The sequence below is a fragment of the Microbulbifer sp. ARAS458-1 genome (assembly GCF_045348205.1).
Classification (GTDB): Bacteria; Pseudomonadota; Gammaproteobacteria; order Pseudomonadales; family Cellvibrionaceae; genus Microbulbifer.
This window is the reverse complement of the sequence record NZ_CP155838.1, coordinates 2,304,471-2,419,813: the sequence shown is the minus strand read 5'-3', so window position 1 is coordinate 2,419,813 and position 115,343 is coordinate 2,304,471. Positions and strand designations below refer to the sequence as shown.

Sequence of the window (115,343 nt, the reverse complement as noted above, 5' to 3'; positions counted from 1 at the left end):
TCGTCCATGTCCGGGGCAATCTTTACAGCCAGAGGCACATACCGATCGTGCTCAGCGGCAAGCTGCGTCTGCTTCTCCTTTAGCGCATTCAGCAGCTGGCTCAGGCTATCGCCAAATTGCAGGTCTCGTAGCCCCTGAGTATTCGGGGAAGACACGTTGGCAGTAATGTAATCCGCATGGGCATACACCTTTTCCATGCAAATACAGTAATCATCCGCCGCATCCTCTACCGGGGTATCAAAATTTTTGCCGACATTGATTCCGAGCACCCCCGAATAACGGCGGCGCTTTACCCGTTCCAGCAGGTAGTCCACGCCCTCGTTGTTGAAGCCCATACGATTGATAATGGCCTCTGCCTCGGGCAGGCGGAACAGGCGCGGATGCGGATTACCCGGTTGCGGGCGCGGGGTCACAGTGCCTACCTCTACAAACCCAAACCCGAGGGCGCCGAGCCCGTTGAAGGCCTGGGCGTTCTTGTCCAGCCCCGCGGCCAGCCCCACGGGGTTGGGAAGCGTCAGTCCCATCAATTCCACCGGGTCATCCGGTACCGGCTTGCTAAACAGCGACATCAGCCCCAGACGCTCCGCCGCACCAATGGCATCCATCGACAAATGATGGGAACGCTCGGGATCAAGGGCAAACAGGGCTTTGCGTAAATGCTGGTACATGGGCTTCCTGGCGATTGAATTCGTTTTAGATCACTGCATACGAGAAAGCCCCACCGGAACCGGGTCCGGATGGGGCTTGGCTATTGTACGGAATTAAGGCCGGACGAAAAACCGGCCCTCACTCAGTCGGTCAACAGGGATTCCTGATCCGCGGTGGCGTTTGCCAGGTACATCAACTCACGCAGGGCCACCGTGAACATGGCGAAATCCCCCTGGGTAGAAGATTTCAGCTCTTTCATCAGGCTTTCCCAACGCTGAATGGACTGCGCCATCAGGGTCACCCAGTGCTCTACCGCACTGTCGACATCCAGACCATCATCCCCGGCCAACCGCAGGATATGAGTGGCCAGGCGGGCCAACTGGCTATCCAGGTCATCCATACTGGTTTCCCGAGCCTGTGACTGCCAGAAGGTTTCCGACGGCAGGTCGATAATCTGATTACCAAACCAGTAGAGCCCCAGGCGGTCCGCCAGTGCGAAGTAGGTTTTGGCCACCTCTTCCACCGGGCGATCACTGTGTGCCGCGGTGTGCGAAATACCCAATGCCGAGAACAGATAGGTCGGCGATGCGGCCAGCAATGCCAGATCCTCCGGCACCTTCGCCGCCATCAGCTGCTCGTGACGAGACTGCCATTCGCGCAGAGGCTCACCGCTCAGCACTTCCGGAAGAGCGCGAATCACACGCTGAACCGGCTCCTGATAGAGTGCACTTTCCTTTGCCGGATCCAGCTCGCCGCGACGATTGCGCACAAACCATCGGGTGGCTCGGCGCACGCGGCCTATCATGGAACTCATCAACTGCAGCTGCATCTCGGCCGGCACCTGATAATCCAGCAGAGCCACGCCGTCCTGGAATTGCGGCATCAGATAAACATCCCGGGCGCTGATGTAGGCCGCGGCTATGGTGTCAATATCTGCACCGGTGGCGCCACTGATCCGGTGGTAGAACGTAATCCCCATGCTGTTGACCATTTCATTGGCCACCTGGGTGGAAACGATCTCTCGACGCAGCTGATGATCGTAAACAAGGGCCTTGTAGCGCGCCACCAGCGCCGGTGGAAAGGCCGACTCCACCGCTGCCTGGACATAATCGTTGTCGATGATGTCCGCACCCAGCAGCTCTTCTTTCAATTTCACTTTTACATATGAAATCAGAACGGAAAGCTCCGGGCGGGTAAGATACTGTCCCTTGCTCTGGCGCTCGTTGAGCACGTCATTGTCCGGAATAAATTCCAGCTGACGACGCAGGCGCCCTTCACTCTCCAGGGCATTGATTACTCGACGGAACTCATCGAAACGGTCGCCCACCTGATAGGCAGCCACACTCAATGCGCTGGTCTGATCATAATTGTTGGTAAGAACCAGCTCGGCCACGGATTCGGTCATTTCCTCCAGCAGCTGATTGCGCTGCTTCTCGGTCAGATCTCCGTTGGCAACCACCTTGTCCAGCAGGATCTTGATGTTCACCTCGTGGTCCGAGCAGTCCACGCCGCCGGCGTTGTCGATAAAGTCGGTGTTGCAGCGGCCGCCTTTCAACGAAAATTCGATACGGCCACGCTGGGTCATACCCAGGTTGCCGCCCTCACCAAATACCTTGCAGCGCAATTCATTGCCATTGACCCGCAGGTTGTCGTTCGACTTGTCCCCGACCTGGGCATGACTTTCCGCAGTACCCTTTACGTAGGTGCCGATACCGCCATTCCAGATCAAGTCTACCGGCGCTTTCAGCATCGCACTGATCAGCTCGTTCGGCGTCAGCTGATCCGCTTCAATACCAAATGCCTGCTTCATTTCCGGACTGATTTTCACCGACTTGGCACGGCGCTCGAATATTCCACCGCCTTTTGAAATCAGGCTCAGGTTGTAGTCTGCCCAGCTGGAACGGGGCAGCTCGAACAACCGCTTGCGCTCGTGGTAACTACTGGAGGCATCCGGATTCGGGTCGACAAAGATGTGCAGATGGTTGAAGGCGCCCTTCAGGCAGATATGTTCCGACAACAACATACCGTTGCCGAACACATCCCCACCCATATCACCAATGCCGATAACCGAGAAATTCTCGGTCTGCACATTGATGCCCATCTCACGGAAATGGCGCTGCACGGATACCCAGGCGCCGCGCGCGGTAATACCCATCTTCTTGTGGTCATAGCCATTACTGCCACCGGAGGCAAAGGCATCACCCAGCCAGAAGTCATACTCGGCGGCGATGCCATTGGCGATATCTGAGAAAGTCGCCGTACCCTTATCGGCAGCCACAACCAGATAGGGGTCGTCTTCATCGCGACGGATTACCCGCTCGGGCGGAATTACCTCGCCATCCTTTAGATTGTCGGTGACATCAAGCAAGGCACGGATAAAGGTCTTGTAGCACTGGATACCCGACTCGATAAACGCTTCGCGACTGTTGTCGGCCGGCGGCTTGCGCACCACAAAACCACCTTTGGCGCCACTGGGGACAATTACCGCATTTTTCACGTTCTGTGCCTTCACCAGGCCCAGCACTTCGGTGCGGAAGTCTTCCAGGCGGTCGGACCAGCGCAGGCCACCGCGCGCCACCTTGCCACCACGGAGGTGAACCCCCTCCACTTGCGGCGAATAGACGAAAATTTCGAACAGCGGGCGGGGCTCGGGGATATTCGGAATATCCCGCGGGCTGAATTTGATGGCAATGTAATCCTTGGGCTGATCGTTCTCATCCAGCTGGAAGAAGTTGGTACGCAGGGTCGCGCGAATCAGATCGAGATAGCGACGGATTACCTGGTCTTCGTTGAGGTTGTCCACCGCGTCGAGGCCGTCGTGAATTTTGTTGATCAGGCGCTCTACCCGGGCTTGATCCTGGCGGTCGGCAGAGTTGATCCGCGGATCAAACATGGCGCGGAACAAGGCCACCAGGTTGCGAGTTATCTCCACATGATTCGCCAACGTCGCCGCAATATAAGATTGGCTGGCGCTGAACTTGGTCTGCTTCAGATAGCGGGCATAGGCACGCAGCATGGTGACTTCGCGCCAGTTCAGACGTGCTGCCAGCACCAGGCGGTTGAAGGAATCGCTCTCCGCGACTCCGTCCCAGATCGCTGCGAAAGCATCCTGGAACAGGGAACGCGATGCCTGCGCGTCGATGCGAGTGGGCAGACCGAATTCCAGATGAAATTCGTGCATCCACACGTCCTGCTTATCGCGAGGGCGAATGGTGTAGGGGAACTCGCCCATTACCCTGAGCCCCAGGTGCTCCAGTACCGGGATCACGTCAGAGAGGGTCAGTCCTCCACCAACGTTGAACACTTTGAACCGCAGGCTGCCGGGTTCCGCGCCTACCGGTTGGTAAAAACTCATGGCTACCCGGTTGTTGTCACTCAGCTCCTGAATGGAGGTGACATCCTGTACCGCGATACGAGGTTCAAAGTCTTCCCGATAACCGGCAGGAAATGCCTGGCCATAGGTGCCGATCAGGCGACTGCCCTCTTCCTCCCCGTGGGTTTCAATCAGGGATCTATGGAATACGTCTTCCCAGCTGCGGGTTATATCCACGATTTGCGCCTCCAGTCGCGCTACATCAAATTCCACGGGTTCATTGGGGTCAACCCGGAACACCAGATGTACCCGGGCGAGAATCGATTCGGAAAAGTACGTGGTGAAATCGGAATCCAGAGCGTGTATTGCACGGGCAATACGGTCGCTGATCTTCTCCCGCACCTCACTATTAAACTGGTCCCGCGGCACATACACCATGGCCGACACAAACTTGCCAAACGGGTCCTTGCGCATAAACAGGCGCAGGCGTGCGCGCTCATTCATGGCCAGTACGCCATGGGTAGTGTCGAAGAGTTCACGGGTGCTGCTCTGGAAGAGCTCGTCCCGAGGGAAAGTGTCCAGAATCCGCTTCAGCGCCTTGCCATCATGGCTGGTGGGCGCAAGGCCGCTCTGCTCAATCACTGAGGCCAGTTTGCGGCGAATGATCGGGATTTTGGACGGGCTCTCTGTATAGACCGGCGAGGTGTAGAGGCCCATAAACGCGGACTCTCCGATTACCTCACCCTTGTCGTCGTAGCGTTTGATACTGACGTAATCCGAATAGGCCGCCCGGTGCACCCGGGACTTCACCGAGGATTTGGCAAAGGTGAGGAAGTTCGGGCCTTGATAGAACCGCTGCTTACCTTCGTTGAAGGCGTACTCGGGAGTGGGCTGGGCACTCTCTTCAAGCTTTTTAAAGATACCCAGCCGGCGGTTCTCCACCTCGTGCAGGACTTTTTTGTCACCCTGCTGGGAGAATTCATACTCCCGGTAACCGAGGAAAGTGAAATTACCGTCACGCATCCATTGCAGAAAGGCACTGGCTTCGTCCAGGTTGGCGTCGTTATCGGCAATACCGGCCTGCAGCTGATCTTCCATGGCCGCACAGGTATCCAGCATCGGCACGTAATCGTCGACCACCAGTTCCACATCGCCGAGCACATCTTTCAGAGCCCGCGCCATGTCCGACGCATGGGAGGCGCTAGTATCGAGGTTGATCTCGAGATAGATCAGCGCTTCGCTGGTGATGCGCGGGTCATCCTGGCGGTCTTCACTTTGGCGATGGGTGGCCGATATCAGATGCTGCAGACGCCCGCTGTCGTCCCGCTGCAGTTGCATCACAGTACTTTTGATGGAATGGATCACCGTATTGCAACGGTTGATCTCCATGCGTACCGAATCCACCAGAAACGGCATATCACGCTGCAATACGCACACCACAGTATGGGAGCACTCCCAGCCATGCTCTTCCAGGCGCGGGTTGTACACCCGCACTTTGGGTTCACTACCACCTCGCTGCTGAATAAAGTCCCAACAGGTGTATATGCACCCGTAGACATCCGCCAGCCGCCTTCCCGCCAGATCCTCCAGCGGGTACTGATTCAGAAATTGCTCGGCGAAGGCCTCCACTGGCCCCGCCTTGTCCCCCAGCTTATCGCGAATGACACTGCCGACCTGTTCCAGCAGCTCTTCCCGGCTATCGGTAATCACCGTCGCCATATTCACGTACGTCCTCCCATCCCGGTGCAATCGTCATTGCATCCGACTGATTGATCTGAGCCGGCACACCGGGTGCCAAGCTCCACCCGCCTGAATCTACCTGTCGTATTATTCACCTTTTTGCGCCGGCATTCATCGCCACACGCTTACAAGGTAGAACAAAACGACAGAATAATTGTCTACTCTTCCGCCTTTGAGTGCGGGAAGACCTTGCGGCATTTGCCTCTCAGCCAACTGCCGCTAAAATCGACCTGCCCGCAGACTTCGGACAAGTGGCTATATATAAGAGGGCACCTCAAAAAGCATAGATAGCCACCGCTCCGCGGCAGCGTATTGAAACAGGAAATCGGCAAAAGAAGTGACGATATGGACACACGCCAGCAGATAAAAATTCTGGGTGATTGGCTGGAGCAGCAGATTATTGGCCAGGAGGCTTTGGTCAATCGGATTCTCATAGGATTGCTGGCCGACGGGCACCTCCTGGTTGAAGGAGCGCCGGGTCTGGCCAAGACAAAAGCGATCAAAACCCTGGCAGATGCCATCGAGGGCGATTTCCATCGGGTGCAGTTCACCCCGGACCTTTTGCCATCTGACATTACCGGCACCGATATCTACCGACCGGAGACCGGCGAATTCCATTTCCAACCCGGCCCGGTATTCCACAACCTGATCCTCGCGGATGAAATCAACCGTGCGCCGGCCAAAGTGCAATCTGCATTGCTGGAAGCCATGGCAGAGCGGCAGATCAGTGTGGGCCGCAAAACCTACTGCCTGCCGGAACTGTTTTTGGTGATGGCCACCCAGAACCCCATCGAGCAGGAAGGCACCTACCCCCTGCCGGAAGCACAGCTCGACCGCTTTCTGATGCAGGTCAATCTCAGCTACCCAAATGCGGAAGCGGAGACCAAGATCCTCAAGCTCGCCCGTGCGGAAGCCAGCCACGGTGAAGGCCGCCCGGAAAACATCATCAGTCAGGAAACCCTCTTCGCGGCACGCAAGGAAATTCTCGACCTGACCATGGTGGAAGCGGTGGAAACCTATATCGTGCAGCTGATCATCGCCACCCGCGAACCCCAGCGCTACGACGACGAACTGGCCAGCTGGCTCGATTTCGGGGCCAGCCCCCGCGCCACCATCGCCCTGGACCGATGCGCCCGCGCCTACGCCTGGCTCGCCGGGCGCGATTACGTCACCCCGGACGATGTCATGGCAATTGCCCCGGATGTACTGCGCCACCGCCTGCTACTGAGCTTCGAAGCCGAGGCTGCCGGCGCCAACGCCGACCGTGTCATCCGCCGCCTGCTGCAACTGGTCCCGGCGATCTAGGTTATTGATGGTGGTCGAAGCACTGAACCACAACGAACTGGAACTAAAGGGCGCCTACCCCGAGGTAGCACCACTGGTGCGCCTGCGTCATATCGCCCGCCAGTTGCGCCTGTTCAAACCCAGAGTCAGCCGCAGCGACCAGGCCGGCAACCTGCTGACCCGCTACCGCGGGCGCGGTATGAATTTCGAGGAAGTGCGGTATTACCAGCCCGGTGACGATGTGCGTTCCATCGACTGGCGGGTAACTGCGCGCACCGGTAAAACCCACACCAAACTGTTTCAGGAAGAGCGCGAGCGCCCGGTGGTGATTCTGCTGGACCTGCGCTCTCCCATGTTCTTCGGCAGTCAGAAAGCATTCAAATCTGTTGCGGCCTGCAGTATCGCCGCCGCCCTCAGTTGGGCCGGCCTGCAACACGGGGATCGGATCGGCGCGCTGATATTCGACGATAACGACGTCAACACCGTGCGCCCGCGGCGCAGCCACCACGCCGTGCTCGCCGCCATTCACGGCATGGTGGAATCCGCCTCCGCCCTGGACAGCCCGATTCCCGCCAATGGTTCCCAGGCGCTGTCCACCCTGTTGGAAGAAGCCCGCCGTGTCGCCCGCCCCGGCAGTGCCGTGTTTCTGATCAGCGACTGTCATGATCTCGACCAAAGTTGCGAGCAGGCGCTTTACTCACTCACCCGACACGCGGACCTCCAGGTGCTGCGGGTAACCGATCCGCTGGAACAGCAACTGCCGGATCAGGCCGTCACCATCAGCGACGGCCAGCGGCGCACCTTTCTAGGAAAAGGGAATCAGGGGTTGCGGCAGATTTTCGCCCGTCACCAGGAAGAAATGCGGGAAAACGCCGCGCAACTGTGTCGCCGGCTGCGTCTGCCGTTACTGGACTTTGACAATACCCAGCCGGTGGTGCCGCGTTTGCTCGCCACCTATGGCGACAGGCAGCCCGCCCCGGGCCGGAGGCACCCGTGAAATCCTTCGGACCCTTTGTCAAGCAGGTCCTACCGCCCCAACAGCCAACCCAACAGCCGCCGCAAATCACACCGGAAATGCAGCAACTGCTGGAGCAACTCAAAGATATCCATGAGCCAGCCCCCATCGGCTGGTGGCCACTGGCGCCCGGCTGGTGGATTCTCGCAGGCGTGCTGATTGCGCTGGCTTTTGCCACCGTATGGCTATTTTTTTATCTGCGCCGCCAGCGTCAGAGGAAAATGTACAGAGTCGAAGGCGCCCGCTTGCTGAAACAGCTCGACCTACAGCAGCCGCGGGTGGTGGAAGCCATCAACGTCCTTCTAAAACGGGTCGCTGTGGTAACCTTCGGCCGCGCCCAGTGCGGCCCACTGACCGGCGAGCGCTGGATCGAATTTCTTCAGTCCACCGCAGACACACCCATGCCCGAGCCTGCCCGCCGCGCCATCCTGGAAAGCCTGTATAGCGCGCGGGAACCGGATGCGCAGGATCTACAGATACTGCAGCAATACGCATTGGATTGGGTGCGCAATCACCAGGTGTTGGAGAATTCTCAAACGCAGACCGAACCGCCAAGCACGCAGGAGGCCGAGCATGTTTGAGTTCGGCCTTCCCTGGGTGCTCCTGTTGTTGCCACTGCCGCTACTGGCCCGCAAGCTGCTGCCGAAAAGCGAACCTTTGAGCAGCGCCCTCAAGGTACCTTATTACCAGCAACTGCCGCGAAAAAGTGGCGGCGCCGCGGGAAACCGCTGGAATCTTTTGATGCTGTGGATGCTCTGGACGTTGCTGCTGTGCGCCGCCGCCCGCCCCCAGTGGTATGGTGAACCCATTACCCAGACCACCAGCGCCCGCGACCTGCTGATCGCCGTGGACATTTCCGGCAGTATGGAAACTCCCGACATGATCCTGAACAGTAATCCCGCCATGCGCATTACTGCGGTAAAAAACGTGGTCGGTGATTTTGTGTTGCGCCGTAAAGGCGATCGTCTTGGACTGGTGCTGTTCGGCACCCGCGCCTATTTGCAGGCACCGCTCACCTTCGACCGCCAAACCGTCGATACTCTACTCAATGAGGCCCAGATCGGTTTTGCCGGCCAGGGCACCGCGATTGGCGATGCCATTGGCCTTTCGGTAAAACGACTTACCCAACGACCGGCGGATCAGCGCGTACTCATTCTGCTCACCGACGGTGCCAACACCGCCGGCGAGGTGGCGCCACTGAAAGCGGCTGAACTGGCCAAACAAGCCGGTGTGCGCGTGTACACCATTGGCGTCGGTGCCGACGAAATGGTCCAGCCCGGCCTGCTGGGATCCCGTTTTGGCGCGCGCCGGGTCAACCCATCCCGGGATCTCGACAGCGACACCCTGCAGGCCATTGCCGACCAGACCGGCGGTAAATATTTCCGCGCGCACAATCCCCAGGAGCTGGTGCAGATATATGAGGAGCTGGATCGACTGGAGCCGGTAGAACAGGAAGCGGAAACCTACCGACCATTGAAGTCCCTGTACATCTGGCCACTGGGTCTCGCCCTGCTGTCAGCACTTTTGTGGGCCGCTCTACCGCTGATAACCTCCGGGGTTTCGGAGCTGCAACTGCGCAACAGTAGACGTGCCAGCAAGCGGAATGGAGGTCAACCCGCGTGAGCTTTTTCGCCGACCTTCACCAGTTTCATTTTCTGCGCCCGGCAACCCTGTTGTTGATCCTGCCCGCTGCACTGATTTGCTGGGCACTGGCACGCACGGTGTTTGCCAGTGGCCGACTGCAAAAGATCATCGATCCCGACCTTCTCCCACACCTGTTGCTGAAAGGCGGTGAAAAACGTCCTTGGCTATTCACACTTATCTTCACCCTACTGACCTGTGCCATTGTGGCCCTCGCCGGGCCAACCTGGCGCAAACTTCCCACCCCGGTGTACAGTAATCAGGACGCAGTAGTGATTCTGCTGGACCTGTCACCGTCCATGATGGCCACAGACCTCTCACCCAATCGGCTGACCCGCGCCCGACTGAAAATTCTCGACATCCTGAAACAGCGTAAAGACGGGCTGACCGCTCTGGTCGCCTACGCCGGCGAGGCCCATATCGTCACACCACTGACCGATGACACCGCAACCATTGCCAACCTGGTTCCGTCTCTTTCGCCACGTATCATGCCCGTACCGGGAAGTAATATCGAAATGGCAGTTCAAGAGGGCTTGCGACTCTTGGAAGACGGCGCGGGCGGTCACGGACGATTACTGGCCGTTACGGACGGTATCGACAAAGCCGCGGTAAGCACAATCAAAAGCGAAGTGAACAATAGCGATGCCACCCTTTCCATTCTCGCCGTTGGCAGTGGTGAGGGCAGTCCAATACCCAAGAACACGGGCAGTGGCTTTATTACCGATGACAGCGGCTCCATTATTATTGCCAACTTTGACCGCAGCGAACTGCAGCGACTGGCCAACAACACCGGTGGAAAGTTCGCCCAGATCACCGTGGATGACAGTGATATTGCCCGAGTTCTACCGGAAGACACCTCCCCACAACAGGCAGAGCTTACCGAGCGGGAATTCGATCAGTGGAATGAAGAAGGCCCATGGCTGGTCTTGCTGCTATTACCCTTTACCCTGCTTTTGTTCCGCAAAGGCACACTCGCCTGCATGCTGCCACTGAGCCTTCCATTGATGGCAATGCTGGCCGCACCCGAGACCAGCGCGCAGGAAGCCAACGGTCTTTGGCAGACGCCAAACCAGCAGGCAGAAAAGCTTCTTCGACAAGGTAACCCTCAAGCCGCCGCAGAGATTTTTGAAAACTCCCAATGGCGTGGCACCGCGCAATATCGCGCCGGTGAATACGATGCAGCGGCAAAAAGCTTCGCCGAAAGCACTGACCCACAGGGCCTATACAATCTCGGTAACAGCCTAACCCAACAGGGCCAGTTTGATCAGGCCATCGAAGCCTTTGACCGGGCCCTCCAGCAAAACCCGGAATTCGCCGACGCGCGCCATAACAAGCAAATTGCCGAAGAGCTGAAAAAACTGCAACAACAGCAACAAAACCAACAATCCCAACAGGGCGATCAGCAACAGAATCAGGACGACAAACAAGACCAACAGCAGGATCAACAGTCGCAGAATCAATCTCAGCAGAATCAGCAGCAAGGCGACTCCGACCAGTCCTCACAGGAACAGCAGTCCCAGAACCAGCAGCAGACGGGCGAAGAAGAGCAACAGCAAAACGCCGACCAGGGTGAGCAGGACCAATCTGAGCAAGAACAACAGCAGCAGGCCGACAGCCAGCACCAAAACCAGGACGGCGAAGCGTCCGAACAGCCGGCCAATGGGCAACCACAGGAATCGCAAACTGAACTGGACCCGGAAACCCAGCAGGCCCTGGATCAGTGGTTGCGGCAAATTCCGGACGACCCCGCCGGTCTGATGCGCGAAAAATTCAAATATGAAAGCCTGCAGCGCCGCCGTGCCTATCGCGCTGGCGAATGGCAACCCCCGGAAAACGGAGCCACCCAAAGATGGTAAGCCAAGTGGAAAACTACTCCTTTCCCCCACGTAGGAGCCTGCCTGCAGGCGAACCGCGCGCACGCGCGAAAACCACACGATCCACCCGGCTCGCCTATCTTATCCTGCTGCCACTCCTCCTGTTGGTCTCACTGTCAACCAGCGCCCAGGACCTGACCGCGTCCGTAGACCGCAACGAACTCGCTATCAACGAGACCTTTACCCTCACGTTGCGTTACAGTGGCAGCCAAAGCGGCGGCCAGCCAGACTTCAACCTGCTGGAACAGGACTTCGAAGTCCTCTCCCGCCAGCAGTCCAACCAGTATCGCGTCATCAATGGCCGTGCAGAGAGCTTCGTCGAGTGGACCCTGATCCTCGCCCCACTGAAGGAAGGCAAACTCTTCGTCCCCTCCTTACACCTGCACGGCCAGATCTCCGACGCCATCCCCATCACCGTCAACAAAGCCGGCCAGACACCCAGTGGCGACAACCGCAAAGCATTTCTGGAAGTTGAGCTGGACAAAGACAAGCTGTACGTACAGGAACAGCTCCTGGTCAAAGTCCGCCTCTACACCACCGTAGGCCTGCACGACATCGCCACCGACCCCCTGCAGATACCCGGTGCCCACGTGGAAAAGGTGGATGAACAACGCTTCGAGCGCAGAATCAAAGGCGTGGGCCATGCCGTCTACGAACTGACGTATGCTGTATTCCCCGAAAGCTCAGGCGAGCTACAAATCCCCGCGCTCAATTACGTCGCCGTCACCGGCCGAAGAGACCCCTTTTCCCTGTTTAACCGCAATGCGCAGCGCATCCGACTGCGCTCCGAAGCGAAGACCGTACAGGTAGAACCGAAGCCCGATAGCTACAGCGGGAGCCACTGGCTACCTGCGGCCAGCCTTGGGCTGGTACAGAGCTGGTCCAAAGACCCGGAAGAGTTCAAAGTGGGCGAGCCGATTACACGGATTATTACCTTGCGTGCGGAGGGGCTGAGAGCCGCCCAATTACCCCCCCTGCAAAAGCTCAATATCGAGGGCCTGAAAACCTACCCGGATCAGCCGCAACAGGAGGATCAACCGAGTGTTACGGGTATTACTGGTAGTCGCATAGAAACGACAGCCATCGTCGCAACAAAGCCGGGGATCTATCAGCTACCGGCTGTCACAATCACCTGGTGGGATACGAAAACCGGGCGTCAGCGGGCTACACAGTTGCCGGCATTTCGATTTAATGTTTCTGGGGCTCCGATAGCAAATACTACCGCGCCCGATAACCTCTCGACTCCCACTAATCAAAGCGCTAGCGTAAAAGAAGTGGAACCAGGGTTTTGGCAGAAAGTAGCTATTGCGGCAATCGCATCCCACTTGTTCTGGATCTTATACCTGTATATATCAAGACGACCACACCAAAATAAATATACTAACGAGCCAAAAGCACCTGCAATTCACTCAGGTCACGACTTATATAGCGCAGCCCAATCAGGCTCAGCAAAAGAACTGCAAGCTGCGTTGACTAGCTGGAAGAAGGAAGTAGCTACAGATAATCGGAAATACACCAACCACCCACCAAAGTACAGAGCAGAGCTGAAAAAACTAGAAAAGGAAATTAATGATGCGCTTTATCAAAACCCAGCAAAGCCCATTAATCGACAGCTAGTTCAAATACTCGTTCAGAGATTAATTGAAGAAAGCTCCGCCCAGCACCCAGAGTCCCATGATAATGTCCTGCCCAAGCTTTTTGCGGGAAACTAGGGAATATACCGATACAAAAAAATTTGATGAAAACAGACGATCATTCTAGCCTTACGACGGCAGCAACCTCGACAGGAACTGCCAGAATTTTTGTGGCTATTGTCTCTCACCGACACGCACGCAATGTTGCAGAAGACCTTCGCCCACATAGGTGGAGGAAATCTTCGGGGAAAATTTTCCCAATCATTCTTAGCAACGTCCCTGACACTGCACTGTTGAATTACTGCGACAGACATAACCTCCCGCTGATTGAAAATATTACACAGCAAGGGTTCGGAGCGAACAACAATAAAATCTATCGTCACGCGAAAGAAAATTTAGGCCTCAAGGAAGATGATTACTTTTTTTGCATTAACCCAGACATTATTACTTCGGCAGCTGACATTATCCAACTATCAGAGATTATGAAAGCAAACCAATATACTGTCGCAGCTCCCAACTTACTCAAACCTGATGGAACACCAGACGATAACATCCGCTCATTTCCCACTCTGAAAGATATTGCTTATAGATACTTTTTTAACAGCAAGAAAAGTAACGTAGAAAAGCGAATTAGACATGGAAACGAGGTAACCGACTGGGCCTCTGGTGCATACCTGTGCTTTCGGGCTAGCACATACGAGGAAATCCAAGGTTTTGATGAAAAATACTTCATGTACTATGAGGATGCCGACATCTGCCGTAGAGCAGGATTAGTAGAGCAGCCCACATATTACATACCATCTGTAAAAGCCACTCATATTGGCAACCGGAAAAGCAGAGGCTTACCAACGAAACAACTGGTATACCATGTAACCAGTGCGATTCGCTTTACACTCGCGAATTCAAAGTAACCCGACTAGATGGCAATCCGGATGAGACTGGATACAGAATACACAGAATAATGCAAAAATTGATACTCCATATTGGGCGCCACAAAACTGGTAGCAGCGCAATACAAAATTGGCTTATAGAAAATACAAACGTGCTCAAAGATTTTGGTTACTACTACCCCAAGGAAGCACGGAAAGGTCGCGGGCATCATAAAATCGCCGAGCCAAATGCAGGTCGATTTACGGGATTTATCAGCCCGCTAACAGGGGCAAGCCTCCCAGCAGCCTTGAACGAAGAACTACTTGATAACGATCAGTTCACACCTATATTGAGCTCGGAAGCATTTCAGAACTGTCACCCACAGCTCATAAAAAGGCTTTTTCGAAAGCATGATACTAAAGTCGTCGTTTACCTTCGTAATCATGTCGATTATTTAGCATCCGCATACACACAGTGGATTCACGCGAGCAATTATAAGGGCTCAATAAGACGCTACTTTCTTACCAGTTACTCGGTAAATTATCGTCGATTCCTACAGCGCTGGGAGAAACAGTTTCCAGGTAGGTTAATTGTTCGACGATTTCAGCGCGAGCTCCTTACAAACAATGATATTCGCGCCGACTTCCTAACCCATGGACTCAGCATTGATATAGAGAAAATACCAAGACTTGCAAAGTCCACCACCAACCCCTCACTCAATCAAAAAGTATTGCAGTTTAAATTGCATTTAAACAGAACAGACGAAGCCCTAAAATATTGCCAGCACCGCCTATATATGACTCTGCCGCTGTTAAACAAGGAGTTTCCTTCCGAGCGCGTGCAAACTCCGCACTTAATCTCTAAATGGTTGATAACACGAAACAGAAGACGCGATTCAGAGGTTGCACAGCGATACTTTTCTGAAAAAGAGCTTTTCCACTATGAAGCCGAAACGCCAGCGCGCAGCTACAAATTAAGCAAATCCGAGCTGCGCCAAATGAAGGTTGTACTTTCCGAGCTAATAGATAACAAGTGACTTAAAACGAAAAATACAGACAGACACATCAAATTCTTGTTTCGCGTTACACATTAAGCATTCGCACTAAAATGGATTCGGGCATTAAATCCCATAGGTCGGTGCACAACAAAAGGAATTGAAGAAACATACGAATTTAGGCGCAGATCACTAGACGAGATCTGACGAGTGCTTCTAATTATCTTGCTAACATGACGATCATCATCAGGCGAGATACTACCAATTCCGTATGAGTATATCTGCCAATCGTAGTGCTTTGCCGCGCCGTTCCGAGCCAAATCTTCCAAAATTTTCTCTGCACCAACACGTGACACCAGATACCCATCAGCACCGATAGCTCTCACACTTTCGGCCACGTCGCTGTACACTTCATTAACGTTGAGTAGATCTAGCTTTCGATTTGAATCTAGCCACCAGCCAGGAATGGACCGATCATTCAGAAAGCAAATGTCAAAATCTTTTGGCGCAACCTCCAGTAACCTCGAAAAGCTGAATTGAAACGCTGGTAATCCGTCATCCTCGATAATAAGGCCGTAGTCTTCGCCGGACTCCACTACACGCTCTAGTGCGCGAATTTGGGATGTCCAGCAGCCGATGGAGTTTGGCGGAAGCTGTGTTCGGAATACGGATTTTCGCATCAACATTGGGACTGAACTTCCGAGTACTCCCGGGAGTCTCTGTGTTTTACATAGGGTTTTCCCGTATAGCTTCTCCAGTCCAATAAAGCGATGCTCATCGCGATCAAGGTTGATACAGAAAATAGGGACAGATGCGTTAAACCCATCAACGACATTGTGCCGTGTGAAAATTTGAAACTTGTTCAAAATTTCACGAAAAACGTCCGGACGAGCATGCTTTTCTATTTTTCCAAGGGTTTCCCCTAAATAGGCCCAGTCGTGATACGTCAGCAACAAATTGGCGGCTATAGATGCAGACCAATTACACTTAATTTTAATCTTTCTTGCAAAATCAATAGCGGAATCAATGTTCCCTCTGCGAAACATGATTTGTGACTGGTTAATCGGGATAACAGCTAAATTAGAGTCTTGATATCTGAAAATAATCGAATGTGCGGAATCGATATCGCCTCTGCCCACCAAGAATGTGCAAAACAAGTTGAGCAACATACCAAACTGCTGCTGTCCCTTTCGGAGCGCCATATCGCAAGCTTCGACAAAATAGCACAATCGCTCTTCACTCGATGTAAATGAGGCTCCAATTTCGTCAACGAGCTGCCGAGGCGTATCAGAGTTAACCAATTTTGCCAAAAATTCTTCAGTGGAGTAATTCATCAGGAAATGAGCCTCGGTATACTGCCTATTCAATCAATCGATTGGCGGGGAACTGAATAGCCCCCTCGCCCCGGATGCATCAAGCCGGTTGCAGCGCAGTCTCGCCAGTAACTGCATTATTCTTTTGCGCATTCGTCCAATAAGAAACACATGGAATCTTAGAACGATCACAGCGGTGCTCGTACTTCTTGGCGACATCGTTTACTTCCGCCAACAACCCCTCAGACAAAAGTATCGGCTTTAGCCCCATAGCCAGAAAGCAGTCATTCGATACGTGAAGGTCATTTTCTGGCGCTTCGTTTCTAGGGTTGCTCATATAATTGATTTCAACACCGGATAAATCAGAAACCAAATTGGCCAAGTCCCTGACTTTATGTGTTTCCGTCATTTGATTAAAGATTCGGACGCGCTCATTAGTCTCAGGCTCGTTCTCTACAGCAAGCCGAATACAGCGCACAGTATCCTGGATATGAATAAATGCCCGAGTTTGCCCACCTGTACCATGCACAGTAAGGGGGAAACCGACAGCCGCCTGTACAACGAAACGGTTCAATACCGTTCCGTAATCCCCATCATAGTCAAAGCGGTTAACAAGTCGCTCATCACGATTGGTTTCTACAGTGTTAGTTCCCCAAACAATACCCTGATGAAGATCGGTGATTCGGAGATTATCGTTTTTGTTATAGTATGCGAAAAAGAGTTGATCCTGTGTTTTGGTCATGTGATAGATACTTCCGGGGTTTACCGGATACAGGATCTCCTGCTCTATGACATCACCAGAATCTTTCGGGATTTTGACATTCAAGTAGCCCTCGGGGATTTTCATACCCGCGCTACCATATCCATAGACACCCATAGTTCCCAGATGAACAAGGTGGATATCTAAAGCACTCTCCACAATCGCTGCCAACACATTGTGGGTGGCATTTAAATTATTGCTTACGGTGTATATCTTGTGCTTAGCCGACTTCATTGAATATGGCGCAGCACGCTGCTCTGCAAAATGAATAATCGTGCTCGGCTCAAACGCCAGAATTAGATCCAGCAGTTCCCGATATTCTGTAGCGATGTCGATGTTCACAAATCGAATATTTCTCCCGCTAACCTCCTTCCAGGCAGAAAGACGCTGCTCCATAGAACAAATAGGCGTCAAAGATGTGACACCCAGCTCGTTGTCGATATTTCTGCGAGATAAATTATCAACAATAAGCACTTCATGCCCATGCTCGGACAGGTGAAGTGCAGTAGGCCAGCCACAGAATCCGTCGCCACCGAGAACCAATACCTTTTTCATACAGACCACCTAGTTAGCACCGCTAGCGCTTCGTCAAAACGTTACGGTGAAGAGTCAAACCCTTGAAATTTAGGCAATCATATTTTGATAAGGTTACGGAAATATGATTAAAAGGTTACAGGCACATGAAAGGAGAGGTAAATGAAAGGATAACTTCAAGCGCAAGAGGACTCGCACTTACATTACGAGTAAAATGATGCAGTTTATTTCCTTATATCCGCGTCACGAAAAATCGGGTTCGATTTTTGAAAAACCGACCAATGTTCGCTCGTTCCACGAGTATTCTCGACGTCTAAATGATCACCAAAATGCCTAAAAAATGCTCGCTTGGAAAACACGGACACTAAATCCACTAAGCCAGGCTTTACCGTGTACGGACCATTGACCCCCTCGGGCAAGTCACACAGTAATCGCCGCCAAACTGCCGGACCAGTAGCGCTAAATACACAATTTGATCTATTTGGAGCAGTTATATTTGAGTATATATCGGCCATCAGATCGGCGAGCAAAGCGTGTTTCTTTGGCGCATAAAAAATACCGTTCAAAATCCCACCATCATGCCACTCGCAAACGTGCAGCTTCTGTGGCTCCTCTTTTACAAATTTAGGAACGCACTTAACGGCAAACTTCGAATCGATATAAAGGCCACCCAAACTATAAGTAGCCAGAACACGGAAAATATCAGACTTCATTGCCCACGGAATACAATTTTCATAGACGTGAAGCCAAGTATTACCGTATTCTCGAACTATGAATTTTTTTGCTCTCTTCTCATCAAATGCAAGTAAATTTAACTCAATATTACCCGCATATAAATCTCTATAGTAATCGACTCGCTTCCGAAATAACCCGACTCGACGATACATGTCATGTTGAAACACTATTACGTTCATTTCGCCCTTATAACCAAATCTTGAAACTCACTTAGCTTCCTCGCACAAAAGCTAGCAAGAGGTCGAGTTACCCCTTCTTATATTCATTCGCCCGAAACAGAGGGTCAGGCGAAACCCAGCCAGTACCATATCTTGACTCGAGAAAGCCCTCAATATCTGCAGGTGCGTCCATAGAGTACTTTTCATACTGCCACTTCTGGACAGGGAGAAGTAGCTTAGCGGGAATATCAGCGTAGCGAACTTTCGCCATCGGGAGTTTAATTCGGTCCCTGGCTAAAAAGCCAAAAAATAAATCGACATTGACTGGGTGAGATTTGGAATAAATTTGAAGTAGCGGTGTCCGAGAACTATCGTTTGTACTGGTTTCTCGAACGGTCAAGCCTCGCCTGCGCAGCTCTACTTTTATTCTGTTACACAACGGCTCGATACCCCCCCAATGACAGCTATCTACAACTGCCAGCAAATCAATATCATCATCATACGCAATGAAGTCGCCATCCCGATAGAGCCCCAATAGTGTTCCGTAACAAATCATTGACGCAAAGACGTCCTCATCAAGACGGCACACATCCAGCACATCGATTACCGTTTCAAACAAGTTGTCCTTGGGGTAACTTCTTAGCGAACGACTAAAATCGTGGGCACCAATAATCAGTGGCGTGCCGTCTAACTTTTCGCCCACGCGGGCAACCATAGACTCAAGAGCACTCACCTCTTCATCACCCCAATCTCGGATCGTATGCTTGAAATAGCGAAAGGCGTGTCGCCCTTTTCCAGATAAAATAAGAGCCGAAATAAGCACCTTGCGAAGTGCGAGATTGGGAATATCAACTAATTGCATACAGATCCAGCAAAGTTTCCAGATCTCCTCCGAGCCTTGCTGATACGTTTCGAAATTACGTTCCAGGCACGCCTCTAAGACAGAAGCTACTCGTCCGATAAGCCGCGGGAGGTATCGATAAAAACACCAGAACCCAAATCGCGACCGTAGAGCGGGGTCAAGAACTCTGAAGGTAATTCCAGCATGTTCACCCAGTGATGGGATTAGTAGTTCTCTATCGAGCTGCTGGAGCTTTGAATGTAAAAAGGATAATACCGAGACAGATGACGAGCCATCAAAAATACATTGTTTGTCTGAGGCTTCAGTCTCTATGTCAATCCGTATTTTTCGCGATCTATCCCATAGGCCGTCGCGTCGATTGAGTAGTCGAATCGCTTCTATTGTGTATATCTTATCAAGAGAAAAGTTCACCCACGGTTGGCACTCTTTTTTTGTACAAAAAAATGCGGACTTTCGACTCAACCAACTTTCCAATGCAAAGCGCTGATCGTTGCGCATGATGGAGCTCTGCGAACAGTCTCCCACGATTCCATCACGTAACGAGACCCACTCCCCCTCGATTTTCAAGTCAATTTCCGACAAGTGCAGGTTGTTAACATCTTCAAGAGATACAATGAGGCGATCTAGTTGCGCATTTACCGGCAATACAAAGGCAAACAGATCAAGGCCGGGGACTTCAATTTCGAGTTTAGGAGCGACCAGGAAGGAACGGGCACCCTCCAATTTCCCCTGCTGCAATATTAACTCGCCCAAAATATAGCCCCTACCAAATCATTAATTCTAAAATACACAAGACACAAACTTTCAGTTGTGTTTCTCTACAATCGCGATGCCAGCGAAATCAAGTGATCGCAGACATTGAGTAACTCCTGCTTTTTGTCTTGTTTCACTGACGCCACAAGTTCTTTAATTTCCGTGGTGGAAATATCCTGGGTTCGAGGCAAATAAATTACATTTACGATGTCAGAAAGGTCGTCAAACTTCCCAGCCCAGTCATCCCCCATCGCAAAAATATCCGCCTTTTCTCTAATTACGTCCGTTCGCTTTTGCTCCCAATTCGATTCCGGAAACACACCATCCACATAACGACACGAATCAAGAACTTCTTTCCGCTGCTCATAGCTCATAATAGTCTGCTTACCCTTCAGTTCATTGAACTGATCCGTCGAGCATCCGACCACTAACCGGTCACCCAAATTGGCCAACCGCTTTAACAATCTCACATGTCCAACATGAAATAAATCAAATGTGCCATAGGTAATAACTGTTTTACTCATATCAACTCTCACAAAACTGGATTTAGCGCTTTCCATGCTCATTCGCGCGGAAGTGCTTATCTGGTACATTCCAGTTCACCCCATAGCGCGCAACCAAAAATCCCTCAATGTCCGCAGGTACCTGGTATTCCCGGCCAAAGAACTCTTTGGTTGTAACAGGCTGTAATATGGACGCGGGAACACTGGAATAGTTAACGTTCCGCATCGGAAGCGACAGCTCTCCGCCGGACTCGAACGCCAAGAAAATATCCAGATGCACTTTATGCAACTTGGAAAACACTTGAACAAATGGTAAGCCTTCACGGCGATTATTAAAGTTTATCTGCGCCCGAAATCCAACTTCGCTTAAAATTCCTACAATTTCTTTTGCAACTTCGTATAATCCTTCCCGCCCTACGTTCGTGATACACAGCAAGTCAATGTCATCATCGTGGGCAATAAAGTCATTATCTCGATAGAAACCCAATAACGTTCCATAACAAAGCAACAAAGCCTTATCAGAATCATGCAGACACTTCACAACTGCATCAATAGTATCAAGTAAGGTTTCGCGGGGATAACTGGACAAAGGACGGGCAAAGGTATGAGCTGCAGGAATTAAAGGGTGTTGATACTTCTTGTACCCAATAACTTCGACATCTTCCTCGATGCATTTTAATTCGGCTTCAGATAAAGAACGGGCGGCAATAGAGTAGAGTCTAAATGCATCTCTTCGATAACCATGGCATACCAGCATATTGATGGAAAAACGTGCCGCAAAAAAGCTTAGCCCCGACTCGAAGAAGCTAATTACACTGGATAGGTAGCGGGCCAAACTAGAACTAAAGAAGTCTACCGATTCGATACTACTAGATGGAAACTGATACTCTGCCCCGAACCTCTCGACTATCCCATAACAGGATTCAATGGCTAACGGACTAGTGCAGATGCAATTCTGAAGCTCAGAAAGCAAATTACAAACATCAACCGGAGGTGAATCAGAAACAGGAAGGTTTTCAACGGCTCGTTTTAACCACGTTAGGCGAGACTGGAGGTCAGAGCCATCGTAAATAGGATACCATCTCCCATCAGCGCAAACAGAAACCCGAAGGTTTCGGGCCCGGTGCCAAAGACCATCTCGTCGGTTAACAATCCTTAGCGCCTCTAACTCAATGTCATGTGGAAAACGCACAATGACATGTGGGTTTTCTTCCATTCGGGTAGAAAAAAAGGCACTCGTACCATTGGCTAACGAAGCGATATCGAAAGCTCTGTCATTTTTAACGACAGAACTTTGCTCAAAAGACAGATTGTCATAAACCTTTAATGAAACCCACGTACTATGGATATTGAAGAGAACATCTGCCAGGTGAAGATGGTTTGTATCTGCAAGATCGATTTTTACTTCTGAGATTTTTTTTCCAACATAAATCTCGAAAGGCATGGTATCTATGCCATATATAGCCGGTCCCAAATAACTTTCGCACCAGCGTGACCTTGTCGACTCTTCCTGTCGCTGACCGAATATTGAACGAACAAATCTTGCAATCATAATAAGTCTCAAGCCACCCGCTAACAGATCTCTTTGACAGAGGCCTGCCCTTCGGCAAGTAGTCCGAATAAGTTCCTAAAGAGCTCCCAGCCTACTGCGACCGGTTTACATACAAACCAGATGCGCGGTAGTCTTTTTACTCGGCCAAATTGATTAAGCGCGCCTTTTACCGAGACTCAGCTGCTCACATCTACTGCGATAATCTTCAAAGCGCACTGCAAAGTCTTCAATTTTGGCGATTCTCTGGGAAAGAGATTCTTTAGCCATACGATATAAAGCCAGGTCAAAACTATTGTTTTCAACCAACAGGTCAAAAACCTCATCCCCAATTTCCTCGGCCAGATAATTAATACTGCGTTGCTCTGCCTTCAGGGAACGCGTCGTATTCTGACGCACATAACTTAAGTCAAAACTTGGAAAATACTTGCCGAGTTCTAACTCAATCAGCGCCATAGAACGATCAAAATCCTCTACGAGACCTACAAGTGATCCGTCATTGAGCCTTTTAGCCGCAGCGGCAAGGTGCTTGATTCCGATAATTTGAGAATTCCGAATTTTGCACTCTGACGCAAGATATGCCACTTGGTAATCACGAATCGTACGGCCCACCTCCGGCTCCATACGCCATTTGATATAGTCTTTCAAATCATATTTCTTTGCTGCCTCAGCACCCGGCGTATCAGATTTCTGCTTGCGCTCGAAACTGTATACAGAAAGTACGCGTAGTAGAGGGTGTCGCAGAAAAAATACGGGCATCGATTGCATGCCCTGCAACCCTGAGGTATCACACATATGATGAGAAGAAATTGCTTTAACTTCGGGGTTATCAACCAAAAACTCCTGAAGGTATTCAACCCCACGCTGACGCATTGGGCGGTCATCGCGATGATCGCAGAATGCAGCGCCAAAGTATCGCTGCAGAGCCCAATCGAACGTTGTTCCGGCATTCTTGAAAATATGCCCATGAGTAATAACTAAACGCATAAAACCACTATCCATCAATTCTGCTTTACCCGGCTTTGTATCGGGTGTAAATAAAACGCTACAATTTGTAAACGGCGAGCCATCGGCACCATAGGAGTCGCATTGGCCGATCCGGGCTCAAGCTGAGGTAAACAATTCCTCGCTACCCACACTCTGAGTCTCCAGTAGCGCTAGGATCTGGTTCACAACCTTGATCCCTTCGCGTAAACGTCCGCCTCTACAGTGACGCTCCAAAACTGCGAGCAAACTGCAAAACTGAATATCCAGGGCAGCCTCAGCTATATCACCTTCTTCATAACCCGCGTGTGCTGAGATAACGTTTTCAGCAATTTTCTCGGGTGAGTCTGAAGGCCATAGATGGAATCCGAGCGGCTCCAATTTCCAGTCGCCCAGGCCCAACAAGCAATCGCGACCATCATCATGAAGAGTCAACTGTTTAACAACCGGATCTTGAACCACCAGGCTGAGAGGTAAAGCCTTGATCCTTTCGGATATGGCAGGAAGCTGCTTAACAAGAGAGTCAAGCCTGATTTTTTCGTCAGAATCGGCTAAAAGCGAAAGCCGAGACAGTAGAACAGGGTTAATCCGATCTGTCAGCGTAGGATGGACCGAGCAATACTCTTCAACTAACGCCGAGTCAAAAGTAAATAGTTGAAGCCTAGAATGCACACTGATGATCGTGTCCCGATCTCGAGTAAAGTTCCAACCCGCGGCCAGCTCAAATGCATGGACCTGATAGCCATCTACCTCGGTTACCCCAATGAACTTCGGGATAACCCCCAAGGTCTCGAGATCGGGGTATAGTTCCAGCTCGTTTTTTGCTGCTCTCGCCTTATTGCTTTCATAAACCTTAAGCAACAAATCTGTATCGCCAGAACGACATTGAACAAGACTCATCCAGGGAAAAGGTGACTCGACCCAATCACAGGTGGAGTCCAAGCCAACCTGTACCCCGAGCGCGCTCAAGGCTTCAGAAGTAAACTCTTCCAGTGAGCCTTGTGACATTTTGTCAATAAAGGCACCACTGCTACCCGCCCCCGGTAACTCTGTATGCCCACGATAGAACAGCTTCTGAACTGCAGCTTTCTTCTTACTAAACCAGACAAGATTACTCGCTTTCTGAGTCACTGCTCCCAACAGCCTTCTACCCAGGATTATAGATACAACCCCTTGGAGAAACTCCGGTGGCCGTTCAGAGAGAACGAAGGCATAGACCAGAAAACAGAAACAAGCGATAAAGATCAGATTTGAGGCTCTGCCCAATATTGTGGGCGGACTATCAAGAAAAGCATCACGAAATTTACTGGAGGCCGAAGCCAACATTGCAGCGGCCACCACCACAAAGCCTAGCGCAACAACCAAAAATGCCAGGAAGTCCAGATATACAAACCCGATCACCAGGCTCAATGCCAACAGCAGAAATGTACTTCCTCTTGCACTTACAATGCCGTTGTATGCCGAAATCAGAAAATCATTGCCCGTAAAACGTCCCTTTTTATGCAAAAAAGAAAATTTTCTCGCATACTTATCCGCCGATTGATTTAAATACCAGTCCTGTATCAACACTACGATATGGAGGACCACAATCAGGGCCGTGAGAATCCCAGCCCATTCGGCCCGGGAGATTCCGGGCACAAACCTGTCAAACATTACAGGCATCTGCGGCGCAGCCAAAATCAGAACGATTTTAATCGGCAAAATAAAAACAAACAGTTCAAGAAAGCTTTTTATAAAACTCACTAGAACGTCGGAGAAAAATCGAGCAGGTGCTACGACGATAAACTGCCGGCAAATCTTTCTACGGCTAGCAAAAAGTGCCGCTGTGCTGTTAATAAGACTCTTCATAGAAAATACAACTCATTCTATTAGTGCCGGACACGCTAAAAACAACGTTAAGACTCCAAACGCAACCAAATAGCTGGACTATTCCTTTGTGTGCATTCAGGGGGCACCGCTATCCCGTCATTCGTCAATACCGCACAAAATATGCCTATCAATAGCGCCTCTGACCACTTCCTTACTGAAGAATTGCTCAATAAAACCCGGACGCTCAGCCAACTGCTTCTCGCAAAGGGATTCTTTGGTATATAGCGCTATCAATTCGTGTGCGAAATCATCGGCACTCTCAGCAACGGCCATAACTGTTTCGGATGCTGGAATTCCCTCTGCACCGATTGGTGTCGTAACCAATGGCACACCGGCTTGCAATGCTTCAAGAACTTTCCCCTTCACACCGGCACCGTAACGAAGAGGAACCACACAAACGCGAACAGCACGGTAAAGCTGCTCTAACTCGGCATCACTCACAAAGCCGTGCACTATTACATTTGCTGAAGCAAGATCACTGATTTCATCAGGAACATTGGAGCCAACGACATGAAGGCGCACCTCAGGGTCAACGGCACGTACCTTCTCCATCACCTCACTTATAAACCACAGGACCGCATCAACATTCGGAGTGTGGGTAAAACCACCGACAAACAGTAAGTCTTTTCGAGCAGAAAACTCGTACGGATCGATATTTGTAGAGTCGAGCACATATAGAGGTAATTGCGCGACATCCGTAGCAGGTGCGATTTCCCGAACAGCATCCACTTCAACATCCGATGGATAGAGCACGGTATCCACTTGCTGAAAAATCCGGATTTCGCGCGCCTTCCAGCTTTCCGCAGCTTTCTTTAGTTTTTCGTCACCAGCGACCACTGCTTCACGCTCTGTACGCAGGTAATGAAGATCATGCCCAAAGTAAACCAAGCGCGGACAGTTCTTAAGCGCCTTAATTTCCGCTATAAAATCTTCGGTAATATGTGGCCGGTGCAGATAAATGACATCAAGGTATTTTGCGTTCTCCTCAAGCCAGAGTTTCCAGTTCCGAGCTATTGTTTCACCATAAAGCACTTCAACACCAAGTTGCTGAAGGGTCTCGGTATATGGCTGGTGAGGAAAGAAGTTTGCCCCTAAAAATTTAACCCGAATCCCCATTTCAACCATGGTTTTCACATAGAGGAAGGTCGATCTGGAGCCGGCATCCTTATCGTAAAAAGGTACGTAGTGGTCGATAAACAGCACTGTAGGCTGATCGCCCGCTCTTTCCCGAGCATCGAACACATCAACACCCACATCGCAGCTATTCGCTTCGAGCTCAGCCTTCCACTTCTTGCGCAATACCACTTGATTAATACGCTGCTGCTTCTTGATGCCAGAATTGATATCGCTACCGTGGCTTACACCTTCAAAATGCACCACCTTCGATGCGGGCTGGTAAACCGTACGCAAACCGCGAGCTCGGATCTCGAACGCAAGGTCCGTATCTTCATAATAAGCGGGACAAAAACGCTCATCGAAGCCCCCTAGCTCATCCCACAACCCCTTTTCAAGCAGCACACAGGCACCAGAGATATAATCTACGTCCCGAACATAATTGAACTCGGGTAAGTCCGGATTTTGGCCTCGACCATAGTTCCAGCCACTCGCATCGCGCCAGATAATGCCACCCGCTTCCTGCAATACTCCATCTTCAAATAGCAGCTTGGGACCAACTAGTCCGACGTTTTTCTGCGTTGAGACCACATCCAATAGTGATTGCAACCAACCTGGCTGCGGATTGGTGTCATTATTCAAAAGGACAAGATAACGCCCCTCAGCAAATCTCGCGGCGTTGTTGCAGTTTTTCAAAAAGCCCAGGTTAACATCGTTGCGCACAACACGAATATTTTTTATGCGATCTCCGATGGACTCCGTAATATCACTCGAGCGGTCATCGGCAATGATCACTTCATATGGAATATCACTGGTGTGTGCCAGAACAGATTGCAGACAGGACAACGTGGTGGGGTACTGGTTGTACACCGGAATAATAATGCTGACCAGTGGGTTCTCGTACGCTGGAAAGGTGAGTTCTACAGACCCAGAAGACACTTCGTCAACCGGGAAAATCACCGGTTTCTCTGCCACATTTGCATCTAGCGGGAAGCGCTGCTCAATCCAGGCGGCGCCATTCAATTTTTCTATTCCGAGGAGTACGCGCACCAAGCGTTTAAAGCGATGCCAGGTAAAAATGTGTAGGCATGCGTAAGGGTTGGCCAGCGCGTACCGTAAAACCTGAATGAGATACTTTAATCGATTAAATCCACGGCTTTCTGCTGCCGCAAGATCTTCCCCATGGTCGCACTTAAAGCTTTTATAGTCGGACCAAAGGCTCCAAAGATAACCGGCCTTCCCGCTTCGGCGCGTCAGCTTTGCAGCCGCCCAATCTGCCAACCGATTGAATGCCCCCCGCATGCCACGTAACGCGCTTCCGATAGCGGCCTGCTGATGTACCACCTTTTGATATAGCTGAGAATTTACATCTTCCAGAGCTTGAAGATCCTCTTCGTCAAGTAGCTCTGGGTCAGCCGGGATAACACTCTCAATGAATTGGGCATACGCAGACGATAGATACTCTGAGCGATGCGAACCAATCGCTGCTGGCGAAACCATGTGGGCGAAGCTGGTTCTCTCGTCTGCCGGCAAGCGTGCGATATCCAGAGCCTCGTCCAAATAACGCCGCCCCCCCACCAGCGGAATTCGGCGGCCAAAGGCCTCAAGCGCCAGTGCTACCTTACCGATTTTGCTCTGCGCAACCTGACTCATACCCGAAGAAAAGTGCTCAAGCTCTCCGGCCAGATACGCGTTTTTCTCACTTTCTGCTTCAATATCATTGCTGATTTGAGGCTCTAGTACTTCGGGTCGCTCACTAAACGTTTCATTCATTGGGCTTAAATACATCCATAATTGCCGATTCAGGCACTTTTTGCGTGTTCTTTCAATACGGTGTGAAAATCGACTCCACGCTCTTCCTGAAACTGTAATGCAGCCTCGTATAGTTGCGTCAATTCGCTTTTTGATGATGCTCGAAAGGTCGCATAGCGGACAACACGCTCAACATGGCCGATCAAGCGCCCTAAAATCGACCGCCGAAACATATAAACCTTGGCATAGGAAACGCACAAACGGTGAAACAGATATTCACCTTTCTCTTTTTCTGACTTGTATTTATCCAGCAACAGCTGCTCTACAGAATCACTCATAAAACCCCCGAATATTAAAAATCAACTTTCTCTAGGAACGACCGAATCGAAGCGGACGCACGCAAATTTATACAGCTCCAGATCGTACTTGTTTCGATCACAAAGCTCCCCGTAAAGCGCTTCACCAAGTTCCCGTCGAACAGTCATCAATTTATCTTCCAACTGCTGCGCAGCAACCTGGGTAGTATTTATCTGTCTATTTATGACTTTTAGCTCGGGGAAATGGTACTGCAGGCAAAAGTGCATACGCAGCAATGACTCGTGGAACCGCTCAACCAGACCGAAGAAAGCCAGCTCTTCAAGAAACCTTTTTGCTCGCTCCAAACGCGCTTCACCAGTGGTTGCATGCCGTGGTTTGTCACCTTCAACTGATTCGTTCGACAGTTGCAATACTTGAAAATCAGCAATAGGACCATGGTTTTGCGGGTCCAGTTTCTCCCGAACGTATTCCGCAAAAGTACCCTTCGGTTCAGCTAACCCCAATTGCTTTTTCCACTCGAAAAGGTACGCAGAGCGCGCTCTATCGAGCGGGTGGCGAAGGAACACCAACGGGAAGACTTCATACTCCCCCTGGGGCAGAGGTGGCATCGCCTGGTGGGAGGAAATCGCCCGTGCCGTCGGATGTCGATCGATAAACCCCTGCATATCCGCGGGCAGAATCTTTGCCGAGGAAGTCTCTTTATCAAACTTTAACCAGGTATCGCCAAAACTTTGACGAAGGATCTCATCAATCGATGAACCTGCATTCTTGAACAGGTGGTAATGTAAAATCAGTTTTCTCACGCGAAGCTACCAACTGCCAGTCAGTTGGACTGACCTTCTCCATCGCAAACCCGGTACCCAGTGACCGCAAGTCCAAGCTTTCGCTGATCTTCGCCATTACCTATTTCCGCGGGGCTTAATGTACGGACCAGTTTTACTTCAATCCGCGTAGCCCGAGCACCCTCACTCGCCGGTACACGACAGGTCAGGCCGCGCGTCTGACCGTCGAAATCGAGATCCACCTGTTGCGCCTGCCCATCTACGAGGATTTTGGCCTCTTTAAGCAACTCGTCATCATCCATCGCGGAGATAAACCCCAGCCGAAACACCTTGTCGACATTTCGCAGTACCGGCACGTCAAACACGATCTCCGGTGCTGGCCCGGTCCAACTATAGGCAAGGCCTTCGGGCGTATATTCAACTCCGTACATATTCTGGTTTTCACCAAATACCGCCGCGGATACCTCTACTCGCGCCTGAGGCGCGTAGTTATGTTCCGCTACCGGTTGCGCCATCGCAGGTGTCCGCGCTTCTACAACGGCCTTGCTAAGCAACACTTGCTCTAATATCTTAATTCGAGCAGACATTTGCGCCTGGTTCTCAACGAGCACGTCCGCCACAGCCTTCAAATGATCATAGGGGTTCGCACTGGCTTCTACAGCGGCCAACACTCTTGCCTGTAGCGCTTGGGCATTATCTTTCACCAGCGCCTCAAAATAGCGTAAATCGTCGGCCATCGCTTCAACTTCACCGCGCTCAATACTGCTCATTTTTTGTACTCCAACTGTATTCCCGACCGCATCACGCCAACGCGTACCCGGTCAAATGGCCTTCATTTTAAAAACGTAGAATTATACCCACGAACCCGAGGGGAATCAGCCGTGTACGGCCAAATTTGAGAGCGAATTACAGGGGAAATGAGACCGGGCGGTTACGCCCGGCAGATAGAGGTGCTATCGGCGGAAATCCGCCTGATTCTCGAGAAACCATGAATAGGCCTGTTGCAGCCCATCTCTAAGGGTGATAGAGGCCCGCCAGCCAAGCTTCGACAAGCGATCCACATCCATGAGCTTGCGCATGGTGCCATCGGGCTTACTGGTATCCCACCGTATAGATCCCGAGAACCCCGTTACTTCTGCGACCGTTTCGACCAGCTCACGGATCGTACAATCCACACCGGTGCCGACGTTGATATGACTCAGCATGGACTCGGTTTTCGCGCTGTAGCACGCCCGATCCAACTCCATAACAAACACAGAGGCCGCGGCCATATCGTCTACGTGCAGGAATTCCCGCATCGGTGTACCGCTACCCCAGGCTACGACTTCCGCATCTCCACGCTCTTTCGCCTCATGAAAGCGCCGCAGTAGCGCGGGGATTACATGGGAGTTTTCCGGGTGAAAATTGTCATTGGGCCCATACAGGTTGGTGGGCATGACCGAACGATAGTCGCGTCCGTACTGGCGATTGTAGGATTCGCAGAGTTTAATACCGGCTATCTTGGCAACCGCATAGGGCTCGTTGGTGGACTCAAGCGGCCCCGACAGAAGCGCAGACTCTGCCATCGGCTGCTCCGCTTCTTTGGGATAGATACAAGAAGAGCCCAGGAACAGCAGCTTCTCCACACCGGCAAGATGCGCGGCGTGGATGATATTGCATTCCATCATCAGGTTCTCGTAGATGAACTCTGCGGGATACGTATTGTTGGCATGGATACCACCCACCTTGGCGGCAGCCAGATACACTTCGTCGATCCGCTCGCTGGAGAAGAACGCCAATACTGCGTTTTGACTGATCAGATCCAGCTCATTACGAGAGCGCACAACCAACTCAACATCATCGCGAAGCTCAAGCTGACGAATAATCGCAGAACCGACCATCCCACGATGACCGGCGACAAAAACCCGTTTCTTGCTCATATCAACCCCGCCCTACTCTTTAGCCACGGACACATCAAAGCCGTGCTTCTTGAGCAACGCATGCTGCTTAGCCTTGGCGAGGTCGGCCTCCACCATTTCCGCACACATATCTTCAACGGTGATTTCTGGTACCCACCCCAATTTCTCCTTGGCTTTGGAAGGGTCGCCCAGGAGTGTCTCAACCTCTGCAGGGCGGAAATAGCGGGGATCTACTCGCACGATTACGTCACCAACAGAAACGCCTGGCGCATTATCTCCCGTGATCGCGCTGACCGTCGCGATCTCGTCCACACCCTTACCGGAAAACTCCAGTTCAATGCCAGCATACCGAGCAGACATACGGATAAACTCACGCACCGAAATCTGCTTGCCGGTAGCGATCACGAAGTCATCGGCCACTTCCTGCTGCAGCATCATCCACTGCATGCGCACGTAATCCTTCGCATGCCCCCAGTCACGCTGAGCATCCATATTGCCCATATACAGACAGGCCTCAAGACCTTGCGCAATATTGGAAATACCTCGGGTAATCTTGCGGGTTACAAAGGTTTCACCACGGCGAGGGGACTCATGATTGAACAAGATCCCGTTACAGGCATACATGCCGTAGGACTCACGATAATTGACCGTAATCCAATAGGCGTACATCTTAGCCACAGCATAGGGTGAGCGCGGGTGGAAAGGCGTGGTCTCCTTTTGCGGAATCTCTTGGACCAAGCCATAAAGCTCGGAAGTCGAAGCCTGATAAAAGCGGGTCTTTTTTTCCAGGCCCAGGAAACGGATCGCCTCCAGCAGCCGCAAGGTGCCCATGGCATCCACGTCCGCCGTGTACTCGGGTGCTTCAAAGGAAACCGCTACGTGGGACTGTGCACCCAAGTTGTACACTTCGTCCGGTTGCACATCCTTTAGAATGCGAGTCAGATTCGACGAGTCAGTTAAATCTCCGTAATGGAGGAAAAAACGCGGATTTTTCTCATGGGGATCTTGATAGATATGATCGACGCGTTCGGTATTAAATAAAGACGCACGGCGCTTGATGCCGTGAACCTCGTAACCTTTCTCAAGCAAGAACTCGGCCAAATATGAGCCATCCTGACCAGTCACACCTGTAATTAAAGCTTTTTTCACACATACCTCACAATTCAATTCCGCTAACTTTACTACCGAGTTTTAGCACAGGTCTAACGATCGGAAGCCTTACAATACTTCATCAACAACAGCTAATTCACATAAAACTTCTGGCAACCAAGGCAATTCCACCTCCCCGCCATAAATATCATGCCATTACCACATGTACGACTTGAATAAGCAACCCAAGTAAACACCTATTCCAAGGTCAGATAAACAGCGAATAGAACAATTGACTGCTCTAACTTTGGGGAGCGAAGCAGGGACAAGATATATATGTCAGACCCCATACCACCAAAAATCACTATTTTTGCGGCAAATCGGAATACCCTAAATAACTAAGCTCATCAATATGGCGAGAAATAAATTCACTAACCGCAGCGGGCGAAAAATAGTCAAGATAATAATAAGCCGACATCTTATTGAAAAACACATTCCTTTTACTGTCACTACCCTCATTTAACTTTAGCTGTTGTGTGCGCTTTTGAACGACATCAATAGCCGCATGGAGGTCACTTTCCTCAAACTCAAAGAGTTTAAGAACAGAGTTAAAAGAACAACTGTCTGAAACGCAATCTTCATAACGCAAATGAACAGATGGCATAACCTCACCCGCCTTCATCCAGCTTTTCCCGTGATCGAACCAAGCGCCACCTATCTTTAGTGTGGGAAGAAATCCATTACTCTCGGAAAAGTACCTCAAAGCATGATCAAGATTATCACGCGGGATATCATCCAAGGTTACACTTTTCCACTTTTCAAAGTCCACGGTATCCTTGAAACCTAGAAGCTCTATAAAGAATAATCGAGCCCACCCAGTTTTCCCGATATTTTTAGCATATTGAATCCTAGAAAAATTGATGTAAGAAAGCAGCACATCCAAAGGATTCCTGACAATATGAACAAATGCACTCGCATCTAGATCAAGTTCTTTATGCAAATTTCCGCCGTAAAATGGGGAATGTGTTTTTAGTACGGCACATGGTGATCCGATCACACTCCTTGATACAGCCGGACATTCACACGGTGATAGGTTTTTAGAAATCAAATTATACACATCAAGGTCAGAGCCCGGAAACCCGTATTTCCGGCCCGCCTCGCGGATTACAGAGTGAATCCATGTATTCCCTGATTTTGGATAAGAAGATATCCACAGCGCATTCTTAATCATTGAAGCTCGCCTTCACAATCTAAATATTCATCGAACGCAGTCATTACGTAATTTAAACTGCTTTCCCTAGCTTCTCGATTACTTATATCAAAACATCTAACCTCGCGAATCACATCTTCAAAAATCGGAACACCCTCAAAAAACTGATTCGAAACCCAAGAGTTTGACTCCTTAAATTTACTAAAAAACTCGCTCAAAGACTCAGACTCAAAGAAAGCTCCCTTCTCAAATGGATCAACTTTCTGAAGGATAGATATTATTTTGACACGAGGAATATGCCTGTACTTATCACACAGAGCGCCAATTGAAAATAAAGACTCCGGTGAAAGAGATCTGTTCTCCTGCTCAACTCCCTCTAAAAAATCGGCACTTTCAAAGTTAATAACCCGTGAAAAATCCCCCATAAGACCACTTGCAGATTTACATGCACCGTCATAAAGCCGAACATTTAGAGACGCTTCGTCAAATACAGACAGCCAATTACTCAATAGGTTTTTATAATTATAATACGCCGAACCATACCTTTCACTAGACATTACATCCCCCATCCTGGCAATTTTGGAAAATGGAACACCAGCCTTAATCGCTTCCGAGAACGATCCCAAATAAAGGTCATCCTGTCGCTTTAGGTATACGACGATTTCAAAGTCAACAGAATCAGGGAAGAGCGATTTTAAAATTTCAATATCGCGTTTACTAGACAATCTAGAGGAAAAGTGCTCAGAAGATAATAGCAATGTAGCATTCTCCGGTAACTCTTGGATAGTTTTGCAAACACACTTACGCTGTTGATCTTGGTACGCAGGATAGGTCCCGGGCCTATGGCGACCTAAATCGCTTCCAGGATCAATAGACGATGCCAAAACAAACTCGAAGTTATTGCCATCGCCCAGAATACTTGGGACAACAAACACATTCTGATCCGAAAGTGCTTCACGATTGCGCTTTATAAATTTCTGAATACTGGTCGTCCCAGTTTTCTCTGTACCAATATGAAGCACTACTTTCATTTAAAACTCCGAATTTTCAGCCTCGCCAACCCATACGAGCGGTCACTTTCTCCACTCAACAACTGTTCAAAACATTCCTTTCCAGACAAACCTAAAAAGCGATCAGTGCTCCACTGGATAGGGCCGAACGGGGACGGAACAACCTCAAATCTTAATCTATCTTCATTTGGAAAAATGACACACCGCTCTCCACTAATGTCTATAGTGAAGATATAATTAGATGAAAAGCACTTCCCTAAACCCTCCACTTCCCGGAAGTCCTGACCATCGAGAGAGTTTCCTATCACATTAAATATCTCTATATATTGCTGTGAAACCTTCACAGGAAGATGATCACCCCTAACCGACAAGACATATTCGTTCAAAGTATCCACAGTGGGCACAATCTTATCGCCAACAGCCCTTACGAGCACCGATGAAAACGCTTCGGGTGAATAGTTGCTAGCGACATAGCCGCATGAAAATTCAGCAACAAACTCTTCACATCCGTGCCATCGGCCCACAATTGGAATACAACCATAACTGCCAGCCTCAACCAGTATATTTGGCCAGTTGTCCTCATAAGAGCAACTCAAAATATACTGGCACCGCATAAAGATTCGCACCAACTTTTCATGCTCTTTAACATGGCCGTGAGTAATTACCTGTATTCCGGTTCCGTTCAGGCGCTCAAGAACCGTTTCATCAAGGCCCCCAACGAGGTGCAAAATAATACTGGGAGTTAAACCGACAAGATCCTCCGATGCGAGCTTGAGAGCATCAACAGCGAGAGCCAGGCCCTTTCTCTGCTCATCAAAAGAGTCGGCAATTAAAAGAATTGACCTTTTATCACGTTGTCCCGCGTTCTCGACATGACAAATCGGCTGGTAAGCATTCCTGAGTACATGCGCGCGTTCACGGGGAACGATGCCAGCGGCGATTGCATTATCAACGATAAATTGGCTCGGGGCTGATAAATGGACATTATTGAACTCAAAGATATTTTTCTTAAGCCTTTTGGCGCCAACTACATCCTTCTGGGCACACTTCCTCTCATCTACCTGTGGGCATCCAATACAGTCGTTTAGAAAACCGCTACAGCCCGCCGGGTAATGGCAGCCTCCAGTCAGGTAATAAAAATCATGTAACGTAAATACTATCTTCTTTCCAATACGTGCTAGCTCATAGATTTCAGCCAACGAAATCAAGTAGCTTGCCCACTGGACGTTCAGCACATCATATTCTGACAGTAGATCTATCACCCATTGTCGCACATCACTTCCATAGTCAACTGTAAAATGTGTGTTTGTGATTCTTTGATTCGTTGCACTATAGTTAGGCGATACTTCTGGATCTACCTGTCCTAAGGTACTAATATCAAAGAAATCGACATCGTGTTCGGTAAATTCCGAAAGCGCCTCATAAATCCTAAAGGCTGCGATACCGGCACCACCGGCCGATGCGCTAGAAAGTATCGCAATTTTCACGAGTGCGCCTCCAGATCCGCATGCAGACAAAGTTCGCGCTGCTTCTCTATATGTGCCTCCATCCACGACAACTTGGCTTCCAGTGCCTTTACCCTTGCCCCGCCACCATTGTTACTTTTAGACTCAGTCTCGAGATCCTTGTATAAACCGATAAGAATTCCTAGAGTGGCTTTAGCTTCCGATAAGCCGCCATGCTTCGCTTGCACAAGAGCCAAAGAAGTAATCGACTCTGCTCTGGCACCTCTCGTTTTACAGTCCTCGTGATAAACGCTATACGCGATATCTTCGTCTATATGGTGCATATCAAATGACTTTGCCATACCGATAAATAAATCGGCATCCATCGCATAGTGGTCATTTATGTCCAATGGACCTGCGGAACCCCAAGCTCGTCGAGTAAAAAATACACTAGGCTGAATCAAATGATTCCTAGCGTAATCAAGCAGGTATCGAAACTTCAACTTCTCTTCTGAAAACACAAAGTGATTGATGGGGGCGAAGTCTAGTTCGGTCATGTATGCGTTACCGACCAAAACATCACAATCAGGGTGGTCACGATAATAGCTGCGAACCTTGCTTAGAGTATTCGGCAAAATAATGTCATCACCATTTAGCCAATACAAAATTTCACCAGTAGCTATATCAAATCCTTTATTGATCGCATCTGACTGACCATCGTCTGATTTACTTTGAATATGCATAAACATATCCTTGTAATGTTCGACAATCTCCATTGTATTATCACTACTCCCTCCATCCATCAGGATAACCTCTACACCTGAAAGGTCATTACAGAGCAGACTACGTAGTGTCTTTTCTAGAAATTTAGCTGAATTGTATATAGGAATCACAATGGAAATTGATGGCAGATCAGCACCCGAAGAGTCTATATTCAAAGCGGCTTCCCACGGCAAAACAGATTGCACCTGAAGAGGTTTACGAAGTTTAGTCATTGCTTAATAACTCTTCCGAACTGTTGATAAAAGGGCTGAACAGGTGTTGAACGTACGCGCCGAGAGCGAGCTAAGCACAAAATATTTGAACAATTCTTTATTGAAAATAGAGTGTTCAATTAGTTCTGAAGCAAAAAGATCGAGCAAGTGACGTAATCTATCAGTCCCAGCCGTATTCGTCATAATCTGCTGGAGCTCCACCCCATGCAGGCTTCCATCAGGATAGCGGGTAGAAATCCTTAACCTGCCCAACTCTCTATTTATCAATACCAGCGATAGCAATAAGATAAACCCACCCTGAATTACAGGAAGGGTCCGCATCTCATTTTCTCTAAATGCCGACGCCGCCGCCCAGTTAACACCTTGCAATTGCCCACAAAGAAAGCCTCTAAAGGCATCAGTGGGAGAAAAACTTACCCCATGACTGCCTAAGATTTCGGTCAAACTATGGATAACAGAAGTTAACCGGTCATCCGCCACATTTAGATCCGTTACTAGAGAACCTTGGTAATACATGCGCTTCAGAAGCCTAGACGAAATGAAATTCCTTTCGCACTCTGTAGTGATCTTCTGCGCGAACTCTCCCGCTAAAGAGGCTACCTCTTTCTCCCGATACAACCCTGAACTCAGCATTTGTTCAGAATAATATTTGAATTCATCGATAGCGCCATAGGATGTTTGATGCGACTGGTGAAGGAATACCTCACCGTCCATAATCAAGCCTCCCCGCATCAAAATTGTATGCCCTAAAAAATAGTCCCAACCTGGAACTCCGAAGGTCATTCTTTCAGATACCGGGCTGCTAGAGAGCTTGTCAAAAGTTTCCCGCAATCCAGATTTGGTGAAGTAAAAGACATCTAGCCCGCCACGATAAGGCGATGAATCACTGTACTTGTGATACGCCAAGTTCACGCATTCATTCCGGGTTAACGCAACACTCTCACCAAACGATGACAATAGTGAACTTACTGGCTTCCTGTGCGAGGCGTATATGTCCGAATTCACCAAAAAATAGTTACTGAAATTTAAGTCGATAGCCCGGCGCAAGACCGGCATAATACGAGGAATTCGTTTATCAAATAAGGGGGAAGCCGTTTCTTCCTCATCAATAATGACGACATTCTCCTGCGCGAACCCAGAGTCGAGCAAAAGACTGGCTTCACCCTCCGAATTGAAAGTTAGTATTTCATACCCCAGCAATTTCCACCGATCAAAGCAAAGCCTTTGCCGCTCAATTTTCGCATGGGGATTTATACTGGTGACAACCAAAGAAGACATCTACTACTGTTCCTTGAAATTTTTATAGCCTAATTTATTAATCAGATTTTTAAACTATTTTGAAGATAGAATTTCTCCGGCCAACTCATCCCCTAGAGTAGCCCTAGCTCTAGGCTCAACAGCCATTCCTGACCTGTCAGAATCACCAGTAACATTGGCCAGTGAAAACACATCCGTAAATTCTTCTGTAAAATTTAAATTTAGGCCGTGACATATTTTCCAGAAACAACCAGGTTTCCCATTACAACCATCCGTTCTTCCTAGCCACAGCTGCTTCTGAGCTTAGCGGCGTGCCGTTTATTGGTTTCGAAAATCACTATGCGCGCCGGGTGGTGCTCTTTGATTTTATAAAAGTCTGGGCAGGTGCCCGCCCCAAGGTAGACCACATTTTCAACAGCCACCCCAGTCTGCTTCAGACTGCATAGCAAATCATTCAGCATTTATCACTCCAGCTAAACTCGGTATTCGAAAAAAAGCTCATGGGGTCACCTAAAGCCTGCCCCACTTGGAGCTTTTTTCGAGGGTCAGAACAAAGCCACTGGAAAAATGGGGCAAACAATCGCTCCCGGTATTCGCTTTCGACGCCACCATACGCGGAACTTGAATTCTTCGAACCTTCACTGTAAGCCAACCGGCCTTCGACAAACAAACCTTGCAATACTTCCGACAATTGATTAAATGCACACACGCATACATTCAACCGCAAGCGTGTTGCCTCCCGGGACAGCCAAGACTCCCCCAAGAAAATTAATTGGCAGCTTTTATCTGCGAGTAGCCATAAGAAACCCGAGGACTTGTTTTGATAGTGATGCACATCATATGTGAACACAAACACATCCAGAGAGAACAATATCGCTTGAATTTCTTCCGCAGGTAAATATCTTGAAATCACACTTAGCCGCGGCTCGCCTTGAGCAAACTTACGTATTTTTTCTTCTGCTGCCAGCACCCGCGGGCAATTGCCCTGGGAGGTATACTGGATCACTACCTGGTCATCGGCGCCAATAGTGGGAATCACTTGTTCGAGAAGCTCAGGCAACCGATTAAAACCCTTGTCACTTTTTGCATCGCCAAAATAGATTCCAATTTTTTTTCCGGACTTTTGCACTGCTGGTGGTGCCGCCAAGTCGCCCATTTCAGCCAGGTACTGCGGGTGGAGTGGCAATGGGGAATCCAGCTCTAGCAACCGGCCAAAATGTTCCGCCAATTCATAGTCAGATGCGTACAATTTGACGCTAGCGTATGCCGCGATGGACTTACAGGCCATCTTGTAACTTAACCATTCCGCGACATTCATCACTTCGCCAGTGTGATTCCTACCCGGGTTGTACATCAAACACACCCGATGCTCTACCTGATGACCAGATACTGCACTACCAATTAGCCGTAACGCGAATTGCACAGCCATAAGGTGCACCCACTGCATGGCGGGGTAGAAAATTATTAACTTCCCATTCCGATGTGCTCTTTGCGGAGCGGTAGGGTCGGCCTCGTCGATGAGCACGCTTTCGGTAAATACGCGCTTAAGCGCCGCAAGGTACTCCTTTCCCAGTGCTGCAATAAATCCGTTGGCTTCGGCAATATTTGGCAGGGTAGCGGAATAGCGATAAAAATTCGTATCAAAAAACGGGGTAATCCGTATCTGATCGGTCGCGAATCGCTCAAGGCTTTTCCGTATTTTTCGACTGGAATAGAACTCTACCGGACTGGAACACTCTCCAGATTCCAGCGCGCTGTGGACTCGCTCGAGAAGCGCCACATGATGCCCCCCCTCCGGGCCCAAAGCCGGATCAAGTACAATCACTCGGTTTCCCGATATGGCATTCATTGCGTGAACTAGCCCAAAGCAGGGCTATTTTGCATTTTGCGGGCGATGCGCAATACCCTCAGGCTCTCACTACCACCAGCACTGCCGTACTGATCCAGCACTACTGCGGGTTTGCTTTTGGCGCTCTCATCGAGATACTTCTGATAGTACAACTCCAGCTCTTCTTGCAACTGATGAATTTGCAACAGTGCCAATTCAAGCTCCGCTTTCAAGTCTTGTTCAGTCGCATCCTTTTGACCAGATAGCTCTCCAGCCGTCATTTCTGCTTTGCGACTTGATTCTAGATGCAATGTCTCGAGCTCTTCCTGAAGTTGGTGAATCTGAAGATGTGCTAATTCGAGATCTGATTGAAGCTCATTCGGAGCAATTGCAAACTTCCCCATTTTATTTTCGCGATTGACCGTTTTATTCAAATAAGTGGTCAATACGCTCAAGTCAGGCTTAATTTCGGCATCTAACTCGTCGTCTTGGCGAGGGAGGGAGGATGCAACCAATATTTCCTTATATAAATTTCCGCTGTGAACGTGTCGCTCACTCAAGAGATTAGCAAGTGAAACAATTATCGGGTCGGCAGCAGTCGCAGGAAATTCTGGCAACTTTTCCATATCTAACCCACAGCTATTCAATACCGCCAGGCAATCTGCAGGCCTTTTCCGCAGGTCGTCCTGAGTAAAAAGAGCAGCTGACGCAGTACGATTCCGCTGAAAAAGGTCGAGGAGTTTCTGCGACTCCCGCAGCCATTCATCTAACTCTTCGTCGATGCCTGCACTTCCCTGCTGCAGTTTTCGAATGGCATACTCGGACGGCGACTCAACCAACAGCAACACCATTGCCTCTTCAAGCAGCTTCGTATTGATAAGACTCGGATTTCGCACAAAATCTATTCGGGGTGCTACAGTTTTTCCCGGGTCAATTGGCTCCGCTTGCCCGTGAACACATCCAGTTTCTACGAACTCTCTATTGAGCGCCTCGGCAAGCAAACTACTCCATTGACATGCCATAGGCGACCCCAATGAGCAAACTATAAGATTCGCCGGCTGACGCGTTAGAGATTGGCTATTCACAGATACCCCCAAATTCTTCTCAGTTTCGCCCATATACATCATCAAAACGCACTATGTCATCTTCTCCGAGATAACTTCCGCTTTGCACCTCAATTAGCTCAATAGGCAAGATACCGGGGTTGCTTAATCGGTGCTTTGCGCCAATCGGGATATACACACTTTCATTCTCAGAAAGCATTATTTGCTCACCATCCCTTTCAACAACAGCAGTTCCGGATACCACAACCCAATGTTCCGCGCGGTGGTGGTGCATTTGCAGTGAAAGGCTGGCACCTGGATTGACGGTAATTCGCTTTACCTGGAAACGCGGGCCGCTACCGATGGAATCGTATTTGCCCCAGGGTCGCACCACTTCCCGATGGATTTCGTGTTCGTCACGGCCAGCGGTTTTGATTTTACTGACGATCGCCTTCACTTCCTGGGCGCGATCTTTCGGCGCAACCAGGGTTGCATTCTTTGTATCGACGATCACCAGGTCTTCAATGCCTACCGCGGCCACCAGGTGGTCTTCACCAAATACCAGAGAGTTTTTGCAGTCTTCGAGAATTACATCCCCAAGCGCAACATTTCCTGCCTTGTCCTTTTCCAATGCCTCCCAGAGAGACGACCAGGAGCCTACATCTGACCAGCCGCACGCCAGCGGAACAACAAAGCCACGATTTGTTTTTTCCATAACTGCGTAGTCGATACTGTCTTCAGGAATCGCATTAATGTCTTCCAGCCGCAGCTTTACGAAATCGCTCTCGACTTTCGCATTTTCTATCGCCGCCACCGAAGTCCGGTGTATCGCTGGTGCATGGCTCGCGAGCTCCGCCAGAAGGCTCTTTGCGGAAAACAAAAACATACCGGCATTCCAGTAATAATTTCCGCTCTCGATATATTGCTCTGCGGTTGCCTTATCCGGTTTCTCAACAAATTGGGCAATAGGAAGAACCTGCCCATCTTCCCCTTCTGCTTTCTGGATATAGCCGTAGCCGGTCTCCGCTGCGGTCGGTATTATTCCGAACGTCACCAGGCCACCACTTGTGGATTTCTGCAGGCCAACATCAATAGCGCGGTGGAAGCTCTCAACGTCTTCCAATAAGTGGTCTGCGGGAAGTACCAACAGGTTGGTTGACTCGTCGTGCCGTGCGGCAGAAATAGCGGCAAAGGCGATCGCAGGGGCGGTGTTACGACCAGCCGGTTCAGTGATCATGGTGAAATCTTCGAAGCCAATATCCTGGGCCTGCTGCGCCACCATAAAGCGGTGATCTTCATTGCAGACAATAATTGGCCGATTGAATCCCCGTACACGCTCGAGAGTTTGCTGCAGCATGGTTTGCTCCCCAGTGAGACTGAGAAGCTGCTTCGGTAGCATTTTGCGGGATTTTGGCCAAAGCCGTGTTCCAGAGCCACCGCATAAAATTACGGGGGTAATACTCGTCATTGGAAGTTTATACCTCAAACGTACTTTTAATTATTTTGCCAGTTCAATTTCGAACGGCACGTCTCGTAAAAATTGTGGCCAATCGGATGGATCAGTGTCAGCCGGTGCGGCTTTTTGTGAATTCTAATCACGTCGCCCGGCTCCGTGATTACCTGATCATGCCCATCGCAAGTTACATACGAGTGCGTTGTATTATGCCCGCTAACAACAAGCTTGAATTCGCTACTGCCCTCAACGACAATCGGCCTGCTGCTTAACGTATGTGGATTAAGGGGCACGACCACAATAGCATCCAGCTTTGGATGCATTATTGGGCCTCCACCCGATAGTGCATATGCGGTAGAACCTGTCGGCGTCGAGACAATCAGGCCATCGGAGCGCTGGGTATATACGAACTGACCATCGATAAACAGATCAAATTCGATCATGCGGATATATTCACCAGGGTGAATTACCACATCATTGAGTGAGGAGCCTTTACCGACGGGTTTGCCGTCGCGGGTAACGGACATATCGAGCAGAAAGCGACTCTCGGCCATATACTTGCCGGCAAGCACTTCACCTACTTTTTGCTCAATTTCATCGGGAGTGATATCGGTCAGAAAGCCCAGGCGGCCACGGTTGATACCAAGGAGTGGGACGCTAAATTTAGCCAGTGCGCGTGCCGCAGCCAGCAGACTGCCGTCACCGCCTACAACGATTACCAAATCGCAAAGCTCGCCAAGCTTGTCTTTGCTGGATACGCGAGCGTTGTGGCCTGCAACATCATTCGCCGTATTCTTTTCAAGTACGACGGAGTAGCCCTCCCGCTCGAGAAACGCCATTAGGCGTTTGAGCGAGAGAACCGCACTTTCGCTTTCCGTACGACCAATCAGGCCGATATTCTGGAATTCCGACACCGCTCCCCCAACACAATGGTGCCCGAATTTAGGGCCCGCGCAGTATTAACCTTTTATTACTAACGACTATTGACTAATAGTTATTTTAATAAGAATCCACCCAAAGCCATGACTTTGGACAGAACCATCTATTATGCCCCACTCGATATACAGAGTCGAATCACATGGAACCATCGTGCCACCTAGGGTGCATATAGACCGGGTATTCACTTATACTTATAGGAACTGCTAGTAGGGCACCCCTACCGTTAATCGCCGGGAAAATTTATTAGCCAAGTAGCTCCCTCCACCAGGACTCATTCCCTAAATACCAGTTGACTGTTTTTCGGATCCCGGTCTCAAAACTTTCTTCTGGTTTATAGCCCAACTCTTGCTGACTTTTAGCAGCGTCGATCGCGTAACGGCGGTCATGACCGGGACGATCCGTCACAAATTCAATCAGACTTGCACATTGCCCCTCCGCAGCCAATACCGCTTCCGGGTATATTTTAGCGAGTTCGTCATTCCGAGCGAAAGCCTCGTCCATCAACTTGCAAACGAGATACACAATATCAATATTCTTCCATTCATTATGGCCACCTATATTGTAGTTTTCCCCTATTTTCCCCTCGCGCAATACTAGGTCAATACCTCGGGCGTGATCCTCCACATACAGCCAGTCCCGAACCTGCTTACCATCCCCGTACACGGGTAGTGGCTTATTACGCAGGATATTGGTAATAATCAAGGGAATCAGCTTTTCCGGAAAATGATAGGGCCCATAGTTGTTGGAGCAGTTTGAGGTTGTGACCTCCAGACCGTATGTGTGGTGGTACGAACGCACCAAGTGGTCTGAGGCGGCCTTACTCGCGGAATAGGGTGAATTGGGTGCATAAGCCGTAGTTTCCGAAAACGGCGGGTCGTTCGGCTCCAGTGTTCCGTATACCTCATCCGTACTTACATGATGGAAGCGGTGCTGGATTGGACCCAGGCCATCTGCCGCCGGCATGTCTAGCCAGACTTTTTTTGCCGCTTTCAGCAAGCTATAAGTGCCGATGATATTGGTTTCGATAAACGCATCCGGCCCGGTAATGGACCTGTCTACATGGGATTCCGCTGCGAAATGCACGATGGTGTCGAGCTTGTGCTGAACCAGCAGCTGCTCCACTAAATCGGTATCGCAGATATCACCCTGTACAAAGGTGAAATCGGGGTGCCCTTCTACAAGGGAAAGACTTGCACGATTTCCCGCATAGGTGAGCGCGTCCAGCACGACGACCGTGTCTTGGGGGTAATTGGCCAGCCAATAATGTACGAAGTTGGCACCAATAAAACCTGCGCCACCGGTGACCAATAGCTTTGCTGGCGCTTTGTCTGAACTCATGAATTATTCCAAACCGCTTGTTAATTTTCTTGTTGAGCCAACTCGTGAAGCATGGACTCGAGCTGGCTGCGCCAATACTCTGGTGTCACGCCGAAGGCTCGCTCGAATGGCGCCTTATCGAGCACGCTATATGCCGGTCGAGCACCGGGAGACGGGTAGTCCGTATGGGGAATGGGTTTGATCGGAATTTTTCGCTCAAGCAGGCCTCTTGCCAGCGCCAACTCCTGGATCGCAACGGCGAAATCGTACCAGGAAGCAACACCAGCATCGGTCCAGTGAAAGACCTGCCCGGAATTGACCACTTCAGACTCCATTAACTGCTCCCCGGCCCGCCAAATGGCTTGCGCCAGCGAGTATGCCCAGGTAGGCGTACCGACCTGGTCATACACCACATTGAGCCGGTCCCGTGCAGGGTCGGCCATGAGCTGCAACATGGTTTTTACGAAGTTGTTTCCGTGGCTGGAATATACCCAGGAGGTTCGCAATACGATACTGCGTGGTAGTTGCCGTTCAATTACTTCCCGTTCGCCCGCGAGCTTGCTCTCTCCATAGGCACTAAGCGGGCTGGTTTCGTCGGAGCAGCTATAGGGTCTGGAAGATTTCCCGTCGAAGACAAAATCCGTCGAAACCTGAACCAGTGCCGTACGCTCCTGTAGAGCAACAGCATCGGCAATATTGGCAACAGCCTGCTGATTTAAGGCAAATGCAGCCTCACGGTCGGACTCCGCTTTATCGACCGCAGTGTACGCAGCAGCATTGATCACCAAATCTGGGCTGTATGCACCAATTGCATCAGCAACTTGAGCAGGATCCAGCAAGTTAATTTCGGCACGCCCCAGCCGCTCAACCTTCCAGTTTACTGGAGCTGTACGCTGAAGCTCCCAAGCCACCTGCCCGCTTTTACCAAAAACCAGTGCTCTATTGATGTTAGTGCCCATTTGAAAGCCTCGGAGCTTTCGCCAGGGAGAGCCCCTGCTCGTCTTTTGCGGACAACCTTGGCTTGGCTCCATCGATCAGGGGCCACTCAATGCCAACTTCTGAGTCGTCCCAACAAAGGCTGTATTCGCTTTGTGGATGGTAGTAATCCGTGCATTTATAAACAAATTCTGCGCAATCGGAAGTAACATAAAAACCGTGGGCAAACCCCGCAGGCACCCAAAATTGACGGTTGTTTTCTGCCGACAGAAAAGTGCCAGCCCACTGACCAAATGTCGGTGAGTCCTCACGCATATCAACTGCTACATCAAACACCTCACCCTGAACTACGCGGACCAGTTTGCCCTGCGTCTGCTGCGCTTGATAATGCAGGCCACGCAAAATTCCCTGCTCTGACCTAGAGTGATTGTCCTGCACAAAAGTGACATCGGCAACGTGTTCGCGGAACCAGGCGTCCCGGAAGGTTTCCATAAAAAAGCCGCGTTCGTCACCAAAAATTTTGGGCTGTAAGATTTTGACGCCCGGTAATTTTGTATCGATTATTTCCACGCTCAAAACACCCTGTCTTCGATCACCTGCAGCAAATATTCTCCGTAGCCACTTTTGAGTAACGGCTGGGCAAGAGCCTGCAACTGATCAACATTGATGTAACCCATTCGGAAGGCCACCTCTTCCGGACATGCGATTTTGAGCCCCTGGCGCACTTCGATAGTCTGCACGAAGTGGTTAGCGGCCAGCAGGTTATCGTGGGTACCCGTATCCAGCCAAGCGGCTCCGCGACCCATAACTTCGACATTTAAGGTGCCCGCTTCAAGATACGCGCGATTGACATCCGTTATTTCAAGCTCTCCACGTAGAGATGGGAGAATAGACTTGGCGATATCGATAACCTGGTTATCGTAAAAATACAGCCCGGTAACCGCGTATTTTGATTTTGGCTGCGCCGGTTTTTCTTCGATGGACAATGCCTTGCCATTCTCATCGAATTCGACAACACCATAGGCTCTAGGGTCGTTGACGTGGTAGCCAAATACCGTCGCGCCTTGAGTTTGTGCTGTAGCACGCTGCAAAAGGCTCATGAAATCGTGGGAGTGGAAGATATTGTCGCCCAGTACCAGTGCACAATCATCACTGCCAATAAATGACTCACCAATAATAAATGCCTGGGCAAGACCATCTGGGGACGGCTGTTCTGCGTATGACAGATTGATACCCCAGGATTCTCCTGAACCAAGGAGGCTCTGAAATGCTGGCAAGTCTTGCGGAGTTGAGATGACCAAAATGTCTTTTATACCCGCCAACATCAGAGTCGTCAGAGGGTAGTAAATCATTGGCTTGTCGTAAATTGGAATCAGCTGCTTGCTGACTGCCTTTGTCAGCGGGTAGAGCCGACTTCCGGTCCCCCCGGCTAAGATGATTCCCTTACGCACAAAACCCCCTCGTAGCGCATCATTACCATTAAATTCGCGGGTGATTATGCCGAACCTAATCGCGCACGTCGAACGCCAAATCAACCGATCAAAAAACAGACAAATCAGAGTTGGCCGCTAGCCGACACCCCTGTTTCCCTGTAACCCTCCAGTATGAAAAAGCAGAATTTTTTTCCGCCTGAAGGGCGGCAGCGAAACAAAATTGCACAGGGCGGAAAGCTTGCTCAGCCCTAACCCTGCTTTCATTGTATAAATCCAGTCCATCGGTATTTCAGTAGCCTTTGCCAGAATACTACTGTACTGGATCAACTGAAGATCAACCTTGGCATACCCCCCACAGTGCCAATCAGCCTCAATCTCAATGGCGCGAGGCCGCTCATCCGGGCTACAACCACTCCACCCCCCTGCTGCCAGCTGGATCGCTGGAGACGCTTTCAAAACAGCAACTCCTTTGACTACTACATCTTTAGGAGTCACGCGGGCCAGAGCCCCTGTCGTTAAACCAGTACCAGCCGCCACCCAATACTCCACGAAATCTACGGGGCTGGTTTCTTGGACCACCTCGCCCAACAATTGCACCCCTCGGGCCCCCTGCTCATTCGCCCCGCCCTCCGGCACGTACCAATACCGCTCGCCGGATAGCCCCAACTGCGCCCAAAACCCTTCTTCCGCTCTCTTCCTATATATAGTGCGAGACACAAATCGTAATTCCATCCCAAACCGCTCGGCGTCCTGCAACATGGCACTCAGCACAGGGGGGCGTTCGCCGCGTATGATGCCGATAGTTTTGAACCCAAACCGCTGTCCTGCAGCGGCGGTGGCGTGGATGTGGTTCGACCAGGCGCCGCCGCAGGTGACTATGGTATCTTTGCCCTGCTCCCGGGCCTCCAGCAGATTGAAAATCAGCTTGTAGGCTTTATTGCCAGAAATAATGGGGTCGATGAGGTCATCGCGGCGGATCCAGAGGTCGACACCAGGAAACAGTTCGGACTCAACCTGCTGATAGGGCACGTTTCTGGCGGCCTCGGTAAAGGCTTCCATGCTCAACTCGGTCAGGTAGCGGATCATGCGGGCTGTGGGATCTGGCCAGATGCCTCGAAAAGATCTCGAGAAAAATTGCGGGACTGAACCCCGCTGCCGGTCTTGACCAGGAAGGCGACGCCCTCGCTCGAAGACTCAGCGGTAACTTCCGCCTCCATGGTGGGTGGGCGACGCAACAGCGCCTGAGGGTCAAATAACGCTATGTTGACCCCCTCGGCGCCAGCGGTCGGCAGCTCCGCCACGCCCGCAGAAAGAGCACGGGCAGACGGCGTTTCAAAACCCTGAATCCCAACCTCTCGTGCCTGTGTTCCCAGCAGCTGGCAGAAACGGTATTCCGCAGCGTGGGTCAGCTGTGGCCAGTAGTCCTGCCATTCTGTGGATTGCAGGCGAACCCCGGGATCAGCGCAGTATTTGGCAGAAAAAACCTGGTGGAAGCTGGTTACAGGATTCGGCGGGGAGTATGCCATGTCGCTGATAAATAACAGCCGGTAATAAGCAGTCTCGGCGAGTACCGTGTCGATGGTTTTACTGCCGTAAAAGATACCGCTCTCGGCGACGCCACCAAACCTTGATCCCCAGGGAAGCGGCGGGTAGCGAAACGGCGTCGCCAGCAGATAGTGCAGATCTTCGCTCCCCGGGAGCCTGGCAGGCTTGCTCTGCTCGAGGAGGTTTTCCAGAACCTCCTGCTTTTGCAGGCTGTCGACAAGGCCGCGGGTGGCGACCTCTTCTTGGGACTCAATGATTCGATAAAGACGCCCGAACAGGCGGATAGCCGACTGGCGGATTTTCTCCCGCAGATCAATCACACCTTGCCCCGCATGGCATCGAGATAGGTAACGATACGCACGAGACCATCAATGCGCCGGGCAACCTCTTTGGGAACCCCATTCAGCGCACGATTGGCAGTGGCAAACCAGGTTTTAGCACCCTCCTCTCCACCCATAAGGACGAAGGCTGACCGGTAGGCTCGAACCAACAACAGGGCGAGCTGCCCTTCGACACTTTGTGGGGCAAGGCCACTGCGGCGACGCAGGGTGCGATCGTCCAGATGAATGATCTCGCTGAGCTCTTTCTTTTTCAGGCCCAGGTGACTGGCAGTATTGAGGGTTGCCTCCAGGAGGACCTGATCTTCGGTGGTTTGCGGGGTATGGGCTGGGTTGGCCATTTTGCCTCCGGGTTGGGATTAGAGGACATTTGACCTAAATATATTCGACAAATGGACAAATTGCAAAGACGGTGGAACCTAGGAGTACAGTAGGTACCACATCGGGACGGGACTGACTCAGGCCTATCGGCCTTCGCCCTGCGGGCACCTTCGGCGTCCTAAATCGCTTTGCGACTTGGTCGAACGGGGGCTCGAGTCCGACGGTCCGCCATATACGCAAAAGGCCCTGCTCTTTCGAACAGGGCCTTTTGCGTATATGGCGGACCGGACGGGACTCGAACCCGCGACCTCCGGCGTGACAGGCCGGCATTCTAACCAACTGAACTACCGGTCCGCAGTAGCACCTCGTTTGATGAGGTATGGTGGGTGGTACAGGGGTCGAACCTGTGACCTACGCCTTGTAAGGGCGCCGCTCTACCAACTGAGCTAACCACCCTTTCGGGTAACTGTCTTTCGAGCTAAAAGCGATCAAGTTTTCCGATTTCGCTCTGGGCTTGTCCCCCGAGAGCGAGGCGCATCTTACCGGACTGTGATTTAGTGTCAACAAAAAAGACGCCAAAAAATTAAAAAACTTTTCAGCGCCTACTTATTAACCTAAGTCATTGATTTTTAGAACTAATCTTCCAAAGGTGCGGCCTCCGCAGACACCGGGGTCGGCACGATTTCTTCCTCCACCTCAGACTCCCCTGCGATCTGCTCTGGCGCCAAGCGATAGTCCGAATTCACCGGCTGCCCGGCAATGATGACAGGTCCGCCTTGATGGAAAAGTGGCCCCTTTGGCCGGCCGACATCGGGCTCGTTGTAATTACACACACCATCCGGAAAGATCCGCCGCATATCATCAATACGGGAAACAACCTGATCCGTGGCTGCGCCATAGGTATCTTTGACGATTGCGCGCTCCAGGGGTTGCAAAGCGCACTTGAACACATCGCCGGTTATGGGTGCGCCGGCCATCTGACGGGGGGTGCTGTAAATGGGATACCGCTGCATACATGCGCCATTGGGCTTGTGATTCCATGCGCCGTCCCAGACACCTGGACCAGCAGCCAACACGTTTCCGTTTTTGTCGAAACAGCGATCGGTCGCCTCTACCGGCTTGTTACCGGCTACGCCCCGTTCGGGGTTTTCCGCGATTTTCTGAATCCAATGGTCGATGATGTCGAGGGCCTCATCGACCGGGTTGTATTTTTTATGACTCATCCAGATCAGCTGATTCTCCGCATGCCCCCGCGCCCGACGGATACGCTCGCGGCTTGAGAAGGACGCGAGGCTGTGGTGCATATCCAGTTCACCTTCCAGATAGTGCCGCAGGTCGACGATAGGTATCTCGACATCCCCCAGGAATACGTGCCCCGAGCGGTAGATACCTTCGATTGCTTCAATATCCGCCACACTTCTGGGGGCCGGGTTATCCAGCCCACCCAGATTCATATTGTGTTCACTCCACACCGATAGCTCGACAGGGAACACGTCACCATTCATAAACCAGAGCTTTTCACCACCCTGCTCCGTGGGTTCTTTCCAGCCGCCAATGGTCGCGTTGAGGCGCAGGAATTCGTCGATATCAATTTTTCCCTGCTTCAGCGCATTCAATCCGTACTGGACCCCCTGATTGTCCCAGGCGCTGTTGGCGTAACCATCCTGCCCCGCACCGTAGAAATCACGCAGGTCTTCCCAATGCGTCCAATGGGTTTTCTCTGCCACAGGATCCGCATAGCTCGCACTGAAGTGCACAAAATTAGGGTTGTTCACCAACGGCACAAGACCCCGCCAGCCCTGGACACACTCCGAGGCCCCGTTCGCCGTGCCCTTGTATCGGCTATCAAAGAGCCCCACGGCTTCTTCCAGGATTTTGAATCGATGATCAAAATCTGTTTTGGTGGCCAGACCAATAATCGCTTCACGCTCGGAGACCTCTTTCCAACGGTCATTTCCGGCGGCCACTACATCGAAATAATATTCGAGTGGCTCGCAGTCAAATACGTATATAGTCTGGCTCACCATGTCCGGGTATGAATAGAGCGGTACAGCCGCATCCAATACACCTGGAGCATTCTGTGCAATCAGGTATTGCTGGATAGCGCCGCCGGAACCGCCAATGCCAACGGTATACAGAGGCTCTTCATAAAGTGCGGCAAATTGCTTTTTCAGGCGCCGGGCAGTGTCTTCTGCCAGCCAGATATTGTAGTGATTACTGGTCTGATTCGCGGTGGAGTACACAACGGCGTAGCCGCGCGCAAGCTGATCTTCCCGGCGCTCAACGATGTGATTACGACCGATATTTCCCTGACGGCGGCCCACACCGACACCACCGCGGAACTGGTAAATAAGCCGCTTGTTCCAGTTGCTGGTATTGGGTTTTTCTGCGGTCTCGCCATCACCTTTTAACACCGCGATTGCGTAGAAAAAACGGTTGATAGTGCCGGTCTCCAGGCGCACCACAAAATCGGTGGTACGGCCGTTGACAGTAACCTGATCGATATCCCCATTCGCGTCTTCCAGCGGATGAAATTGACCATCCACCGCGCTTCGGTAGAAATAGGAAACTGACGTAGCGTGAGTGCAATCGCGACTATACCCAATCACTTCATCCGTCTGCCCCCCCTGCTCGTCGAGAGCGAACACGGGAATGCCTTCCCCGTTGTGATTATCCACCAGCGGTTGGAGATTGGTGACCTTATTCTCCCCGCACAGAAACGGGTAAGTGGAAGGCCCCGAAAACAGGGTTTCGACGGGTCCGCTTTCCCCGATGGCAATCGGGAATGGAAAATATTCGGCTGGGCGGCCACTTTTTCTTGGGTGATCCCCCAGGTAGGCAGCCTGGGGCGCATGATCCAGTGCTCCCGCAGGAACCCCAACCACCGGCGCTTTCGGCACGCCGGGTAACCGCGGCAGGTTTTCATAGACAAACCAGATGCCCAACCCCAGCAGTATAAAAAATGCGGCAACAACACTGGTTACCACTCGCCGGACTCCAAATCGCGCAGTCATATTCCTTGCGCTCCAAGCCATATGCGCCTCCGTACGCCATGTATTCCTGTGCACCGAACAGACGAAGTCTTTCGTCATCAAAAACTGCGGGCACAGCAACAGTATATGTGGCGCCGGGAAAAGCGTTGGCCGGTTGGCGGGCGAGTTTACTCGAAGAAAATTCGGCAGGGATTGCCGTTTAAAATTTAGACAGAAAGAATGGAGAAATCAAAGAACGTTGATGTCGAAAGGCCTATTTGCGGGAGCACTTTTTCCTGAAACAGAACGTGACTGGCTCGCCATGAAAATTTTTCGTGCCACTCTGCAGGAGCCTGGTAACAGACTCCTACAGCAACCCATCAGGATCAGACAATGATGCCGCGATCCTGCAGGGATTTGACCACCGCCTCAACCTCTTCTTCCAGGGTCATTTTGTCGGTGCGCAGATGCAGTTCCGGTGATTCTGGCGCTTCGTAGGGGTCGTCGATGCCGGTGAAGCCACGGATCTCGCCGGCGCGGGCTTTCTTGTACAGGCCTTTCGGGTCGCGTTCTTCAGCGGCTTCCAGGGAGCAGTCGACAAACACCTCCATAAACGGCAGGTCGCCCTCTTCGTGGACCTTGCGCACCATGGCGCGATCATCGGCGTAGGGGCTGATAAAGCTGCTCAGTACCACAACGCCAGTGTCAGCGAACAGCTTGGAGATCTCACCTACACGGCGGATGTTTTCCTGACGGTCTTCCGCAGAGAAGCCCAGGTTGGAGTTGATACCGAGGCGGATATTGTCGCCATCGAGACGGTAAGTCAGGACGCCACGGGCTGTCAGCGCTTTCTCTACTGCAACCGCAACGGTGCTTTTACCGGAGCCGGAAAGGCCGGTGAACCACATGGTCACGCCCTTATGCCCCAGCATTGCAGCACGGTCACCACGGGTAACTTCCCCATCGTGCCAATGAACATTGGTTGCCTTACGCTCGACTACTTCCGTCACGCTCTTCCCCTAAGTACTGTTGAACTTGCGAATAAATAATTGCTCCGACGCCAAGTACTCAACAGCATTTGGGACGGAAATCTAAAACTGGCGCGCATTATCCTAGATCGCCCCAGTGCAGGTAAAGGCAACCCATAGAACAATAAAGTGCTAAAACCAAAAAACCCGGCATAAAGCCGGGTTTGCGGGACCAGAAGGTCATATATGGGGTGGCCGACGGGGATCGAACCCGCGACCTCAGGAGCCACAATCCTGTGCTCTACCAACTGAGCTACGGCCACCACTGAACGCTGTTTAACGTTGTACACTGTGGCTGCACAACGGCGATGTTTCCACCGCACTCCCAGCCTGGCCCAAAGCCCGGCAGGGTAAAAATCGCTGTGTGCAAAGCACTGCTTTGCGGCGATTTTTACGCCCATCAGCTGTGCTGATGGGCCGGAATAGTCCTGCGTCTTTTAGCTCGCTGCGGACCATCACTAGTCTGCCAAGCTCGCAGCCACTATCAGAGATATGGCACGCCCGGCAGGACTCGAACCTGCGACCATCCGCTTAGAAGGCGGATGCTCTATCCAGCTGAGCTACGGGCGCAAGAAAACCCGGTAAATTGGTCGGGGCAGAGGGATTCGAACCCCCGACATCCTGCTCCCAAAGCAGGCGCGCTACCAGACTGCGCTATGCCCCGATTTCTTTCCCGAGGGTGTCCCCCCGTTCGAGAGCGCGCATATTACTTGCGGCTCCCTAGGGTGTCAACGGCGCTAAGCCATTCTTTTTTAAAGTAGTTTAGCCTTTCGCCAATGTGGCGATGTTATGAGTGACCGAATAGGGAAAATGTTCGCCGCTTGTGCGAAAATGCCGCGCCTAAATTAAGCTTTAGCAGGCTGACGGTCTTAGGCGCTCGTCGCGAGGGAAAGTCCGGTTCGAGCTATTTTGCGTGCAAACCCGAGGCGAATAGCCAGCTAATTAACGAGGGTTTGTACACAAAAGAGCCGAATCCGGCTTTACCACAGCAGAGCAGTCCTAAGTTCGACAGCCTGCTCGCTCCAACATCTAATGAGTGCCCCGCCCACATGGCGCCGGTACTCCCTGTTCAGGTTGAGAAACTCTATGTCTGCACTGGTTCTGGATGGCAAGGCCCTTGCCCAGAAAACAGAAGAAGAACTGTCTGCCCGCGTTGCCGCCATGAAAGAAAAGAGCGGCGGCCAGACGCCGATTCTGGCTACTATCCTGGTGGGCGACGACCCTGCATCCGCCACTTACGTAAAGATGAAGGGCAATGCCTGCCGCCGTATTGGCATGGACTCCCTGCAAGTGGAGCTCCCCTCCTCCACAACCACGGCACAGCTGCTGGCGAAAATTGAAGAGCTGAATGCCAACCCGAATGTACACGGCATCCTGTTACAGCACCCGGTACCTGAGCAGATTGACGAGCGCGCCTGCTTCGATGCCATTGCCCTGGACAAAGATGTCGACGGCGTAACCTGTCTGGGCTTTGGCCGCATGGCAATGGGTGAAGAAGCATACGGCTGCGCTACGCCCAAAGGCATCATGCGCTTGCTGGAAGCGTACGATATTGAAATGGAAGGTAAACACGCGGTGGTCGTGGGCCGCAGTCCGATTCTTGGCAAACCTATGGCCGCAATGCTGCTGAACGCCAATGCCACTGTGACCATCTGCCACTCGCGCACCCAGGACCTGGAGGATCACATCCGCCGCGCGGATATTGTGGTCGGTGCGGTGGGCCGCCCGGAGTTTATCAAGGCCGACTGGATCAAGGACGGCGCCGTAGTTGTGGACGCCGGGTACCACCCAGGTGGCGTGGGCGATATCGAACTGGGGCCACTGGCAGAACGCATATCAGCCTATACCCCGGTTCCCGGAGGCGTAGGCCCTATGACCATCAATACCCTGATTTACCAATCCGTCGATTCCGGTGAGAAAAAACTTGGTTAAGCCCACTTCACCACAATCGGCATCCGCCCCCATGCGCCTGGATAAAGCCGTCAGTCAGGTGACCGACCTGTCCCGAGCAGATGTGAAAAGAGCCGCGCGCCAGGAACGGATTACCGTCAATGGCGTAGCGGTAACCGACCCCTCCGCAAAAATCAGTGACACCGATGAACTTTGCCTGGACGGGGACATACTGAGCGCGGCAGGCCCGCGCTACTTTATGCTGAACAAGCCACTTGGCTACGTGTGCGCCACTAAGGACGGGGAACACCCCATCGTTTTGGACCTCTTGGACGAGCCGAATCTGCAAAAACTGCATATTGCCGGACGTTTGGATATTGATACTACCGGGTTGGTACTGATTACCGACGACGGCCAGTGGTCCCACCGCATTGCCTCACCTCGCCATCAGTGCGCCAAAACTTACTATGCGCACTTGGCGGAGCCAATTGCAGACGATGCAGTAGAGAAGTTTGAAAAAGGGGTCTGGCTCAACAATGAGAAAACCCGCACCAAACCCGCCAAGCTGGAAATCCTTTACCGCAACGAAGTGCGCATCACCATTACCGAGGGACGCTACCATCAGGTAAAACGTATGTTTGCCGCCCTTGGCAATAAAGTATTGGAGCTACACCGAGAAAGTATCGGTGAGATCCAATTGGACGAGATGCTGACGGAAGGGGAATACCGCCCACTGACGCCAGAAGAAATCGCCAGTATTGGTTGATTCACTCCGATCACTTCCGCCGGAATCCAACTATGCCTGCCCTGCTCTCCCAACTGTTACGCGAAAGTGACGCGAACACCCTTTGGATCGCAGACGAGAACGCCAAAGCCCTGCTAACCCAGGGCTTCTCCTTTTCTGGAACGCTACTCAGTAACCGCTGGGATCTGGTACAGGCAGCGCTACAGTGTGGAATCACCGCCATTTTTTCAGACTTTGAGCTGGCAAAAGCCGGCTCGGATTTCTCGCAGATTATTTACCCTGTCTCCAAGGAAAAGGCGGCGGTTCATCATGTCATCAATTCCGCACCGCTCGTGTTGCGCGAAAACGGCGAACTGATTCTGTTGGGCAGCAAGAACAGCGGTATCAAGACCTACGCGCAAAAGGCAGCTCAGTACCTGGGCACGCAGAAGAGCCTGCAAAAACACGGCACGGAATATCTGAGTCGCAACAATTTTCCTGTTGGCACGACACTCGGTGCGCCACTGGACGATAGCGAATACCCGTGGCTCCGGGCGCTGATAGAACTGGATGGCCTCTATTCCAAACCTGGCCTGTTTGGCTGGAACAAAATCGATGTGGGCAGCGCCCTGCTGGCCAATCACCTTGCCGACCATATGCGGCCCGCTCTTTTTACCGCGGTGGATCTGGGCTGCGGTTATGGCTACTTGAGTCGCGAGCTGTCAAAACTGGCCCCGCAGGCGCACATCCTGGCTACAGACAACAATGCTGCGGCACTGCTTGCCTGTGAAAAAAACTTCACTGAGAGCAAGATTCCAGGTGAAGTCATTCCCGGTGATGCCGGATCGGAAATAGCCAGCGCGTCAGCAGATATGATTTTGTGTAATCCGCCTTTTCACCAGGGGTTCCAGGTCGAAGGTGATCTGACAACACGCTTTCTCGATCAGGCAGCACGTATACTGCGCCCGAAAGGCACGGCATTATTTGTGGTAAATGAATTTATTCCGCTGGGGAAAAAAGCTGAGGAACGCTTTCAGCAAGTGGAGTTACTGGAGAAGGCCAGAGGTTTCTGTATCTATCGCCTATTGCGATAAATCACCGACACTTCCCCGGAAATTACTTAACCAAATCAGTAATCTCTGAGGTTGAACAGATTCATTGACAGCGTATGCTCCTCGAGCTGCTCCAGCTCAAGTAAACGCTCCAATGCATGCTTCGCGCTGGGTGTATCCGCCACCAGTAGCAGATCCCGATACTGGTCCGCCAGATACATTTCGATGTCCATCGCTATTTGCCCAATGGCTTCCACATCCGTGATATCCGTATTGCGCAACCGTTGCAGTAACTCAGGCTCACGCCCCTCTGGTGCAAACTGCACCCACGTATGCAACGCCCCCTCCCCCACATCTTCCCGAAAGTTCTCCAGAGTATGCGTCATGGAGACCTCCCGGCGCTTTAACTGGTCAAGCAAGAGACTGGCGCGCGCATTCACGGAAAGTAGTTCGAACTCTTCGTACTGACGGCTTAACTTAAGGTGGAACTCCCTCCCCTCCTGGATCACATCTTCCAAGGTCTTGTACCGCATCAACTGGTCCCGGGAAAATAACTGACTAAAATCAGTATAGACTCAAGGATCATTAACCCGCCAATCGAAATCCCCCGGTTCGACCTACCGAAGCGGGCGCAGACGGGCATCCAATTTTCGGCACGGATCGCGGGGATTAATTGCGGAAGGGGCCCACTGAAGAAGATCGGCACGGAGGAGAGGAGCACGACTGAAAACACCTATACAGTTTTCGTATTCGGGGTGCTCGAAGGTCCAGGCGCCCTTGCCGGGCGCAAGCTGTGAACGAACCACTGAAGTACGCCAGCCGCTATCCAGCAACTCCCGGCGACAGCCAAAGTTACCGACCACTACACCATGAGGAGCTAGGATATTCAGCAGCTGTCGGCACCAGTCCGGATCGGCGGGAAAGGCTCTCCGAGCCTCACCATCTGCATGTCCAAAAAGATCATCGACTACCAAGTCGAACTGCGCGGCCTTGGACTGCTGACACCCGGATAGATACTCGCGGGCATCCGCGCAAATCAGTTCAGCCCCTTTCACACCGAAAAAGCGCCGGGCAACATTGAGGTGTACGCGATCGATATCCACACCCACAATGGAATCCGGAGCCACAAATGACTGCAACAACCGAATCAACGCACCGCCCCCCACCCCAAGCAGCAGGACACGCTTGACCTGCTCAGGGGGCCGAAAAAAGGTCGGTAGCAACAGCAGCTCCCACAAGGAGCCCTTTAACGGGTCTCTCGGGTTCCACTGGGAATGGAATACACCATTACTGTATAACCGCACGGAGGCGCCATGGGTGCGCACCTCATAACGATCGCCGCCGCGGCACTGTCGCCAGATAATCGCCATCCCAGAGCACCTGCGCCTTAGCTACCGGGCAACTCCGAGTGCTTGAGCAGTGTTTGCGCGAACAGCTCAATACCCGCGAGATCCTGCTCGGTAAAGCGGGCTATTTGCGGGCTATCGATATCGAGAACTCCGATACAACGTTCACCGTTATACAAGGGAACGACGATTTCCGACGCAGAAACCGCATCGCAGGCGATATGTCCCGGAAAAGCGTGTACGTCTTCCACCAACTGTGACTGTCCTGTTTTCACAGCGGTACCACAAACTCCCGCGCCAACAGCGATACGAGTGCACGCAGGCTTACCCTGAAATGGGCCGAGGCGTAATTCATCGCCATGCAGAAAATAGAAACCGGCCCAATTGATGTCCGACAGCTCCAACCAGAGCAGCGCACTGGCATTGGCCGTGTTGGCCAGCCAATCCCGCTCACCGGTCAGTAGACCAGCCAGTTGACTGGTGAGAGATTCATAAAATGCAGTAACCGTCATAGCGACCTCGAGCATTAGCGTCCGGTAAATCAGTCCATACCAGAATGTCAAAAGCCCGCAACAGCGGGCTCAGAAGTAATTGTACGGGCTGGACAGAACGGAATAAAGCCCGCCCGCCGGGTCACTGAAAACGTTACTGGTAGGGATCGGTTACCGGTGCTTCCGCTTCGGATTGCCCTTCATAGGTTTCCGCATCGACCGATGGCCTCGCCCACTCGCTCTCGTCACTTTCAGATTGATTCGCGCGAATAGCCGGACCGGTAGTAGTCACGTCTCCAGCGACAAGGGCACGTTTGCGCACCCCAGGCGCATGCTGGCTGACCGGGGCACTGGGTTCCGCCGGGGCGTTCCTGAGCACACGGCTGGCAACGGTATTCAGGTTCGGGCGGCGGCGATCCGCCAGCTTCACCGCTTCCAGCTCCGCATTCAGACGATTGATTTCCGCCTGCATATCACCGAGCTTTGCCTGCAAATCGGTAATCTGGGACAGCACCCCTTTTACCTTGCGGCTCTCCTGTTCGTACAACACCGCAGCGCCTCCAAAGGCCACCACGAAGACCAACAAAATCGAAAATTGACGCATTCAAGCCTCCCCTGCTTATGCGCGATTACTGTATATAATTCGGCGAATACTACCGGAAGTGGGGATATATTCCGTGAACTGGCATGTAAAACGCAAGTTCAATCTATGACCAGCAAGGCCGCTCGCTTCCTCATCGTATCGGGCGTGATCCGGTGTCCGAGCATAACAGCGATACCGGACCTGATCCGGTATCCAGCTTGGTAGCTCCGGATCCCGGCCTTTGCTGAGATGATGAAATGCGAGGTTTATTCAGATACCTCATCAAGCAAATCCAGAAACTCCAGGCTCGCCTGTTGCCGAATGGTGTGGCGGTGGTTGGCCCAGAGTTTGGCAATTTTTTCCTGATTACAGACTTTGCGGTCAACGTACACCCGCGTGTTTAATTCTCCGATAGGTTTGGGGCTCGGGCATTTGCTAAACACAAACTGGTTCGAGATGAGATCCATGAAAGGCCCCGACTTACTGCTGGGCATAATAAACAGCAGCTGCAGGCCCAGAGTCTCGGTCAGATAGCGAATCACCTCGCGGGAGCGGGACTCGTCCATCTTGGAAAATGCCTCATCCACCAATACCATTTTCAGGTGGCTGTTACCGTCATTGAAACGGAAGGCGGATGTCACCGCGGCGGAGCGAATGATATAGGCTGGGGTCTCCAATTGGCCGCCGGAGCCAGTCCCGTACTGGCTGAGCGCGATGGGTTCCTTACCCTGAGGCTCTTTGTAGATTTCGTAGTTGCGGTAGTTACGATAGTCACTGATGCGGTCGAGTTCACGGCGCGCCACCTGCTCGTCTTCGCTGAGTAGCATACCCAGCAACCGATCGCGGACCTTCTGATGCTTCGGATCCAGATCCGCATCAAACAGACTCTGCTCTTCGCCCAGGTTGGGCAATTCAATCACTGCTTTGAAGAAGTTCCAGTATTCCTTGAACTCGGGCACCCAGCGATAATCAAAGCGGAAGCGCTCGCGATCCGCGCCGAAGCGGTGGTGTTCCAGCTCCAGATTCAAGTCGTCCAGCACGCGCTTACCATCGTTGATGGACTGATAAATCGCGTGACACAAATGGGTGACGAAGGTGGTGTTAAAGGATTTTTTCAGTCCTTGCAGCTGCTCGTGGCGGTCCACCAGCAGATTATTTTTCAGGCGATTGCGCAGTGCGGTCACCTGCTCCACCAGCTGACAAACCAGTTTAAATTGGCGTTCGCTGTGACCTGCGGCAAAATCGGGATCGAATGAGAGGGTATCGCCGGTACTGCAGCTGCTGTTGTACTCCATGACCGCCTTCAGCAACTGGTGGCTGTATTTCTGTAACAGACCGCGCCACTCGGCCACATCCTGGGAAAAATCGAAACCGTCGTCGGCTTGCGCGGCCTGGTCATCCGCTTTTTGCAGGGTCGATTCCGCATCGAAGTCCGGGGTAATCTGGGCAATACGCTGCACGGCGGCTTCGCTATCGGATAGCGCCTCGTCCAGCTGATCCAGCTGAGCGGACAGTGCCTGCAGCTGGCGTCCGATGCCATCGAGATTACTCTCCAGTTTGCCGGCAAGCTTTTGCAAACCAGCACCCTGCTGGCGTTCAGCTTCGAGTTTATCGTGCAGTTCGTTGGCCTGCTGCTCCAACTCAAGGCCATCGTTGAGATCAAGGTTGGACAGCGCCTGCTCCGCATTGCGGCCCTGACGCTGGGCATCCAGCGCGCTATCGACTGCATCCAGCAATTTCAGCGGGTTAAGGTTGCGCACAGCCTGCGCCAGTCTACGCAACTGTTGCTGCTGCTCATTTATTTGACCCGCCTCTTTCAGAAGCTGCTGTAGCGCGTGTTCCTGCGCGGCCAGTGCCCGCGCCCGCGCACCCTGCCCAAACACCAGCTCACTATCGTCAATATCGCACCGCCACATACTGTAGTTGCCGCTGGCGAGCCCTTCCGAGGTCAGGCCGCGTCGGGTGCCTTTCAGTTCTTCAGCGTCGCGCACCTGCAATACGGAACCGTAGGACGCCCGCAGATAATATTCTGCGGTCTTGTGGCTGAAGGACATCAACTCCACGATGGATTTATTCTGCGCGTCCAAACGCTCGGCATCCCGGCGGGCTTTGTCCCCCTGGATCACCCGCGCCCGGTTACTACGGCCCGGCATACTGCGTACGATACGCATCGCCTCCGCCTCGTAATCCGGGTCCACGATAATCGAGAAACGCGCCCCCCCCAGATAACCTTCCACCGCCATCTGCCAGCGCTCATCCAGCACTTCCACAAAATCACACAGCACCTGTGGCTCCGCCTGTGGACATTGCTCACGAATGGCCGCCAGTGCCTGGTCCACATACTGTGGGTAACGCACACGATTAGCGTGCAGATGCTGAATCCGGGATTCCTGCGTGTGCAACTGCTTTTGTACCTGCTGCACCTTCAGCTCGCCGCGGGACACCAGGTCGTTGACCTGATCCCGCAGGGTCACCTCGCCCGGTTCCGCTCCGGTCATCAGCTGCACGAATCGATTCTGCTGGGCCTCGAAGTTGGCCACCACTTCTCGCAGCGATTCCTGGGCGGACAGATCAACCCAGTCCTTGCCCAGCAGACCGTCCAGCTTTGGCAACGCATCACTGCGAGCGACCGCCTTGAGAGACTTGACCAGGCCACCGTCACTGAACGCCGGAATCTCAAGAGAAACGGAGGTGGTGCTCAACAGGGACAGCAGTTCGCCGGCGGCTTCCTGGTTAGCCGCAAACAATTGTTGCTGAGCCGCCAACGGCGCTGCCAGAGAAGACAGCGCGCGGTTAGCCTCGGCGATTTTCTGATCCAGCTCGTCTTTGCTGCGCAGCGCCGCCACGCCCTGACGCTGAGCCTGGATCGCCACCAGCTGTTCGCTCAGATGGCGGGTGCGACTCTCCGACTGGAGGATTTCCTGGCCGGTACGTTCGAGCTCCGCACGGGTTTCCTTCTGCCGGTTTTTCCCCTCAACGTAGGTTTTCTGCACTCGCAACTGCTGGTGTTTGGCCTGCACGTACTCCTGAACCCGCAATTGCAACCACTGTTCGCTATACAGGTCCGCAGACTCGCCAATGCGCGCAAGCGCATCCACACGGTCGACAATCTCCCGTGCCTCCTGCTCCATGCCATGAATGGTTTTCATCAGCTCGGAAACAGAGCGGATGGCTTCTCCGAGATCGCGCTTTTCCAGTACTTCCTGAGCGACAAAATCGTTGATGCTCTTTACCGGCTTGTAGGCCATAAAGTTGGCAAATGTGCGCGCGGCGTGGGTAGCCTCACGATCCGGCACTGCATCCTTTCGGCCGCGCAGTGCGCCATAAAGCCGTCTCAGGTAGGCTTTCTTTTTATCGTACTGCTCGACCTTACCGAACTGCTTGCTGACGACACTGTAAAACTTGTCCAACGGCAACAGATGCTTGCCGTCTTTGTATTCCTTGATGAAATCGCCCATGGCCAGCTGCTCACCGGGAATTACGAAAAACTTGAGATTGTCCTGTCTAGCCTGCGCCGGTTTGGAGCTGGTATCCAAGTGCGCGCGAATCGCCATAACCGCGGTAAACGGCTCGCCGTCTTCGCCGTCGGTGGGGAAGAAATTACCGGCAATGTAACAATCGGTGGGCTGCAGGCGGGCGTAGCTGCCATCATCGCAGCCGAGTACATAAGACGCGAGCGTACGTACCTGCTTGCCGCCGCGACCGCGCTGGGTGGTCTCGTCCTGCCCCGGATTGAAAGTGAACAGGGTATCGTGGGCTGCCGTCATCAGGGTCTGAATGGCGTCGGCCGCGGTGGTTTTGCCGGAGCCGTTGCCGCCAGAAAACAGGTTGATGGGGCCGAAGTCGTATTCCAGCTGGGGAATGTTGCCCCAGTTGATCAGGATGAGTTTTTTCAGAAACATACGTTTCGAGTGCTCGGTTTCATTTTTCTCGGTGGCAGATATGCCTTCGTCATGCCGGACTTGATCCGGCATCCAGTACTACGTAGCGCTGGATTCCGGCCTACGCCGGAATGACGGCACTATTGTTCAGTGGCGAAGAGACTGTGATCTTCGCTGGTCGGGGTAATCCGTTCGGCTTGTTCTACTTCGTCTTTCGGCGCATCGCTTTCCAACAGCTGCGCCAGTGCGGATTCACTGACAAACTGCGCAATGGTCGGGCGCACCCGCAGCAGGGTTTCGGCCACGGCCTCGCTGTCTTCACCGTTGAATTGAATCAGGCGCAGCTGACGGAGTTTCTTCAGTAGCTGTTTGCGCTCGGCAAGTTTGTCCGGGAGGGACATCTTCAAAAGGTTGCGCAGGCCGAGCTCCAACGCCTCGAGCGTCAAGGCCACACAACCCTGATCATCCACCTGACCTTCCCGCAGAGATTTGTCGTACTCCACCCGCAACACCAGAATCGCCGCCACTTCCTGCTGCGACAGGCGCGCGCGGAAACCACCGTGATGCGGCTCTTCCTGATCCGGCATACCGGGGACTTCCGCCCCGGGTGGATAGACGCGGATAAACTGGAAACGGTTGTCGTGCTGCAAGCGCAGGCCCAGCGGCGCGATCCACTCGCGGATCAACTGTTCGCAACGCTGAAAGCGGTCGTACAGCACTGTTTCCACATTGCTTTCATCCCGGCAGATGACCCCGTAATCCAGCAGGCGCACCAGCAGTTCGGAAAATTCGTTGCGAGTCAGCCGGCACTGGGCCAGTGCCTCGTCCAAAGCCTGTTCAATCACGGTTTCTTCGACTCGGTTTTTAGTTCAAGGGTGTATTCATCGAATTGTTCAAAGTAATCGTTACTGGCGGTCTCGCCAGTGAAGGTCACCTCTACAAAGGGGCCGCTGCCATCCTGAGAAACGGCTGCCGCCTCCAGGGCATGGCTCATGGCGAGCAGGTCGCGGGCATTGGTCAACGGCAGCTCTGTACTACTGACGACCTGGCCGCAACCCAGGGCATTACTCAGGTAGGTTCGCAGATCGCTACCGTTGAAATTGAAAGCCTGATCCAGCAATTGCTGCAGCACGATGCCACGCTGGCTATCGTCGTCGATAGGCGCATCGTCTTCCACCAGGGTATTGACCGGCTGGCGGCGGCTGCGCTGCCACAGCTGGGTGTGCCTGGGATCAAACAATCGCAACTGGAAGGCAGCCAGGTCGCTGCCCAATTTGCCGAGTAATTCATCGCGATCGCTGTTTGCACCAAGCTCCTGGCACAGATCGGTAAAGGCACCTTCGGTGGTGCTTTGCAGGTAGCTCAACTGGCGGATAATGATTTCCGCCCGCTTGGTAAAACCCTGCAGGGCCTGACGCAATGCCGGGAGCTTCACTTCACAGGCGCGGCGCATACGGTCTTCGATCGTATCCAGCATTAACCACAGCACAGACTGCCCTTCCGCGTGGAGCTCCGGCAACTGCTGACGCAGCCGTTGCTCCCACTCGGCTTTCTTACTGTTGTCTTTGCGACGGATCTGGCCGATGACTCGGCTGATACTGTCGCGATGTTTTTCCACGCTATCCGCGGATAAGCGGATTGCCAGATCCGGCTGGAAACGACTCTCCATAAAGGAAAAAAATTCGTCGGTGGCCTGCTGCACGAGAATCTGTGCTTCCACCTCGCGCACCATTTCCCGTTTGCGCTCCTCCAGCTCTGCAATCATGTCGGTGAAGTCGGCAACAATACGCTCGGAATACTCCCAGGCGTCAATCAGGTCATAGACCTCGCCGCGATTGGCGAAAGCATCCAGGGAGTTCAGCGTGTTGCGGGTATTGCGGTGGCGGGTGCGTACGCGGGTGCTATTGAGTTCCACCATTGGCTGGGTAAACAGACGACCGCGGCGGCTGAAAGGATAAGAGACGGTCAGTGTGGCGGTGTCCACCAGCTTTTCCAACCAGCCGAATTCAACCAGGCTATTGAGTACCCAGGTCGCCTGTTCACGCAAGCCGCGAAAGCGCCCTTCCGACTCAGTGCTACCGTCGCTATCCAGTTGCGGGGCTCGAGTCAGTGCTTCGGCGAAAATTTCCAGTATCTGCTCGCGAGTCAGCGATTCGCCATAGTCCGCCTTCGCGGTGTAGAGGCGTTCATACAGCAGGCGCAGGCACTCGACCACCTGCTCACGGTATTTACCAGTGAGCGGGCGGAAGAAGTGCTGATAGGAATCTGCAAAGAACAACGGGCAGGCTTCCGAGTGGACGACTTATTGGTCTTCTGGTTTCTGGTTCAGTACGCAGTATTTGGTGTAATCACCGGCGTCTTTGAAGCTCCAGTCGCCCTTCGGGGTTTCATCCATTTTCTTGCACCAGGCATCGGAACCGCGCTTGGGTTCGCAGGCAGTGAGCAGGAATGCGGCGGAGAGGATACATGCAACTGAGAAGATCTTTTTCATGGTCGTTGTCTCTAATTTTTTATCTTTTATTTCGTCATTCCGGCGCATGCCGGAATGACGATGTAAGTAGCGCTTATCCGAACATTACTCCCGACGCCACTTGGTGCCTTCGCGGCTATCTTCCAATACCACGCCTTTAGCCTTGAGTTCCTCACGGATTTCATCAGCGCGGGCAAAGTTCTTGTCTTTCTTGCTCTGCTGACGCTCGGCGATCAGGGCTTCGATTTCCTCTTCATTGATCTCGTCGTCACCGCGGGATTGTTTGAACCAGGCTTCTGCATCCTGTTGTAGAATTCCCAGCATCTCGCCTGCGGCCAGCAACTGGCCCTTGAGTGCTGACTTGTGGGCATCGGCGGCCTTGTTCAGTTCGCGCGCCAACTGATGCAGCTCACTGATCGCGATCGGCGTATTCAGGTCGTCATGGAGGGCTTCGATAAACGCGGAGCCTTCCAGATTCGCTTCAGCCGCTTCAACGGATTGCGTTTCGCGCAGTGCGCCGTAAAGGCCATCGAGAGAACGCCAGGCCTGATCCAGCAGATCCGCACTGAAATTCAGCTCCGAGCGGTAGTGCGCTGACAGCAATGCGAAGCGCAGCACCTCACCGGGGTACTGTTGCAGCAGGTCGTTGACCATGCGGAAATTGCCCAGGGACTTGGACATTTTTTCACCGTCAATATTGACGTAGCCGTTGTGCATCCAGTAACGCACGAACTCCTTGCCGTTAGCGCAGCAGCTCTGAGCAATTTCATTCTCGTGGTGCGGGAAAGTAAGGTCACGACCACCGCCGTGGATGTCGATGGTATCCCCGAGATGCTTTTTGATCATCGCCGAACACTCCAGGTGCCAGCCCGGACGACCGTAGCCCCAGGGACTGTCCCAACCCGGTTCATCTTCGGAAGACGGCTTCCACAGTACAAAGTCACCGGCGTATTTTTTATACGGTGCCACTTCCACACGGGCACCGGCGAGCATATCGTCGAGAGAACGCTTGGAGAGTTTGCCGTAGTCGTCCATAGACTGTACTGCGAAAAGCACGTGCCCTTCGGCCGCGTAGGCGTGCCCTTTTTCAACTAGCGCCTCGATCATGGCAATCATTTCTGGCAGGTGCTCGGTGGCATAGGGAGTCACATCCGGCTGCAGCGTATTGAGCGCGTGCATATCTTCGAAATAGGCCTGGGCAAACCGCGCGCTGAGGGCACCGATTTCCTCGCAGTTATCCCGCGCAGCCTTCATGATCTTGTCATCGATGTCGGTAATGTTGCGTGCGTATACCACATCGCTGTAGAGGCTTTTCAGTACGCGATAAAGGGTGTCAAACACCACCGCCGGGCGCGCGTTGCCGATGTGTACACGGTTGTACACGGTCGGACCGCACACATACATACGCACGCGGTCTTCCTGAATGGGCTTGAAGATTTCCTTTTCACCGGAGAAGGTGTTGTAAACCTTGAGAGACATCTCTTCTCGCTGTTTCTAATTTTGTGGCTTTTTGGTAACGGACGGTGGATGCGCTGCGCTTATCCACCCTTCGGCTCGGTCCCAACGCTCTGGATACCGGCTTTCGCCGGCATGACGAGTGTTTAATTCCGTCATTCCGGCGTATGCCGGAATCCAGCACCTGGGACCTATTTGTTTTGCTCTTTGGCCCAGCTATCACGCAACCCGATGGTGCGGTTGAACACCGGCTTTTCCGGCGTGCCGTATTTGCTGTCGCGGCAGAAATACCCGTTGCGCTCGAACTGATAGCCTTTTTCTGGCTGCGCTTCGGCGAGGCCGATTTCGGCTTTACAGCCGGTCAGCACTTTCAGGTTGTCCGGGTTGACGGACTCCAGGAAGTTTTTGTCACCAACATCCGGGGATTCCTCATTGAACAGGCGGTCGTATAAGCGCACTTCGCAATCGACATTGTTGTCCGCAGATACCCAGTGGATCACACCCTTCGGCTTGACCCCGTCGGCGGGATCTTTACCCAGGGTATCCAGGTCTACGGAACACAGCACTTCAACAATCTCGCCGGCATCGTTCTTGACGACTTCGTCCGCCTGGATCACGTAGGCGTTGCGCAGGCGCACTTTCTTGCCGAGTACCAGACGTTTGTACTTTTTGTTGGCTTCCTCGCGGAAGTCTTCCTGCTCGATATACAGGGTTTTGGTGAACGGCAGCTCACGCGCCGGCAGATCTTCGCGCACCGGGTGGCCCGGGGCGCTCAGTATTTCCTGCTGCCCGTCCGGGTAATTGGTGAGAGTCACCTTGAGCGGCTCCATCACACACATGGCGCGGGGGGCATTCTTATCCAGGTCGTCGCGGATCGCGTACTCCAGCATGCCCACGTCCACCGTGGAGTCGGAGCGGGTCACACCGATCATTTCGCAGAACTGGCGGATAGAGGCCGGAGTGACACCGCGGCGGCGCAGACCGGAAATGGTGGGCATACGCGGGTCGTCCCAGCCGTCCACAAAACCCTCGTCGACCAACTGCTTGAGCTTGCGCTTGGACACAACGGTGTAGTTCAGGTGCAGGCGGGCAAACTCGTACTGGCGCGGGCGCGCCGGCACCGGCAGGTTTTCGATAAACCAGTCGTACAGAGGCTTATGATCTTCGAACTCTAGGGTACAGATGGAGTGGCTGATCCCTTCAATGGCATCCGACTGGCCGTGGGCGAAGTCGTAGCTCGGATACACGCACCATTTGTCACCGGTCTGGTGATGGGCCATTTTCTTGATGCGATAGATAATTGGGTCGCGCAGGTTGATATTCGGCGCAGCCATATCGATCTTGGCGCGCAGGCTGCAGCTACCTTCGTCGAATTCGCCAGCGGTCATACGCGCAAACAGATCCAGGTTCTCTTCCACGGAACGGTCGCGGTAAGGACTGTTTTTACCGGGCTCTTTCAGGGTGCCCCGGTACTCCCGCGCCTGATCGGCAGTCAGGTCACAGACGTAGGCCTTGCCCTGCTCGATCAGGTAGATGGCCCACTGATGCAGCTGGTCGAAGTAGTCGGAGGTGTAGCGCACATCCCCTGCCCAATCGAACCCCAGCCAGGACACGTCGCGCTTGATCGCGTTTACGTATTCCTCTTCTTCTTTGGCCGGGTTGGTGTCGTCGAAACGCAGGTTACACTGGCCACCGAACTCTTTCGCCAGGCCAAAATTCAGGCAGATGGATTTGGCGTGACCGATATGCAGGTAACCGTTGGGCTCCGGCGGGAAACGGGTGGTCAATTGCTCGACGCGGCCCTCGGCCAGGTCTTCGCGAATGATGTTCTGGAGGAAGTGAGCGGGCTTGCTCTCGGATGTCATAGCTTTCTCTAAATCAACGACTCGAAGTAAGCGGCGGATTATAACGCAGATGGCTGCCGCCGCATGGGGTTTTCACTGCTTGGATGTTACCGGACTGCGCGGCTTGCGTCGGTCTGTGAACAGAGTATCATGCCGCCCCAAACCGACCCCGGACAGGACATTTTATGATCACTCTGCACACCACTTACGGCGACATCGCCATTGAACTGGATTTTGACAAGGCGCCGAAGACCGCCGCGAATTTCCTGCAGTACTGCCGCGACGACTTCTACACCGGCACCATCTTTCACCGGGTGATCAACAACTTCATGATTCAGGGCGGCGGCATGACCCCGAACATGGACCAGAAGCCGACCCGCGACGCTATTGAAAACGAAGCCGACAACGGTCTGAAAAACGACACCGGCACCCTGGCCATGGCACGTACCATGGACCCGCACTCCGCCACTGCGCAATTCTTCATCAACGTGAAGGACAACGATTTCCTGAACTTCCGTGCCAAGGACGCACAGGGCTGGGGCTATTGTGTATTCGGTAAAGTGGTTGACGGTATGGACGTGGTCAACAAGATCAAAGACGTTCCCACCGGCAGCAACGGCTTCCACCAGGACGTCCCCACCGAGACCATCGAAATTACCGGTGTGACCGTGTCCGACGCCTACGCGGACAAGTAAGCGGACCTCGCGTACCAACTTCTCACACCTAGCGACCCCGGGCGGAGCAGACCAGTGGCAACCTACCTGATTTCAGACCTGCACCTGGACGAATCCCGCCCGGACATTACCCGGGCCTTTTTCGAGTTCCTGAAAGGGCCTGCGGCTAGCGCGGACGCGCTGTATATTCTCGGCGACTTTTTCGAAGTATGGATCGGGGACGATGACGATGCCCCCCTGATCGAAGAAGTTGCGCGACAACTCTACACCTACTCCACCTCCGGCCCCGACCTTTACCTGATGCACGGCAACCGGGACTTCCTGATGGGTGAGGACTTCGCCCAGCGCTGCGGCGCTACCCTGCTTCCGGATCCGAGCCTGGTAGAACTGGCGGGTCAGCCAGTCCTGCTGATGCACGGTGACAGCCTGTGCACCCGGGACCAGGAATACATGGCGTTCCGCCGGCAGGCCCGCAACCCGCTGTGGCAACAGGGCCTGCTCGCCAAACCCCTCGATGAGCGCCGCCAGATTGCCGCGCAGATCCGCGCCACCTCAAAATCCATGAACAGCCTGAAGGCGGAAGACATCATGGACGTGACCCCGGAAGAAGTGGTTAAAGCGATGGAAACCCACGGCGCCCAGACGCTGGTCCACGGACACACACATCGCCCGGACCGCCATGCAATGACTGCAAATGGACGGCCAGCTGAACGCATAGTGCTCGGCGACTGGGGTAAGTTTGCGTGGTGTATCAGGGCAGATGAAAGCGGCCTGTCATTGCAACACTGGCCAATCGAACCCTGAACCACTCAGCGTGGTCAGGCAGGCAAAAAAACGGGGCACAAAATGTGCCCCGCTTTCGTATAACGCGATACCCACTCAATCAGGCCGCACCGCCATTGGGTAATCCGTTTAGATCACCCGCGCCAACATCAGCGGTCGATTCGATTGACGCTTCCGCCGCTTTCAACGCGTCACTCAGGGTTTCAAACGTGCCTGAGGCAGGAATCCGACCGTTCAGGCCCTTCAGTACTTTGTGCACCTCTTCATTCATCCCCGCCAGATAGAGCTGCTTACCGCTACTCTTGGCATCCGCGGCAATTGTCTCTACCGCAAGTGCCGCAGACAGGTCCAGATACGGCACCGAGGAGAAGTTCAGGATCAGCACCCGCGATTCCTTACTGCTCTGTTCGCGCACATGATGCCCCAGGTCTGCCGCCGCACCAAAACTGAGCGGGCCGCTGAACTCAAACAGGGCAATGCGATCGCGATTGCGCTGCAGAATAGCCTTGTCTTCCTCGCTATCCAGGTGCTCCGGCAGGTTGCGTAGACGCTCGATCTGCAAGCTCGCCACCTGCTTCACATACGCCAGGGCTGCCAGTACCACACCGGCCGCGACCGCAGTGATCAGATCGACAAACACCGTCATGCTGAGCACAAGCACCATCAGCAGCAGATCCCAACGGGGGCCCTGATGTGCACGCTTTAGGTATTTCCAATCAATAATATCCAGGCCAACTTTCACAAGAATACCGGCCAGTACGGCCTGAGGAATATTCTCCGCCAGCGGACCGAGCCCCAACGCCACGGCGAGCAACACCAGGGCATGAGTCATGCCCGAGATACGGGTCTGACCGCCGGAACGGATGTTCACCACAGTCCGCATGGTGGCTCCCGCGCCGGCAATACCGCCGATGAATCCAGCCGCTGTATTACCAATACCCTGACCAATCAGCTCCTTATTGCTGTGGTGCCGGGTCCGGGACATATTATCCGCCACCAGAGAAGTGAGCAGACTATCAAGAGAGCCGAGAATCGCGAGGATGATCGCAGCCTCCACCACCAGCATCATATTTTCGCCACCCAGAACCGGCATATGCAGCTCCGGCAAACCGGTGGGGATACTGCCAAGAATCGGCACATCCAAGGCGAAATAAGCGACTACGGTACCCAGAATCAAAGCAGCCAATGGGCCAGGCAGATAGCGCCCCCACTTACCCGGCCACAGATAAACCATCGCCAGCGTAGCGAGGCCAAGCACCAGGTTGGCGGGATGAATCGAGGAAATGGCTTCTGGCACATTGCCCAGCGCCCCCAGCACACCACTTGGCGACGCATGTCCCAGCAGCGGGTTCAGCTGAAGAATGATAATGATGACACCGATACCGGTCATAAAGCCGGAAATCACCGGATAAGGCACCAGGCGGATATAGTGCCCGATACCGAGAACCCCGAAGGCGATTTGCAGTACGCCAGCGAGCATCACCGCGGTAAATATGAGTGCGGCATCCCCGGAAAGGCTGGCAAACAGCCCCGCCAGAACCACCACCATTGGTCCAGTCGGACCAGAAATTTGCGGGCCGGTGCCCCCAAACAATGCGGCGAAGAAACCCACCGCAATTGCACCGTACATGCCGGCCATGGGGCCGAGCCCGGAGGCCACACCCAGGGCCAGTGCCAATGGCAAGGCAACGACACCGGCGGTAATACCCCCGGTAATGTCGCCGCGCAGATTAGACAGGTCGAACTTCATTACTACGGTACCTCTTTTACTTCAGGATCTTCCTTGCAAGGGGCAGAGCAGCCCCTTCAGTCAGTACAAAACGCAGACGACATACACTCTGGAAGCCGACAGGATCAGTTTCCGCAGGTGTCCTTGGCCACAGAGTCCGCCAGATCACCGAACATCGCGCGGTAGCGCTCATCCATCGGCTTGAACTCGCGAGTGGACTCGTCGAAGCACAGCACCTCACCACTGCCAATGTTGTAAACCCAGCCGTGCAGAGTGACCCGCCCATTGGCAAGACCGCTGGCTACCGCGGGATGGGTACGCAGGTGTTGCAATTGTTGGACCACATTCTCACAGATCACTTCGTCGAGGTGCGCCTTACTCAGCTCACCGTGGCGATCCCGCACCACATCGGTGGCGGACCGGCAGTGGCCAAGCCACTCCTTGACGTGAGGCAGCGAGTCAAGGTTTTCCGGTTCGATGGCGCCTTTCATGGCGCCGCAATCGGTATGACCACAGATCACAATGTGTGAAACACCCAGGGCGGCAACCGCAAACTCGATAGACGCGGTCATACCACCGGAATGATTGCTATGCGGTGGCACCACGTTGCCGGCGTTCCGGCAGATAAACAGCTCACCGGGCTCGGTCTGGGTAACAAGATTCGGGTCAATCCGGGAATCGGCACAGGTGATAAACAGGACTTCAGGGTTCTGGCCGTCGGCCAGCTTCGAAAAACGCGCCTTTTTGGTGGGATAAACTTCTTTCTGAAACTTGGCCACACCGGAAATTACGTGCTCCATCATTACTCCTTGCAATCATTCTGGAACGGGCATTCAACTTGGAATCCATTATTTTTTGATAGTTCAATAAGTTAAAATACCTATTGCTGATAATCATAAGTTATCAAAAACTACTGAGCTGCCATGCCAAAATCCACACAGCCCCCCAGTTTCAAACAGCTGGAATATTTTGTGACCATAGCGTCACACTCAAGTTTTCGCCGCGCCGCCGAAGAGTTGAGAGTCAGTCAGCCTGCCCTCACCTCACAGATTCAGGCGCTGGAGAACAATCTCGGTATTCCATTATTTGAGCGCAATCGCTCTGGCACCCTGCTCACCCCCGAGGGCCGCGAGCTGCTTGAACACGCAAAGCAACTTATACTCGGAGTTCGCGAATTTTCGCAGCATGCAAGCCTTATTTCAGAGGGGCATCAAAGCACTTACAAGTTGGGAGTACCTCCGACCCTGGGCCCGTATTTGCTTCCCAATGTGTTGCCGGCACTCCATCACCGGCATCACAAACTGAAACTGTACGTTCGGGAAGCTCCGCCCAATCGCCTGCTCCAGTCACTCACCGAAGGCCTTTACGACATTGCGATCGTGCCTCTACCGGTGAAGCGCGACGATATTGCCGTTGAGCCTCTATTTACCGAGCCGCTCAAATTTGTTGTACCCGCCGACCACCGGCTCGCCGGTAAAGCGCAGGTGACACCATCACAACTCAAGGGAGAAAAGGTGCTGACCCTGGAAGGACAACATCACTTCCACCATCAGGTGCAGGAAATATGCGAACGCCTGGGCGCCCAGCTACAGCGAGATTACGAGGGCACCAGCCTGGACACACTGCGCCAGATGGTCGTGATGGGGTTGGGTGTCGCATTCTTACCCGGACTGTATGTACATTCTGAAATGCACAACCCGGAGGCACTGCACGTGAGTGAGCTGCGCGCCAAACCGATCCGGCGGCAGCATGGACTGGTGTGGAGAGCCAGCGCTCCGGCGCGGCGCTTTTACCGGGAACTGGCCAGTGACTTGCGTACCATTGTGGCGGAGCGCCTGGGCGATGTGGTCGAGGTGTACAAATAGCCACGTAAACAATTACGCGAGACTGGGTACACCACTGTGAAAGCGAAATTCGTCATCGCCACCCTGTACCAGGTCGCGCTCCACCTCCAGTATTACCTGCACCCGCGGCTGTATATCTTCGCTCGTCGCCTTCTGCGCAAGCGTCAGATAATCGCGAAAGTGCCGCGCCTCAGATTTCAGTAGAGACAGATAAAACTTCTGCAGCTCATCATCCAGATGCGGGGCAATTCGCGCAAACCTTTCGCAGGAGCGCGCCTCGATGATCGCACCACAGATCAGCGTATCCACCAGCCGACCGGGCTCTTCGCGACGCACTTGGTCGCGCAAGCCCGCCGCATAGCGCGACGCGGTGACGTGCGGATAGCGGATCCCCCGCTTCTTCATGATTGCGATCACCTGCTCAAAATGTCGCAGCTCCTCACGTGCCAGGCGCGACATCTTATTCAGCAGCTCAAAATTATCCAGGTAGCGAAACATCAGGTTCAACGCCGTTCCGGCGGCCTTCTTTTCACAATTCGCGTGGTCAACCAGCATCATTTCCGGCTCAGCGAGTGCCGCCTCAATCCAGGCGTCTGGGGTTTTACACAACAGAAAGTCGTGGATGGCGGATAGGTCGGGAACCGGGGCACTACTCATATCAGAACTCATGGCAAGACGGACGCGGACACCCGGAGGCACACGCCTCCCGGCGCGGCGCATTATAGCGCCCCTCCCCGCCTTTTGTTGACCGGATTACGAAGCTCGGAGTTGGTCCATAGGTTAGCCAGCTTCGTTTGATAACGACTTATTAAGTGGGTTATTATTACGCATAACCGATCGCCAGGGCCGACTCGCGGCACCGTGAAGGCACTGCGATCCCACCACCGCTCATCAAACAGAGCTGGCACCCAAAATGTCGGACATTGAACACTCGGCACTCAAGCTGAAAAATCTGCGCAACGCCCTTGCCGAGACTCTGGCACAGATGCACCACCTCGCTGAGAACCTGGCGCAGCAAACATCGGCACTGGACTCAATCACCCCCCCCTGGGGACATTACCTGTTGAGACCTGACTTTGCCGTCGACACAGCGGAACGACTCGGTGTACCGTTCGAGCGTCCTTTCACCCTGGCAGCCGCGCTATTTCGCAATCTCGACTACGGCGATCAGCACCAGCCAGGGGACGCACGGCATACGCTGCAGATCCCTGGAATATTGGCAGTCCCACCCGACATGATTGACCTCGCGCTTCGCCTGAATGCAGCAAAAGCGACGTTCCAGCAAATCACTGCCAACATCAAACAGGCCCTCGCTCCGCGCCCCGCCTTGGAACGCGACCAACAATTACGCGATATGCTGGGTGATGCGGGATTTCCCCGCGCGCACCTGCGTCAATGTTACCGCCAGATTCTGCTCTGCCCTCAGCGCCCGGATGCCATCGCTCTGAGCTGGATAAAAGCCCGCAAGTCCATCAAGAAGGTGAGTGTTGCCTGGTGTGAGCGAAAGCTGGTGCAACTGGACCCACAGGGACAGGACACCGGGATTCAATATCAGCGGCAGCTGTTGGCGGGACTGCACCGCGACGAGCACGATAACTTACGCCAGGTTCAAATTCAGAGCAGAGCGAATCTTCAGGTAGCGGAGATTTTTCGTGCGCGAGAAGATCTGGCACGGGAGGAATATCGACAGGTGGGCTATTCTGCCATGCCGGTACTCATCAACAGCGAGGGAGACCGCTCTTTACCGGAATTCACCGGCGTAGATCACAACCCACCCACGAGCCGGCGGCGCACGCGCCGGGACTTGAAAGTAGACAAAACGCCGTTCCTAGCGGCATTGCGAGTACATCTCATCCGGCCGCACTCGTCTGATCGGACATAAGGGACGGCATTCAGGGCTGCAGGCGATCGACAGCCAGTTCCGCACTGGATTGGCACGCCGACAGCAGCGAACGGAATTCTGACTCCTCGAGAATGCCTGCCTCCTGTCGCACCTGCGCTAAAAATGCTTCCTCGCGAGAGCGGCAATAGGCCAACATCGCGTCGCTGCCGTGTTCCGCAAAAATACCTGACAGCTGCTCCTGCACCTGCAGTACGGCCTCTCGATCAGGATCTGGTTCCGCCGGCAAATCACCAGTGTCCCGGATCGCCGCCGCCAATTTCCCCGCCAGCTGCTCGCGCTCCGTCGCGAGTGCGCCACACAACGCCACCACTTCCACCCCAACCTCGTGGTCAGCAACGAACTGGAAATGTGAAAGAGTTTCAAGGGCCCAGCTGTGCAGCCACTGCAAAGCGACCTGGATGTCATCTCTCAAAAAACTCATTCGAATGATCCTCTGTACGAATACACCTGAAAGCCCACAATTCTTGCTGTGAAAACTTTTGCTACATCGATGCGCTGGACGGCACCACCGCTTCAATCACACCCGCCACAACCCGAATACTCACCGGCGTTTTCGCCACAGGCTCGCCATCCGCGTGAACAGCCATCCCCGGAGGCGAAGTCTCGATATGTACCTCTGCACCCGACTCCGTAAATATCCGCTGGGATACGCGATGCTGCCCGAGACGAATAAACGGCGCCAGCGACAGCAGTTCGAGCAGGCCTTGCGGCTTCAGACTATACAGATGTAGGCGGCTATCGCTAATGGTAGCCTCCTCGTGCACAACATTACCGCCACCGTAAAAGCGACCATTCCCCACCGCAAGCTGCATCGAACGCAGGCGAAACTTTCGGCCATCTATCTCAAGCCGGACTTTAAACTGGTTGCGACGTGTCAACGCTTCACTCACCGCCTTGAGATAGCTGAATACGCCCCAGCGACGTTTCACATCGGGCGTAAGCGCCTCAGTTACCTGCACTCCCAGCCCAAGGTTTGCGACATTGAAAAAATATTCATCACCGATCTGTGCCAGATCAATGCGCGTCTTGCGCCCATCCCTAATGGCCTCGAACGACTGCTCCAGCGACTCTATGCCGAGTGAGCGCGCCAGATCGTTGGCAGTGCCCATCGGCAATACCGCAAACGGCAGACCCCGCTCTACCAGCGCCCTGGCACATCCACTGACGGTGCCATCGCCACCACCAATAGCCACAATATCTACCCGGGCGCCGTGAATGCTGGCGGCCGCATCTTCCGGGCCGCAGGTCTCCCGCACTTCAACCGACCAGCCAGCCTCGCGCAACTGGCTCACACCGGCGTCCAATTGATCGGCACGGTCCCCACCACTGCGGCTGGCAGGATTAATCAGTACAAGAAGCTGTTTATCGGCGGGATTTGAGGCGTGAGGCAAGCGAGACTCCTTGTTTTCCGGGCGTCACCCACCCGCGACTGCGATCCACTGTTTAACACACAAAGACGGTGGAATCGGTTACTGGGCTGCCGAGGTCAGCCCGGGCGCGACAAACCGCAGATAGTACGCCTGCGAGAGCGCGTAAAAGTCGTCATCAATGCGTTTGCGCAATTCCGTCAGTGGCACACCCCGCGCCGCCGGGGTCAGGCGCAGCCCGAATTCCGCCGGGTTCGCGATCTGACTGGCCCCCGCCCGCAACAGCTCAAACACCCAGCAATAGGGGTTCTGATCTTCATTAAAACGAATCTGCTGATGTCGCAACTGTGATAGCAGTAGATTCTGATCGATAATCTCAAACTGGCTGCGCACCGCATTTGCAAGATAACCGTCACGGCGCTCCGCTATGATGCGGCGCTGCTCTTCCGAGTAAGCATTCCAGTTGATAACCTCGTGCGCAAAACGCTTACAGCCACGGCAAACATTGTCGCCGATACCGGTGGAGCAGACGCCAATACACGGCGTGCGGACTTTTTTATAGATCGCCATGCAGCGAAAATACCTCTTCTGCCTGCCGCCACCTGTGCCGCTCGCGGTACTCGCCAGCCGCTGGGGCGCTGAAAATTCGTGGGAAACGCGGTGAATCGAGGCGGCACAGAATAGCATTTCCGTTAGGCGATTACGCCCATTCATCACATGGATAATGGCGCGCCACAGGCGCCAGAATGCGATTGATTCTCACTTGAAATCGCGCACCCGTACAGACCTTTATTTGTTTCATGAATGGTGAAAATTCGCGTAAGTTATTGATTTTTCAACGAACTTAACAGCGTTAACCGAGTAATGTAGAATTCGCCACCCGCTTCCAGCGGCCATTGATGTAAAACGGAGTTCAACGGACGGCGTCAGCCGCGCAGAACTCCAGGAAAGCTGTTGGTTCCACCCCATACACCAAAGAGGGAATTATCCGTGCTTGAAGCCTATCGCAAACACGTCGCCGAGCGCGCCGAACAGAATATCCCACCCAAGCCCCTGAATGCCGAGCAGGTTGCCGGCCTGGTGGAACTGCTGAAAAACCCGCCCGCGGGTGAAGAGCAGGAACTGCTGGACCTGATCACCAACCGTGTACCGCCGGGTGTGGACGAGGCTGCCTACGTGAAGGCTGGTTTCCTCACTGCCATCGTCAAAGGTGAAGCGGAATCTCCGCTGATCGACAGAGAACACGCCACCAAACTGCTGGGCATGATGCTGGGCGGCTACAACATCGCCACTCTGGTAGATCTGCTGGACGACAAAGACCTGGCCGAACTGGCCGGCGAACAGCTGAAAGGCACCCTGCTGATGTTTGACGCCTTCCACGACGTGGAAGAGAAAGCGAAAGCCGGCAACGAAGTGGCCAAAGCCGTAATCCAGTCCTGGGCGGACGGCGAGTGGTTCACCAAGCGCGACAAAGTCGCCGAGAGCATCAAGGTTGCTGTCTTCAAGGTGACCGGTGAAACCAACACCGACGACCTGTCCCCGGCCCCGGACGCCTGGTCCCGCCCGGACATCCCCCTGCACGCCCGCGCCATGTACAAAATGACCCGAGATGGCCTCACGCCGGAAGAGCACGGTGTTACCGGCCCCATGAGCCAGATCGAAGAAATTCAGGCCAAAGGTCTGCCGGTCGCTTTCGTCGGCGATGTTGTGGGCACCGGTTCTTCCCGTAAGTCCGCCACCAACTCCGTACTGTGGTTCTTCGGCGAAGAACTGCCCGGCGTACCGAACAAGAAAGGCGGCGGCATCTGCATCGGCGGCAAAGTAGCCCCGATTTTCTACAACACCATGGAAGATGCCGGCGCACTGGTCTTCGAAGCCCCGGTTGACGACCTGAACATGGGCGACGTGATCGAGATCCGTCCATACGAAGGCAAGATTCTGTCTGAAGACGGCAAGGTGCTGTCTGAATTCGAACTGAAGTCCGACGTGCTGCTGGACGAAGTGCAGGCCGGTGGCCGTATCAACCTGATCGTTGGCCGTGGTCTGACCACCAAGGCACGCGAATCTCTGGGACTCGGCCCGTCTGACCTGTTCCGCCTGCCGGAGCAGCCGAACGACACCGGCAAGGGCTACACCCTCGCGCAAAAAATGGTGGGTAAAGCCTGTGGTATGGAAGGCGTCCGTCCGGGCACCTACTGCGAGCCGAAGATGACCACCGTTGGCTCCCAGGACACCACTGGCCCGATGACCCGTGACGAACTGAAAGACCTGGCGTGCCTCGGCTTCCAGGCCGACCTCACCATGCAGTCTTTCTGTCACACCGCGGCTTACCCGAAGCCTGTTGATATCGACACCCAGCACACCCTGCCGGACTTCATCATGAACCGCGGTGGCGTTTCCCTGCGTCCGGGTGACGGCATCATCCACAGCTGGCTGAACCGCATGCTGCTGCCGGACACCGTAGGTACCGGTGGTGACTCCCACACCCGTTTCCCCATGGGCATCTCCTTCCCGGCCGGCTCCGGTCTGGTGGCGTTTGCCGCTGCCACCGGTGTAATGCCGCTGGACATGCCGGAATCCGTACTGGTGCGCTTCAAGGGCGAAATGCAGCCGGGCATCACCCTGCGTGACCTGGTACACGCCATCCCTTATTACGCGATTCAGGAAGGTCTGCTGACCGTCGAGAAGAAAGGCAAGAAGAACATCTTCTCCGGCCGCATCCTCGAGATCGAAGGTCTGGACAACCTGACCGTAGAGCAGGCGTTCGAACTGTCCGACGCCTCCGCCGAGCGCTCCGCTGCTGGCTGTACCATCAAGCTGCCGGAAGACTCCATCGCCGAGTACCTGCGTTCCAACATCACCCTGCTGCGCTGGATGATTGCGGAAGGCTACGGCGACAAGCGCACCCTGGAACGTCGTGCACGCGCCATGGAAGCCTGGCTGGAAAAACCGGAACTGATGAGTGCCGACGCCGACGCGGAATACGCGGCTGTGATCGAAATCGATCTGGCAGACGTGAAAGAGCCCATCGTGTGCTGCCCGAACGACCCGGACGATGCCAAGCTGCTGTCCGACGTGGCCGGCGACAAGGTAGATGAAGTGTTTATCGGCTCCTGCATGACCAACATCGGTCACTTCCGCGCTGCCGGTAAACTGCTGCAGCAACATAAAGGCGGTATCTCCACCCGCATGTGGATCTCTCCGCCTACCAAGATGGACGAGCACCAGCTGATGGAAGAAGGCTACTACAACATCTACGGCTCCGCCGGTGCACGCACCGAGATGCCGGGATGCTCACTGTGCATGGGTAACCAGGCACGTGTAGCCCCGAACAGCACCGTACTGTCCACCTCTACCCGTAACTTCCCCAACCGCCTCGGCGACGGTGCCAACGTGTACCTGACCTCCGCGGAACTGGCCTCTGTAGGCGCCATCCTGGGCAAACTGCCGACCCCGGCGGAATACCAGGAATACGCCCAGAACCTGAACTCCATGTCTGCGGAAATCTACCGCTACCTGAACTTCGATCAGATTGAAGACTTCCAGAAGTCTGCCGAAGAAGGTAAGCGCATCGCCGCAACCGAGATTCAGGATGTTGCTGTTTAAGTGACGGACTGAGGATCAGAGAGCCCTGCTCGAAAGAGCGGGGCTTTTTTTTGTCGATGGAATCAACACTGAACAGGAGCTTGCATGTCGCTAAATTGGAATTTGACCACCGAAAACTCTCTCCCTGGCGCCTCGTCGCAAAGTGATCGCGAATACACGATCTATCAGACAAAGGCTGAAGGCTCGGATGGACAGGACATACGACACGTGATCGAAGCGAGTATCGATAAAGCCTGTGAACACCTGGAGGACAACCTCCAGGACGACTCCCGCTATCTGCTTTTTGGGTGGAACGTCGACACCTCGACCCTGACCATCGTGGTCACCGACGACGAAAAGGTGCGAGACGCACGAGAGGTGGTGCGATGCAAGTTCGTAGCAATTGATGCGCAGCTGCACGTTGAAGATATCCAGTATTGGATCAAGGACTACCTGACCACCTGTGTGCCCTTCTTGCAATATTCACTGATTGCCGCCTTCCATCTGGAGTCCAGGGAAAATTGCACATTACTTTGAGAGAAGCAGACTATCTGGGGCCGACAAATCCAGTAATCGCCCTCTATCTTCCCCACCGCCCCGAGGGGTTGGATGAGTTGGTCGCGGCGCCGGATGCCGGTCGGTTAATGGAAAATAACTCCAACCACTGGCGGAAAATCGTGACCTTACTGGCAAAAATTGCCAGTCCGCAGGAAGAGTGGCGCAGCTTCAGGGACGATGAATTATTTGAGCGCACGGCGCTGTGCTTTACGCCGCATCTGAAGAGATTGCCGGGGTGGCACTGGATAGGAGGTAAGGAGAATCTGCAGCGTTTCAGTATTGAAGGGCTGAATGCTCAGCCTTTGAGAGGGGCCCCGGAAGTTGCTCTCGACGTGGAGAAACGCATCCTTCTGACGCCCTACCCCGACTACCGCCAGCTCAGTAATGCAACGGTAGCCGAAATTCGCAAAGCACTGGACCACACAGGGTTTTATACTAAGCGCTAGGGGCTACTCGCGATAGCAGCCCCAGCGCGCAGCGATAGGATTAGTGGACGCCTCAGCGGCGTGAAAGTGTGGAGCCGCGGGCATCCAGGCCGGCCAGGATGGCCTTCATCTCATCCGCTTCTTCTTGAACCTTCCGGGCTTTCGCAGCCGCTATACGGGCTTTCTCCGCCTCAATACCCGCCTTGATGGCCCGCTCTTTGGCAGCGCTGCCGGTGCGGCCGGTGGCCAGTTTTTCCTTGACCGGTTTACTGCTCTTCAGCTTTGTTGGCGCTCCCGAAGCTGGCTTCACCCGAGTCACGCGTGTTTTTGCCTTCGGCGCCAGTGCGGACTTGGTGGTGCCGGGCTTTACCGTCTTGATACCCACCAGACTCTTGGCATTCAGCGAGTCCAGAGCCTCCTCGACCATCTCCTGCAACTCCACGCGGTCTTCGGCTACGGCAAACAAATCCGCGGAGAACGCGCCTGCGCCAAATTTTTTCAGTTCATCATAAAACGGATGATCGATGCCCAGAGATACCGCGGCCTGAATCTGCTCAAAGCGGGCTTCCGGGGTCATGCCTTCCCGCGCGGTGCCCACCCATACTTGATCCGTATCCTCATTGGTCAGGGTAAATACGATCATAGAAACTCAGTCAACCTCTTCATATCCAGACGGGCGGGTCAGAAGTGGATCACCTGCCAAACTGACCCGCGAAAAGGTCGCGCATTCTAATGATTAAAAAGTAAATGTGCAGACTTGACTTGCGGAATCTGCTCGATACATTTGCGCTGGAATATTTATCGCTGCGAAATCATGAATCTCCCGTATTTTCTCGGCTGTCCCCAGTGGCAGCATCCGGTCTGGAATGCGCGACTACCTCCGGGAGCCACGCCGCTCGAACGCTACAGTCAGGTGCTGAATTGTGTCGAGGGCAACACTACCTTCTACGCCACCCCGAGTCAGGCGCAATGCGCTCAGTGGCGGAGCCAGGTTCCCGATGATTTTCGGCTTCTGCTCAAGTTTCCCCGCAGTGTCAGTCACGATCACCTACTCGCCCCACCACAAAAATTGGTGACCGAATTTTTGGAGATCGTCTCTCCGCTGAATGACGTTTTGGGCCCGTTTCTGCTGCAGTTGCCGGCAACATTCGGCCCACAGCAGTTGAGCAATCTCTGGCGGTTTATGGATGATCTCCCGGATCTATTTTCCTGCACAGTGGAAGTCCGACACTCCGCATTCTTCCAAAAAGGTGACGCAGAGCGTGCCCTGAACCGGGGATTGCGCGAGCGAAAGTGCGCACGTGTGTGCCTGGACAGCCGCGGCCTGTTTGCAGCAAAAGCGGAAAGCCCGTCGATCGTGGATGCGCAGCGCAAGAAACCGAATGTGCCAGTGCACCTGCTACCGGTAGATGCACCGCCGGTGATTCGCTATATCGGGCACCCTGACCTGGAGAGCAACTGGGAGTATCTGGCGCCCTGGGTCGAGCGAGTGGCGAACTGGATCGAACAGGGAATCCGACCGTACGTTTTCATACATATGCCGGATAACGGAGATGCGCTGAACCTGGTCTCCTTATGGACCGAACTGCTCCACGCCCGGCTGCCGCAGGCTCCTGTCATGCGCTTCAACCCAAAACAGCCCCAAATGGGGCTGTTCTAGCGCGACCTGCGATGCAGTATCTCTGCAAGGAAAAAGGTTGTCAGAAGGTATAAGTGATCGCGGCAAACCCTTTGATGACATAGTCATCGCCCACAATCGGGCTATCCGAGATATCGTTCCCCAGATACTCGGCATTGATGTCCAGCACCAGACGCCAGTGCTCGGTAATTTCCAGCATCCCACCAATGCCCGCCTCCACCGTTACGGTGCTGCCGACGTCGTACGCTGGGCGCCCAGGCAGCGCGCCCCAGGTCGGCACGCCAAAATCGTAGTTGGCGAGATCACTGCTCAGCCAGTTAACACCGAGCGACGGCGCCCAGTTGATGTTGCCATTTTGAAACCCTCTCGATACACGCAGCTCGGCGGTGCCGCCGCCAAATCGATCGAGTACGTCGTGTTGATAGCGAAAATCCACATCAATACGATTGGGACCGTCGTACACCAGCCCGACACCGGCCATCAGAGTGCTGTCCCGGTCACCCAGCCCCGACAATACGGGGCTGTCGTCCTCTTCATAGGCACCAACCCGGTAGGTGGCATTCACTGCAAACCGGAAAGTATCGCTGCCCCACAAACCATAGCGCAGGCTTGGCCCTACCCATTGCAGGCGCTCGCCAAAATAGGTGATGGCCGGGATTACCTGAATGACGGTGGCATCCGAACCGACATAGGGGCTGCTACGTCCGATGACACCGAGCCCAACACCCCACTGGCCAAATTCGCCCAGCACTTCATACAATTCAATATCGACCGGTTTGGTTTCGCCTTCTGCCAGCGAAAAGCTCGCACGCTGAAAGCTGGGAGGCCCTTTCGGCCGGTAGCCGTTTGAAAGGCCGATCGGCTCCTTTGGAATTCCGATAAACGTGCGATCCAGGGCGCCATTGTTGTTGGTATCCGCGTAGACAAGCAGAGCTACTGCGCCGGGGCGCACACCGTCAATGCGGTATATACCTTCGCGATTGACCGACAACGGAATTTCCCGGGATGGACTGCGGAAATCCCCAAAGGCGTCCGGGTTGTCATACACCTGAAATATCAGGCTTCCCTCTGCAGGTGCATTGATCACCCGCACCTCAAGAGCCGCCGCCAGAAGCAGACCTGGACTCAACAGGGCGCAAAAAAATACGGTAATCGCGGGCAGTATTCGACCAGGTGCTGACATGAGAGTTATTTCCGCGGGAATTTGTCTGGAGGTTTTTCCGTATGTTACGCAGTTTCAGTCTAGTGGATCACCCCAATTGCGATTAACGCACTACAAATAAAAATGGGCGCCCCCAGGGCACCCATTCGGTGGTGAATGCACTCTTGCACTAGCGCCCAAGATTCATCACCTTATGCCAGGCTTTGGCGAAATCATCGACAAATTTCTGCTTCGCATCTTCAGCGGAGTAAAATTCAGCGACGGCGCGCAGCTCGGAGTTGGAACCAAATATCAGATCCACCGGCGTTGCAGACCACTTCACCTTACCGGTTTTACGGTCTTTACCCTCGTACAGATTGTCACCGGATTTACTCCACACCGTAGACATATCCACGAGATTGACAAAGAAATCATTGCTGAGCGTGCCGGGCTTGTCCGTAAACACGCCGTTTGCCGATTTATCGCTATTGGTGTTCATGGTACGCATTCCGCCGATCAGCACGGCCATCTCCGGAACGCTCAGGTCGAGCATGCTGGCCTTATCGACCATGGCCTCGGCCGGTGACAGGGTATTACCCTTGCCATAGTAGTTGCGGAACGCATCGGCTCTGGGCTCCAACCAGCTGAAGGACTCCACGTCCGTCTGCTCCGCCGTGGCGTCATTGCGACCGGGCTTGAACGGAACTTGAACGCTGTACCCAGCTTTCTTAGCGGCTTCCTCCACACCGGTATTACCCGCGAGCACTACGGTATCGGCAAAAGAGATCTGCTTGCCGCCCCCGAGGGAGTTGTTGAAATCCTTCTGGATACTTTCCAGTTTGGCGAGCACTTTGGTGAGCTCTGCCGGTGTATTTACTGGCCAGTCTTTCTGTGGCACCAGCCGGATACGACCACCATTTGCTCCTCCCCGCGCATCGGAGTCCCGGTAAGAGGCGGCAGACGCCCAGGCGGTACGTACCAGTTCCGGTACCGTCAGCCCCGAGGCCAGGATCTTTTTCTTTAGATTGGCAGCATCGCTCTCGCTGATCAGGGTGTAATCCACTGCCGGAATGGGGTCCTGCCAGATCAGGTCTTCCTTTGGAACTTCCGGCCCCAGATAGCGGGATTTGGGCCCCAGATCCCGATGCAGCAGTTTGAACCAGGCCTTGGCAAACGCCTTCTGCAGCTCGTCCGGGTTTTCCAGGAAGCGCTGGGAGATCTTCCGGTACTCGGGATCCATTTTCAGAGACAGATCCGTGGTAAACATGATGGGCGCGTGGCGCTTGGACTTATCGTGGGCGTCTGGCACCAGGTTGGCGGCCTGACCATCTTTCGGTATCCACTGGGTGGCACCGGCCGGACTCTTGGTTTTTACCCAGTCGAACTTGAACAGATTTTCCAGATACTGGTTACTCCACTGAATGGGATTGACCGACCAAGCGCCTTCAAGGCCACTGGTGAAGGTATCTGCCCCATTGCCAGAACCGCATTTGTTCTTCCAGCCAAAACCCTGCTCTTCGATACCCGCAGCAGCGGGCTCCTTACCCACACAGTCATGCTTTACCGCGCCGTGGGCCTTGCCGAAGGTGTGACCACCGGCGATCAGTGCCACGGTTTCCTCATCGTTCATGGCCATACGACCGAAGGTCTCACGGATATCCTTAGCCGCAGCAATTGGGTCGGGGTTGCCATTCGGGCCTTCCGGATTGACATAGATCAGGCCCATCTGCACCGCCGCTAGCGGTTTCTCCAGTTGCCGATCCCCCTTATAGCGCTTGTCATCCAACCACTTGGTTTCCGGCCCCCAATAGACGAGGTCCGCTTCCCAGTCATCTTCACGGCCTCCGGCAAAGCCATAGGTTTCAAAGCCCATGGACTCCATCGCCACATTGCCGGTCAATGCCATCAGGTCCGCCCAGCTGATCTTGTTGCCGTACTTCTGTTTGATCGGCAGCAACAGGCGACGGGCCTTGTCCAGGCTGACATTGTCCGGCCAGCTGTTCAGGGGCTCGAAGCGCTGTTGTCCACCACCGGCACCCCCACGTCCATCTACAACACGATACGTGCCGGATGCGTGCCAGGACATACGAATCATCAACGGGCCATAGTGACCATAATCCGCCGGCCACCAGTCCTGCGAAGTGGTAAGTACTTTTTCGATATCTTTTTTCAGGGCGTTGTAGTCAAGACTGTTAAACGCCTTGGCGTAATCAAACTCCTCTCCCATGGGATTGGAAGCGGCACCGTTACGACGCAATACAGACAGGTCCAGCTCTTCCGGCCACCAGAAACTGTTGGGCTTGGGCTCTCCGGCGGGCGGCGCCACCGACGTGGAATGTTCCTGCGCCTGGATGGCCAGGCTGGTGGATAGCGTGGCCACTGTCAGCGCAATGGCAGTACAGAGTGGGAATGCTTTTTTGATCATGTCAGTGCCTCCTGCGAGTTGCTCGCCGGTTTATTCTGAATATTGCTGGTTTTGAATATAGGCACTGGCGCTGGGAGCAATAACACAAGTCCAGCCATCTGGCGCCAATCGTCGAATAAAAAATGGAACTTTTTCTAAATAGCGCTCTACCCATAAAGTCGGCTAATCGGACTCATTGCTTTTACTTATTTAACCCAGCCCCCAACCACCATTTTCCCCGAGCAGGATTACTACACTAGCCAGATACGTTTAATGATTGATCTTCCATGCGGTTAATCCGATTTCTGCCAATTATTCTGCTGCTCGCGCTGTCGTCGGTTTATTCACAACCGGCAGAGAACTACGGCGACAAGGCAACCGGTGAATCGCCTATTGCTGTAGAGGCGGTGTACGCACGCGCGCAGCCACTGATTGAGGAAGTTCCTGTCACTGGCACCATAAAGCCGTTGCGCCAGGCCCTGCTGTCGGCGGAAGTCGCGGGCATGATTCAGGACATCCACGCGGATATCGGCGACCGGGTAAAAAAGGGGGCGCTACTGCTCACGCTCGACCCGGAGCTCAGCAGCATCCAGCGTGACGCCGCCCTGGCGGAAGTGGCACGGGTGCGGGAGACACTGGCGGACAGCCGCCGGCGCCTGGCGGAGCTGCAGCGCCTGGTGGGCGACAATCATGTGGCAGAAACCGAAGTGGAAAGCCTCGGCTCGGAGGTGCGCGAGCGCAGCGCGCAATTGCAGGCGGCTCAGGTTGAAACCGAACGTCTGAGCGCCCTGCTCCGCAGGCACCGGGTTGCAGCACCCTTTTCGGGAACGGTCAGCCTGCGCGAGGTGGATGTGGGCGAATGGGTGGAACCGGGCACGGCACTGTTCGAACTGGTGGATACCGATACCCTGCGTGCAGACTTCCAGGTGCCCCAGCGCTACTTTTCCCGCGTCCAGCCCGACACGGGTTTGCGCGTCACCCTCGATAGTGGCGAGACCTTAACCGCGAGAGTGGAGCACCGTATTCCGGTGAGCCGGAGTGGCAGTCGCACCTTCCTGCTGCGCGCCATCATTGAGGAAAAGCGCGGAGGGGATACACGGGAAGCGCCCGCGGTGATCCCCGGCATGTCCGCCTCCGCAGTACTGCAACTGACCGGTGATCGCCAGGGAATTGCGGTACCGCGAGATGCGGTGCTGCGCTACCCCGACGGGCGCATCACCGTGTGGGTCGCCGCCCCCGGTAGCCGTTGGGGCGGTACCGTTTCGGTAAATGAACAGCCGGTAACCACCGGACTCAGCTTTAACGGCATGATCGAAATCAAAACCGGCCTCACGGCGGGGCAACAGGTCGTCGTGCGCGGTAACGAGAGCCTGCAGCCGAGTCAGAAGGTGGTGCTCAAACAGGCGCTGAAATCCGACACTGGAGCGAGCAGCCGCTGATGTTCGAGCAGATCATCAAAAACGGCATTCTGGTCACGGTGACGGTACTGATCATCGCGATACTCGGGTTGGTGGCCGCCTTCCGTATTCCCGTGCAGATGATTCCAGACCTTGAGGTACGCACCATCTCCATCCGCACCAGCTGGCCCGGCGCCACGCCGCAGGATATCGAAAAGGAAATCCTGATCGAGCAGGAGGAATACCTGCGCAACATCCCTTATCTCCAGGAACTGCAGTCTACCGCCGACCTGGGTTCCGCCGAGATCGAGCTCGAATTCCCTTTTGGTGTGGATATTCTGGAAACCCAGATACGCGTCAACAACGCCCTCACCCAGGTACCCTCCTACCCGGAAAATGTGGACGAACCGCGGGTGTACGCCACCTCCTTTTCGTCGAATGCGTTTATGTACTTCCGCGTCTCTCCCCTGCCCGGAAACCCGCGCGGACTGGACATGGATATGTTGCGGGATTACGTGGAGGACAATGTGCGCCCGCGCATGTCGGGGGTTCCCGGCGTGGCACAGGTGGACGTGGGCGGTGGCGCCGAGCGACAGATCCAGATCCGCCTGAAGCCGGAGCGGCTGGCAGAGCGCAATCTGACTCTTTCCGAAGTGCGCGCGGTAATCAATGCGCGCAACCGCGATATCTCCGGGGGCGAAGTGGAAAGCGGCAAGCGCCGCTATCTGTTGCGCACTCTGGGGAGATTCAAAGATCTGGAGGAGCTGCGCGCACTGATCCTGCGACGGGATGGCGACAGTATCGTGTACCTGGGGGATGTCGCCGAGATCAGGCTGGACCACTTCAAGATCCGCAGCAGCTCCTTCGTCAACGGTCAGTCGGTGATCTTCCTGTCGGTGCGCCGCGAGAGCGGTTCCAATGTGATCGATATCAAACGCGCCATGCTCAGGGAAGTCGCGCAGATTAACCGGGAATTACTCGAACCGCAGGGCATGCACCTGTCCCTCACTGCCGATGACGTGGGATACGTGGAATCTTCCGTATTCAATGTGTGGAAAAACCTCGCCATCGGCGCGCTACTCGCCACCGCCATCATGTACGCTTTCCTGCGCTCTTTCCGTGCCACAGCGCTGGGCGTGGTCGGGATTCCCATCTGTACCATTGCCGCGTTTATCGGCCTGTTGATCGCCGGTCGCACCATCAATGTCATCTCTCTGGCGGGTGTGGCCTTTTCCATCGGCATGACCCTGGACAACAGTATCGTGGTACTGGAAAGCATTGAGCTCGAGCGTCGTCGCGGACTGGACCGGCTTCAGGCAGCAATCAGCGGGGTCCGCAAGGTGTGGCCGGCGGTGCTGGCGTCGACCCTTACTACGGTCATGGTATTTTTGCCGGTGGTGTTTATCGCTGAGGAAGCCGGGCAACTGTATTCCGACATTGCCATCGCCATTTCCGCTTCCATTCTCGTATCCATGCTGGTGGCGATTACCGTCATCCCCACCGCCAGTGCGCGACTGAAATTCGATGGCATCACGGCAAACAACCTGGAAAACAGCCGGCTTAGGCGCAGCGTAATTGAACGGATTCACTGGCTGCTCGCCGCGCCCTCCAGGCGCCTCTACTGCATCGGCGTTACTGTCGCTGCGAGTCTCGCCATCGTGCTGCTGCTCACTCCGCCAGCGGAGTACCTCCCCGAGGGCGAGGAGGCAAAAACCTTCGCCAGTATGAATGCGCCGCCGGGCTACAACCTCGCCACCATGCAAGAAATTGCGCTGGAGCTGCAGGAATTCTTTTTGCCCCATCTGGAACCGGCTCCGGAGGCATTTGATCGCGGTGACACCAAAGTGCCGCCGATGAAGTTCTTTATCATCAGCGTGTCCCCGCAAAGCCTGCGCATTATTGCGGAAACCAAGGACCCGAGACATATTGATGAACTGATGGCCGTGATCGTCGAGCAGTACGAGCAATATCCCGGTATGCGCGCCTTCGCGACCCGGGGCTCCATCATCAGCAGCAACGACGGCGGTACCCGCAGTGTGAACCTGGATATTTCCGGTTCCAATCTCGCGGACCTGTATCAGGTTGCTCGCACGGCCTACAGCCGCGCACAACAGATCTTTGACAATCCCAATATCCAGACCCGCCCCGCCAGCCTGTCACTGGCGCAGCCACTGCTGGAAGTGAAACCCAGGTGGGCCCGTGCCGCAGAAGTGGGCATGAGCGCGGAAGACATCGGCTTTGCCGTGGCCGCACTGACCGACGGCGCCTTCGTCAACGAGTTTTTCATGAACGACGACAAGGTGGATATCTACCTGTACAACCAGCAGGGACCGGAAGCTACCGTAGAAACACTGGAACAGATCTTCGTGTACACCCCTGGTGGCGCAGTACTGCCTCTATCGGAACTCGCAGAGATCCAGGAGACCGTCGACACCGCCACCGTACGCAGAATCGACGGCCGCCGCACCGTCAGCCTGAATATCATTCCGCCGCGCTCGGTCGCGCTGGAAACCGGTGTGGAAGCCGTGCGCTCGGAGCTGGTGCAATATCTGCGCGACAATGGCCAGGTTCCGTTGGGTGTATCCCTGAATATTTCTGGCGCCGCAGACCAGCTGGACGCCACCCGCGCCTCCCTCGGCAGCAACTATGCGGTGGCGCTCGCCATTATCTACCTGTTGATGGTGGCGATCTTTTCCCACTGGGGATACCCGCTGCTGATCATGACCACAATCCCGCTGGGTATTGCCGGTGGTATTGCGGGGCTCGCCATGCTCAATCTCGTCGGCGCGATACTGCGCGGCATGGGTTTTGAAGGGGTACACCAGCCCTTCGACATGATCTCCATGCTCGGCTTTCTGATCCTGATGGGCACCGTGGTCAATAACCCTATCCTGATCGTGCACCGGGCCATCGCCAACGTGAAGGAAGATGGCATGAACGCCGTTGAAGCGGTGCAGGAGGCGGTGGACTCCCGGCTGCGCCCCATCGCCATATCCACACTCACCACCATTTTTGGTCTGGCGCCACTGGTGTTCCTGCCCGGCGCCGGTACCGAGCTCTATCGTGGAGTGGGCGTGATTGTGATGGCGGGCATTATTGGCGCGACCCTGGTAACCCTGACCATGCTCCCGTCGCTGACCGCCTTTGTGCTGGAGTGGCACCAGCGCCATGCAGAGGCACCGGGCAAGGTGTAGCCTTGAATCATGTCAGAGCGTATTCAGAACCTCAGCCAGCTGGTCCAGCAGTTGGAAGCCATGGCCGAGTCCAGTGACCACATCACCCTGGACAAGGTGCTCGACGCCATGGGGGATCGCTCCTTTGCGCCGGTAATTCTGCTCGCTGGACTGATTCTCTTTTCCCCACTGTCGGGAATTCCCGGTATGCCCACGCTAATGGGTATCCTGCTGTTACTGATCAGTACGCAGATGTTGATGCTGCGCCATCACCTGTGGCTGCCACAGTGGCTGCTCACCCGGACCATTCCAAAATCCCCGCTGATGCACGGGCTGAGCTGGATCGAAAAGCCCGCTGCACACCTCGACCGCTGGCTGCGCCCTCGCCTGGGGATCATGGTGTACCGCGCCGGCAGCCTCGCTACCGCCGGTATCTGCAGTGTCATCGCCCTGCTGCTGCCACTGATGGAAATCATTCCCTTCTCCGCCTCCCTGGCGGGTCTTGCACTGATCGCGTTTGGGCTGGCACTGGTGGCCCGCGACGGCGCTCTGGAGCTGCTGGCATTTGCACTGACCGGCACCGCGCTGGCATTGATCCCCTATTACTTCTTCTAAGGAAAAATCTATCAAATGGAAAAATGATATAGTCTAGAGCAATCGCAACCATAGAAATCAATAATTTTTATAAGAAACCAACAGCTAATAGTATTTCCCCCGTACCCAATAACCTGTTTCAAAAACGGCCCACAACGACGGGCAAAAATTCTCTCAGGAGATAAGGAAATACCATGGCTAACTACATCAACAGCGAAATCAAACCGTTCAACGCCAAGGCTTACCAGTCTGGTGACTTCTTCGATGTGTCTGACGCGGACCTGAAAGGCAAGTGGTCTGTGGTCTTCTTCTACCCGGCGGACTTCACCTTCGTATGTCCCACCGAGCTGGGCGACCTGGCGGACAACTACGCCGAATTCCAGAAGCTGGGCGTTGAGATCTACTCCGTCTCAACCGACACCCACTTCACCCACAAGGCGTGGCACGACACTTCCGACACCATCGGCAAGATCCAATTCCCGATGATCGGCGACCCCACCGGCACCATCACCCGCAACTTCGGTGTGATGATCGAGGAAGAAGGCATCGCGGACCGCGGCACTTTCGTGATCGACCCGGAAGGCAAGATCCAGATCGTTGAGATCAACGCCGGCGGTATCGGCCGCGACGCCCAGGACCTGCTGCGCAAGATCAAAGCCGCCCAGTACGTTGCCGCCCATCCGGGTGAAGTTTGCCCGGCCAAGTGGAAAGAAGGTGAAGAAACCCTCGCGCCTTCTCTGGATCTCGTAGGCAAGATCTAAGTACTACTTCGCTTTTACGAAGTAGTGAAGCCCCCGAGAAGGTACTGATGGCGGGGGCAGCCTTGCGAAACCTTCCGCGAGAGGGACCTCGCGGAAGAGCCCCCATGGATGGGTTCACGGCGTGTTTCGCAAGGCTGCACCCGTCAGCAGTACCGCCCCAAAACTTCACAAAAACCACGAATTACCGAATACCAGGACACACCGATGTTGGACGCAAACGTAAAGAAACAATTGGACACCTATCTGCAGAATATCGTCACTCCGATCGAGATCAGTGTGTCCGTCGACAGCAGCCCCAAGGCTGTTGAACTGAACAACCTCGCTAGCGAAATCGCCCGCCTCTCCAGCAAGATTGAATTGAAGCAGGAGAGCCGCAAGCGCACCCCGAGCATGGCCATCGCCCCCGCCGGAGAGACACCGCGCGTCAGTTTCGCAGGCATCCCCATGGGACACGAATTCACCTCCCTGGTGCTCGCCCTGCTGCAAGCTGGCGGCCACCCGTCCAAAGCGGATCCGGAGTTGCAGAAACAGATCCGCAATATCCAGGGTGAATTCCACTTTGAAACCTATATCTCACTGTCCTGCCAGAACTGCCCGGATGTAGTCCAGGCACTGAACCTGATGGCGAAACTGAACCCGAACATCACCCACGAGATGATCGATGGTGCCCTGTTCCAGGAAGAAGTGGACGAGCGCCAGATCATGGCGGTACCCGCGGTCTACCTGAACGGTGAACATTTCGGCCAGGGCCGCATGGGGCTCGAAGAAATCGTGGCCAAAATTGATACCGGTGCCGAAGCGCGCAAGGCGGAAGAGCTGAACGAGCGCGCGCCCTACGACGTACTGGTACTGGGCGGTGGCCCCGCCGGTGCCGCGGCAGCGATTTACGCGGCCCGCAAAGGTATTCGTACTGGCCTGGTGGCCGAGCGCTTCGGTGGCCAGGTCATGGATACCGTGGGTATCGAAAACTTTATCTCGGTACCCTACACCGAGGGCCCGAAACTGGCAGCGAGCCTTGAACAACACGTGAAAGAGTACGGTGTGGACATCATCACTGGGCAACGTGCTGCGGAGCTCAAGCGCGACAAGCTGATCGAGCTGCAAATGGAGAGCGGTGCCACCCTGGCGAGCAAATCGGTGGTGCTCGCCACCGGTGCCCGCTGGCGCGAACTGGGCGTCCCCGGGGAAGCCGAATATAAGACCCGCGGCGTTGCCTACTGCCCCCACTGTGACGGTCCCTTCTTCAAGGGCAAGCACGTGGCAGTCATTGGCGGCGGCAACTCCGGTATTGAGGCGGCCATCGATCTCGCGGGCATCGTCAAGCACGTTACCGTACTGGAATTCGCCGACACCCTGCGAGCGGACGAGGTGCTGGTGCGCAAGGCGCGCTCCATGCCCAACGTGGACATCATCACCAACGCCCAGACCACCGAGGTACTCGGCGATGGCAGCAAGGTCAACGGCCTGCAGTACACCGACCGCGTCAGTGGCGAGAGCAGGAAGCTGGAACTGGCGGGCGTATTCGTGCAGATCGGCCTGGTACCGAACACCGAGTTCCTGAAGGGCAGCGGTCTGGAAATGAACCGTATGGGTGAGATCGTAATCGACAGCCGCGGTGCCACTTCCATTCCTGGCGTATTTGCCGCGGGCGATGCCACCACGGTGCCCTACAAGCAGATCGTGATCTCCATGGGCGCCGGCGCTACCGCCGCTCTGGGAGCCTTTGACCACCTGATCCGTAGTTCCGTCACCGATGACAGTGCGGGGGAACAGGCGGAATCTCTGTCACTGGCAAGCTGATCGCCGCGGTAGTTTTGACTTCCCCGTTTCAACCCGGGGTACTGGCCTCCCAGCGGTACCCCGCCTCTCCCCGATGGGCACCCCTCCCATCCATACTGGGAACCATCCTCAACCTTTAGCCGGCATCAGCCGGCTTTTTTTCTTCTCATTTTTTACTACCATTCGCAGACTTTCACTGGCCAGTAGCCACAGTGACTGATAATGTTTCTCACCTGAAACCGATTGGTCGATTTCGGTCGACGCAAGCTGTATGGAATAAACCTCGGCCTCAGTACCGAGTCTGAAACAGGAGAATCACCATGACTTTGAAGTCCATTGCCCTGGCATCCCTACTTGCCCTGCCTGTATCCGCTTTCGCTGACTGGCAGTTGGCCGGTGACGACTCCAGCGTAAACTTTGTTTCCGTCAAGAAGTCCACCATTGCTGAGACCCACTTTTTCAAGAGCCTGAATGGCAGTATTTCCGATAGCGGCGATGCCAAGGTGACCATCGACCTGGCCAGTGTGGAAACCAATATCCCGATCCGCAATGAGCGGATGCAGAAGATGCTGTTCGAGACGGCGAAATTCGCCGAGGCGACAGTTTCCACCAGTGTGGATGCCGCGAAACTGAAGGCCCTGAAGCCCGGTCAGACCATGTCGGTGGACGCGGATGTTGCGGTCGCGATCCACGGCGAGTCCAAAACCCACAAGGCCAAGCTTCATGTTACCGGCCTGGAAGGCGGCAGCCTGCTGGTCACCACCAAGGCGCCCATTCTGCTCAATGCCGGTGATTACAAGCTGCTCGAAGGTATCGAGAAGCTGCGCGAAGTGGCTGGCCTGGATAGCATCAGCCCGATGGTGCCAGTGACTACCAATCTGGTCTTCGAGCAGAAATAACGGATCGTCGCCTCGAACCAGTTTCGAGGCGACGCCACTGCCGGTAAAGCCTCGCGAGACACGCCGTAGACCCATCCATGGGGGCTCTTCTGCGAGGTGGCCCGGCCGCTCCATGTATTCGCGGCGCCTTCGGCCCCTCTCGCAGAAGGTCTCGCGAGGCTTTACCGGCAGCGGCCCCTTCTCATCGACATTTCAGAAATTAACCGCAAGCAACGCAGTTCCTTGACGCTGCGCATCCCCACCAAAATCCGCTAGAATTCCCGCCTGAACGTTCCCATCAGGTAGACCCCCATGGCATCACTCCAGGATCAACTGCTCAAGGCAGGTCTGGTAGACGGCAAGAAAGCCAAGCAAATCAGCAAAGAAAAGCGCAAACAGAACAAAGTGGCCAAGAAATCTGGCGAGGTTCAGGTGGACGAGGCCAAACTGGCAGCGGAACAGGCCCGTGCAGCCAAAGTGGCCAAAGACCGGGAACTGAATGCCCAGCGTGAGGCGGCCGCCCAGGAAAAGGCCATTCAGGCTCAGGTCAAGCAGCTGATCGAGCGCAACAAGCAGTCCAAGGGCGCCAATGGCAAAGACGATATTGCCTACCACTTCACCTTCGACAAGAAGGTCAAAAAAATCTATGTCTCCGCCGCAGTACAGGACCACCTGATCGCAGGCCGGCTACTGATCGTCAGTGAGGGCGAACAGTTCGAGCTGGTGCCCAAGGTCGTGGCCGAAAAGATTGCCGAGCGCAATCCCGCCATGGTGGTGCAGCCACCGGAAAACAGCAGTGCAACGCCGGATGAAGACGATCCCTATGCGGGCTATGAAATCCCCGATGACCTGATGTGGTAAGCGGACGCTCAGTGAGATGACAGACAGCGATCCGGTTATCGCCCAGGTCGAGCAGTGGCTGAATGAGGTCGTGGTGGGGCTGAACCTGTGCCCCTTTGCCCGCAAGCCGCTGCGCGCCGGGCAGATCCGTTACGTGGTGAGCGACGCAGCCGGGGAAAAGTGCACGGAAATTTTGCTGGAGGAGTTACTGCAGGAATTTCAGGTACTGGACCGCTGCACGGAAGAAGAGGTGGAAACCACCCTGCTGATCCTGCCCACCCAGCTGCAGGACTTTCACGATTACAACTTTTTCCTCGACGATGCCGAGTGGCTGTTGAAGCGGCAGGGCTACGAGGGTGTGTACCAGATCGCCAGCTTCCACCCCCACTACCAGTTTGCAGATACGCAACCGGACGATGCGGAAAACCTCACCAATCGCGCCCCCTACCCTATTTTGCATATTCTGCGCGAAGCGAGCCTGGAGCGCGGGCTAAAAAATTATCCGGACCCGGAATCCATTCCCCACAACAATATCCTGCGGGTGGAGTCGCTCACGGATAAGGAGAAAGAGCGGCTGTTTCCCTACCTGTTTTCCCCATAGCGAGCAGCCCGTTACTGTGGGCAACCATCGAAGTGGTCACGCAGCGTGGTAAATGCCTGGTACTGGGTGAAAAATATCTTGCCCGACAACGCGTCTAGAAAGCCGCTCTTCGACAGGGCATCCATCACCGGCCCCTTGACCTCGGACAGGTGAAAGCAAATTCCCGAAGCCTTCAGCTGTGCATTGATGGATTCGAGGGTTTCCAGCGCACTCCAGTCGATTTCATTGATCGCGCTGCACATCAGAATCACATGCCGGACCTCCGGTGTCGCGGCAATATCGCCGTACACCCGCTCCTCCAGAAATGCCGCGTTGGCAAACATCAGGCTTTCGTCCACCCGGATACTCAATATCTGCGGCAGGGTCCGCACCGGGTGACGCTGGATATTGCGGAAATGTTCTGTGCCTTCCACCAGCCCCACTTCCGCGATATGCGGTTTGGATGTCCGGTACAGGAACAGTACAACCGATGCCAGCACCCCACAGGACACCCCAACCTCCACGCCGAACAGGAGCGTAACCACGATGGTGACCAGCACTGCGAAAAAATCGCTGGGTGAGTACTGCCAGGTTTTTTTCAGAATGGAGAAGTCCACCAGAGACAGCACCGCAACAATAATGGTCGCCGCCAGAGTCGCCTTGGGCAGATAAAAGAGAAACGGTGTAAGAAACATTGCCGCCAGCGCGATACCGCAGGCGGTATACACACTCGCCATCTGGGTTTCCGCACCCGCATCAAAGTTGACCACCGAGCGCGAGAAACCGCCAGTAACCGGAAAGCCTCCGGAAAATCCCGCAGCAATATTTGCCGCACCCAGCCCGATCAGCTCCTGGTTCATATCAATCTTCTGGCGGCGCTTGGCACCGAGGGTTTTGCCGACGGATACCGATTCCACATAGCCAATAATGGAAATCATCACCGCCGGTAGAAAGAGTTGTTGTACCAGCTCCAGGGATAAAGTCGGCCACACAATCTGTGGAAGGCCACGGGGAATTTCTCCGACAAGATCAACCCCCTTTCCCTCCAGATCGAAACCACTGGCCAGAAGAATGGTGGCCACCACACCAACGACCGGCGCCGCCTTCACCAGCAATACGGCGGTATTTTTCGATACTGACAGCTGCTGGAGAAATCGCACCGCAGCACCGCGCGACCAGATCAGGAAACCTACAACCGACGCACCCAAAACGAGCGAGTACACATTGACGCTTCCCAGACCGGAATACATCGACATCATCAGCTCGGGCAAGTTGTCACCCTGCGCAGGGACACCCAGCAGATGTTTTAACTGACTGAGGGCGATCAGAAGTCCCGATGCGGTAATAAACCCGGAGATCACCGGGTGGGACAGGAAATTGGCGAGGAACCCGAGGCGCAATACGCCCAGAAAAAACAGAAACAAGCCGGACAATAATGCCAAGACCATTGCCGCCAGCAGATAGTCAGAAGTGTTCTGTGCCGCTACCTGACCGAGGGCCGACGCACTCATCAGCGAAGCGACGGCAACAGGCCCTACCGACAGGGTGCGACTGCTACCAAACAGCGCATAGGCGACCAGTGGCGCGATACTCGCGTAGAGCCCCACTTCCGCCGGTAAACCCGCCAGCAGCGCATAGGCAAGGGATTGCGGAATCAACATGACGGTGACGATCAATGCAGCGGAGAGGTCCCTTTGCAACGCCCCCCGTGAATACTCGGGCAACCACTGCGCAGCAGGTATAAACTGGCTCAGGAACCACCCCACGCCACGACCGAATACCCCTTTCACCGGATGGATTCCTCAGACAATGTGCTGACCCGGATCAGTAGGTCACCAGCACACCAGTGATATCAAACCCGGCGTTAGTGGCAGCCTGACGTAGTGCCTTCCTGTCGGCACCATTCAGGCAGCGCGCCGCCGCCCACAGATTGCAGGAGCGATTACCTGTGCGACAGAAGGCGTGCACCTTCTTGCCACTGCTCAACAGCCTGGCGAATTCTTCGCTGTGGGCTGGCTGCATCTGTCCGCGGGAGAACGGGATAGCTACAAATGTCATGCCCGCAGCAGTTATCGCGTTTTCCAGTTCGGTAAAACCGACGCTATCTTCGGCCTCGTGTTCCGGACGGTTGCACACAACCACTTCCACGCCCTGCTCGCTCAGCTCGGCAAAAGCCTCGAGCGCAGGCTCCGCGGAAATACTGACCTGGGAATCCAGTGTTTTGCGTTCCATAGTTGTTTCCTCCACTCACTCGAAAGGCCCTCGCAAGGCGACAGTAAAAGGTCACTGCACCTTTCTATGGCTTGCTGGTTAAAGTTTGTTGACCGGCACTTTCAGATACACGGTGCCATTGTCTTCCGCCGGCGGCATCTGGCCCGCGCGAATATTGACCTGGATGGACGGCAAAATCAGACGTGGCATCCCCAGAGTGGCGTCGCGCTCACGCCGCATCTTCACAAATTCATCCTCACGCACACCGTCGTGCAGATGAATATTTTTGCGCTTCTGGGTACCTACCGTGGTCTCGCATTCGTGCTCACGGGAACCGTTGGGCGGATAGTCGTGGCACATAAACATGCGGGTCTCTTCCGGTAAAGACAGCAGCCTCCGCACAGACCGATACAGGGCGCGGGCATCCCCCCCGGGGAAGTCACAGCGCGCACTGCCCACATCCGGCAGGAACAGGGTGTCGCCCACAAACAGCGCGTCGCCTATCAGCCAGGCCATATCTGCCGGCGTGTGACCGGGTACGTAGAGAACCCGCCCCTCCAGGTCGCCAATATTAAAGGTGTCGTCATCATGGAACAGGTAGTCGAACTGGGAGCCATCGACCAGAAACTCTTTTTCCAGGTTGAAGACATCGCGAAAGATACCCTGCACCTGACGAATATGATCGCCGATGGCGATCTTTCCCCCCAGCTGCTCGCGAATGAACGGCGCCGCAGACAGGTGGTCGGCGTGGGCATGGGTCTCCAGTATCCATTCCACGGTCAGGTCCTTGTCGCGCACGAACTCAACCATTCTCTGGGCGCCGTCGGTGCTGGTTCGCCCAGATGCCTGGTCAAAGTCAAGAACAGCATCAATGACCGCGGCACTGCCACCGGCCCGGTCATAGACCACATAGCTCCATGTCTCGGTGTCATCATCGAGAAACGGTTGCACGAGTGGAGGGAGATCTGCGGTAACCATGTCAGCGCCTCATAGATGATTTAGGAATATATCAATAACAAACAGAAATATATATTCCAACAATATACTTTTCAATATATTATTTTTTCTGTAACAGTTTGCCGTGGCTGCCCGGCAGCCCACAGGACGCACACTTAGCCTCACCCCAGCCTGAATCACCAAGCGGAACGCCAGAATGCCGGACCCAAATGACTTACAGCTCGACAGAATGCGTGCCGCCGCAGGGGAAGCCTCGCAACTCCTGCGCTCGCTGGGCAATCAGGATCGTCTGCTCCTGCTCTGCCAGCTGTGTGAAGAGGAACTGAGCGTTGGAGAGCTGGAGGAGCGACTGGATATACGCCAACCGAGCCTATCCCAGCAGCTGGGCGTATTGCGTCGGGAGGGCCTGGTCGCCACACGCAAGCAAGGCAAGCGGGTGTACTACCGGGTGGCTGACCCGAAGGTACTGGCCCTGTTACAAACGTTGTATCAACTGTACTGCGCGGAGTAACTCGCCACCATGAACATCGACTGGAATGCATTTACCCCCATATCCGCTCTCGCCGGCGGGGTGCTGATCGGGCTGGCCAGCGCCTGGTTGATCCTCGCAAACGGCCGTATCGCAGGAATTTCCGGGATTCTCGGCGGACTGATAAACCGCGAGCGCGGGCCTGAAGAACGAAGCAATCACGGCTGGCAGCTCGCCTTTATCCTCGGCCTTCTCGCGGGCCCCGGGGTCTGGGCACTGTTTTATGCATTGCCCCCTATTGAAATCAATGCCAGCTACCCGGTGCTGGTTGCGGCCGGCCTGCTGGTGGGGCTCGGTACCCGCTATGCAGCCGGATGTACCAGCGGCCACGGTGTTTGCGGATTGTCGCGAATGTCGCCCAGGTCGCTGGCTGCCACCTTGACATTTATGTGCGGCGGCTTCGCCACCGTTTTTATCGCGCGCCACCTGCTGGGAGCCTGACGCCATGAATAAAGTAACAGTTTCCGCATTTGTTTCCGGGCTGATCTTCAGTGTCGGCTTGCTGCTTTCCGGTATGGCCAACCCGGAAAAGGTGCTCGGGTTTCTCGACCTGTTCGGTGCCTGGGACCCTTCTCTGGCGCTGGTAATGGGGGGCGCCATTGCGGTCGGCCTGCCCGCGTTTACGCTGGCCAGAAAGCGCGAGAGCGCACTGCTCGGAGGGGAAATACACCTGCCCACCAAACGCTCCCTCGACAGGCGCCTGGTTCTCGGCAGCCTGGCTTTCGGAGTTGGCTGGGGACTTGCCGGTTTCTGCCCGGGGCCAGGCATTGTCGCTACCGGCGCGCTGCAGCCGGGTGCGGCGGTATTTGTGCTCGCCATGCTGGCCGGGATGTTCGTCTTTCGCATTCTGGAGCAGCGCACCCACTGAGCGTAGATGGCACTGGCCTCTTCCAGATGGCAGGGGCTATGCTGATGGAATTCATGCGCCCTTCGGAGCAAGACTGCAAAACAGATGCGGGCAAACCGACTGATACCCTTCTGGCTGCGAAATTACCGCCGCCAGTGGCTCCTTTCTGACCTTACCGCGGCACTGGTGTCCGGCATGTTGCTGGTACCTCAGGGGCTCGCCTATGCGCTGCTGGCGGGGTTGCCACCACACGTGGGGCTCTATGCCAGCCTGGTCCCACTGATCGCTTACGCCGTTTTCGGCAGCAGCAGCGCCATGTCGGTCGGCCCCGCGGCTGTTCTGTCTCTGATGACGGTTTCCGCACTCACTCCTATTGCCGCCATCGGCAGCCCCGAGTATATCGGCGCCGCCATCGTGCTCACCCTGCTCAGTGGTGTGTTTCTGTTTGCCATGGGGCTGTTCAAGCTGGGCGCGCTGTCCAACCTGCTGAGCCACCCGGTGATCAACGGTTTCGTGTCCGGAGCCGCAGCACTGATTATCGTGGGCCAGCTTCCCGCACTACTGGGGGTCAAGGCGGAAGGCGAAACCGCATCGGTCAAGTTACTGCACGTGGTGGAGCATTTGCCGGATGCCCACCTGCCCACCTTGGTGTTTGGTGTTGCCACTGCCGCGATCCTCATCGCCAGCCGCATCTGGTTACCCATGCTGCTGTACCGGCTCGGCGCACCAAAGCAACTGGCGCGACTGGGCGCGCGACTGATGCCGATGTTGCTGGTGCTCTGCGCCATCGGCCTGGTGCACTGGCTGAAACTCGGTGAAGAACTGGAGATCGTCGGCGACATCCCCGCGGGGCTGCCGCAGATAGTTGTCCCCGACTGGAACGGGCGCCTGGTCTTTCAGCTGCTTCTGCCGGCTCTGATCATTGCCCTGCTCACCTTCGTGGAAAGCCTCTCCATCGCCCAGGCACTGGCCGCGCGGCGTGGGGAGCGTCTCAATGCGGATGGGGAATTACTCGGCCTGGGCGCAGCCAATATCACCAGTGGGCTGTCTGGTGGCCTGCCGGTAGCGGGCAGTTTTTCGCGCACCGCAGTCAATGCCGAGGCCGGTGCCGTCTCACCGCTGGCAGGTGTACTGGCTGCACTGGTCATGATCCCGGTGCTGCTGTACCTGACCGGACTGTTCAGTGAACTGCCGCTCACGGTGCTTGCGGCAATCATTATCGTGGCGGCGGCCAGCCTGTTCGACTTTCGCGGCTTTATCCATAACTGGCGTTACGACCGCACCGATGGCATCGCCATGCTGTGTACCTTTATCGGGGTACTGTTATTCGGGGTGGAAGTGGGCATCGCCCTGGGTATTGGCCTCTCGTTTGCCACCCTGATCTGGCGAAGCAGCCGCCCACATATTGCGGTGGTAGGCCGCGTACCCGGCACCGAACATTTCCGCAATGTGCTGCGCCACGACGTGGAAACCCAGAAAGACATTCTGTTTCTGCGCATCGATGAGAGCCTGTTTTTCAGTAATATCAGCGCCGTGGAAGACCGCCTGCTGAGCGAACTGAAGCGTCATCCGGCAACCCGTGAGCTGGTGCTGATTCTGTCATCGGTCAGCCGTATCGACGGCACAGCACTGGAACGCCTGCACCAGATCAACAAGGACCTGAGAAACCGCAACATCCGCCTGCACCTTTCCGAGGTAAAAGGGCCGGTGCTCGACCGGTTGAGCCGGTCCAAACTGTTGGAAAAATTGACCGGCCGTATTTTCCTCTCCTCGTATATTGCGGAACTGGCCCTGCGACACGGTGATGAGGGCGAGCCGATACCAGAGGACCCGGCATAAAAACTTGTACCCACCACCCCTATACTGGCAATATATCCAGTACTCTTTTTTGGTGGTACACGAATTCATGTCAGGCAACCCAGCACAGCTCACGGAAGAGCAACAGGCCATTGCCAACCACCCGGGCGGTCACGCAAAAATAATTGCCGTGGCCGGTTCCGGGAAAACCACGGCACTACTGCACTATATCCAGAACCGGCTAAACGCGGGCGCCGACCCGCGGCGGATTCTGGTGGTGATGTACAACCGCAACGCCCGTGAAGATTTCAGTCGCCGCCTGCAGTTACTCTGTGGACCAAACAGCCCCGCGGTAAACACCTTTCACAGCCTCGGTTACCGCCTGTACCAGCGCATGATGGCCCGGGGCCAGCTGCCCCAGGCAAACCTGTCCCCCCTGCCCCAGTCCCTGGTGCAACTGCAGATATGGAAAGCCATCGAAGCCTGCGCACCACCGGCGGAGCTGGAAGATATTCGCGCGCGTAAACAGTCCGAGACTGAAGCGGCGGAATTTTTTATCGATTTCACCAAAACTACTCTGGACGGCGATCTCAGCGCTTTTGAGCGACTCAAGCTCGGCGACGAATACCGGTACTTTCTCAAGGTGTTTCGTCAGTTTGAGGACTGGCGTCGCGAGCAGCAGGCCGTCACCTACGCCGACCTGCTCTACGACCCGGCCATGCAACTCAAACTCAACCCGGAAATGGCCGAAGCCTACGGCAGTTTTTACCAGGAATTGCTGGTAGACGAATACCAGGACATCAATGAGGTTCAGCACTTCCTGCTGCGGGTACTGTACGGCAAATCCGGCAATGTGATTGCCATTGGCGACCCGGACCAGACCATTTACGAGTGGCGCGGTTCGCGGCCGGAGTTTCTGCTGCGCCTGTTCGACGGGGATTTCCCACCGTCCAACGTGTACCGTCTGAGCCGCACCTTCCGCTACGGGCACACGCTGTCGCTCGCCGCCAACCACTTTATCCAGAACAACCACGAGCGCGCGGATATTTTCTGTGTCTCTGGCAACCCCGAAGCGGCGACATCAATCCAGCAGGTCAGCACGGCCAATGAGGGGAAATGGCTGGTGGAACACATCCGCCGCTGCCACAGGGAAGGCATCGACCTAGGCAATATCGCCGTACTGGTCAGGCTCTGGTCCCTCGCCGCACCACTGGAACTGGCACTGCTGGCCAACAATATTCCCTACCGTTCCGGCAGTCGCAATACGGTTCTCTCGCGCCGGGAATTGCGCCCACTGTTCTGGAGTCTGAATATCGCCGCAGGCCGGTTTCGTGACCTGCCGATCGCGCGCCGCGCAAAGGGCCTGTACGAATGGCTTACGGCTCCCCATGTGCGTATCGCCCGCACAGTGCTGGAACCACTCTGTGAAGGAATTGCCCGGCAGGAAAAGGGCTGGGGTAAAACACTGCTGACACGGATTCCGGAGTCCCTGAGCCAACCCCAGAGCAAGCGATTGCGGCAACGGGCGGAACTGCTGATACAGGTGGAACAGTGGCGCGGCACAGCCGGGGAGCTGGTGCGCCGGCAGCTGGGCGAGCTGGACTTCCTGAGCGGTATTGCCGAAGACGCATTTAGCCGGCAGCAGGCAGAAGAAAAACAGCAGACCATCCTGGCCTTCACCCAGTACCTCGATCAGTTGCGCCTGGCACCGCAGGAAGCCTTGGCCCACCTGCAACAGCTGCAGGAACAACACCAGAACGACAACACCCAGGATGCGTCAGACGATAGCGGGCTTTCCGGCAGCACTGAAAAATCGGAGGAAACACGCGGGCGTATCCAGATCACCACCATGCACCAGGCCAAGGGACTGGAGTGGGATCAGGTCATAATTCCCGGGCTCACCACGCACAATATGCCGTACCAGCCTCAGCGGGATTTCTCCACTCCCGCCTCCACTGAAAGCGAGCGCCGCTTGATGTATGTCGCCATGACCCGCGCGCGCAAGCAGCTGTTTCTGCTCACACCACCGCTGCCAACCGCTGCGGACAAGAAAGCCTCTGACAGTCTCGCGGAAGCGGAGCAAAAGCCGTCGCTGTTTCTGGATGAAATGCACCTGCCACTCAGTAATTTACTGGGAAACTCTCTGAGTGAGCGGCCGGGAAATATCGACACCCAGGTACCGGTCACGCGACTGGCACTGCGCTACCTGGCTGCATGCGATTACAACCCGGATATCAATGCACCGCGCGCGGTATTAAAAAAACCTTCGGTGGGAGACGGGATACAACACCAGAAACTGGGTTATGGGCGAGTCATCAAATGGGAGGATACGCGGGTCGAGATTCTGTTCAGCGATCGTCAGACCCGGCGCTTTGACTGGGACAAGCTGTCGCAGCACTTGTGCTGACCCTTCGGGGCATCACTGCGCGACAGCCCGCTTTTCTATTCCGTTTCGGTGGAGTGGGCAAACTGCTGACTGACATTGAAGAACAGCGGATACTCCTCCCCGGACTCCGGATCGCGCACCTGCATTTTGTCGTAGATACCCTGCTTGTCGTACACAATGGACTGATCCAGAACCTGCAGCCCTTTGAGACGTACAAAGCCCCGCAATTCCGATGTACTGATGGTCAGAAAGGCGCTTTCCTGACTTTTACCATCACCACTGTTTTCGATGGAAGTCATCAACCCTTCTACCATGTAGCGGTGCAAGTCCTCGCGCTCAAATTCCCCCGCCTGCCCACTGCACACCACACCAATCATGTGTGCCTCAAGGCTCATATAGTTGTAGGAAAGCACTTTATCGACATTGCGCAGACAGCTATTGAAATCCGCCTGCTCCACCGAGCTGTACGCTTCCGGTAGGCCTTTCAGTTTCATTCCGCCGTAGGGATTGTATTCCGAAGACTCCACATAGGCTTTACGCAAGCGGTCAAAATCGAGAGTAAAACTCAGCTGGCGCGCCTCTTCCAGTAACATCTGGTACTCACTCTGGTTCTGCGCGCGCAGAGTCGGACTGGTCGCCCCTTGCTGGGTACCCTGTCCACTGCAGGCAGCCAGAAGTGCAGCCAGAGACGCGGCAGCACAAAATCGCAGCGAGCCGCTGAACCTGGCCCGTGTCATTGAAGGTAGTTCAGGTCGAGGAATTATCATTAGAAGCTTCCGTTGCGGGCTTTACCCGTAATCCAAACAGACTTTTTTGCTGGCTTTCCACCAGTTGGGTCCGCGGTCGCAGAAACTCCTTAAGAGTTTCCCGCTCCCACATCGCATCCTGATAACCCAGTTCCAGCAGTTCGCCGAGATAAGGTTTTTCAAATAACAGATAGCTCGCAGCCGACGCGCCACCCCCAGAGGTGGTTGCGCCGGTGGAGCGAAACAACCACCGCAACGTGGGCGGCAGATAACGCACTTTGCGCCCGGCTATACGATCCAGACTCTGGCTCGGTTCAATCACTGCCGACTCCACTGCCCGCAGAGGCGCGAGCTCCGGCAGGGTTTTTTCATCCACTGAATTCAACAACAAATTGACCCTGTCGAGGTGCTCAAGATCCCCCTCAAGACTGTCAATAAACGCCGCATTGAACAACTGGCCGCCAATTTGTGCAATCGATGGGGAGTGCCTTGGTGCCTTGCGATGCTTACCCCAGTGTACCGGAGACCGGTTGTCCGATACGCCCACCACAAACACCCGGCTGGCGCCCAAATGCAGTGCCGGGCTGATCGGCGCCAGTTGACGCACCGCGCCATCCCCAAAATAGGCATCGCCTATTTTTACCGAAGGAAACAATGTCGGTATGGCCGCAGAAGCCATCAGATGATCAACGGTGAGCTGAGTGCGCTCTCCACAACGGCGGAACCGGCGCCACTCCTGCAATTCCTCACTGCCCTGAAAAAAGCTGACCGACTCCCCCTCGCTATAGGACATGGCATTAACGCTGACCGCACGCAGACGGCCCTCATCGATATTGCGTTGAATATTGCCAAACGGCACCACTTCGGTGACCAGCTCGCGCAGCGGGCGGTTGTCCAATAGTGCCAGGGGCTTGTGTCGCGCAACCCCATGATTGAACAGGGAGCGGGTGATGGTGAGCATATTGCCGAGAAGACTGGTCCAGTTACTGCGGTAGATACGATCCACCGTCAGCCCCATCCAGAGATCACACAGGCGCGCAACCGCCTCCTTGAAGGTACCTGGGTGGGTGGCAAGCACCAGCGCATTCACCGCGCCCGCCGAGGTCCCACAAATGATCTTGAACGGGTGCGGTTCGCTGTCCGGAGTCAGCTCCGCCAACGCCTTCAGTACACCAACCTGATAGGCTGCGCGGGCGCCACCACCGGAGAGAACCAGGGCGCCAGAATCATGGGTAATGGGGGGTACCGGATTATTGACCGACAAAGTTTGCTACCAGATCAACAGAAAATAGGAACTTTACTTCGTGATTGACCACTTAATCGCCAATCTATCCCAACTTAAATTTATTGCGGCTATTCAGCATAGCAGCTGAGGATAACAGGGCCGACGGCCAGCGGCCCCTAGAGGAAGACCGCAAAGTGGAAATGTGCGTGCAGATTCACACAACTGACTGAAAATACATCACCGGGTCATATCGACAACATAGCGACCGATTCCGTGGCCGCGGTGAAGCCGGGCCAGGAATTCCGGCGCCTGCTCCAGAGAGATATCTTCCGCAATTCGCTCCAGCTGCTCACCGATATACCAGGGGCCCGCCAGTTTCTGCCAGACCTCTGCCTTTTTCGGTAACGGTAATTCAACGCTATCCACACCCAGCAGAGAGATACCGCGCAGGATAAACGGGAAAACATTGGCCTGAAACTGGGCACCGGAAGCCATGCCGCAGGCCGCAACGCCGCCGCTGTACTTGAGGCACTTGATCACATTAAACAGGGTCTCACCGCCAACGGTATCCACCGCCCAGGCCCACAGCGGCTTGGCAATGGCCTTATTGGCAAAGGGTGCCAGAGTTTCGCGGTCCAGCACCTTCCAGGCTCCGAGGGAAGTGAGAAATTCGGCGGACTCCAGCTTGCCGGTAACCGCCGCCACACGGAACCCCAGCTTGGCCAGAAGTGCAACGGCGATGGAACCCACGCCGCCAGTGGCGCCAGTAACCAGCACCTCACCATCGTCCGGCTTGGCACCCGCCTCCAGCAGCTTTTCGACGCAAAGCCCGGCGGTGAGGCCGGCGGTCCCCAGAATCATCGACTCCCGCAGGGATAGCCCCTCCGGCAAGGCTGCGACCCATTGGGCTGGCACCGAAATGCGCTCGGCAAATCCTCCGGGGGTGTTCATTCCCAGGTCATAGCCGGTTACCAGCACCCGGGTTCCCGGTGGCAATGTGCCGCTATCATCACGGATCACGGTTCCCGCAGCATCGATACCCGGTGTATGAGGGTATTCGCGGGTGATCGCGCGATTGCCAAACGCCGAAAGCGCATCCTTGTAGTTCAACGAAGAATGGGATACCGCAATACGAACCGGGTGTGCCGGCAGGTCGCTCATGGGCCGCTGTACGATACTCTGGTCGTACTTTCCCGCAGCCACTTCCTCTACCAGCATGGCCCGGTAACTCTGATCCGGATTGTTTTGTTGTTCAGCAGCCATTCCCGCTACTTCCTTTCCAACCTATATTTTCCAGGCCCAGTGGAAATTACTGGGCCTGATGACGCCAGGCTTCGAGCCGGGTAAACAGGCGAGAAAAAGCACTTTCGATACCCTGCTGCGCGGCGAGGCCCATCTTGCGCGCAATATTCTGACGCTCTTTATATTCCACCTGATACAGGTCGGCATTCGCCGCCCGCGAAGTGAGATATTCGTCAGAGGTTTTCAACTCATCAACCAGCGCCAGATCCAGGGCTCGCTGGCCAAACCAGACTTCGCCGGTCGCCACCTTGGCAATATCCAGTTGCGGCCGGTATTCCTGCACAAAGTGCTGGAACAGGGTGTGAATTTCCTCGAGATCACTCTGGAATTTTTCTTTGCCTTCCGGCGTGTTCTCTCCAAACATGGTTACCGTGCGCTTATATTCGCCCGCGGTAAACAATTCAAAGTCCACGTCATTGCGCTGCAGCAGGCGATGGAAATTGGGCAACTGTGCAACCACACCAATAGACCCCAACATTGCAAACGGAGCAGCAAGAATTCGATCGGCCACGCACGCCATCATGTATCCGCCACTGGCGGCCACCTTGTCGACCACGATCGTCAGCTTGACCCCAGCGCTGCGCACCCGTGCCAGTTGACTGGCTGCCAAACCGTAATTGGCCACCATGCCCCCTGGGCTTTCCAGGCACACGACTACCTCATCGTCTTTGCCGGCAATCTGCAGTATCGCGGTAATTTCCTCGCGCAGATTGGACAGTGCACTGGCTTTGATATCGCCATCGAAATGCACCACAAACAAGCGTTTTCGGGTATTCGCTCCGGCACCCTGCTGGGGATTTTCACCCGCTGCCTGCACGTCGCCTTCAAGGGGCGCTGCGCCGGCTTCCGCATCGGCCTCTGCCTGTTCCGGCACCGCGACATCCCGGGACTCTTCCCCGGATGTATCGTTACCCTGTGCCTTACGCGCTTTGGCCTGCGCCTTGAGCGCGGCCTTTCTCTGCCTGGCCTGTGCCTTGGCTTCGGCTTTTTTATCTTTTTCCTGCTGCTTTTTACGCTCTGCGTAATCCGCGTCGTCCATCACCGCTTCCAGCAGTGATTCCTTCATATCGTCGTAACGGTCGTTCAGGTGGGTCACGGCGATGTGGCCGGGCTGGCGATCTTTCAGTTGCGCGCGATTGGCCACGATAAAACCGATGACCAACAATAGTGCCACAACGATGGTCACTACCTTGGCCAGAAACAATCCGTACTCGCTGAGAAATTCCACTCAATCCTCTCTTTTTACTTTCCGCAGCATCATTGACTGCGGACAACTTAAAACCATTTCACCGGAAAATCACTGCCACTCGTTCAGTGCAGACTCTGCCTGTTGATTCAGCGGGCGGGCCAGTAGCCCCGAGTGGCTGATGCGGACTTCGTACACGGCACCGTCCTGCATGGGTAAAAAGGTCGCGCTTCCGTACACCGCGTCCACCATCGGAACGCGATTGTTCATTTCACGCAGGAAATTCCACAGATCCACGCCGTGACTGCTCTGCTCCAGTGGATATACCGAACGCGCTTTATTGCGCTCATCCTGCAATGTCAGATACCGACCACTCAGGCGATCGAGACGATAGGCCGGTTCGATACCCCAGCGCGCGAGTGCGCCTTTCCACTTGAGCATCCGCGCATCCAGTTGCCACTGGTCCCCGTACAGCTCAAATTCTTGCGAGATGCCGTCTTCATCAGCAAATTTGACCATGTAATGCTGGCTGCCCAAGCGTTCGAAAGAGACTGTGCCGACACTGTGCTCATCACCAAGATTACGATAGCTATAGACATCCAGCGCCACCAGTACTATCAGCAGCGCGCCCACCAGCAGTAACAAGCCCACAGAGCCGCGTAAAAAGCCCATCAGCCAATTACCACGCAGCAGTACCTTTCCACCCCAGAACACCAGTAGAAGTGCCACGAAGGCGATTGCAAAGGTTATAGCGATATACATTGTTATTGCCTCATCTCCGCGCGATGCAGTTATGGAATCGTTTCAGCACCGCTCGACAAACGTTCTGATCAATTGACCCGACAGCGTTTCCGCCGGCGGAATCGCCTGGGGGATTTGCGATTTATGGAACCAGCGCGCCTCCATGATTTCCTCCTGGTCGGGCCTCAGTGTTCCGCCACTCACTTCGGCGAGATAGCCAATCATCAACTGACCGGGAAATGGCCAGGACTGAGTGCCGATATATTGTAAATGTTGGGGGCCCTGCCCGACCTCGAGCCCCACTTCCTCCAGCGCCTCTCTGGCGAGCGCCTGCTCTGCATTTTCCCCGGGCTCGATAAACCCTGCCAGTGCGGTATATAACGCGTGACGGTGGTGCGCGTGACGCGCAAGCAGGCACTCCTCGCCCCGTACCAGCAACATGATGACACAGGGGGAAATACGCGGATATACGGCAAAATTACAGGAGGTACAGACCCGCGCCCGATCCTTGGCATGATAAACGGTCGATAAGCCACAGCGGCCGCAGAAGCGGTGATCGAGGTCCCAATTGACCACTTGCACGGCACGCCCGATCAGGAAAAACAGGGCCTCACTGACGGTCCCAAGAAATGTGCGTAATCCGCGCCACTCACAGCCGGGCAGCTCTACGCGGAAGGGCAGATGATGAACGGCGCAGGGCTTTCCGCCCCAGTCCCCCAGATAATGCGTGCTGGACTGGGCCCCGTCACGGGCTGCCTCACGCACCGGTGCGCTCAGATGAAGCGGGCCCCGCTCGCCGCAGAGCACCTCTCCGTGGGAAACCACAATGTGCCAGTGAAACTCCGGGTGGGGTAATACGTTCGCCGCGGGATTGAAATCAGACATTCATAGGGTTCTGCACTTGGACCATAAAACCAAGACTGCACCAGGGGCCGGGTTCAGGCAACCTCTACCGGGTACCCCAGGGCCTCCAGGCTTTCCACGGCCAGATCCAACGACTGCATATCGACCTGTCTGTGCAGCTTCACCTCACCGAGGTAATACTCGAGGCTGATGATGGCATCGGCGAATATCTCCAGAGACTGCTCGACGCCCGGGGAAACCGTTTTCTGATCGATCACCGCATCCACAAAATGTGCCAGGCGCTCGACCACAGCGGCCGCCCGGCCGAGACTCAGGACCACCATACCGCCACGCACACTGTTCAGGGTGGTGGACACATTGCGAATATGTCCGTGATCGAAGCCGGATTCAGCGTATGAGGCCAATGCACGTTTAATCAGGGAAAGACCGGCTTCCGCCTCCTTCAGCACCGCCAATTCTGCTTCCTCCAGCTGGCTGCGCTCAAGGGCGATGTCCGCCTGGCCACTCTCATCGAGTTCAATGGTGGAGCGCTGGCGCATGGCCCGGATTGCACTGTCGACAGTCAGTATCTGGTTGGTTAGCTGCTGCAGGGCATTATCCGCCGCGCGGCCACCCACCTGGGCACAATTCTGATAGGCCGTCAGTGAGCCGCCCAGATTTTCACCGATACGGCGAAAATTGAGCAGTATGAGGGTGTTGGAGATACGACGGAGGGTTTCCACCAGCCCACCTTCATCATCCAGCCCGGTCATGCCCACCATTTCTGCGTCATCCAACAGGCGGCGCACTCCGGACAACTCTTCTTCCAGCGCACTGGCTACCGCGGCAATTGCTGTGGCACCCGGACCGCCAAGACTCGCGCGGTCACGCTCAAGCTCCGGTTCACGGTAGGACAGAGGGCGGACGCTGAATACCTGCAGCAGCTTCTCCCCCTGCCCGGAAGGGCCTGCCAGAGCCAACCAGTAGAGGCACTCCTTGATCAACACGGGGGGGGCTGGCTGGTCCAGCGCCGCATCACCGTCGCGACAGATATTGCGCAGCCGGCGATCAAGCATGCTGAACACCATCACCCGCTGACGATTGACCAACATCTCGCGGCTGGCCATGGCAGCGATCGCGGTTCCCGCAACCGACCAGAGCTTGCCATTCGGACGCCCGGCACACACGCTGGCTATTCGCTGCAGCGCACGGGCCATCATGGTGTACGCAGGTCCCCGCGGCTTCCCCTTCAGCAGCGCGAGCAGGCCAACCTGATACATATGACGGAAACGGCGTACGAAGGTCTTCAGGTCTTCCGACATGACAGCGGAGGAAACGGCACCGGGCACTGTCGCATCAAGACGACAGCGCAAAAAGTGACTTTCGGGCACTGGCGCCTGCGCCCTGGCCAGGCGCAGGCTATTGATATAGGGAACCAGCAGCTCCGGGCGGGGGGTAGCCCGGTTCTGAACAAAGTCCAGATAGCGGGTCATCACATAAAACGCAATGCCAAGGCTTTCCAACAGTTCCTGTGGGGACTGCTGACGGTCCTGCAACAGGTCGCCCATGGCTGTCAGCATTTCCTGAGCAAGTAGCTCGGCCGCACTCAACTGCACCATCTGCAATACACCAGACACCTGGCGCAGACTCTGGATACACTTTTCCAGTGCCAGTTTATTCCCGTGATCGGCCGCGTACTGGTCCAGGTGGCCGGTCGCTCCTTCGATACTCGCAACCAGCTCGTCTTTTACCAGACTGACGGAGGTCAGGTTGATTTCGCGCAATCCACTCATTGCCTACACCACTGCAATTCTCGTTATTTTTCACTGCCAGCCAGCCGGGCGCCAACCGCGCACACCTGCAAACCGCTCAATTTATACAAAACCGTAAAAGTGTCCAGATTAAATCAATCCGTTTCTACCGATCAATCGACAAAAACGTACATCCCGCACGAATTGGTAAAACCAATTGAATTTCCCCACAAAAAAAGGTAGCTTTGCCGCCGGTCCTCCCGGCGGTACCGGCAGGGGGCTCAAAGAGAACCAAGGAAGTAGTATTAATGAACGCTCTTAATGACACCCTGCCGGCAGCAGGTGGCGGCATCGGTCGCGCATTTACCGACAACTTTCTCGGAGAGGCTCCAGACTGGTACAAGCTGACCATCGCCCTCTTCCTGATCCTCAACCCGATCCTACTGTACACCACTTCTCCTTTTGTGACCGGGTGGGTTCTCATTGGTGAATTTATCTTCACCCTGGCCATGGCTCTAAAGTGCTATCCACTGCAACCCGGCGGCTTGCTGGCAATCGAAGCCGTACTGCTGGGAATGACCAGCAGTGAATCTGTTTTTCATGAAGTCACGGAAAATATCCAGGTCATCCTTCTACTGATGTTTATGGTGGCCGGCATTTACTTTATGAAAAGCCTGCTTCTGTACGTATTTACCAAATTGCTGGTTTCGGTGCGCTCAAAATCTGTGCTATCGCTACTGTTCTGCGGGGTTTCCGCGGTACTTTCCGCTTTCCTCGACGCATTGACGGTAACCGCAGTACTGATTGCCGTGGCAGTGGGCTTTTATGCGGTCTACCACAAGGTCGCCTCCAATCGGCAGACGCACCCTGAACACGACCATTCAAGCGACGATGGCGTGGTCGAGTACCACCGTTCTGACCTTGACCAGTTTCGCGCCTTTCTCCGCAGCCTGATTATGCACGGGGCAGTAGGCACCGCCCTCGGGGGCGTCTGCACCCTGGTAGGTGAACCGCAAAATCTTCTGATTGCGGAAAAAGCCGGCTGGGACTTTCTGCAATTTTTCACCTATATGGCTCCGGTCACCATGCCGGCGTTCGCAGCTGGCTTGGTCACCTGTTTTCTGCTCGAGAAGTCCAAAATGTTCGGTTACGGTGCAAAGCTGCCAGATGCCGTGCGCGAGGTTCTGTCGAATTACGCCGCCGAACAGGAGCGTAAACGCACCCAGCGCGATATTGTTGAGCTGTGGGTGCAGGGTATCGTAGCGGTCATTCTGGTACTCGCCCTGGCGTTCCATGTCGCCGAGGTAGGCATCATCGGTCTGATGGTTATTGTGCTTCTGACCGCTTTCAACGGCGTTATCCAGGAAGCCCGGATTGGCCACGCCTTCGAGGAGGCACTGCCGTTCACCGCACTGCTCGTGGTGTTTTTCGCCATCGTCGCCGTGATTCATCAGCAGCACCTGTTCGCACCGGTAACGCACTTTGTGTTGAGCCTTGAGCCCGAGCAGCAACCGGGCATGCTTTTTCTGGCCAATGGCATTCTGTCGATGATCAGTGACAACGTGTTTGTTGCCACCGTTTACATCAATGAGGTGAAGGATGCACTGACAGCCGGCGAAATCACTCGCGAGCATTTCGATAAGCTGGCGATAGCGATCAATACGGGTACCAACCTGCCCAGTGTCGCAACACCGAACGGGCAGGCAGCTTTTCTGTTCCTGCTGACATCAGCCCTCGCACCACTGATTCGCCTGTCTTATGGCCGCATGGTGATCATGGCACTGCCTTACACCATCGTTCTCACCATCGTTGCACTGTTTTGCGTCGTTTACGCACTTTGATTCAGCCCGCGGGGAGCGGCGCGGAGCGAGAACATCCGCAATAAAAAAAGGGGCCCAAGGCCACTGCTGTCCCACAGTTTGACAGTCATGAGACCAGCCTCATTTGAGGCTGGTCTTTTTGATTGGGTGGCGGGCG

The 115,343-nt window shown here is 54.3% G+C and carries 96 protein-coding genes and 5 tRNA genes (1 of these 101 only partly in view); 33 read left to right on the top strand and 68 right to left on the bottom strand.

Features of this window, described 5'->3' with window-relative positions; translation table 11 throughout:
• Nucleotides 1-668: the 5' portion of a quinone-dependent dihydroorotate dehydrogenase gene (locus AAFH99_RS09945; RefSeq protein WP_406827651.1), read on the bottom strand. 379 nt of this gene lie to the left of the window's left edge; the window shows 668 of its 1,047 coding nt (coding positions 1-668); the start codon lies at nt 666-668; its stop codon lies off the left edge, out of view.
• 122 nt (nt 669-790) lie between these two features.
• Entirely contained in the window at nt 791-5,680 is a 4,890-nt protein-coding gene (locus AAFH99_RS09940; protein WP_043316521.1) for an NAD-glutamate dehydrogenase, read from the bottom strand.
• Nucleotides 5,681-6,046: 366 nt separating this feature from the next.
• Between AAFH99_RS09940 and AAFH99_RS09935 the strand changes: the two genes are divergently transcribed.
• Genes AAFH99_RS09935 through AAFH99_RS09900 form a run of 8 tightly spaced genes read left to right on the top strand, consistent with a single transcriptional unit; the run spans nt 6,047 to nt 15,055 of the window.
• Nucleotides 6,047-7,006 carry a MoxR family ATPase gene (locus tag AAFH99_RS09935; protein WP_043318081.1) on the top strand — a complete coding sequence of 320 codons (960 nt, stop codon included), beginning with the start codon at nt 6,047-6,049 and terminating at the stop codon, nt 7,004-7,006.
• 7 nt (nt 7,007-7,013) lie between these two features.
• A complete protein-coding gene (locus tag AAFH99_RS09930) occupies nt 7,014-7,982 on the top strand; it encodes a DUF58 domain-containing protein (RefSeq protein WP_051686920.1) in 969 nt (322 codons plus the stop codon).
• Nucleotides 7,979-8,581 carry a DUF4381 domain-containing protein gene (locus AAFH99_RS09925; protein ID WP_406827650.1) on the top strand — a complete coding sequence of 201 codons (603 nt, stop codon included), beginning with the start codon at nt 7,979-7,981 and terminating at the stop codon, nt 8,579-8,581. The genes AAFH99_RS09930 and AAFH99_RS09925 overlap by 4 nt, the downstream gene beginning before the upstream one ends.
• Complete coding sequence (locus AAFH99_RS09920; protein WP_406827649.1) at nt 8,574-9,623, top strand: vWA domain-containing protein; 1,050 nt, start codon at nt 8,574-8,576, stop codon at nt 9,621-9,623. The genes AAFH99_RS09925 and AAFH99_RS09920 overlap by 8 nt, the downstream gene beginning before the upstream one ends.
• Nucleotides 9,620-11,497 carry a VWA domain-containing protein gene (locus tag AAFH99_RS09915; RefSeq protein WP_406827648.1) on the top strand — a complete coding sequence of 626 codons (1,878 nt, stop codon included), beginning with the start codon at nt 9,620-9,622 and terminating at the stop codon, nt 11,495-11,497. The genes AAFH99_RS09920 and AAFH99_RS09915 overlap by 4 nt, the downstream gene beginning before the upstream one ends.
• 5 nt (nt 11,498-11,502) lie before the next feature.
• Nucleotides 11,503-13,227: a BatD family protein gene (locus tag AAFH99_RS09910; protein ID WP_406827647.1), complete on the top strand. Its 1,725-nt coding sequence runs from the start codon at nt 11,503-11,505 to the stop codon at nt 13,225-13,227.
• 26 nt (nt 13,228-13,253) lie between these two features.
• Complete coding sequence (locus AAFH99_RS09905) at nt 13,254-14,060, top strand: glycosyltransferase family 2 protein (RefSeq protein WP_406827646.1); 807 nt, start codon at nt 13,254-13,256, stop codon at nt 14,058-14,060.
• Between the two features lie 50 nt (nt 14,061-14,110).
• The gene (locus AAFH99_RS09900; RefSeq protein WP_406827645.1) at nt 14,111-15,055 is read left to right on the top strand and encodes a hypothetical protein; all 945 of its coding nucleotides are present in this window, start codon (nt 14,111-14,113) and stop codon (nt 15,053-15,055) included.
• Nucleotides 15,056-15,108: 53 nt separating this feature from the next.
• On the opposite strand, the gene AAFH99_RS09895 is transcribed toward AAFH99_RS09900, so the two are convergent.
• From AAFH99_RS09895 to AAFH99_RS09715, 37 genes are all read right to left on the bottom strand, one after another.
• Nucleotides 15,109-16,347: a hypothetical protein gene (locus AAFH99_RS09895; RefSeq protein ID WP_406827644.1), complete on the bottom strand. Its 1,239-nt coding sequence runs from the start codon at nt 16,345-16,347 to the stop codon at nt 15,109-15,111.
• 79 nt (nt 16,348-16,426) lie between these two features.
• Entirely contained in the window at nt 16,427-17,641 is a 1,215-nt protein-coding gene (locus AAFH99_RS09890; protein WP_406827643.1) for an NAD-dependent epimerase/dehydratase family protein, read from the bottom strand.
• A gap of 203 nt (nt 17,642-17,844) precedes the next feature.
• The gene (locus AAFH99_RS09885) at nt 17,845-18,522 is read right to left on the bottom strand and encodes a hypothetical protein (RefSeq protein ID WP_406827642.1); all 678 of its coding nucleotides are present in this window, start codon (nt 18,520-18,522) and stop codon (nt 17,845-17,847) included.
• 79 nt (nt 18,523-18,601) lie between these two features.
• Nucleotides 18,602-20,128: a LicD family protein gene (locus AAFH99_RS09880; RefSeq protein ID WP_406827641.1), complete on the bottom strand. Its 1,527-nt coding sequence runs from the start codon at nt 20,126-20,128 to the stop codon at nt 18,602-18,604.
• A 65-nt stretch (nt 20,129-20,193) separates the two neighbouring features.
• Nucleotides 20,194-20,652: an adenylyltransferase/cytidyltransferase family protein gene (locus tag AAFH99_RS09875; protein WP_406827640.1), complete on the bottom strand. Its 459-nt coding sequence runs from the start codon at nt 20,650-20,652 to the stop codon at nt 20,194-20,196.
• Between the two features lie 22 nt (nt 20,653-20,674).
• Nucleotides 20,675-22,075, bottom strand: coding sequence for a LicD family protein (locus tag AAFH99_RS09870; protein ID WP_406827639.1), 1,401 nt, complete (start codon nt 22,073-22,075; stop codon nt 20,675-20,677).
• A 261-nt stretch (nt 22,076-22,336) separates the two neighbouring features.
• Entirely contained in the window at nt 22,337-23,182 is an 846-nt protein-coding gene (locus AAFH99_RS09865; protein WP_406827638.1) for a hypothetical protein, read from the bottom strand.
• Between the two features lie 102 nt (nt 23,183-23,284).
• Nucleotides 23,285-25,012 carry a hypothetical protein gene (locus tag AAFH99_RS09860; RefSeq protein WP_406827636.1) on the bottom strand — a complete coding sequence of 576 codons (1,728 nt, stop codon included), beginning with the start codon at nt 25,010-25,012 and terminating at the stop codon, nt 23,285-23,287.
• A 117-nt stretch (nt 25,013-25,129) separates the two neighbouring features.
• Complete coding sequence (locus AAFH99_RS09855) at nt 25,130-27,919, bottom strand: glycosyltransferase (protein WP_406827635.1); 2,790 nt, start codon at nt 27,917-27,919, stop codon at nt 25,130-25,132.
• Between the two features lie 29 nt (nt 27,920-27,948).
• The gene (locus AAFH99_RS09850; protein WP_406827634.1) at nt 27,949-28,236 is read right to left on the bottom strand and encodes a hypothetical protein; all 288 of its coding nucleotides are present in this window, start codon (nt 28,234-28,236) and stop codon (nt 27,949-27,951) included.
• A 21-nt stretch (nt 28,237-28,257) separates the two neighbouring features.
• Nucleotides 28,258-29,019, bottom strand: coding sequence for a hypothetical protein (locus AAFH99_RS09845; RefSeq protein ID WP_406827632.1), 762 nt, complete (start codon nt 29,017-29,019; stop codon nt 28,258-28,260).
• A 20-nt stretch (nt 29,020-29,039) separates the two neighbouring features.
• Entirely contained in the window at nt 29,040-29,768 is a 729-nt protein-coding gene (locus AAFH99_RS09840) for a hypothetical protein (protein ID WP_406827631.1), read from the bottom strand.
• Nucleotides 29,769-29,951: 183 nt separating this feature from the next.
• Nucleotides 29,952-30,917: a GDP-L-fucose synthase family protein gene (locus tag AAFH99_RS09835; RefSeq protein WP_406827630.1), complete on the bottom strand. Its 966-nt coding sequence runs from the start codon at nt 30,915-30,917 to the stop codon at nt 29,952-29,954.
• Nucleotides 30,918-30,929: 12 nt separating this feature from the next.
• Entirely contained in the window at nt 30,930-32,045 is a 1,116-nt protein-coding gene (gmd, locus tag AAFH99_RS09830; RefSeq protein WP_406827629.1) for a GDP-mannose 4,6-dehydratase, read from the bottom strand.
• 304 nt (nt 32,046-32,349) lie between these two features.
• A complete protein-coding gene (locus AAFH99_RS09825; RefSeq protein ID WP_406827628.1) occupies nt 32,350-33,216 on the bottom strand; it encodes a sulfotransferase domain-containing protein in 867 nt (288 codons plus the stop codon).
• Complete coding sequence (locus AAFH99_RS09820; RefSeq protein WP_406827627.1) at nt 33,213-34,226, bottom strand: hypothetical protein; 1,014 nt, start codon at nt 34,224-34,226, stop codon at nt 33,213-33,215. Before AAFH99_RS09820 ends, AAFH99_RS09825 begins: the two co-directional genes overlap by 4 nt.
• On the bottom strand, nt 34,223-35,692 hold the full coding sequence (locus AAFH99_RS09815; protein WP_406827626.1) for a glycosyltransferase: 1,470 nt from the start codon (nt 35,690-35,692) through the stop codon (nt 34,223-34,225). The genes AAFH99_RS09820 and AAFH99_RS09815 overlap by 4 nt, the downstream gene beginning before the upstream one ends.
• Nucleotides 35,689-36,645 (bottom strand): glycosyltransferase family 2 protein, encoded by a 957-nt coding sequence (locus AAFH99_RS09810; RefSeq protein WP_406827625.1) that lies wholly within the window; start codon nt 36,643-36,645, stop codon nt 35,689-35,691. The genes AAFH99_RS09815 and AAFH99_RS09810 overlap by 4 nt, the downstream gene beginning before the upstream one ends.
• A 3-nt stretch (nt 36,646-36,648) precedes the next feature.
• Entirely contained in the window at nt 36,649-37,923 is a 1,275-nt protein-coding gene (locus tag AAFH99_RS09805; RefSeq protein ID WP_406827624.1) for a hypothetical protein, read from the bottom strand.
• A 433-nt stretch (nt 37,924-38,356) separates the two neighbouring features.
• Complete coding sequence (locus tag AAFH99_RS09800) at nt 38,357-39,727, bottom strand: hypothetical protein (protein ID WP_406827622.1); 1,371 nt, start codon at nt 39,725-39,727, stop codon at nt 38,357-38,359.
• 32 nt (nt 39,728-39,759) lie between these two features.
• Nucleotides 39,760-40,731 (bottom strand): hypothetical protein, encoded by a 972-nt coding sequence (locus AAFH99_RS09795; RefSeq protein WP_406827621.1) that lies wholly within the window; start codon nt 40,729-40,731, stop codon nt 39,760-39,762.
• 103 nt (nt 40,732-40,834) lie between these two features.
• Entirely contained in the window at nt 40,835-42,241 is a 1,407-nt protein-coding gene (locus tag AAFH99_RS09790) for a mannose-1-phosphate guanylyltransferase/mannose-6-phosphate isomerase (protein WP_406827619.1), read from the bottom strand.
• A 26-nt stretch (nt 42,242-42,267) separates the two neighbouring features.
• Nucleotides 42,268-43,140 (bottom strand): NAD(+) kinase, encoded by an 873-nt coding sequence (locus tag AAFH99_RS09785; protein WP_406827617.1) that lies wholly within the window; start codon nt 43,138-43,140, stop codon nt 42,268-42,270.
• Between the two features lie 268 nt (nt 43,141-43,408).
• On the bottom strand, nt 43,409-44,503 hold the full coding sequence (gene rfbB / locus AAFH99_RS09780; RefSeq protein WP_406827616.1) for a dTDP-glucose 4,6-dehydratase: 1,095 nt from the start codon (nt 44,501-44,503) through the stop codon (nt 43,409-43,411).
• A gap of 20 nt (nt 44,504-44,523) precedes the next feature.
• Entirely contained in the window at nt 44,524-45,441 is a 918-nt protein-coding gene (rfbD, locus tag AAFH99_RS09775; protein WP_406827614.1) for a dTDP-4-dehydrorhamnose reductase, read from the bottom strand.
• The gene (gene rfbC, locus AAFH99_RS09770; RefSeq protein ID WP_406827613.1) at nt 45,431-45,988 is read right to left on the bottom strand and encodes a dTDP-4-dehydrorhamnose 3,5-epimerase; all 558 of its coding nucleotides are present in this window, start codon (nt 45,986-45,988) and stop codon (nt 45,431-45,433) included. Before rfbC ends, rfbD begins: the two co-directional genes overlap by 11 nt.
• Before the next feature lie 2 nt (nt 45,989-45,990).
• Nucleotides 45,991-46,869: a glucose-1-phosphate thymidylyltransferase RfbA gene (gene rfbA, locus AAFH99_RS09765; protein ID WP_406827611.1), complete on the bottom strand. Its 879-nt coding sequence runs from the start codon at nt 46,867-46,869 to the stop codon at nt 45,991-45,993.
• A gap of 117 nt (nt 46,870-46,986) precedes the next feature.
• The gene (locus AAFH99_RS09760; RefSeq protein WP_406827610.1) at nt 46,987-47,937 is read right to left on the bottom strand and encodes a 1-aminocyclopropane-1-carboxylate deaminase/D-cysteine desulfhydrase; all 951 of its coding nucleotides are present in this window, start codon (nt 47,935-47,937) and stop codon (nt 46,987-46,989) included.
• Nucleotides 47,934-48,716 (bottom strand): RES family NAD+ phosphorylase, encoded by a 783-nt coding sequence (locus AAFH99_RS09755; RefSeq protein WP_406827609.1) that lies wholly within the window; start codon nt 48,714-48,716, stop codon nt 47,934-47,936. The genes AAFH99_RS09760 and AAFH99_RS09755 overlap by 4 nt, the downstream gene beginning before the upstream one ends.
• Entirely contained in the window at nt 48,713-49,075 is a 363-nt protein-coding gene (locus AAFH99_RS09750; RefSeq protein ID WP_043316544.1) for an MbcA/ParS/Xre antitoxin family protein, read from the bottom strand. The genes AAFH99_RS09755 and AAFH99_RS09750 overlap by 4 nt, the downstream gene beginning before the upstream one ends.
• A gap of 257 nt (nt 49,076-49,332) precedes the next feature.
• Nucleotides 49,333-49,409: transfer RNA gene (locus tag AAFH99_RS09745), tRNA-Asp, on the bottom strand.
• Nucleotides 49,410-49,435: 26 nt separating this feature from the next.
• Nucleotides 49,436-49,511: transfer RNA gene (locus AAFH99_RS09740), tRNA-Val, on the bottom strand.
• A 179-nt stretch (nt 49,512-49,690) separates the two neighbouring features.
• Nucleotides 49,691-52,069, bottom strand: a complete 2,379-nt coding sequence (locus AAFH99_RS09735; protein ID WP_406827608.1) for a DUF6351 family protein — start codon at nt 52,067-52,069, stop codon at nt 49,691-49,693.
• A 344-nt stretch (nt 52,070-52,413) separates the two neighbouring features.
• Complete coding sequence (cysC, locus tag AAFH99_RS09730) at nt 52,414-53,037, bottom strand: adenylyl-sulfate kinase (RefSeq protein WP_406827607.1); 624 nt, start codon at nt 53,035-53,037, stop codon at nt 52,414-52,416.
• A gap of 205 nt (nt 53,038-53,242) precedes the next feature.
• Nucleotides 53,243-53,318, bottom strand: a tRNA-His gene (locus AAFH99_RS09725).
• Nucleotides 53,319-53,548: 230 nt separating this feature from the next.
• Nucleotides 53,549-53,625 (bottom strand) — tRNA-Arg (locus tag AAFH99_RS09720).
• Between the two features lie 17 nt (nt 53,626-53,642).
• Nucleotides 53,643-53,719: transfer RNA gene (locus AAFH99_RS09715), tRNA-Pro, on the bottom strand.
• A 422-nt stretch (nt 53,720-54,141) separates the two neighbouring features.
• On the opposite strand from AAFH99_RS09715, the gene folD reads away from it, so the two are divergent.
• The 3 genes from folD to AAFH99_RS09700 are packed head-to-tail and all read left to right on the top strand — an operon-like array spanning nt 54,142 to nt 56,763.
• Complete coding sequence (gene folD / locus AAFH99_RS09710) at nt 54,142-54,987, top strand: bifunctional methylenetetrahydrofolate dehydrogenase/methenyltetrahydrofolate cyclohydrolase FolD (RefSeq protein ID WP_406827606.1); 846 nt, start codon at nt 54,142-54,144, stop codon at nt 54,985-54,987.
• Between the two features lie 31 nt (nt 54,988-55,018).
• Nucleotides 55,019-55,711 carry a 16S rRNA pseudouridine(516) synthase RsuA gene (rsuA, locus tag AAFH99_RS09705; protein ID WP_043316639.1) on the top strand — a complete coding sequence of 231 codons (693 nt, stop codon included), beginning with the start codon at nt 55,019-55,021 and terminating at the stop codon, nt 55,709-55,711.
• 32 nt (nt 55,712-55,743) lie between these two features.
• Complete coding sequence (locus AAFH99_RS09700; RefSeq protein WP_051686938.1) at nt 55,744-56,763, top strand: class I SAM-dependent methyltransferase; 1,020 nt, start codon at nt 55,744-55,746, stop codon at nt 56,761-56,763.
• A gap of 35 nt (nt 56,764-56,798) precedes the next feature.
• Here the strand turns inward: AAFH99_RS09700 and AAFH99_RS09695 are convergent, their stop codons facing one another.
• The 10 genes from AAFH99_RS09695 to AAFH99_RS09650 form a co-directional block, all read right to left on the bottom strand.
• On the bottom strand, nt 56,799-57,254 hold the full coding sequence (locus tag AAFH99_RS09695; protein ID WP_043316641.1) for a hypothetical protein: 456 nt from the start codon (nt 57,252-57,254) through the stop codon (nt 56,799-56,801).
• An 84-nt stretch (nt 57,255-57,338) separates the two neighbouring features.
• Nucleotides 57,339-58,091, bottom strand: coding sequence for a methyltransferase domain-containing protein (locus AAFH99_RS09690; RefSeq protein ID WP_043316643.1), 753 nt, complete (start codon nt 58,089-58,091; stop codon nt 57,339-57,341).
• 17 nt (nt 58,092-58,108) lie between these two features.
• On the bottom strand, nt 58,109-58,579 hold the full coding sequence (locus AAFH99_RS09685) for a GAF domain-containing protein (RefSeq protein ID WP_156035129.1): 471 nt from the start codon (nt 58,577-58,579) through the stop codon (nt 58,109-58,111).
• A gap of 133 nt (nt 58,580-58,712) precedes the next feature.
• Nucleotides 58,713-59,162: a hypothetical protein gene (locus AAFH99_RS09680; RefSeq protein ID WP_043316645.1), complete on the bottom strand. Its 450-nt coding sequence runs from the start codon at nt 59,160-59,162 to the stop codon at nt 58,713-58,715.
• A 245-nt stretch (nt 59,163-59,407) separates the two neighbouring features.
• The gene (locus AAFH99_RS09675) at nt 59,408-63,043 is read right to left on the bottom strand and encodes an ATP-binding protein (protein ID WP_406829174.1); all 3,636 of its coding nucleotides are present in this window, start codon (nt 63,041-63,043) and stop codon (nt 59,408-59,410) included.
• Nucleotides 63,044-63,162: 119 nt separating this feature from the next.
• Nucleotides 63,163-63,867 (bottom strand): DUF4194 domain-containing protein, encoded by a 705-nt coding sequence (locus AAFH99_RS09670; protein WP_043316646.1) that lies wholly within the window; start codon nt 63,865-63,867, stop codon nt 63,163-63,165.
• Nucleotides 63,864-65,300, bottom strand: coding sequence for a Wadjet anti-phage system protein JetA family protein (locus AAFH99_RS09665; protein ID WP_406827605.1), 1,437 nt, complete (start codon nt 65,298-65,300; stop codon nt 63,864-63,866). The genes AAFH99_RS09670 and AAFH99_RS09665 overlap by 4 nt, the downstream gene beginning before the upstream one ends.
• Before the next feature lie 24 nt (nt 65,301-65,324).
• Nucleotides 65,325-65,513: a DUF3012 domain-containing protein gene (locus AAFH99_RS09660; RefSeq protein WP_406827604.1), complete on the bottom strand. Its 189-nt coding sequence runs from the start codon at nt 65,511-65,513 to the stop codon at nt 65,325-65,327.
• 84 nt (nt 65,514-65,597) lie between these two features.
• On the bottom strand, nt 65,598-66,971 hold the full coding sequence (gene cysS, locus AAFH99_RS09655; protein ID WP_406827603.1) for a cysteine--tRNA ligase: 1,374 nt from the start codon (nt 66,969-66,971) through the stop codon (nt 65,598-65,600).
• 167 nt (nt 66,972-67,138) lie between these two features.
• On the bottom strand, nt 67,139-68,812 hold the full coding sequence (locus AAFH99_RS09650; RefSeq protein WP_043316656.1) for a glutamine--tRNA ligase/YqeY domain fusion protein: 1,674 nt from the start codon (nt 68,810-68,812) through the stop codon (nt 67,139-67,141).
• 164 nt (nt 68,813-68,976) lie between these two features.
• On the opposite strand from AAFH99_RS09650, the gene AAFH99_RS09645 reads away from it, so the two are divergent.
• Together AAFH99_RS09645 and AAFH99_RS09640 are read left to right on the top strand one after the other, a co-directional pair.
• Nucleotides 68,977-69,486 (top strand): peptidylprolyl isomerase, encoded by a 510-nt coding sequence (locus AAFH99_RS09645; protein WP_406827602.1) that lies wholly within the window; start codon nt 68,977-68,979, stop codon nt 69,484-69,486.
• A gap of 54 nt (nt 69,487-69,540) precedes the next feature.
• Complete coding sequence (locus AAFH99_RS09640; protein ID WP_043316661.1) at nt 69,541-70,269, top strand: UDP-2,3-diacylglucosamine diphosphatase; 729 nt, start codon at nt 69,541-69,543, stop codon at nt 70,267-70,269.
• A 79-nt stretch (nt 70,270-70,348) separates the two neighbouring features.
• Here the strand turns inward: AAFH99_RS09640 and AAFH99_RS09635 are convergent, their stop codons facing one another.
• Together AAFH99_RS09635 and AAFH99_RS09630 are read right to left on the bottom strand one after the other, a co-directional pair.
• On the bottom strand, nt 70,349-71,998 hold the full coding sequence (locus tag AAFH99_RS09635) for a SulP family inorganic anion transporter (protein WP_406827601.1): 1,650 nt from the start codon (nt 71,996-71,998) through the stop codon (nt 70,349-70,351).
• A 104-nt stretch (nt 71,999-72,102) separates the two neighbouring features.
• Nucleotides 72,103-72,780 (bottom strand): carbonic anhydrase, encoded by a 678-nt coding sequence (locus AAFH99_RS09630; RefSeq protein WP_406827600.1) that lies wholly within the window; start codon nt 72,778-72,780, stop codon nt 72,103-72,105.
• A gap of 120 nt (nt 72,781-72,900) precedes the next feature.
• Between AAFH99_RS09630 and AAFH99_RS09625 the strand changes: the two genes are divergently transcribed.
• Nucleotides 72,901-73,842: a hydrogen peroxide-inducible genes activator gene (locus AAFH99_RS09625; protein WP_043316662.1), complete on the top strand. Its 942-nt coding sequence runs from the start codon at nt 72,901-72,903 to the stop codon at nt 73,840-73,842.
• A 12-nt stretch (nt 73,843-73,854) separates the two neighbouring features.
• Here the strand turns inward: AAFH99_RS09625 and AAFH99_RS09620 are convergent, their stop codons facing one another.
• Nucleotides 73,855-74,478, bottom strand: a complete 624-nt coding sequence (locus AAFH99_RS09620; protein ID WP_043318131.1) for a tRNA-(ms[2]io[6]A)-hydroxylase — start codon at nt 74,476-74,478, stop codon at nt 73,855-73,857.
• Nucleotides 74,479-74,734: 256 nt separating this feature from the next.
• Between AAFH99_RS09620 and AAFH99_RS09615 the strand changes: the two genes are divergently transcribed.
• Nucleotides 74,735-75,703, top strand: a complete 969-nt coding sequence (locus tag AAFH99_RS09615; protein ID WP_051686941.1) for a hypothetical protein — start codon at nt 74,735-74,737, stop codon at nt 75,701-75,703.
• Nucleotides 75,704-75,713: 10 nt separating this feature from the next.
• On the opposite strand, the gene AAFH99_RS09610 is transcribed toward AAFH99_RS09615, so the two are convergent.
• The 3 genes from AAFH99_RS09610 to AAFH99_RS09600 all read right to left on the bottom strand — a co-directional run bounded on the left by AAFH99_RS09610 (nt 75,714) and on the right by AAFH99_RS09600 (nt 77,661).
• Nucleotides 75,714-76,145: a hypothetical protein gene (locus tag AAFH99_RS09610; RefSeq protein ID WP_043316666.1), complete on the bottom strand. Its 432-nt coding sequence runs from the start codon at nt 76,143-76,145 to the stop codon at nt 75,714-75,716.
• Between the two features lie 61 nt (nt 76,146-76,206).
• Nucleotides 76,207-77,115 (bottom strand): lipid kinase, encoded by a 909-nt coding sequence (locus AAFH99_RS09605; RefSeq protein WP_406827599.1) that lies wholly within the window; start codon nt 77,113-77,115, stop codon nt 76,207-76,209.
• 78 nt (nt 77,116-77,193) lie between these two features.
• Complete coding sequence (locus AAFH99_RS09600; protein ID WP_043316671.1) at nt 77,194-77,661, bottom strand: DUF1289 domain-containing protein; 468 nt, start codon at nt 77,659-77,661, stop codon at nt 77,194-77,196.
• Between the two features lie 420 nt (nt 77,662-78,081).
• On the opposite strand from AAFH99_RS09600, the gene acnB reads away from it, so the two are divergent.
• The 3 genes from acnB to AAFH99_RS09585 all read left to right on the top strand — a co-directional run bounded on the left by acnB (nt 78,082) and on the right by AAFH99_RS09585 (nt 81,680).
• On the top strand, nt 78,082-80,697 hold the full coding sequence (gene acnB / locus AAFH99_RS09595) for a bifunctional aconitate hydratase 2/2-methylisocitrate dehydratase (protein ID WP_406827598.1): 2,616 nt from the start codon (nt 78,082-78,084) through the stop codon (nt 80,695-80,697).
• Nucleotides 80,698-80,781: 84 nt separating this feature from the next.
• A complete protein-coding gene (locus AAFH99_RS09590; protein ID WP_406827597.1) occupies nt 80,782-81,213 on the top strand; it encodes a hypothetical protein in 432 nt (143 codons plus the stop codon).
• Nucleotides 81,198-81,680, top strand: a complete 483-nt coding sequence (locus tag AAFH99_RS09585; RefSeq protein ID WP_406827596.1) for a DUF6942 family protein — start codon at nt 81,198-81,200, stop codon at nt 81,678-81,680. The genes AAFH99_RS09590 and AAFH99_RS09585 overlap by 16 nt, the downstream gene beginning before the upstream one ends.
• Before the next feature lie 52 nt (nt 81,681-81,732).
• Here the strand turns inward: AAFH99_RS09585 and AAFH99_RS09580 are convergent, their stop codons facing one another.
• Nucleotides 81,733-82,302, bottom strand: coding sequence for a hypothetical protein (locus AAFH99_RS09580; protein WP_406827595.1), 570 nt, complete (start codon nt 82,300-82,302; stop codon nt 81,733-81,735).
• Nucleotides 82,303-82,473: 171 nt separating this feature from the next.
• Here AAFH99_RS09580 and AAFH99_RS09575 point away from each other — a divergent pair, with 171 nt between their 5' ends.
• Entirely contained in the window at nt 82,474-83,319 is an 846-nt protein-coding gene (locus AAFH99_RS09575) for a DUF72 domain-containing protein (protein ID WP_406827594.1), read from the top strand.
• Between the two features lie 40 nt (nt 83,320-83,359).
• On the opposite strand, the gene AAFH99_RS09570 is transcribed toward AAFH99_RS09575, so the two are convergent.
• A complete protein-coding gene (locus AAFH99_RS09570) occupies nt 83,360-84,481 on the bottom strand; it encodes a MipA/OmpV family protein (RefSeq protein ID WP_406827593.1) in 1,122 nt (373 codons plus the stop codon).
• A gap of 148 nt (nt 84,482-84,629) precedes the next feature.
• On the bottom strand, nt 84,630-86,864 hold the full coding sequence (katG, locus tag AAFH99_RS09565; protein WP_406827592.1) for a catalase/peroxidase HPI: 2,235 nt from the start codon (nt 86,862-86,864) through the stop codon (nt 84,630-84,632).
• A gap of 266 nt (nt 86,865-87,130) precedes the next feature.
• On the opposite strand from katG, the gene AAFH99_RS09560 reads away from it, so the two are divergent.
• The 8 genes from AAFH99_RS09560 to AAFH99_RS09525 all read left to right on the top strand — a co-directional run bounded on the left by AAFH99_RS09560 (nt 87,131) and on the right by AAFH99_RS09525 (nt 96,866).
• Complete coding sequence (locus AAFH99_RS09560) at nt 87,131-88,282, top strand: efflux RND transporter periplasmic adaptor subunit (RefSeq protein ID WP_406827591.1); 1,152 nt, start codon at nt 87,131-87,133, stop codon at nt 88,280-88,282.
• The gene (locus AAFH99_RS09555; RefSeq protein ID WP_406827590.1) at nt 88,282-91,434 is read left to right on the top strand and encodes an efflux RND transporter permease subunit; all 3,153 of its coding nucleotides are present in this window, start codon (nt 88,282-88,284) and stop codon (nt 91,432-91,434) included. The genes AAFH99_RS09560 and AAFH99_RS09555 overlap by 1 nt, the downstream gene beginning before the upstream one ends.
• Before the next feature lie 9 nt (nt 91,435-91,443).
• Nucleotides 91,444-92,028: an exopolysaccharide biosynthesis protein gene (locus tag AAFH99_RS09550; protein ID WP_043316688.1), complete on the top strand. Its 585-nt coding sequence runs from the start codon at nt 91,444-91,446 to the stop codon at nt 92,026-92,028.
• A gap of 173 nt (nt 92,029-92,201) precedes the next feature.
• On the top strand, nt 92,202-92,768 hold the full coding sequence (gene ahpC, locus AAFH99_RS09545) for an alkyl hydroperoxide reductase subunit C (RefSeq protein ID WP_078083780.1): 567 nt from the start codon (nt 92,202-92,204) through the stop codon (nt 92,766-92,768).
• 204 nt (nt 92,769-92,972) lie between these two features.
• On the top strand, nt 92,973-94,568 hold the full coding sequence (gene ahpF, locus AAFH99_RS09540) for an alkyl hydroperoxide reductase subunit F (protein WP_406827589.1): 1,596 nt from the start codon (nt 92,973-92,975) through the stop codon (nt 94,566-94,568).
• A 299-nt stretch (nt 94,569-94,867) separates the two neighbouring features.
• Nucleotides 94,868-95,446, top strand: a complete 579-nt coding sequence (locus tag AAFH99_RS09535; RefSeq protein ID WP_406827588.1) for a YceI family protein — start codon at nt 94,868-94,870, stop codon at nt 95,444-95,446.
• A 291-nt stretch (nt 95,447-95,737) separates the two neighbouring features.
• A complete protein-coding gene (locus AAFH99_RS09530; protein ID WP_406827587.1) occupies nt 95,738-96,286 on the top strand; it encodes a DUF2058 domain-containing protein in 549 nt (182 codons plus the stop codon).
• Between the two features lie 16 nt (nt 96,287-96,302).
• Nucleotides 96,303-96,866 carry a DUF1415 domain-containing protein gene (locus tag AAFH99_RS09525; RefSeq protein ID WP_406827586.1) on the top strand — a complete coding sequence of 188 codons (564 nt, stop codon included), beginning with the start codon at nt 96,303-96,305 and terminating at the stop codon, nt 96,864-96,866.
• An 11-nt stretch (nt 96,867-96,877) separates the two neighbouring features.
• Here the strand turns inward: AAFH99_RS09525 and AAFH99_RS09520 are convergent, their stop codons facing one another.
• From AAFH99_RS09520 to AAFH99_RS09510, 3 genes are all read right to left on the bottom strand, one after another.
• Nucleotides 96,878-98,635, bottom strand: a complete 1,758-nt coding sequence (locus tag AAFH99_RS09520) for a SulP family inorganic anion transporter (protein WP_406827585.1) — start codon at nt 98,633-98,635, stop codon at nt 96,878-96,880.
• Between the two features lie 34 nt (nt 98,636-98,669).
• A complete protein-coding gene (locus AAFH99_RS09515) occupies nt 98,670-99,077 on the bottom strand; it encodes a TIGR01244 family sulfur transferase (protein ID WP_406827584.1) in 408 nt (135 codons plus the stop codon).
• A 78-nt stretch (nt 99,078-99,155) separates the two neighbouring features.
• Nucleotides 99,156-100,034, bottom strand: coding sequence for an MBL fold metallo-hydrolase (locus AAFH99_RS09510; protein ID WP_406827583.1), 879 nt, complete (start codon nt 100,032-100,034; stop codon nt 99,156-99,158).
• 175 nt (nt 100,035-100,209) lie between these two features.
• Between AAFH99_RS09510 and AAFH99_RS09505 the strand changes: the two genes are divergently transcribed.
• From AAFH99_RS09505 to AAFH99_RS09485, 5 genes are all read left to right on the top strand, one after another.
• Nucleotides 100,210-100,524 carry a helix-turn-helix transcriptional regulator gene (locus AAFH99_RS09505; RefSeq protein ID WP_043316715.1) on the top strand — a complete coding sequence of 105 codons (315 nt, stop codon included), beginning with the start codon at nt 100,210-100,212 and terminating at the stop codon, nt 100,522-100,524.
• A gap of 9 nt (nt 100,525-100,533) precedes the next feature.
• Complete coding sequence (locus AAFH99_RS09500) at nt 100,534-100,983, top strand: YeeE/YedE family protein (RefSeq protein WP_043316718.1); 450 nt, start codon at nt 100,534-100,536, stop codon at nt 100,981-100,983.
• A gap of 4 nt (nt 100,984-100,987) precedes the next feature.
• On the top strand, nt 100,988-101,410 hold the full coding sequence (locus tag AAFH99_RS09495) for a DUF6691 family protein (RefSeq protein ID WP_406827582.1): 423 nt from the start codon (nt 100,988-100,990) through the stop codon (nt 101,408-101,410).
• Between the two features lie 84 nt (nt 101,411-101,494).
• The gene (locus AAFH99_RS09490) at nt 101,495-103,228 is read left to right on the top strand and encodes a SulP family inorganic anion transporter (RefSeq protein WP_406827581.1); all 1,734 of its coding nucleotides are present in this window, start codon (nt 101,495-101,497) and stop codon (nt 103,226-103,228) included.
• A gap of 67 nt (nt 103,229-103,295) precedes the next feature.
• Nucleotides 103,296-105,593, top strand: coding sequence for an ATP-dependent helicase (locus tag AAFH99_RS09485; protein WP_406827580.1), 2,298 nt, complete (start codon nt 103,296-103,298; stop codon nt 105,591-105,593).
• Between the two features lie 35 nt (nt 105,594-105,628).
• Here the strand turns inward: AAFH99_RS09485 and AAFH99_RS09480 are convergent, their stop codons facing one another.
• The 7 genes from AAFH99_RS09480 to AAFH99_RS09450 form a co-directional block, all read right to left on the bottom strand.
• A complete protein-coding gene (locus AAFH99_RS09480; RefSeq protein ID WP_081847925.1) occupies nt 105,629-106,339 on the bottom strand; it encodes a DUF4919 domain-containing protein in 711 nt (236 codons plus the stop codon).
• On the bottom strand, nt 106,320-107,582 hold the full coding sequence (locus AAFH99_RS09475; RefSeq protein ID WP_231491527.1) for a patatin-like phospholipase family protein: 1,263 nt from the start codon (nt 107,580-107,582) through the stop codon (nt 106,320-106,322). Before AAFH99_RS09475 ends, AAFH99_RS09480 begins: the two co-directional genes overlap by 20 nt.
• 198 nt (nt 107,583-107,780) lie before the next feature.
• Nucleotides 107,781-108,806, bottom strand: coding sequence for a YhdH/YhfP family quinone oxidoreductase (locus AAFH99_RS09470; protein ID WP_406827579.1), 1,026 nt, complete (start codon nt 108,804-108,806; stop codon nt 107,781-107,783).
• 46 nt (nt 108,807-108,852) lie between these two features.
• Nucleotides 108,853-110,073, bottom strand: coding sequence for a protease SohB (gene sohB / locus AAFH99_RS09465; protein WP_043316729.1), 1,221 nt, complete (start codon nt 110,071-110,073; stop codon nt 108,853-108,855).
• A 69-nt stretch (nt 110,074-110,142) separates the two neighbouring features.
• A complete protein-coding gene (locus AAFH99_RS09460; protein ID WP_043316731.1) occupies nt 110,143-110,793 on the bottom strand; it encodes a hypothetical protein in 651 nt (216 codons plus the stop codon).
• Between the two features lie 42 nt (nt 110,794-110,835).
• A complete protein-coding gene (gene nudC, locus AAFH99_RS09455) occupies nt 110,836-111,657 on the bottom strand; it encodes an NAD(+) diphosphatase (protein ID WP_406827578.1) in 822 nt (273 codons plus the stop codon).
• 53 nt (nt 111,658-111,710) lie between these two features.
• Nucleotides 111,711-113,408 carry a hypothetical protein gene (locus AAFH99_RS09450; RefSeq protein WP_043316735.1) on the bottom strand — a complete coding sequence of 566 codons (1,698 nt, stop codon included), beginning with the start codon at nt 113,406-113,408 and terminating at the stop codon, nt 111,711-111,713.
• A 266-nt stretch (nt 113,409-113,674) separates the two neighbouring features.
• Between AAFH99_RS09450 and nhaB the strand changes: the two genes are divergently transcribed.
• Entirely contained in the window at nt 113,675-115,207 is a 1,533-nt protein-coding gene (gene nhaB / locus AAFH99_RS09445) for a sodium/proton antiporter NhaB (protein ID WP_051686945.1), read from the top strand.
• Nucleotides 115,208-115,343: the final 136 nt, after the last annotated feature.

Excerpts from the sequence above, each read along its gene's own strand:
- AAFH99_RS09940 (WP_043316521.1), bottom strand. The coding sequence starts at position 5,680 with ATGGCGACGGTGATTACCGATAGCCGGGAAGAGCTGCTGGAACAGGTC.
- AAFH99_RS09935 (WP_043318081.1), top strand. The coding sequence starts at position 6,047 with ATGGACACACGCCAGCAGATAAAAATTCTGGGTGATTGGCTGGAGCAG.
- AAFH99_RS09930 (WP_051686920.1), top strand. The coding sequence starts at position 7,014 with ATGGTGGTCGAAGCACTGAACCACAACGAACTGGAACTAAAGGGCGCC.
- AAFH99_RS09920 (WP_406827649.1), top strand. The coding sequence starts at position 8,574 with ATGTTTGAGTTCGGCCTTCCCTGGGTGCTCCTGTTGTTGCCACTGCCG.
- AAFH99_RS09905 (WP_406827646.1), top strand. The coding sequence starts at position 13,254 with ATGAAAACAGACGATCATTCTAGCCTTACGACGGCAGCAACCTCGACA.
- AAFH99_RS09900 (WP_406827645.1), top strand. The coding sequence starts at position 14,111 with ATGCAAAAATTGATACTCCATATTGGGCGCCACAAAACTGGTAGCAGC.
- AAFH99_RS09895 (WP_406827644.1), bottom strand. The coding sequence starts at position 16,347 with ATGAATTACTCCACTGAAGAATTTTTGGCAAAATTGGTTAACTCTGAT.
- AAFH99_RS09890 (WP_406827643.1), bottom strand. The coding sequence starts at position 17,641 with ATGAAAAAGGTATTGGTTCTCGGTGGCGACGGATTCTGTGGCTGGCCT.
- AAFH99_RS09875 (WP_406827640.1), bottom strand. The coding sequence starts at position 20,652 with ATGAGTAAAACAGTTATTACCTATGGCACATTTGATTTATTTCATGTT.
- AAFH99_RS09870 (WP_406827639.1), bottom strand. The coding sequence starts at position 22,075 with ATGCCTTTCGAGATTTATGTTGGAAAAAAAATCTCAGAAGTAAAAATC.
- AAFH99_RS09865 (WP_406827638.1), bottom strand. The coding sequence starts at position 23,182 with ATGGATAGTGGTTTTATGCGTTTAGTTATTACTCATGGGCATATTTTC.
- AAFH99_RS09860 (WP_406827636.1), bottom strand. The coding sequence starts at position 25,012 with ATGAAGAGTCTTATTAACAGCACAGCGGCACTTTTTGCTAGCCGTAGA.
- AAFH99_RS09855 (WP_406827635.1), bottom strand. The coding sequence starts at position 27,919 with ATGAATGAAACGTTTAGTGAGCGACCCGAAGTACTAGAGCCTCAAATC.
- AAFH99_RS09850 (WP_406827634.1), bottom strand. The coding sequence starts at position 28,236 with ATGAGTGATTCTGTAGAGCAGCTGTTGCTGGATAAATACAAGTCAGAA.
- AAFH99_RS09840 (WP_406827631.1), bottom strand. The coding sequence starts at position 29,768 with ATGAGCAGTATTGAGCGCGGTGAAGTTGAAGCGATGGCCGACGATTTA.
- AAFH99_RS09835 (WP_406827630.1), bottom strand. The coding sequence starts at position 30,917 with ATGAGCAAGAAACGGGTTTTTGTCGCCGGTCATCGTGGGATGGTCGGT.
- AAFH99_RS09825 (WP_406827628.1), bottom strand. The coding sequence starts at position 33,216 with ATGATTAAGAATGCGCTGTGGATATCTTCTTATCCAAAATCAGGGAAT.
- AAFH99_RS09820 (WP_406827627.1), bottom strand. The coding sequence starts at position 34,226 with ATGAAAGTAGTGCTTCATATTGGTACAGAGAAAACTGGGACGACCAGT.
- AAFH99_RS09810 (WP_406827625.1), bottom strand. The coding sequence starts at position 36,645 with ATGACTAAACTTCGTAAACCTCTTCAGGTGCAATCTGTTTTGCCGTGG.
- AAFH99_RS09805 (WP_406827624.1), bottom strand. The coding sequence starts at position 37,923 with ATGTCTTCTTTGGTTGTCACCAGTATAAATCCCCATGCGAAAATTGAG.
- AAFH99_RS09790 (WP_406827619.1), bottom strand. The coding sequence starts at position 42,241 with ATGACGAGTATTACCCCCGTAATTTTATGCGGTGGCTCTGGAACACGG.
- rfbB (WP_406827616.1), bottom strand. The coding sequence starts at position 44,503 with ATGAGTTCAGACAAAGCGCCAGCAAAGCTATTGGTCACCGGTGGCGCA.
- rfbD (WP_406827614.1), bottom strand. The coding sequence starts at position 45,441 with ATGGGCACTAACATCAATAGAGCACTGGTTTTTGGTAAAAGCGGGCAG.
- AAFH99_RS09760 (WP_406827610.1), bottom strand. The coding sequence starts at position 47,937 with ATGATCCGCTACCTGACCGAGTTGAGCATGGAAGCCTTTACCGAGGCC.
- AAFH99_RS09750 (WP_043316544.1), bottom strand. The coding sequence starts at position 49,075 with ATGGCCAACCCAGCCCATACCCCGCAAACCACCGAAGATCAGGTCCTC.
- AAFH99_RS09735 (WP_406827608.1), bottom strand. The coding sequence starts at position 52,069 with ATGACTGCGCGATTTGGAGTCCGGCGAGTGGTAACCAGTGTTGTTGCC.
- folD (WP_406827606.1), top strand. The coding sequence starts at position 54,142 with ATGTCTGCACTGGTTCTGGATGGCAAGGCCCTTGCCCAGAAAACAGAA.
- rsuA (WP_043316639.1), top strand. The coding sequence starts at position 55,019 with ATGCGCCTGGATAAAGCCGTCAGTCAGGTGACCGACCTGTCCCGAGCA.
- AAFH99_RS09700 (WP_051686938.1), top strand. The coding sequence starts at position 55,744 with ATGCCTGCCCTGCTCTCCCAACTGTTACGCGAAAGTGACGCGAACACC.
- AAFH99_RS09695 (WP_043316641.1), bottom strand. The coding sequence starts at position 57,254 with ATGCGGTACAAGACCTTGGAAGATGTGATCCAGGAGGGGAGGGAGTTC.
- AAFH99_RS09690 (WP_043316643.1), bottom strand. The coding sequence starts at position 58,091 with ATGGCGATTATCTGGCGACAGTGCCGCGGCGGCGATCGTTATGAGGTG.
- AAFH99_RS09685 (WP_156035129.1), bottom strand. The coding sequence starts at position 58,579 with ATGACGGTTACTGCATTTTATGAATCTCTCACCAGTCAACTGGCTGGT.
- AAFH99_RS09680 (WP_043316645.1), bottom strand. The coding sequence starts at position 59,162 with ATGCGTCAATTTTCGATTTTGTTGGTCTTCGTGGTGGCCTTTGGAGGC.
- AAFH99_RS09675 (WP_406829174.1), bottom strand. The coding sequence starts at position 63,043 with ATGTTTCTGAAAAAACTCATCCTGATCAACTGGGGCAACATTCCCCAG.
- AAFH99_RS09660 (WP_406827604.1), bottom strand. The coding sequence starts at position 65,513 with ATGAAAAAGATCTTCTCAGTTGCATGTATCCTCTCCGCCGCATTCCTG.
- cysS (WP_406827603.1), bottom strand. The coding sequence starts at position 66,971 with ATGTCTCTCAAGGTTTACAACACCTTCTCCGGTGAAAAGGAAATCTTC.
- AAFH99_RS09650 (WP_043316656.1), bottom strand. The coding sequence starts at position 68,812 with ATGACATCCGAGAGCAAGCCCGCTCACTTCCTCCAGAACATCATTCGC.
- AAFH99_RS09645 (WP_406827602.1), top strand. The coding sequence starts at position 68,977 with ATGATCACTCTGCACACCACTTACGGCGACATCGCCATTGAACTGGAT.
- AAFH99_RS09635 (WP_406827601.1), bottom strand. The coding sequence starts at position 71,998 with ATGAAGTTCGACCTGTCTAATCTGCGCGGCGACATTACCGGGGGTATT.
- AAFH99_RS09630 (WP_406827600.1), bottom strand. The coding sequence starts at position 72,780 with ATGATGGAGCACGTAATTTCCGGTGTGGCCAAGTTTCAGAAAGAAGTT.
- AAFH99_RS09625 (WP_043316662.1), top strand. The coding sequence starts at position 72,901 with ATGCCAAAATCCACACAGCCCCCCAGTTTCAAACAGCTGGAATATTTT.
- AAFH99_RS09620 (WP_043318131.1), bottom strand. The coding sequence starts at position 74,478 with ATGAGTAGTGCCCCGGTTCCCGACCTATCCGCCATCCACGACTTTCTG.
- AAFH99_RS09615 (WP_051686941.1), top strand. The coding sequence starts at position 74,735 with ATGTCGGACATTGAACACTCGGCACTCAAGCTGAAAAATCTGCGCAAC.
- AAFH99_RS09610 (WP_043316666.1), bottom strand. The coding sequence starts at position 76,145 with ATGAGTTTTTTGAGAGATGACATCCAGGTCGCTTTGCAGTGGCTGCAC.
- AAFH99_RS09600 (WP_043316671.1), bottom strand. The coding sequence starts at position 77,661 with ATGGCGATCTATAAAAAAGTCCGCACGCCGTGTATTGGCGTCTGCTCC.
- AAFH99_RS09590 (WP_406827597.1), top strand. The coding sequence starts at position 80,782 with ATGTCGCTAAATTGGAATTTGACCACCGAAAACTCTCTCCCTGGCGCC.
- AAFH99_RS09580 (WP_406827595.1), bottom strand. The coding sequence starts at position 82,302 with ATGATCGTATTTACCCTGACCAATGAGGATACGGATCAAGTATGGGTG.
- AAFH99_RS09575 (WP_406827594.1), top strand. The coding sequence starts at position 82,474 with ATGAATCTCCCGTATTTTCTCGGCTGTCCCCAGTGGCAGCATCCGGTC.
- AAFH99_RS09570 (WP_406827593.1), bottom strand. The coding sequence starts at position 84,481 with ATGTCAGCACCTGGTCGAATACTGCCCGCGATTACCGTATTTTTTTGC.
- katG (WP_406827592.1), bottom strand. The coding sequence starts at position 86,864 with ATGATCAAAAAAGCATTCCCACTCTGTACTGCCATTGCGCTGACAGTG.
- AAFH99_RS09560 (WP_406827591.1), top strand. The coding sequence starts at position 87,131 with ATGCGGTTAATCCGATTTCTGCCAATTATTCTGCTGCTCGCGCTGTCG.
- AAFH99_RS09555 (WP_406827590.1), top strand. The coding sequence starts at position 88,282 with ATGTTCGAGCAGATCATCAAAAACGGCATTCTGGTCACGGTGACGGTA.
- AAFH99_RS09550 (WP_043316688.1), top strand. The coding sequence starts at position 91,444 with ATGTCAGAGCGTATTCAGAACCTCAGCCAGCTGGTCCAGCAGTTGGAA.
- ahpC (WP_078083780.1), top strand. The coding sequence starts at position 92,202 with ATGGCTAACTACATCAACAGCGAAATCAAACCGTTCAACGCCAAGGCT.
- ahpF (WP_406827589.1), top strand. The coding sequence starts at position 92,973 with ATGTTGGACGCAAACGTAAAGAAACAATTGGACACCTATCTGCAGAAT.
- AAFH99_RS09535 (WP_406827588.1), top strand. The coding sequence starts at position 94,868 with ATGACTTTGAAGTCCATTGCCCTGGCATCCCTACTTGCCCTGCCTGTA.
- AAFH99_RS09530 (WP_406827587.1), top strand. The coding sequence starts at position 95,738 with ATGGCATCACTCCAGGATCAACTGCTCAAGGCAGGTCTGGTAGACGGC.
- AAFH99_RS09525 (WP_406827586.1), top strand. The coding sequence starts at position 96,303 with ATGACAGACAGCGATCCGGTTATCGCCCAGGTCGAGCAGTGGCTGAAT.
- AAFH99_RS09515 (WP_406827584.1), bottom strand. The coding sequence starts at position 99,077 with ATGGAACGCAAAACACTGGATTCCCAGGTCAGTATTTCCGCGGAGCCT.
- AAFH99_RS09510 (WP_406827583.1), bottom strand. The coding sequence starts at position 100,034 with ATGGTTACCGCAGATCTCCCTCCACTCGTGCAACCGTTTCTCGATGAT.
- AAFH99_RS09505 (WP_043316715.1), top strand. The coding sequence starts at position 100,210 with ATGCCGGACCCAAATGACTTACAGCTCGACAGAATGCGTGCCGCCGCA.
- AAFH99_RS09500 (WP_043316718.1), top strand. The coding sequence starts at position 100,534 with ATGAACATCGACTGGAATGCATTTACCCCCATATCCGCTCTCGCCGGC.
- AAFH99_RS09495 (WP_406827582.1), top strand. The coding sequence starts at position 100,988 with ATGAATAAAGTAACAGTTTCCGCATTTGTTTCCGGGCTGATCTTCAGT.
- AAFH99_RS09490 (WP_406827581.1), top strand. The coding sequence starts at position 101,495 with ATGCGGGCAAACCGACTGATACCCTTCTGGCTGCGAAATTACCGCCGC.
- AAFH99_RS09485 (WP_406827580.1), top strand. The coding sequence starts at position 103,296 with ATGTCAGGCAACCCAGCACAGCTCACGGAAGAGCAACAGGCCATTGCC.
- AAFH99_RS09480 (WP_081847925.1), bottom strand. The coding sequence starts at position 106,339 with ATGATAATTCCTCGACCTGAACTACCTTCAATGACACGGGCCAGGTTC.
- AAFH99_RS09470 (WP_406827579.1), bottom strand. The coding sequence starts at position 108,806 with ATGGCTGCTGAACAACAAAACAATCCGGATCAGAGTTACCGGGCCATG.
- AAFH99_RS09460 (WP_043316731.1), bottom strand. The coding sequence starts at position 110,793 with ATGTATATCGCTATAACCTTTGCAATCGCCTTCGTGGCACTTCTACTG.
- nudC (WP_406827578.1), bottom strand. The coding sequence starts at position 111,657 with ATGTCTGATTTCAATCCCGCGGCGAACGTATTACCCCACCCGGAGTTT.
- AAFH99_RS09450 (WP_043316735.1), bottom strand. The coding sequence starts at position 113,408 with ATGAGTGGATTGCGCGAAATCAACCTGACCTCCGTCAGTCTGGTAAAA.
- nhaB (WP_051686945.1), top strand. The coding sequence starts at position 113,675 with ATGAACGCTCTTAATGACACCCTGCCGGCAGCAGGTGGCGGCATCGGT.